Below are 115,343 nucleotides of genomic sequence, written 5' to 3' on the forward strand. Positions count from 1 at the left end.
CAAATTAAAAAAAATGATTCCTACTATTATTCATTTCCTTTAAAATTAACCTCACTCCCTCTTCAATTTTTGCCACTTCTACATTTGATACATTTAACTTCATAATCTTTTCCTGATGAACCCCTTTTAAATAATTTCTATCTATTGTATCTAATTGAATTTGTTGACTTCTTAAATTTTTAATTAGCTGGGGAACATTCACAGTTTTTGGCAAAATAAGATGTGCCATCATACATATGGAAGCCGGGCGAAGAAAAGTTCCATGCTCTAAATGGTTGGCTGCATACTTTTCAAGCGATTGATAAAGCATATTTGCACGTTCTAAGTAAGAAAGATTCACTTTATTTTTATGGCGTTCAAACATACCACTTTTTATGTAGATTTCTAAAGCTGCTTGAGATATCATCGAACTATCAATATCAGATATTCTTTTATATTGCTGGAAGCTCTCCATTAATAAGTCAGGTAAAACAGCTACCCCTACTCTTAAACCAGGAAAAATAATTTTTGAATAGCTTTTTAAATAAATAACTCTGTTATTTGTATCGTAGGAAAAAATCGGATCTATCTTCACATGTTGTTCGAAGTCCGCTAAATAGTCATCTTCTACAATGTAAACATCGTATTTCGTAGCAAGTTTGACGATTTCTTCTTTTTCTCTTTTGGAATAGGAGGTTCCCAATGGATTGTGAAATCTTGGCATGGTATAAAAAAATTTAATATCCTCTTCTCGAAAAATCCTCTCTAATTCGTCCAAGTTAATACCTCTTGCGGTTCGTTTTATCCCAACTGCTGGAACTCTATGGGCATTTAATTGTTCAATAAATAAGTGGTAGCTTGGCTGCTCGATTAAGATTTTTGTTTTGTTATTTGGAAATGCCAGCATACTCAATATGAAAAGTGCCTGCTGAACACCTGAGGTAATAAATATATTTTCCGTTTTGGTGAACACTTGATATATTTCAAGCTGTTTTTGCACCATTTTAATTAAGGAAGGCAACCCTTTCGGAGTTCCATACACAAACAAATCTTGCTGATACGTATCAATAGCTTTATTTAGACAATGTTGAAAATCTAAATAGGGAAATAGATTCCAATCTGGCGCTGAAGCAGCAAAATCTATCTCTTTTGTCAGAGTATTATTAGATTCAAACCTTTTTTTTACCACATAATATCCACTTTTAGGAACCGAGTACACCATATGTCTTTTTTCTAATTCCTTTAGTGCACTAATTACCGTACTTTTACTGCATTGGTGTCGTTCAGCTAGCGTACGAATAGAGGGAAGTTTTTCTCCTTCCTTTAACTGCCCTGATTGAATCAAAGATTCCAGATCATTTAACAGAGATAAATACTTAAACATAAATTTCTCCTTACCAACTGTACCGGTACAGATTGATTTTATTCATATTGTACACCATTTATACTTTACATAAAATACGGATATCCGGTCAGTTAAAAAAAGGAGGTCCCGAAAAATGTCTGTACAAAAAAAAGCATATGGTGCTGCTCTCTTATATGCTTTCATCATAGGTTTCTCGTTTATGTTCGTGAAAATAGCGTTAACAACAGCAAGTCCTATGGATACGTTAGCTCACAGATTTACCATTGCTTTATTAATCGCTACCATTCCAATTATATTCAGAAAGATCGAAGTAAAGATTACGTGGAAGGATATCCTGCCAATCCTTCCTTTGGCACTTCTCTATCCAACTTTATTTTTTACGTTTCAAGCGTTCGGTCTTGTATATACAACTTCTTCTGAAGCTGGAATTATACTAGCCGCTATTCCAATCTTTACTTTGATTCTTGCAACGTTTTTTCTAAAAGAATATTCCGGCAATATGCAAAAAGCTTCTATCTTTTTATCTGTAGTTGGTGTCATCTTTATTTTCATAATGAATGATTTGAATGTCGAGACCTACAGTTTAAAAGGATCTTTACTCATACTATTATCTGCATTAATGGCAGCTTTGTATAATGTTTTAGCTAGAAAGCTGACAAAAAAGTATTCATTATTTACTTTAACCTATGTCATGACATGCCTAGGATTCATTATGTTTAATGGGATTGCCATTACAAGTCATATAATGGAAAAATCCATAACTAGCTTTTTTTCACCATTCTTAAACATTTATTTCATTGCTTCAATCTTTTATTTAGGCGTTCTGTCATCTCTTTGTACCTCTTTTTTGTCTAATTATGCATTATCAAAAATAGAAGCTTCGAAAATAAGCGTGTTTAGCAACTTAGCAACATTGATCACCATCATTGCTGGTGTGGTTTTCTTACATGAAAAGATACAATACTATCACATCATTGGTGCAACAGTCATTCTTGTTGGCGTTATTGGTACTAATACGCCTGCCTATAAAAGGGCAAACTGACAACAGCCAGCGCGTTTCTTTAAAGAAACTTCCGCTGGCTGGATTAATATTTAATCCTTTTCATAAAGTATTTTGGAGATTCGATATAACCTGGTTTAAAACCTTCAAAACGAAAATATAAAAGAGTGATGCACATGCACATGTTCATCACTCTTCTAAGCTCCTAAATTCGTTAAAAATTCCTTTCAAGGATTGAATATTAAAATTATTCTTCCTCTTTTTGCTGAGAAGCGCTCGCTAGCTTGATAAATACATCGTTCATATTCTTCATCCGATGTTCTATTTTTTTTGCTGCGGCATCAAGCGTAAATCCTTCTTCTAGTAACTCCTGGATTAATAGGATTTTTTTTATATTTAAATAATTATATCTTCGAGTTGTTCCTTCGCCCTCTTTTTCAGACTCTAAAATTCCTTTTTCTTCCCAATATCGGATTTTTCTTGTCGGTACGCCTGTTATCTCAGACACTTCTCCTATGCCGACTACAAGCTTTTTTAACAAGTCAAAATCAAGCAATCCATCTAAATCTTGTTTATCACTCACATCTTTCCCTCCAATATCTATATCACTATTTTACAACAAATGTAGAATCGTTACAAATATTCCACGAAACTTATTGACTTGTTTTGTAATTTAGTTACAATATACGTAAGTAATATACATTAAGGAGGTGGCTTATTTGACGAAAAATCCTGATTATGAGCTGTTTAAAAAAGAATTTCCAGAACAGGCTAGAGTATTTGGTGAATTATTTCAAGCTGTGAGTTGTCATGCATTAGATGAAAAAACGAAGCAATTAGTATATCTCGGTATATTAACGGCAAATCGGTATGCCCCAGCTATACGAGTACATATTACGAAAGCATTAGAAGCAGGAGCAACAGCGGAAGAAATAAAAGAAGCCATGATGTTGGCAATCCCTGCAGGTGGCCTTTGTGATTTTCTTTCTATACTTCCAGAGATGCTGGATGAGCTAAACAAAAATTAGGGAGGTTTTACTTTTGGACGAATTGGCAAGTATTCAACATACAGTGAAGGAACAAAACTACTCATTTATTACAGCTATTTTATTTTGGTGTGGTCTTGTAGTTGTATCAAGTCTTTACCTAACCATTCCGCTACTTTCTATTTTTTCTAATAACTTTGATGTTACGGTTGCAGAAGCTGCTTGGACTAGCAGCGCTTTTTCCTTATTTTATGGCGTAAGTTCCTTATTTTACGGGCCTTTGTCTGATCGTTATGGGCGGAAACAAATTATTATATTAGGCTTAATTGTATTAACAGTTGTTTCTCCTATCTTAGGTTTTTTCGATAATTTATCTGCCTTAATTATCCTTCGAAGCATACAAGGAATTGCAGCGGCAACTTTTGCGCCAGTTGCTATATCTTACATTGTCGAAAGATTCCCTGTTAATAAAAGAGTAACGGCGATTGGATTTGTAAGTTCCAGTTTTTTAATGGCGGGGATTGTTGGGCAGGTTTTTAGCAGTTTAGTTACGCAGTTTTTAGGCTGGCAAAGTGTTTTTTATTGGATTGGGGCAATTTATTTAGCAACAGCAGTCCTTGTTGCTTTTTTCATCCCAAAAGGAGATATTCAAAACAAAAATGGAAATTTGCTCAGCTCTTTTAAACTGATAAGTTCGATCGAAGAGAAAAAAACATTAAGTCTTAGTTATCTCATTACGGTTACGCTGTTACTTGCTTTCGTTGGAATGTATACGGCATTAGGGAGTTATTTAATCGACAATTTTGGATTAAGCAGCCAACAAATTCTTTCCATTCGTTCTGTTGGTATTTTCGGTATGTTATTATCACCGTTTGTAGGGAGGTTCGTTGCCAAATTAGGGATTTATTATGTCCTTCGTGGAGGATTAGCACTTGCCGTTATTGGTCTGTCCTTGCTTGGTATTAGTTCAAATCTTCCTATACTGATCGTCATGAGCATTATCTTTGTCAGCGGTATATCTATTACAGTACCTACTCTTATATCATTAGTGGGGCAAATTAGCGGAAAAGCAGCAGGAATTGGTGTTTCTCTTTACACATTTATTTTATTTATCGGGGCTACGTTAGGACCAAATATTGCCATTACCCTTTTAAAAAGCGGCAGCTATATTTTAACATTTGAATTTCTGGCATTTCTGCTTAGTATTAGTTTGCTTGTTTCATTTATAATGAAAAGTCAACGAACTTAAATTTTTTTATCAGTGAAAAAGAGACTTGTAAGCTTCTCACACGTCTCCAATTAAATTCTTTAAGCATGTTGATCCATGATGGCATATAACTTTTGTTTCAAAACTGGTATTTCTTCGTCTGTAATCGTTACTCTCACAAACCGTTCATCCATATCAAAAGCTTCCGCAAATAACCCTCCTAAACCTCTTGCCTTTTTATCAATTTGAACAAGGATTTCCAGCCTATTTTCCTGAATGGATAAAAGCAATAGTTCTATTTCGTCCAGTCTGCCGTAAAAAGGACTTGTAACCGGCTTGTATTCTAGTTCCTGTAAAAAAGGTAATTGCTTTCTTTCATGAAAGGAAGCTGCTTTGCATCCTACTTCTCTTAATTGAAATCCTAACTCGGAAACTGTATTTAGTAGACTCGATAGCAAATGATTTGCTTTTACTTCCAAATAATCATTGTCAGTAGGATCGATGGCATTTTTTATATCTAATCCAGTTGAAATCCAAACCTTTGTTTTTCCCATTGTAAGAGGGGTATACGGTGATAATACAAATGAAAAAGGAATATTTTTCTGTTCATTTACGCCAATTGTCAGCTGTTTCGCTGCTAAAAAGGAGTCAACAACTGCTGTATCCGTATATTTTTTATCATCCGCTTCTCTTTCAAAGGTTGCATTAACTCGCAAATAAATCTTATCAATGTTTTGTTGTACGTTCCCTCCCTTGATGATAATTTCTCCGTTTACCATACTTCCAGGAGATAATACTTGTTGATGCAATACCGTATCTACTTTTGCTGCCCCAATTCCGACACTTGCTAATGCTTTTTGAAAAAATGACATTCCTATTCCTCCTCTAAATTTATTTGTTGTATAAAAGCTTTTTTTAATTGATGACTATTTTTAAAAGGTTCTTCGATTGTTAAAAGTTTTTTGATGATATGTTTCGCTTCATCTGATATTGGCAGTTCCTCTTGCCAGCTCGTTTCTTTTTTATTATTTTCCGGCTCATAAGTGGAATAAAATAAAAATAATAATATATGGCCAATGCCAGTAAAATCATATTGGAACATAGAATCATCGTTATTTTTACATATAGCAGCCAATCCAAAGTCAATGATGTTAGGACGATTATTTACCATTATTATGTTTGGAATATGTAAATCTCGGTGTGCTATTTCATTGCTGTGTAAATAATCAACCAATTCAAGCAGTTCCAGGCCAAAAAGAAAGGTTTGCTTTTCATTCCATTTATTTTGGTCATCAAATAAGTATTTTTCAAGTGTCTTTCCTTTTTTGAATTCCATTGTAAAATAAGGTATTTTCCCATCGATAAACCCGCTGTCGTAAAATGATGGAAAGCTTTTATGCTCTATTTTTTGCAAGATTTCCTGTTCTTGCTGAAATCTTTGTTGTTCTTTTTTTCGTAATCTTTTATGAAATCTGAGCGTTTTTAAGACAACATCCTCTTTTTTCAAAAAATCATAAACAATATACGTATAGCCATACCCTCCCCTTGCTAAGAAGAATTGTACTTTGTATCGATTATTTAAGATCGTGTTGACTTTAAATGGTTTTTCTATATACTTAAAAAGTTTACTAAGTTTCACTTAACTACTAAAGAAACTTGATGAAGAATGTTTTCTTCTTTTTCCCTTATAATAGTGATGGCCTCTATTCTGGTAATACTTATTTTTATGTGAGTTTCTCCATCGATCGCTGCTAGAAGAAGAATATCTGTAATGACTGCTTTTCCCAAAAATTTGTCTTAAAATTTTTTTTATCATCGTAATTCCCCTTTCTATTTCTTTTTACGTATGGCTTTAAAAAAAGTTTCATCAACATGAAAGATGACGAGAATAATTCTCGTCATCTTTCATGTTTTTATTTCAACTATATAAAAAGTCCTTACTATTCTTCACTTTCCTCATCAATAATACATTTTTCTAATAAATATTCAAAAGTAATGTCAGCTAATTCTTCCATTTCACCCTCGGTAGGAACGAATCCCCTTTTTAATAGCTCACGAAAGAAAAACTCTGCTATTTCCTCTGTATCTATTATTACGTCGATTTCTTTCAAGCTTATCGCCCCCTTTGTAAAGAATATATGTGACATATAAAAAAAAGATGATACTTTTGTACAAATTATCTGATAAATCAAAGTTTTTTTCAAGGAAAAAGAAAAGCGGAAGCGCCTTGTTCAGCCTCGAAGAAAAACTAGACACTCATCTAAGTTTAAAAAACTTATACTTTCTTCCCTTAAAATAGACATGTTTTGTACCTCTTATTCATATGGTTTTATATATACTTTTTAGGGGGATCTATTCGATGAACTATTTCCAGCATATAGTTGCCGTAATAAAAGAAGATGTAAATAAAGATAATAGTCAAATGCTAAGATTATTTCAGTTATGGCTAAATATCCTATTTGCTTTTATTGGCATCGTTAGTTTACCATTCTTTATTGCTTTGTTTTTTCCGTTTTAGAGGATGTTCAAAAAGGCACCAAACTAAAGCTGTGCATCTCTTCGTTGGCTTGCTTCTAATTTGTTACCATTTTGAACACATATTTTAATCATGTTTATATATATTTTTTTCATCCAAACTGCTGATAAGCTTTAACTTTCTTAACGTTAATTTCATCACCTGCTCATACTCTCGATCATGAAATAAATGAAATAAAATTCGATAATCATTATATATGTCTAATAGTCCATCAATTAATGCTTTTTTTTCTTTTGTTCGTTCAAGCAGCTCTTTTTCCGCTGCACGAAAAGAGCTGTTTGTTTTTTGCAGATCAACTGGGCGTTTCTTTTTATCCATAATATACAGTAGACCAAGTTTTTGAATAAAGGTATCGGCATTTTCTGCATCTGCAACTAAGGTTAGTTCCTCTTCCCCTGCTTCTAGCCATTCTCCGTCACTAACTCTTGATAATTCATAAATAATATCTTCCCAAGCGTCTGATTTATAACGCCATATTTCTGTACGAAATCCCATTATTTTAAATAAATTGCTTCCATATCCTTTTACTTTTACTAAGTCGCCAATAAAAAAGCTATATTCTATATCTATTTTCTCCGATTCCATTAATTCTCCATCATATTCTGATAACATTTGCAAACTGGACTCTAAATATAAACCCTCGCTTTTATTTACTTCATATACATGCATATCATCCAACCATTTAACATCCGTGATTTTTCCTACCGTTCCATATAAAATAATAACAACAGTGTCGCCTATTTTAAATTTTGGTTTTTTTCGATTTACCATCGCTTAATAGTCCTCTCTAAACTAGATTGTGAGTTTTAAACCGTACTTGCGGCCGATAAAACCCCCACACTCTTGCTTAAAGATGTTGAACAATTAAGGTGGGGGAAAATGTAAGGATATAACTCCTCTCAATAAGTTCCATCTGTTTTTCATCCTTTGTTTATTCACCCTAAAATTAGATTTCATTTTTATCATTATATGCAAGGAAACAACTTTCGCTAATCGTTCCATCGCTGCATATATACCATTTTTTAATTTCTCTCTTTTCGTATAGATTATTGTTATTTACCCCGCAGCCATGTTTATTATTTTATTCAAAAACAACAAACTTTTAGAAAACAGCCTTAATTTTTTTGAGCTTATCCATTAATTAATTGATTATCAAAATATTTGAAGGATCTCATTTATTAAAATTTATAATCGAAGGAAAGGAATTTGATTTGGAAAGTTTTCTTTATTATATGAGGGTATTTCATACAATATAACGACTACATTTGTAAGTGTAATAAATGAAAAAAAGCCTGCTTTTATTACAAGCAAGGCTTTTTTTCATTTTTCATGCAGAGTTAACCAGAAAATCCCATTAACTTAATCGAAGTATATATTTTTTTCTTCTTGAAACAAATAAGTTTCCCAAGCACGATCAAATATTTGCATACTCATTAAATAATGGCCATTTAATTCTAAGTAGCTGCTTATTTCCTCATAATCCGAACTATTCTTTGGAAAACCATGATCAACGTATGCATTATTTGCAAACTCACTTATATCATCTTTTGGTGAAGGATGACGAAACTTCATTAAAAAATGGTAAAAAGATTTAGACATAACCTTTCATCCTTTATCTAAAATAATATAAACCATACTATACCGAAGATAACAAAGTTCGTCCAGTAGAATAGTCAATAGTTAAATTGAACTCCCCCCACTTAGCAAGCTTGAAGTGGAGGATTCCTAAATCCAAAAAGCCAAAGGAACCTTATCCGCTCAACGAGATAAGTTAGCCATACAAGATGTTAGAAGAGTCTCTTTCGGGACAACCTGGCATACAGTTCTTTCCATGTAAGCAAATGCTTGTAGCTGGTACATCGACTTTCATTTGTATGGAATCGTTTGACACTCCTGTAATGCACCCAAAACCTAGACACGACATATATGCACGCATATATGCTTTTATATCTGCTCCGGTATCGTGAGTAAGTATTTGGTACAAGAGGTTCAAGTTATTTATTTAAGCGAAAACTTTCTTTAATTGTTTTGTTTCTATTTCAGTTAATCGTTGGTGTGTAAATTCAATACCATTAAATGGTTTATTTACATTAAATAATTGATAGAGCATTGTTGTTCGAACATTTAATTTCTTATTTAAGGCAGACCACTGCTTCCAATAAGGTTGTTGATGACGGACGATATGATGACGAAGTACCTGTGGTGCTTTTTCTTTATACCCTAAACCTTTTCGGCCAATGGTATAACTGGCTGCTTGATGAATAGAAATACCAAATTTACGCATATACTTGAGTTTTCCTGTAATGGATGTATAAGCTGGATTCACTTTTAAAACTGCCTCACCCATCTTTTCCGCACGACTTTCAATCGCTTTCGCCATTTTACGATAAGCGAATACACTTTTTAAACGGTTGGTGTTCTTATTTCCGTATACACTCCCCGTTTTAGATAGCGTGGTATCAATGTCTTCCATTACAATTGGTTTATAGCAATATCTACTAAGGCAATAGCTTCTGCTTCAATAGTTTTAATTGATTTACCAGTTGTTTTCCGATGTAATGAAAACTCCAATTTACCACTTTCTAAAAAGTTTCCATCCTTTGATATATTTGTCCACGCAAAGTGATTAACATTACAATCAACTCCAATGACACCATCAGAAGTAGAGAAGTTAACAAATGTCTCTTCTTCTACATCGATTAGGCACTTAATGATGTAATAATTACCGTGATCTTCGATGGACCACGAAATAGGTTTACCGTTCACTTGACTTCGTCCTTAACATTCCTTGAGGTGGGGGTCTTCTCGGTTAAAATAATAAAAGGAAACCTCGACCTTTTAAAATCTATTAATAAATTTATTCTCACTCTATTTTTTTCTTCTCATATTCTTTTTTTTACGATAGGATAAGAATATAAAAAAATTGTCTCCCTTGATTATGCATTTAAACTTACCAATGTAGTATAAAAAATAAAAACGGTGGAATGATGGATGTGTATATCGTTAAAAGATAGGCAATGATTTTTGGACAATTGAAAAACCCTCTACTTTGGAGAATAGCAAGGAACACAACATTTGAAAAACATTTATAGGAGTTAAATATGAAAGCAATAATTAAAAACTTTATCAACGGTATTATCACGATTGTCCCTATAATTTTAGTGATATATGTGATTTATCGAAGCTTTTTGTTTCTCGATAATTTATTAGGAAGTTTCCTAAGAAGTTATCTCAAAGATGAGTATATCCCGGGCATTGGTATTCTGCTAACACTCGTCTTAATTACCATTTTAGGATGGCTGTCTACTAAATTTATTATTTCTCATCTGATTGAATGGATCGATTTATTATTAGAAAAAATCCCGTTCATTAAAACGATTTATACGGTTATTAAAGATACGATTCATTCTTTTTTAGGAGAAAAGAAATCCTTTTCTAAAGTTGCGGTTGTCACTTTCCCCGGCACGGAAATGAAATCTATCGGCTTTGTTACAGCAGAAAATTTGGAAGACTTTTATGAGCCATTTAAAAATTATATTGCCGTATACGTACCGCAAACTTTTCAAGTAGCAGGATTTACTTATCTTATTCCGAAAGAAAATATTGAGTTTATTGATATAAAACCAGAAGATGCGATGAAGTTTGTTTTATCAGGCGGTTTAACTTCAAAGTAAGGATTTTTATGCAATTCAAAAAAGCTTATGTTTGGTATATGTTTTTGCACCAAACATAAGCTTTTTATAGATATGAATCCAGTAAAGCTTTATTTATTAAACGCTCTTTTCGTATAGATTGTTGTTATTTAACCCGCAGCCTGAATACACTTCGCTTTCCGCGGACGAGTGCCGAGCCTCCTCGTCGCTATGCTCCTGTGGGGTCTCATCTTTCTCGCTTTTCCCGCAGGAGTCTACGTGTATTCAGGCTGCTCAGTGCTTCAGCAATGTTTATTATTTTATTCAATAACAACAAACTTTTAGAAAACAGCCTTTTTAAATAATGACAAGTATTTTCCGTATCCCTTATCTTCCATTTCTTCTTTAGGAATAAATTTTAACGCTGCCGAATTAATGCAATAACGAAGTCCTTTTTCACCTGGACCATCTGTAAACACATGACCTAAGTGGGAATCTGCTTCTTTGCTTCTTACTTCTGTACGAATCATAAAATGGCTTGTATCTGTTTTTTCTATTACTTCTTCTTCCTCGATTGGTTTTGTAAAACTTGGCCAGCCACAGCCAGCATCGTATTTATCCAAAGAACAAAATAATGCTTTTCCAGACACAATATCTACATAAATCCCTTCTGAAAATTCATCCCAATACTCATTATGAAAAGGTGGTTCTGTCCCATTATTTTGCGTCACTTCATATTGGATAGATGTTAATTTTTCTTTTAAATTTTTATTGTTTGTCATTTACATCACTCCAGTTCTTCTTCGTAAAACTTGCTCGCCCTGAACCTACATGGTAGGCGTTATAATGAAGAGGATTTTTTTTATAATAATCTTGGTGATATTCTTCCGCACGATAAAATACATTCGCAGGTAAAATTTTTGTTGCAATCGGCTTGTCAAATCGCCCGCTCTCCGCCAATTGTTGTTTAGATGCTTCTGCCAGTTTCTTTTGTTCTTGATTATGGTAAAAAATTGCTGTTTGATATGATTGGCCTCTATCAAAAAATTGACCGCCGGAATCAGTAGGATCAATTTGCTGCCAATATACTTGCAATAGCTTTTCATAAGAGAAAATCGTTGAATCAAATGTAATTTGAACGGCTTCATAATGACCAGTTGTTTCCGAACAAACTTCTTTGTATGTTGGATTTTCTTTTCTACCACCTGTATAACCGGACACCACTTTTATAATACCAGGCTGTTGATCAAAAGGTTTTACCATACACCAAAAACAACCTCCAGCAAATGTTGCCACATCATATTCCTTCAATTTCTACACCTCCAGTAAAACGTGAATGAACACTTGAAAATAGCTTATACAAAAACGAAAAAAAATGCAAAAATTAGGTTTTAAACTAAGATAGGCACTTGCTTACTTTATACAGCATAAACTAATGCATCATGAGTATGCGAGGAGTGAATAAAATGACTCATAACGGTGAAATGAACCCATTATATGATGCGGGAATGTATGATTTGTTAGCCGATTATTATAAATACACAAATCCAGAATTGCATATTTTTTATTACCAAAAACATTTACAAAGTGTTAAAAAAGTATTGGAAACAACGCATTCTCCTATTCCTTATGTTCAAAGACAAAAAGAATATGGAAAAATAAGAATACTGCATGGATCTATAGAAACACCAAAAGTGGATATTTATATTAATGGAATGCGTATGTTTAAAGAAATGACATTTAAAAAGATGAGCAATGATTTAACGCTTCCAACTGGCAGGTACCAAATTGATATTTATGAAGCAGGCAAAATGGTGGACACTTATTGCAGTCAAAAAATTATTGTAGAAAGCAACATATATCATACTATGGCTTTTGTTGGTTCGAAAGAAAAATTAAAAATCTATTCATTTGAAGAGCATCCACATGTCCCCGTAACAGAAACAAAACTTCGATTTATTCATCTTGCACCAACTTTGTCGACCATTCATATTGCAGTGCAAAATGGAGATGTTATATTTCCAAAGGTAGAAGCAAAAACAGCATCTCCTTATTTAGGTTTGCACCCCATGACCGTCTATTTGGAAGCAAGAGCTTCAAGTACAAATGAATTGATCACTACTTTTTCACCCCTTGTTTTACAAGAAAACAAATCCTATTCTGCCATCATTTTAGAAAGCGATTCAGAAACAAGCAATGTCGAAACACTGCTTGTTTCCACTACATGATGATAAAAAAAGGCTGTTTTCTCAAAGTTAGTTGTTTTTACGTAAAAAAATGGGAGAAGAAGTACTCAGCAGACTCAATACACGTAGACTCCTGTGGGAATGCGAGAAAGACGAGACTTAAGCAGAGTGTATGCGACGAGGAGGCTCGACGCTCGCTAAACGGACGAAGTGTATGCAGGCTGCGGGTTTAACAGCCTAAAAAAATGACGCTATCCCTGAAGTATTTTCTTCTGGGACAGCGTCATTTAAATTAGAAACATACAAAACTATTCAGTTGGATGTATAATACTAAACTGTATTTGGTCGTTTGGAAGATTAAATTGTTTCATTTTTACCTTTAATCCACTTTCTGTTTTCATTTTTGTTAAATAAACATAAATTGTTTCTTTTTCTGGATTAATTTCCACCCACTCCGGCAATTTATATTGTTGTTGAATAAATTTCATCACATATGAAACCGGCAGTGGCAGTTGACCAATGCTGATTGATTTTTGCCGCAACACTAAATCTCCGTTTTCCAATGCTTCTGGTTCAAAAGTAAGGTTCATATTAATATCTTCATTAAAAACAGGTAGACTTCCATATAGCTCTACTTCGTCTGTTAAATTTATCTCATAATGGATTCGCCCATTCAATCCTTCTTTTTTAATGTAATGGTTAATAAGTTTAGTTAAATCGCTTTTATTTGTTGTTACATCTAAAGTAGCAGCCTTTGTTTGGTCCTCAGTTATGCCAGAATGATTTGTTTTATCACTTGGTAAAAAAATCAAAATGGATAATCCGATTACAATAATCAAGTTGATAGTTAATAATATTAAAAATGCGATTTTCCAACTATTTTTTTTCAATTTTATTCTCCTCTGCCTTCTTCCTCTGTAGTCCTTTTCGTTAAGATCACACTTATTGCTTGCTCTTTTAATTTCTTATATATTTTATCCGCAATAAGTTGATATCCTTTGTCGTTAGGATGAAAATAATCTTTAAAAAGCAGATTTTCTTTATCATTCGAAAAAATATCGTCGATGCGGACAAAATATGTTTGATCAAATAAGGTTAAAATATTTTCCCCGGTTGTATTCCATTCTGCAACTACTTGATTCAATTCATCTATATTAGAAAACCATTTTGTAAAAGGATTATATACACCAACTAATACAATTAGTGCATTAGGGTTGTAAGTTCTAATTGTTTTAAGTACTTCGTGTAGATTGCTCTCATAAAGTTTTTTTTGTTGTGAAAAATCGTCCAGCTGTAAATCAGACAAATGGTCACGTATTACTTTCATCATATCATTTCCACCGATTGTTAAAATGACCATATCTGCAGCTGCAATGGATTGATTTACTTCCTTTGTTTTTATTTTTTTTAATAACTGATCTGTTTTATTGCCTTTCACCCCATAATTTTCAATGGTTACTTCGCCTATTCCCCTATCCTGTTCTAATAATCTTGTTAAGTAAGGAATATATCCGCCTTTCCCTGTACTATCTCCGACCCCTTGTGTTAAAGAATCTCCAGCTGAAACAATTTTAACATCTTGAGGAAAAAAAGTTTCGGGAATATTTTCTTTATTCACAACCATCGTTTCTTTCACACCATTATATTGAAGCACCGCATCTTTCGAACAAGATGTTGCCAAAAGAAGAGACAGGCAAATAATAAGAAAGAGACTTGATTTCTTCATTATTAACCCCTACCTTTTTATCCGTAGTATTCAAAATCACCTTACAAAAAATTTGCAAATTTGTAAAGAACTTAAAGGAACATTGTTTTCTATTATAACATAGATTTAAGTGAAAGCATTTTGTTTACATTTATCATTTATCCATTTTTACACATCTATACATGATAGGTTTTACCAAATTAAACGATTCTTTTTTTGCTCATTTCCTAAATAAATACTAGAATGAACTTCTCCTCACAACTCCGTAAAGATAGGGAAATATGTAACACAGTCTCCTTTTTCCAATAATAAAAAAGCCAGACGCTTATATGTCTGACTCATTTCTAGAAGGAGTTTGTTTTATTAACTTTTCTCCTTTTTTTTCATAATAAAGATTTCGTAACACATATGTTTTATACAGTTCTAGCTTTTTATGTTCAATAGGATGTCTGTTTAGACCTAACGCCTTTAACTGGCTGATAAACCAACCTTTTGTCCCATAATAAGCCATATCCTTTCCCCCTTCTACTAATCTTTTATAGAATCCGAACTTAGAAATTTTTTCTTTAATTCACTATATGAAGGAAGAAAGAAAATATGACAAATAAGTGTATTTTATTCCATCGCGTACAAACAAAAAACCTTCACTCTTCCAAAAAAATAGAAGAACGAAGGTTTTTATTCACACTAGCAAATGGAATAAATTTGAATCTTTATTAATTTCCGTATAAGCAAATCCTTTTTTATCCATTCTTTCAATTAACCCTTTGTAATCCTCTGGATACTTTAATTCTAATCCAACTAACGCCGGACCACTACCTCTATTATTTTTTTTCGTATATTCAAATCTTGTAATATCATCGTCTGGACCCAATACCTCATCAAGGAACTCTCTTAGAGCACCAGCTCTTTGAGGGAATTTCACGAGAAAATAATATAATAATCCTTCATATAATAAGGATCTTTCTTTAATTTCCTGCATTCTGTCGATATCATTGTTTCCACCGCTGATGACAATCACTACATTTTTTCCTTTAATTTGCTCTTTATAAAAATCAAGTGCTGCGACAGGCAATGCACCTGCAGGCTCTGCTACTATGGCATGTTCATTATATAAAGAAAGAATAGATGTACAAACCTTTCCTTCTGGTACTAGTACAATATCATCTAAAAGTTCCTGACAGATTTCAAAATTCTTTGCGCCAACACATTTTACAGCAGCACCATCAACGAATTTATCAATTTCATCCAATGAAACAAGTTCTTTGCTAAGAATGGATTGTTTCATGGAAGGTGCACCTGCAGGCTCTACACCGATCATTTTTGTTAACGGCGAAACACTTTTAATATAAGTGCTTAAACCTGCCATTAATCCACCACCGCCAATGCTGGCGAATACGTAATCTATCTGCTCCTCGCAGTCATTCATAATTTCAATCGCAACAGTTCCTTGACCAGCAATAACATTTTCGTCATTAAAAGGATGGATAAACGCTCTCTCTTCCTTTTCTGCACAGGAAACAGCTTCTACATAAGAATCATCAAATGTATCTCCTACTAAAATAATTTCGACAAGATCTCTTCCAAACATTTTTACTTGGCTGACCTTTTGCTTTGGAGTAGTTGCAGGCATAAAAATTTTCCCATGAACACCTAAATAACGACAGGCATATGCAACTCCTTGTGCATGATTTCCTGCACTTGCACAGACAACCCCATTTTTTATTTGTTCCTTTTTCTGCATCTTCATCGAATAAAATGCACCTCTTAATTTAAAAGAGCGCACATGCTGCAAGTCTTCTCTTTTTAAATAGATATTACAATCATATTTTTCAGAGAGCCTTTCATTTTTTTGTAAAGGAGTATGGGCTACTATATCTTTAATTCCCTGGTATGCAATCATAATATCCTCCAACTGCACCCATTTTTTCATTACATTCTGTTCCATATCCTCAAACCTCATTTCTACCCATCTTAATTTGTACATTATAACATGTTCCCACATGTTTTCCATCCTTTAAGATTAATTTTTTAGATATTTTAAAATCTTGCTACACTTTTGGATGCGTAAAATTTTATGATTGGGTTATATTTGTTTTTAGTTATTTTTTACATTACAATAAAAATACGAGGAGTGATAAAGTGAATTTTTCTATAAAAGAGGAAATTGTGAATAGCATCACACACGGCATCGGTTTTTTATTAAGCATTCCAGCCCTTGTTATGTTAATTCTGTTTGCTGTGAAAACAGGCGATCCATGGAGAGTAGTCAGCTTTACCATTTTTGGATCCACAATGATTATTCTCTATTTATGCTCCACCCTTTTACATAGCATCACGCACAAAAAACTAAAAGATTTTTTCGAAATATTAGATCATTCTGCTATTTATTTATTAATAGCCGGAACCTATACGCCATTTGTGTTAGTTTCTATTAAAGGGGCTTTAGGCTGGACTTTATTTGGAATTGTTTGGGGACTAGCAGTTTGCGGCATTGTATTTAAATGCTATTTTGTGAAAAGATTTCTTATCATGTCAACCGTTCTTTATGTGATTATGGGATGGCTGATGGTAATCGGAATAGTGCCGTTATACCATTCAATTGGCACATCCGGATTTGTGCTACTATTTCTTGGCGGCATATTGTATACCGTTGGCAGTGTTTTTTACGTATTGCAAAAAATCCCTTATTTTCATGCTGTATGGCATGTATTTGTTTTATGTGGCAGCAGTCTTATGTATTTTTGTATTTTATTTTATGTATAAAAAAAGCGCAGGCGCCGGAGCTAGACAATTTTTAACTTTATAAATTTTATGCTTTCTTATCTTATAAAAAACAACGAAATTGCAGATGGCAATTTCGTTGTTTTTTTAGATGAGCAATTAATTACCTTTTCGTTCGTAAATAAAAAAGGTGTAATCTACATTATTTTTTTCATCTTTTATGCCTTTTTCCTCCGAAATGATTTTCCAATTACTCCAATCGAGGTCTGGAAAATAAGTATCTCCTTGGTACGCCTCATCAATTTTTGTTATATATAATCTATCTGCAATATTTAATGTTTCTTTAAATATTTCCGCACCGCCGATAATAAAAATTTCTTCCTCGTTTTTTGTTTCACTCCATGCTTTTAACTCTTCCATTGAATGTAAGATCGTGCAATCCTCACATTTAAACTGCTCATTTTTTGTTAAAATGACATTTTCCCTATTAGGCAAATTCCTGCCGATCGAATCCCTTGTTTTCCGCCCCATTACAATTGGATGACCTGTTGTTACTTTTTTAAAATATTTTAGATCCTCAGGAAGATGCCATGGAAGTTCATTTTTATATCCGATTACATTATTTTGATCCATTGCCACGATTAAGGAAATCATACACTTACCACTCCTTTAATATGAGGGTGCGCTTCGTAGTTAACAATTTGAAAATCTTCATAGCTAAAAGAGAATATATCTTTAACCTGCTTATTTATTTTTAATTGCGGCAGCGGTTTTGGATCTCTCGTAAGCTGCAATTTTATTTGGTCAAGATGATTGGTATAAATATGTACATCTCCGAAAGAATGAATAAATTCTCCAACTTCCAAATCGCATACTTGCGCAATCATATATGTTAACAAGCTATAAGAAGCTATATTAAAAGGCACACCTAAAAACACATCTGCAGAACGCTGATATAGCTGACAAGAAAGTTTGCCGTCTGCAACATAAAATTGAAACAAGCAATGGCATGGCGGCAATGCCATTTTTGGAAGATCTCCAACATTCCATGCACTTACAATTAAACGTCTTGAATCAGGGTTTGTTTTTAGCGTAGAAATCAAGTCAGATATTTGATCAATTACATCGCCGTCTCTAGAAGTCCATGAACGCCATTGATGTCCATAAACAGGGCCCAAATTACCGTTTTCATCCGCCCATTCATTCCAAATGCGCACATTATGATCTTGTAAGTATTTAATATTAGTATCTCCATTTAAAAACCATAATAATTCATAAATAATCGAACGTAAATGAAGCTTTTTTGTTGTAATAAGAGGAAAACCCTCAGCTAAATTAAAACGCATTTGATAGCCAAATGAACTGATTGTACCTGTTCCAGTACGATCCTCTTTTTTTACTCCTTTTTCCAAAATATGCTCACATAATTGCAAATATTGTTTCACAGTAATAACATCCTTTTTTGGTCAATATTTATTATAATATCATTTTAATGACTTAATAAACTCATACGTAAGTGGGGCAACGGTTTTTAAACGTTCTTTTTCCAAACCGCCTGTATAAAACATCGCAAATGTTTCAGCAAAATATTCCTCTGCATATAAGTGGAAATAAGGCCTATTTGGAAATAACACCCACTTTTCTTTATTCCATATATTTAAATAAGCTCTTTTTTTACTATAATGATTGAGTACTTTAGAGTCAATAGAGTGTGCTAGTTCATGATACTCTAAATTTACCGAACCATGTCCATTTCCCTTTTCGCTTGCACCGATTTTAACAAGAACAATCTGTCCTCCCCCAATGCCGGGCACGTTATCCCAAGTCTTTTTTGACTGGTAACCTCGTGGAATTACTCCAGCAAGGTTTTTTGCAGTTGGATTATCCGTTAGTTTTCCAGTATATAATTTCACTTTAATGCCTTTATCTATTATTTTTTTTATCAATGTAGCAGGCAGCTTGTTTAGTCTGTTTATAATCGCTGCTGCTTCTTGTTCATCAAAAGTTGATGCTGGCAAAAGAATCATGTTTTCCAAATTTTTTTGCGCGTCCGATGATAACTCTTTTTTTAATGGTGATAAAAACGGATAATTTTTTAATAATATCCCATCTAGCTGCAATTGGGAATTTCCCATTAGGATAGACACAAAGCTAATCATTAAAAACGGTAAAAAAATTTTTCGTTTCTTCATCCTGTCTCCCTCTTTCTCTATTTTTTCATCGTGTTGTCTGTTGTTTACGCTTCAAACAGAGAAGAGAAGCAAATATATGAATCTATTTATTTGATATTCTATCTATTATAACATAGATAGAATAGGAGAAAGAATAGCATGTAATGGTAGCTTCCAACAAAAAAGGCAATCCACCAAAGTGAAACAAAGCAATTTAGATAAAAATCGGTTGAAAACCCGCTTCTTATTTATTGTTTGTTTCACTAAGAGAATTACCTTTGTCTATTTATTTTTACTAGTTTTTAAACTTCTAATCCGTAATTACGGCATAATGCAGCAAGTCCTCCAGAAAAACCGCTGCCTATTGCATTAAATTTCCAGTCGCCATTATGTTTATATAATTCACAAATAACCACTGCTGTTTCGACAGAAAAATCTTCTCCTAAATCATATCGTAAAATTTCATTGTTTGTTTCTTCATTTACAACCCGAACGAATGCATTGCTAACTTGTCCAAAATTTTGGCTGCGCAGCGAAGCATCATGAATCGTAACTGCAATGCCAACTTTGTGAACATGTGCAGGAATTTTCGAAAAGTCGATGATAATTTGTTCGTCATCGCCATCTCCTACACCGGTGCGATTATCGCCAGTATGCTCCACTCCACCGCTCGGATGCTGCAAATTATTATAGAATACAAAATCGACATCATTTACTACTTTTCCATTCTCATTGGCTAAAAAAGCAGATGCATCCAAATCAAAATCAGCTCCACCATCATATCGGTTTGTATCCCAGCCTAATCCGATAATAGCTCTTTTTAAGCCAGGATTTGTTTTCGTCAAATCAATACGTTGTCCTTTTGATAAGTTGATACTCATACTCTTCCTCCTAATAGTTTGATAATGTCTCTATTACTTATTTATGAATACGACTTTACTACTTCTCCTAAACTTCCTGCACTTGTTCCCGTCCCAACTGCTGCAAATTTCCATTCTTGTCCGTAACGGTATAATTCGCCAACAATTAAACTCGTTGTTCCACTATAATCATCTGTTAAATTGTAATGAATTAAGCTGGATTGTGAATTTGGATTCACAATTCGAATAAAGGCATTTTGAATCATGCCGAAATGCTGCCTTCTTTTTACCGCATCGTAAATATTAACAACAAATACAAGCTTATGAATATTAGATGGAACACGGCTTAAATCTACATGTACTTGCTCATCGTCTCCATCTCCAGCACCTGTTAAATTATCACCAGAATGTTGAACACTGCCATCTTTACTTTTTAAATTTCCGAAATAAATAACATCACTATTATGTAGTACTTTATCATTTTCACCTAACATAATGACAGAGGCGTCACAATCTACATTGGCAGTTGAACCGCCACCAAATAAGGAACCTAATAGTCCTCCCCCTTTTTGTTGAACGGGATCCCATCCAAGACCTACCATTATTTTTGATAAACCAGGATTTCCTTTTGTTAAATCTACTCGTTGTCCTTTTTGCAAGTTAATCGCCATTATTTACCACTCCTATATTTTATTATCAGAATTTATATGTCTTAAGTTAGATAATTGTCTAGCTCCGACGCCTATCGCCTATCGTACTTCAGGTCTCCTCCCTACGATAAGTCAACCACCTGCGCTTTTCTTATTTATCCTTTTAATTTCATTTGCTTAAAATTATTTTGCAGTTGTTCTAGTTTTTTTGTCCCCTCTGCTCGAAGACGCTTATTTTCTTCTTCAATGGACTTCGTTTCCTGCATCCCCTTCATAATAATATTCCATGATTCTTCAATCGTTTCAATTTTAATGCTTGGAGCTCCTGCAAGTCTTGCAATATCTACACTTTGTTGGGAAATATTTTGGGCATTACGCACAAGCATTTCATTCGTGCGGCGATCTAATTCGCTCATACTGTCAGCCACTAGCTTTTGCCTTTTTGCAGCGACTGCTTGGATTAGTCCATTTTTAAAAATAGGAATCGTTGTCACAAATGCAGAATTGATTTTTCCAATCAATTTTGTATTCCCTCGCTGTAAAAGACGTATTTGCGGGGCTGTTTGCAGCGATACCATTTTTGCCATTTCCAGATCATATACGCGCTGGTCTAAAAGTTCAATCGCATTTCGTAAAGAGTCTAATTGCATTCCAGCAAGCTGATCGCCTGATGCTGCTTTTTGCTCAAGCTGGGGCAGCACATTTTGTTTCAGTTCGTCTGACTTTACTTGGCCTGCAACAGCATATTTTTCCAATGTTAAATAATATTGATAATTCTGCTCATACATTTCATCCAACATCGTAGTTGAGTCTACCATTTCTTTTTGATATTTGGAGATTTCCACATATACTTTATCAATCTCTTGGCCCATCGATTGATATTTTCCAAATAACTTTTCCATTATTTTTTCGCTTTTTTTAAATAATTTACCGAAAAAACCACCAGAAGACTGCTCAAAATCTTTTTTATCAAATTTATCCATGATGCGGCCAAGCTGTTTTAATAATTCTCCAGAGTCTTCCACTTTTGTGGTTTTCATATTATTTAAAATTTGATCTGAAAATCTGGATATTTGGACAGCAGGCTCTTTGCCAAACTCTAATATTTGAATTTGATCTCGTTCATCAATCGAGCTGGCTAATTGCAGCACTTCTGGTTCCTTTTTTAAGGCTAATTTAATTTCTGATACTCTATCTTCTGTTAATACATCTGTTTCTTGACTGCCTGCGAATGGCGAATTAGATGGTTGCATACTATTCATCGTAAATCTCCCCTTCTTTTATTTAAAATACCGTTATAAAATATTTTTTTAATGAAGGATTTTTCCTTAAACTCCATTTCAAAAACAACATCCTCTAATAAATGTTTATCAAAAAGGTCTTCTTTTACATAATTCTCTATATCCATATGGCCAGCTGGATTATAAAGTATGATATCAATGCCGAATGTATTAAGCAGCAGCAATACAGCTGCATCCTCCCTTGAAAAAACACCATTTTGTTCCGTCTTAAATAGGATCATACTCGGAACTTCTTGAGAATAGTCAAATTTCTGTAATAATTTTAAAATATCCGGCGGCAGTAATAGTCCTTGAGAAAATAAAAAGATAGCCGCTTCTTCTTCTGTTTCATTCAGAAGTGGTTGTAAAAATGGTTTATCACAAACAGTTCGGATCGCATGTGCAATTCCTTTTTGCAAACCGATTGGCAATCGTCCATAATTCCAATAATGGGCATTGATCATTAAGTCGCAATCCAATTTTCCATCTTTCCCTAAAGCATTTCGATAATGAAATCGAAAATCACTGACTACCGCACGAGTAAAAGGAAAATCTTTGATTAATAATGCATGTGGAGCAGACGAGATGGTGTGCAATCGATCCCAATATTCTTTACGGTTTTTGCTTACACCAAATACTTTAGCAAAAATAGTCGGAATTTTCACTTCCCCATTGCTTACCTCAAAGTTTGGACGAATCATCGCCATTTCTTTTTCTAATAAAAACAACTCATCATACGTTGTTTTTAAAGTTACCGACATCGGCAAATAGTTTCTCAGCTGCCATGGTTTATACAACCCAGAGCCTTCATGATTTAAAATGCTTTCTATTTCTCTTGAAGCTCTATATGCTACGGTTGCTGTTCGTCGTCTTTTTTCTGTCGGAAAGCTTTCTGCTTCTTTTGTTTGTGGATATTTATGTGTAAATGCTGTTTTCTCATGTAAGGATAACTGTTCCAACACATCTGTGCCATTCGGATGAACAAACACTAAATCACATCCTATTTCCTGCAAATACATTAAAAAGTAGGCTTGGCTTTTTTTCGCATGTCCGTACCACATAAATTTCGGCATTTGCCCGTTTATCATACTATTATTTAATGCAGGATCTAAATGATTGATGGACCATTTTATCATATCGACAAGTACTCTTCTTAGTTCACTATTTTGCATTCCGTTTGCTTCTACTTTAGCAAAATGCTGAAATACCGCATTCATTGCTTCTCGAATTTTGCGGTGAACAGATGGAATGCTTGACTTTAACAAGAGGTTTTCCCCATCTAAAAATGCAATAAACCGATTAATGGATAAGTTTTGATCTTGAAAAATATTCATCACTTTTTGAATAGCCTGAAAATATTTATTATCCATCACTCTGTTTAACGTTTCATCCGTTAATAAAATGAGACTATTCTCTTCTTGATAAATCCACTCAAATATTTGATTATAATATTCATCTTCATCAACAGGTATACCAAGCAGCTTTACCATTACTTGCCCAAATGTCAGGTTTCCATTGTCTTCTTTATAAGCAGGCCGATCTTTTATTGGTCTATTTAAAAGTTCATACCAGTTATCCAGTGACAAAGGAAGTATTTGATTATTAATTGTATGTACCTTTTCGTTCATTTTCTCCACTTCCCTTTATAAGCAAATAGGAGATTCTTTTTTACCATATATCTAAAAAAGAAATCTAATAAAGGTTGTTCAAAAAAATTTAGATTCTCGACCCTAGGCTCGATCCACTTTGATTATTCTTATTCTTGAACATTCACTTATTGCAGATGCAGATAATGTCTTATTATTTCACAAAATTACTACTTTTATCTTATCATAGCAAAAACATAATGCTAAATATTTTCCTATCTTTCATACGAATATGGTGATAAAAAAGTTTCATTTTTTATCAACCGCTTATGTTTCACATTGATCTGCCCTATTGCATATCATACAGTACTCTTGGCAAGTAGGTGTTGTTCTATGAGACTGTTATTTCGTAAATTTTCTTATCATGAGCTAGAATCAGAAATAAAGCTCGTTCAAACGATCTTAAGTTCGACTGTTTATCTTTTTATCGACCTGTTTATTATGAATTTAATTCTATGTTTTTTTGCTGGTGTTTTTTTTCATTCTTTTTTTATAGCATTTCTTCTGTTTATTACTGTCTATGCTTTTTTTGTATCCTTTTATTATCTATTAAACATTTGGTTTAAAAAACCTTCTGATTAACTAGCTGGTGAACCTTCTCGATAATTTCTTCACCAGCAAGCACTCCCTTACTCTTCGTTAAATAATAATGGTTGGCAAATTCTCTTTCGTAAGCAAGTTCTCCATGTGAAGGAATAAAAGGTCTCGTGCAACCTTCAAGCAAAGGAAAGTCTAATACAGAATCTCCTGCCCCTGCTACTGTTTTTATTCCTTCTCTGTTTTGAATAAATTTCATTGCTTCTCCTTTGCAAACAGGCAACGGCATAAAATAGAGCTTCCTTCCTTGCAATGAAACTTTCCAGCCGAAAGATTTGGCGAGATCTACAATAATTTCTTTCATTTCTCTACTGATCTCACTCTTTAATATATAATAAATAAAGAGATTATCTGCTATTTTTAACGTGCCGTTAATCGAGAACCTTTCTAGCTTCTGCAATAGCATTTCCTTTTTTAAGCATTCCATTTCCAATCTTTTTGCTACATGTTTTTTCCATTCTTCGATTTTTTTTCCTTTATAATAAATGACTGCTCCGTTACTGGAAACACTATACGATACTTTTATTTCCTTTTTAAAAATAAATACTCTTTCATATTGTTCAAAAGTTCGCGTGGTTACCGGTACAAAAAACAGTTGATTTGCTACCTCTTTTAAAAGTTGAAACGATCGTTCTGTCATAAAAGCGACGTTTTCCCCATTTTTTGTTTCCACTGCCACCAGCGTATGATTGATAAGGATATTCATTGATTCCAGCGCTCTTGTTGAATAAATGATCGTTCTGTCTAAATCAGATGCAAACATCATCCAGATTTCCCCACCTTTTTTATTAATCCACAGCAGGTATAGCTCATATGCTGATAAGGAATGATTTCAACGCCTTTTTCTTTTGCCAGCATCACAATATGCCTAACGTATGGACTATTAGGATCTTTTATTAATATTTTCCAAGGTACTCTTCTCAACAGCACCCTTGTTGTTTCCCCTACTCCTGGTTTCACGTAATGGATAGAATCAATTTGAAATTCTTCTTTTATCGTGAACACTTCCTCCATGCCTTTAAAAGTAATTTCTTGACCTTCGCTATTTTTAATCGTAGCTTCTGTAATTTCCTCTTGATTTAAGCCGTTAAATTCTGCTGTAATTTCTTCTAAATAATCGTTAGAAACATCAAACGGCAGCAGTTCTTGATAAAATTTTGCTCCATGAAAATCTTCTTTGCCAATATAAGCATCATTTAAGACGGTTCTGCTAATAAGTCCCGATACTGTTGAATTCAAACAAGCACTTGGGATTAGAAAATCCTCTCTAGTTCCAAATAAACTTGTACAATAGCCTGGGTCTGCAAGCACTGCCAATGTGTCATCCAACATAACTCCATATTTTTTATTAAAATGTTGGCAGGCCTTTGTTAGTTCATTCGAAATCGCCCCTTTGCCTGTCCATCCATCAATAAACTGAATACGGCAGTCTTTATGTTTTTGTAAAATATAAAGTAGTGCATTTTCGTCTATTCCTTTACCTCTAATAATAGAGATACTGTAGTGCGGCAAATTGACACCATATTGCATTTTTATGTATCTTTTTATTAATATTCCAATCGGAGTACCCGCTCTTGCTAATGATACAAGCACAGTTTGATTCCCTGTTTTTTGATAAATTTGTTCGGCAACAATTGCTGTACATTGTGCTACCTTTTGTTTATATTCATTTAATGCATTAGAAAACAACTGCAAATAATGTTCTGGGGGATTATATTCGATTGGCAAGGTTTCGCTGTAATGCTGGCCATTTTGAATCCGTTTCTCTCTGTCTACCGTTGAACCTTCCAATTGTAAATTGCTTAAATCTTTTAATAGGAATTGAACATCTTCTTTTTTATAAGAACCAAACTTTACGCTATTTTTCACTTCCACTTTTTCACCCTCCAAAGCAATAAACAATATTTATTTTTTTAATAGAAGTTTCTTTAAAAATGTTTATTAACTGCTGGATTTTATCTGAATCTACTTTTCTTTCAAAAAGGATAAAAACTTCTTCATATGGATGAGCTTCTAAATTATATAAATGATTGACGATGTGCTGATCTTCTGGATTCGGAAACGTAAAAGCAGTTTTTACGCCATAATGCGCTTCATCATTTGCATAGATGGGACTTCTAGTAGTCGACTGATAATAAATATTTTCGCCCATATAACTTGCTATTTTCATCGGAATATACATAAATTCACCTGTCCCGACAATTAGCGTTTTTTCTGCCTTTTTTTTGGAAGATAGATAGTATCCTGCCTTTTTTATCCACTGGTCATCTGTTTGGTTTGTTTCTATCCCAAACCGTCCTGTATCTAGTAAATAATGACAAGTATTTCGTTCACCCGAACAGGTGCACGATGTAAAAGGAATGATTCTATCAGCAGTAAATTCAGTAAGATCAACATATTCTATTTGAATCGCATGATCTTGCCACTCACTATGTGTTTTAGCAGAGGAATGAGTTAGGGAATAGCCATTGCCTTCATGAAGCTTAAAAGTACCTTTTAGCAAGCTGACAAAATGGACGTTAATGCCCAACTCTTCTTCAAGTTCTGCCATTGCTTTTTCCTGTTCAGCTGATCTCCAGTCAAGGATGGAAACGACCGTATATTTTTTGCGCGGATACTTTTTTTGAATCGCTCGGATAATATTTATTGCCGTATTGCCGGTTGTTAATTCATCATCCACTAAAATAACTTCTCTGTTATTATGTAACAATGACTCATCAACATAACAACGATGGGACGTGGCATGGGAATGCTCTTCCTCGAAAGAAATAACCGATGAAACTTCATTCACATTTTCCCTTGTTGTATGAAAAAAAGCGGCATCTTTAAATGCTTGATAAAAACTATGTCCAAGAGCAGTAGCTGTTTCTGCAAACCCAATAATGACAGGTGAAGATATCTCTTTATTTACAAAGGAAGTATCTTTAAAGTCGGATAAAAAATGGGGATAATAATTTAATAGCTCTGCACGTTTCAAAGACTTTTTTTCCGTCATAACTTCTACATATCGAGCCGCAAGCAAAAAACCTGTTAGCAATCCTGTTTTCGGATCTATTGGAATATGCTTTCCTAATAGTTTGCTGACAAATAAAAAAGACCGTTTCTTATTTATTCTCGCTGCCATACTAAAAAAATCTTCAATCGGCAGCTGAAATGGATTTTCCTCTATTTCTATTTCCATTTTCAATTCATCGATTATTGGCAGCAAAATTTTCTTGTTTAAGTAAGTCAATGTATGTAAATTCTTCATGAAACACCCCGTACACTTTTGATTTTAATAGTATTTTCTGCGCCCAATAATAATGGGGTTTAATTTCATTCATTTTATTGGAAAAACTGCTTTTCATGACACCAATTTCTCCATTATTACTGTCTACAATATTACAAGCATCATAATACTCTTCATAAGATACAACATTTAATGCTTGTACTGGTTTAATATGGGTAGGATGAATGATCGTTTTTCCAGTTAATCCATTAGTAATATCCATTAACACTTCACGAATTAAGCCATCCATATGCTTATCAATTAATTGTGTCCGCATTTTCATCCCTGCTTTACCGTATCGTTTGCGAAAAGGAGTTTCCCTTAACTGTGGAATCAGCATTCGTTCTTTTGCAGAAAAATATTCCCAAACAGGGCCAGAAACAACATAAGGGGTGTCCGCTCTAAGAAAAACGTTGACAATGTCACTAATACAATCCCGGATGATCGCGACGTCGTAAACGGTCGTATCAGTATTTCGGCGAATTCCGTATAATCCGCAAAAGTCTGTAGCTCCGATTCTAACATTTAAAATCAATTCTTTATATTGATCCAACACTTCTTTGATGGATAAAAGCTCTGCCAGCCTCGTTTCTTTTTCGATAATTTTTTTTGTTTCAAGAATAGGCATCGCATATAATACATTGCCACTATGATTGTGAAGCTTTAATTCTTTTAAAATAATCCTGCCAATGGCTGCATCAAATTTTGGGATAACAATACCTGTTAATAAGTCGAGACAACTTATTAATGATGTCTTCATTCTTAAAAACTGTTCAACCGAGCGAATTCGTATAAATAGTAAAGGAAGTTCATTTTTTATCACTTTGCCAGCATCTATCCCTTCCTTTATTTTTATTAGCTCTTCCACTAGTTTTTTTTCCGCTGATTCCACTTCGTGATCCCCAATAGAATCTTCTAAACAAATAACCATGGAAGTCAAAGAAGGATGTTTTTTGTTTAAAAGATCTTGATAAATAGTTGGTCTTGTAGCAGGCATATATAAAGTAGATGCCAATGCATAGGCTAGCAGTTCTTTATCCGAAGCAGTGGATAATTCTTCTGGTGCTTTATAAAATAGACGTTCTATTTGTTTTTCCGTTAAATCGGAGAATAATTTCATCCTGTTGGCCCCAATCTTTTATGTTTTTCATCACTTTTCATTTTCGTACAGGGAAACAGTTAAAAAAGAGGATTTATACTGGAGAGTTTTTCTTGTGGTATCAGCTTAATCTTTTTCGTTGCAAATTAGAGAAAGAAAGGGAACGGACCGATGTCTGAACCCTTTCTATAAAAATCATTATACTTCCTTTTGCTGCTCTTTCTTTTTATTCATAGCATGAACAACAAATGTTGCCGCAAATGCAATCAATAAAATGCCAAAGAAGACTATGTGGCTAATATGGATATGGAATACACCTAAAAACATTTTAACGGAAATGATAAGAATTAAAATATAGGCAGTTCCTTCTAATTCAGGTATACGGTCGATTAATTTTAAAAACACGCCTGCAACTCCACGCATCATTAATACCCCTAACATACCGCCTATTAGCAATACCCATACCTCATTACTTACCCCAAATGCTGCCAGCACACTATCTACAGAGAAGGCAATATCCATTAATTCTACCGAAATAACAGTACCCCAAAATGTTCCAAACAGACGAAGCAATAGTCCACCTTTATTGATGCCATGTTCTTCTTCCGCATCTTCTTCTGGACTGTTTTCTTTCCGTTTATCAATAAAGTACTTGATGGCAAGATACGCTAAATAAGCAGCCCCTAGTACTTTTACCCACCATAGCTTTATTAAAATTACACCGATTCCGATCGCAATAAAACGGAATATATAAGCTCCTAATAAGCCGTAAAATAATGCTTTTTTTCTTTTTTCCGGCGGTAAGTGTTTGACCATTACTGCAAGAACAAGCGCATTATCTGCAGATAATAAACCTTCTAAAATAACTAACGTGCCAATCAATCCCCAGCTTACTGGATCTGATAAAACTCTCCCCCACATTCCCCAGTCAAAAAACTGGGAATACGTATGGATAAAACTTTCAAAAATCCCCATTCTAATCTGTTCCTCCTGTTTGCTTGCAATTTACTGTTTATTAACCAACTTGTAAACCAAAATCTGTTGCAAGAGCAGCTAAACCGCCTTGATAGCCACTGCCGATTGCACTAAATTTCCATTCATTATTATGACGATATAATTCCCCAACCACAAGTGCTGTTTCAATGGAGAAATCTTCTCCTAAATCATAGCGAATTAGTTCTTCGTTATTTTGCTCGTTTAAGATACGAACATATGAATTGGAAACTTGCCCAAAGTTTTGGTTTCTAGCCTCTCCATCATGGATTGTAATAGTAAAAGTAATGCGTTTAATTTCATTAGGCACTGCTTGAAGGTCAACAATAATTTGCTCATCATCCCCATCACCAGCACCAGTGCGGTTATCACCTGAATGAACAACAGCACCATTCGCACCTGTCGCATTATTATAAAAAACAAAATCTTGTTCAGATGTTACTTTTCCATTGTCTCCTAATAAAAACACGGAAGAATCTAGATCGAAATCTTTACCTCCATCGTACTTATTTACATCCCAGCCAACTCCGACAACAACTTTTGTTAGTCCTGGATTACCTTTTGTTAAATCTACTTTTTGACCTTTTGATAAACTGATTGCCATGATTCATACCTCCAAAAATCTTTAGAATATCTTATCTACGTTCATTTTCAATAAAAGTTTCAGTATTTTTAAAAATAATGATATACTAACTCATCCATTTAGGTGGAGTATTTTTATCCCAATATATTTCCCCTAAATAATAATGGGAGTGAAAATCGTCATGATACGTATGATAATGAAAATTAAACCAATATCCCTCTTGTGGGGGGCGATCCCGTCTTACATGGAAACGAATGATGTCTTTCCCTTCTTTCCTAATATGAAATATTTTCTCTGAATTTCCAGCACTAGGAAATTCCGTAACGGCTAATGCACTTAAATCTTCTTCTGGATAAATACTCGTTACTTCTTTAATCGCTTTTTCCATATTAGGAAGAATGGCAACACGAAATTCATCTTCTATAGCCGGCTTAATTTTACTGCCGAATTTTGTATAGCTTTGTGTCTCCGCCTCTTGCATCATTTTCAATAAAAACCGATCTCTTTCACTTATCCTGTCTACATCAACGTTTTGTACATTTAAATCTTCTGTTGATACAGGAGCTTCTCTTTCATCTGTCGGCTTCTTGTCATTATTATTAGCGTTATAAATCGAAGAAGGCGTTGGAGAAACAAGTCCAAAAGTTAAAATCGAAACAAAGACAACAAGACTTTTTCGAATCCAGTTAGGCATAAAACACCTCGCTTTCAAACCATCTTGCTTCAGTTAACAATATCATGTAATGTTTTACATGCCTTGCAATATTTCTTTTATCATATAATTTGACCCTATCATTATATAATAAATTTTTATCACCTATCTACCATTTTGCTTTTAATGATAGAATTATGTATATGTATAACGGAAGCCTTTTTATGTAAAATTATTGCAATCTTTTTAAGAAGAGGCTGTTTCCGTATAGATTGTTGCTTATAAAATCGCAGCCTGCATACACTTCGCTTTCCGTGGGCGAGCGTCGAGCCTCCTCGTCGCATACGCTCCTGTGGGGTCTCGTCTTTCTCGCATTCCCACAGGAGTCTACGTGTATTCCGTCTGCTGAGTACTTCTTCTCCCATTTTTAACAAACTTTGAGGAAACAGCCTAAGAAGATGAATGATTAACTATGCTACCATTCATTAGTGAACATTAGCATTTTTCAAAATAATTCCATAATGAAATTTGGCTGATTTTCTTTTCAGTACAGAAAAACCAAATTGTTCAAATCGCTTACTTCGAAAATGATCCTTTAATACGACTCTATCTTTAGCAACTCTTATAGCCTCTTCCACTGTCTCTTTTGTCAAATCATCGTAAACCGCAAGCTTGCGCAGTGGATTAATCCCATCAGAAGATAAAATTTCCGTTTCAAACATCGGATCAAAATAAACGCAATCAACACTACCTTCTTTTCTTGACTTTAAGTCTGATAATGCTAAACGGTTATTCACCGTTATTCTTTGCATGGCATCGTTTATATTCTCTGAATCTGTTTTCCATGCATGCAGACCTTTCTTCACTAAAAATGAAAGGACCTTGCTTGCTTCGTTCCCTTCTGTTCTTCCTTCTTTTCCCGTAACATAACTTGCAACAATGCTGTCAGATCCTAAGCCAACGGTACAATCTAAAAAGGAGCTTCCTTTTCTAATATTAGTTGCTTCTGCAAAGGGATCATGTTCCTTTTTTTGTATTCTTTTGATACGAAATACAGCCGAATTAGGATGGAAGAAAAATGGTTGCTGCGAATCTTTTATAAATAATTCATAACGATTTTTTCCAATTACTAATACATCATCGTTGTATTCTTTTTTTAACTTATCTACAGATTTTTTCGTTCGCTCTATATATAGAAATTGCAGTTCTTCTGCAATTTCTTTTGCTAGTGATATCATATTGGCATCTGTTCTTCCTGCCGTTGTTACAATCATCTTATTACTCCTGGTTAGCTGCTCTTTTTTTATGGCTGTTTTCGTATAGATTGTTGCTTTTAAACGCGCAGCCCGAATACACTTCGCTTTCCGTGGGCGAGCGTCGAGCCACCTCGTCGCATACGCTCCTGTGGGGTCTCGTCTTTCTCGCATTCCCACAGGAGTCTACGCGTATTCGGTCTGCTGAGTACTTCTTCTCCCATTTTTTTACGTAAAAAACAACAAACTTTGAGAAAACAGCCTTTTTATACACGAAAAGAACACCTTTTACGAGAGATGTTCTTTCAGGCTGTCGACAAACGCTTGCTTTCTTCGTTGTTCGCCTTACTCGGATGCTCATTACCAGGTAAAAGAGGATGAACGACTAAGTACGTCACGTCCTGTGACAACGTCGTTCTGACCAACATCCTGTTGCCCGCCGCTCCTCCCAAGGCTTCACGCCTCGAAAGACAAACGTTTTCAATCAGCCTGAAGTTTCTGCAAAAATTGGTTTGTCTACACTCTGAAAGAACATCTATACGGAAGATGTTCTTTTCGACCATTAAAATGCATGATTATTTAATAACTTTTGTATCGTTTAGCAATATAACTCAAACGCGGATACTAAGTTTTCCATAATGGCTTCCATTGAATTTCCTTCAATATCGTAGCGATGAATAAAATGAACGACTTTATTGTCTTTTATTACTGCCATTGAAGGGGACGATGGCTCGATGTCACCAAAAAATTCACGCATTTTTGCCGTTGCTTCCTTATCCTGACCAGCAAATACCGTAACAAGATGATCAGGTTTTTTCTCGGAAACTAAAACCGCTTGTGTTGCAGCAGGTCTAGCAAGTCCTGCTGCACATCCACAAACAGAATTTACGACAACTAGTGTAGTACCGTTGCTTGTTTCGATAAAGCTTTCTACTTCCTCTTCCGTTGTTAACTCTTTAAAACCTGCTTGCACTAATTCTGCTCTCATTGGTTTCACCATTTGTTTCATATATTCTTCATATGCCATTGACATTATTTTTTCCTCCTTTAAATACTACTTTTGCATTCATCATACTATATAATAAAAACCTTTTGCAATTTTACGGGCTTATCTCGCTTTATCATTAGATACTTATTTTCTTGCTTCTGTCATCTGTTTCCAAACAGAACCTTTTGCTTCCTCTCCTAGTTCGATTCTCTCGATCGCTAGTTTAATTTGTAAACTGACTTCAAACTCTGGATCATTTTCATGGTCTTTTAATGCTGCTAATGCCCGTTCATCTCCTACTTCATAAAGATACATTGCTGCCCGCCATCTCACTAGCTTGCTTGAGTCGCTTAAAGCTTGCATCATTTCAGGCATTGCTTCAGGAAAACCTAAATCGGATAAACAATCTCCTGCTGTTCTTCTTACGGTAATCGTTTTATCCTTTAAAGCTTTATAAAGAGACGGCAATACGTTTTTATCTTCAATCATGCCTAAATAAACAGTTGCTAACCTGCGAATAGACGGCTTTTCATCGTCTAAAGCCTTTGTTAAAACAGGAATATCATCAACTGTAGGGTCTTCACTTTGTTCTAGCTTTTGATAGCGGATTTTCCAATCTGGATGATCTAGATCCTCTAATGTAAGTTTCGTCTTTTGACGAATTATTTTTGTTTCATCCGATGTTTCTGGATTTTTTGCCAGTTTTACTAAACTTTCTATTCTGTTGTCGGGATATGCTGCCAGCAGCTCTTCTACCATCACATTTCCGATTTCGTCAAACTCACCGTATCGAACACCAAATTCTTTCCACCTTCTGCTTGTTACGACATTATCATTAGGCATTCTTACCTCTGTTACAGCTTTCATGAATTGGTCCGGCAGCCCGTATCGTTTTTCTTCCTCGCCGTCTGACAGTTTAATCTGCATCGGAATTCCTTTATACATTTGGACAAATACTTTTATTTCACCAAAATGATCATTTGCTTTATTGTCAGCTAATAATTCTTCTGCCTCTTCTCCAAAAGCATGTCGAACTTGTGCAAGCAGATCCTTCCAATCAAATCGAGCATTTCTTTCAACTGCTAAAAAATCAGCAACATGATATACCCCTTTGATTCCTTCAATCGATAAAATCGTGCGAATTATTTCAGGTGCATCTTCTTTGTTTTCTTGTTTATAATTATTGCTTTTTCCCATCGGCAGTTCTTCATCCAAATTTATTTTCATCGTATTTGGACTAGGTGTTGGTTCAATAGAAATAATTCTCACTATAATCCCCCTCATATACTATATTTTTCATCTTATCATAGTATAAACATATTATAATCCTTGCTTTTCCGCAATTTCTGATAGATAACTCCATCTCTCAATTAAATATTCTAACTTTTCGTTTAGCTCTTCTGCCTCTTTTAGAAGATTATTTGCTTTTTCAAAATCACTGCCTGCTTGTTCCAATTCCCCATCAATTTCGGTAATTCTTGCTTCCACTTTTTCAATATCATCATCAATTGTGGCCCATTCACGTTGTTCATTATAACTAAGTTTTACTTTTTTTGATTTTGGAAGAGCAGGTGTTTCCATTTGTTTTTCTTTTTTTACTTTTTCCATTTCTGTTTGTTCATTTCTTTTTTCTGCTTCTAGAAACTCGGAATAATTACCATAATACGAATCAATCACGCCATTGCCTTTTACGATTAACAATTGCTCTGCCACTTTATCTAAGAAATAGCGGTCATGAGAAACCGTAATCACAACACCTTCGAAATCATCTAAATAATCTTCGAGCACCATTAATGTTTGCGTATCTAAATCGTTTGTTGGTTCGTCTAATAATAAAACATTTGGTTCACCCATCAAGATTTTCAGTAAGTACAGTCTTCTTCTTTCACCGCCAGAAAGTTTGCTGATAATCGTGCCATGGGTATGCATTGGAAAAAGAAATCGTTCCAGCATTTGTGCAGCAGATATTGTTTTGCCATCTGATGTTTGAATGACTTCCGCTGTTTCTTTTAAATATTCAATCATCCTTTTCGACAAATCCATCTCTTCATTTTCTTGTGTATAATAAGCAACTTTTACTGTTTGACCTATCCTATACTCACCGGAATCTAAAGGGATTTTTCCCGCTAAAATATTTAATAGCGTAGACTTTCCAGCACCATTTTTCCCAATAATTCCAATTCTGTCTCCAGGCTTCACTAATAAATGAAAATGATCGAGAATCTTTGTATCTGCATATTTTTTGTTTGCATCAACTAATTCAAACACTTGTTTTCCTAGGCGGCTTCCTTTTAATGAAATATCAAGCTTTTCTTTTGTTTGTACGGATGAAAGCTTTTCATCCAACTGGTCAAAACGTTGTATTCTTGCTTTCTGTTTTGTGGAGCGTGCTTTTGCCCCTCGTCTTATCCATTCTAGTTCTCTTCTGAATAAGTTTTTTTGTTTATCAAGTGTTGCCGCTTCATTTTCTTCTCTTATTGCTTTTGCTTGCAAAAATTCCGAATAATTCCCTTTATAGCTGTATAGGTTGCCTCCATCTAATTCAAACATGCGATTAGTGACAGCATCTAAAAAATACCGGTCATGTGTAACTAAAAGTAGTGCACCATGAAACCTGCCTAAATAATCTTCGAGCCATTTCACTGCTTCAAAGTCTAAATGGTTTGTTGGTTCGTCTAAAATCAGCAAGTCAGGATTTTGAATTAACACTTGAGCGAGCGCTATTCTCTTTTTTTGTCCGCCAGAAAGCTCTTCCACTTTTTTATCCACATTTTCGATGCCAAGCTTTGTTAAAATCGTTTTTGTATTTGTGTGAACGTCCCAGCCGTTTAACGCATCGATTTTTTTTTGCACGTCAAACAATTTTTCATGTAAAGAAGCATCCTCTGGATAGGTGTTTAACTGCAACAGCAATGCTTCATAATCTCTAATTAACGTTAAGACGGGTGCATCACTTTCATACACTTGGTCTAAAACCGTCATTTCTGGATTTACTTCTGGACTTTGAGCTGAATAGGCAATTCGATAATCTTTTGGCGCAATTATTTCGCCGTCATCTGGCAAATCAATGCCTGCTACAATTTTAAGCAATGAGGATTTCCCAGTACCGTTTATTCCTATTAACCCAACCCGTTCTTTTTCGCTGATTGCAAACGAGATATTTTGAAAAAGCTCTTTTTCTCCATATGTTTTTGTTAAATTTTCAATCGAAATACTCTTCATAATTCCCATTCCATTCTTTATAAAATTCTCGTAAAAATAATTCCATGAATTGATGTCTCTCATCGGCTATGTTTTTTGCTGTTGTTGTATGTAATAAAGATTTTAGCTTTAATAATTTTTCATAAAAGTGATGAACAGATGTTGATTTGCCGTTTCGGTATTCTGCTTCAGTAAGCTCTTGTCTAACGGAAACAGCAGGATCATACATTAGCTGGCCTTTTTTTCCTCCATAAGCAAATGTTCTTGCAATGCCAATGGCGCCAATTGCATCTAAACGGTCTGCATCTTGAACAATTTTTGCTTCAATAGTCGCTGGCGGAATGCCATGACCTCCATTATAAGAAACAGACTTTATTGCAGCAAGAATATGGTCTTTGTCTTCTTCTTTAATAGGAAGTGTATGTAAAAAAGCTAATAAGTTATTTTGTCCCTCTTCTTTTGTATTGTTTAACTTGATATCAGCAACATCATGAAGCAATGCTGCCATTTCAATAATAAACGGATTTCCGTTGTTCTCTTTTTTCCCAATATATAAAGATGCTTTTCTAACTCGGTCTATATGGTACCAATCGTGACCAGAAGCATCATTTCCCATTTTTTGTTTTACAAATTGTTCTGTTTCTGCAATTATCGTCATTTACATTAGAACTCCAATCTTTATATTAACGTCCATATTGTATCATGAAAGGGATAAAACAAACATAGAACGACAAATCTTGAGTTATATTAAAAAGACTAAACAGAATAAGGAATCTGTTTAGTCGATGATGATTCAATATTTTTTCTTTTCGCTTGTTACTCTGGTAAAAACTTTTTTATCTTTGGAAATATTTTTATTGCGGTTCGATAAAAAACATCTTCATGATATTCTGCTGGAATGTAGTTTTTTACAAATTCCTTGTATTCATGAAAAGGGGCAAGAGGCCAGTCTGTGCCAAATAATAATTTATGATAGGAATTAGAATACACTAGGGCATGTTTTAAATGATTAAAAAAGATACCTTCCTGTGCTTGATTGAGTTCTTTTTTTGTTCCGACAATTAAACCGGATAAATCTGCATACACATTGGCATTTTTATAAATGATTTCAGCAGCTGTTAATGTCCATGGGTCGCCAAAATGGGCCATCATAAAGTTGACATTTCGATGTTTCACTGCAACTTCATCAATCGTAAGAGGATGGGAGTATTTTAACAGTCCTCTTTCTGAATACGTATCACCAGTATGGAAAACCACAGGCAGTCTATACTTTTCTGCCAGTTGATAAACTGGTTCATATACCTCATCATATGCATAAAATGGATAATAGCCTAAATAAATTTTTATGCCTACTACATAATCTTTTTGAATTTCTTTTTCTAATTTTTCGACCGCATCTTTTCCCATATCATATGGATTAATGCCAGCACAATAAACAACCTGATCGGGTATGCTTGGATGTAAATCCAACCCCATTGGAGTTTTTGCCTCGTTATCCGGAAAACCGATATTTGCTGTTTCTGTTACACCCATTCCGATAGCTAAAACAATATTCGCTTCCTTCATTTCTGCAATTAAACCTTCATAACTGTAGTCTACTTTGGAAAGATTGGCTGCTGTATGCTGAAATGATTTGATGTTGGAAAAGTGAATATGTGCATCAATTATTTTCATAACTGCTCCTTTTCATTTCATTCTTTTCCTCTTTATCTTATCTCGTTCAAACATAAAGAAGCAACATCATTCCTTTGTTTTATTATTTAATTTTCGTATAAGTGTGTGTTCAAAAAGGTAAAAAATTAGAAACAAGCCAACGAAGAGATTCGCCGCTTATCATTTGGTGCCTTTTTGAATATCCTCTATAAGTCAAAAATAGAACTATCTCAACAAAACTAGACAAAGCTCGCTAAAGGAATTTTTTTGCTTTTACCGAAACTAATAATATAAAGAATTTAGTATTCTCAGAGTTTCGAAAAAGTAAGACCGCAAACTTTCAGGCTGAATGAAAACGTTTGTCTATCGAGGAACGACCCTTTTTGAGGAGCGGCGAGCAACAGGACGTTGGTCAGAACGACGTTGTCACAGGACGTGACGTACTTAGTCGTTCATCCTCTTTTACCTGGTAATGAGCACCGCAAAAAACGGGGAGTGACGAAGAGAGCGAACGTTTTTCAACAGCCTGAGAATTAGTATTCTGTCTCTCTTGTTTTTGGTGCTAATTTTTACAATTCAAATTAAGAAGGGTGCTGTTACCATGAATGAAATAATGAATACCGTTGAATCAAATGAGACAAAAGCCTTAAGTGTAAAAGAAGCAGCAGATTATATTAACGAAAGTCCTGGAGTTGTTAGAAACTGGTTAAGAGAATTAAAGTCTTTTATTCCAACGATTATCGGGAATCATGGCTACAGATATTTTGATGAAGAAGGTATAGATATGCTCATAAAAGTTCAAAAATTAAGAACAGAAGAAAACCTTTCCTTAAGTCAGATTGCAGAAAAGCTTTCTTCCTCTGAGCAGCCGTCTATACCACCTCAATCGGATACGACGGAAAAAATTCAACAAGATATACAAAACATCAAAGAAAAACTTGAACTGCAAGTCAATTTTAATCAAGTATTAGTACAGCAATTAAAAAAACAACAAGAGCATATTGATGAACAGCAGCAGTTTATTCAACATCAAAAAGAGCATATCTCCGCGCTATTGGATAACAGCAGCGAAAAAAGCATGAATTCTTCTATGACAAGTCAACCAGCTCACGACGAATCTAGTTCCAATAAACCAGCATTTTTGCGGTTATTTTCGTTTCGGTAAACTTCAAGTGCGCAGAGTGGCGTAAACAATTAAACCATTAATAAAAGAGGATCAGTAAATTGTCTGGCAATTAACCGATCCTCTTTTTTACTTTTCTGCTATATGATAAGAAAATTTGGCAAAAAAGTCGCTGCTATGTAATAGACAGCATCTCTTTATTTTTTATTATTTGCTGTAAAGTTGCTTCCATGTAGTCAACCATCATAACTAAATCATCTATTTGTTCTTCTGTAATGATGCGATTAAAAAGAATAGTAAGATGATTTTCCAGTTTATTATCCATTGAAAAAGGATTTAGTCTTATTTCTTGCTTAATTTTACGTTCATTGCCCCAAATTCTTTTCAGCATCTCTTCTAATGATAGAAAAACATTTTTTTCATTCCGATGACATACCACAAGATGGATCGCCATATAACAGCCAATCTCCTTCTCATTCATCACTTTCGGTAACAGTTCTGCCGCTAAATTAGCAAGGTTTGCTTGTAAGGAAAAAGTCATTCTAGCATTTTGTTGGTTACTTAACGAAAAAGTAATCGAAAACTCTCTAGAAAGTTTGCTGCTGTTAAGAAGATCATTACGATCCAATATCGTAATCCTTCCATCTAAATCTCTATCATAAAAAGCACCTTCCATCACAGTTTTCAAATTATCAAACGCTGTCGGATCAAACATAAAATATCCTTTCTAAGAAAAGTGGAAGCGCCTTGCTCAGCCCTGAAGAAAAATGTTCGTTTGCCTCAAAAAGTGCTTTTTACTTTTAGAGGCAAAGGATTATTTTTCACAAGGGCTAGGCGCTGGCCGATTAAAAGCGCCACGTCCTGTGGCAACATCGGCACTAGTACATCCTGTACGTCGAAACTAGACAATGAAAAGTGGAAGCGCCTTGCTCAGCCCTGAAACTGGACATCAATCTATTTTTCTTTCTTCATTAAAATAAACCGATCGCCTTACCTGCTTTATCCACATCCATATTTAATGCAGCGGGCTGTTTCGGTAAACCAGGCATTGTCATTACATCCCCTGTTAATGCGACAAGAAAACCTGCTCCTATTGATGGCTTTAATTCTCGAACCACAATTGAAAACTGTTCAGGTCTTCCTAACAGAGAAGGGTCATCCGATAAAGAATATTGTGTTTTTGCCATACAAATCGGCAAATTCCTCCATCCATATCGATCAAAATCTAAGATTTGCTTTTTCGCTTTTGAAGAAAATTCCACACTTTTCGCCCCATAGATACATGTAGCAATAGTAGTGATTTTTTCCTCAATAGATGCTTCCACCTCATATAAGTGGTGAAAGTCCTGTTTATTTTCATCCATTAATTGCAATACTTTTTCTGCAAGCTCTATTCCGCCTGCCCCTCCTTTTTCCCAAACTTCTGTTAAGGCTACCGGGATATTTTCTTGTTCACATAGTTGTTTTAATACATTAATTTCATTTTCCGTATCTGTATAAAATCGATTAATGGCAACAACAAATGGCAAACCGAATTGTTTAATGCTATCAATATGTTTTTGCAAATTTGCAAACCCTTTCTTTATAGCATCGATATTTTCAGCAGCCAACTCACTTTTAGAAACGCCTCCATGCATTTTTAATGCACGCAATGTAGCCACAATGACAACTATTTCTGGGTTTATCTCTTCATTTCTTGCTTTTATATTTAAAAACTTTTCTGCACCTAAATCTGCCCCAAATCCTGCTTCGGTTACAACATAGTCTGCTAATTTAGAAGCGGCTGTTGTTGCTATTACACTGTTGCATCCATGAGCAATGTTGGCAAATGGACCGCCGTGAATAATCGCTGGCGTATGCTCAAGCGTTTGCACAAGATTTGGTTTAATCGCATCTTTTAATAATAACGTTAAGGCACCCTCCACTTTTAAATTACCGACCGTAATGGGATTTTTATTTGTGTCATATGCAACAACCATTCGTGCAAGTCGCAGCTTTAAATCATCGATATCTGAAGCTAAACATAAAACAGCCATGATCTCTGATGCAACCGTAATATCGAAGCCATCTTCCCTTGGAATTCCTTGTAAAGGCCCTCCCAATCCGATAACTACTTTACGAAGTGCCCGGTCATTTAAATCAACTGCACGCTTCCATACAATTCTTCTTTGATCTATATTTAATGCATTTCCTTGATGGATATGATTATCAATTAGTGCTGCTAATGCATTATTTGCTGTTGTAATAGCATGCAAATCACCTGTAAAATGAAGGTTGATATCTTCCATTGGCAAAACTTGTGCATATCCTCCTCCGGCTGCTCCTCCTTTTATGCCCATTGTTGGCCCTAAAGAAGGTTCCCTCATTGCAATGATTACTTTTTTATTTAATTTTTGCAGGGCATCACCTAACCCTACTGTTACAGTGGATTTTCCTTCTCCGGCAGGTGTTGGATTAATAGCAGTTACTAGAATTATTTTTCCTGACTTATGCGTTTTTAATTGTGCTAATTTTTCAGATGTAATTTTTGCTTTATATTTACCATAAAGCTCTATATCTTCTTCTGTTAAATTTATTTTGTTTGCAATATGTACAATAGGCCTCATTTCTGCCTGTTGTGCGATTTCAATGTCTGATTTAATGGTTACTTTTTGCTGCATGTAAGGTCCTCCTGCTATTATGATGCTTCCATTGTACAAAATAACGATATAAAAAGAAATAATGTCAACAAAATGTTCCTTTTTTAGAAATATTTATTTCCCTTTTATAACACATGAAAAATATACTATCAGAGTGTAGACAAAATGATTTTTGCAGAAACTTCAGGCTGATCGAAAACGTTTGTATTTCGAGGCGTGAAGCCTTGGGAGGAGTGGAGTTACCGTGGTTGGGTAATGAGCATCCGAGCAAGGCGAACAACGAAGAAATCGAGCGTTTGTCGACAGCCTGAAATATACTATTTCCTATTTTTCCAAATTTCTAAAGATTAAACGTTGCGAGGATGGATAACTAATCTTATAATTAGCTATGTCACATTTTACTTTTTGTATTTTCTTAACCTTTTATAAGAAAATAGTAGACAAAATAAATTATACTTATTTCTTCTTTATTTACCATTTTTCATAAGAAACAACTACTGTATAAACAGTTATAACATTGCAAAAAAGGAGGCTTTTTTATGCCAATTAAGATCCCATATCTTCTGCCAGCACGCGAAATATTAGAAGAAGAAAATATTTTTATTATGGATGAAAACCGTGCGAATACACAAGATATTCGTCCTTTAAATATACTAATTCTTAATTTAATGCCAGAAAAACAAAAAACAGAAGTCCAAATTTTACGATTATTAGGAAATACCCCTTTACAACTAAATATCTCTTTTTTACGAACAGCTTCCTATGAATCAAAGAACACAAGTCCATATCATTTAGAACAGTTTTATACAAGCTTTGAACAAATAAAAAATAATAAATATGATGGAATGATTATTACAGGAGCGCCAATTGAATTATTAAAATTTGAAGATGTTCAGTATTGGAAAGAGCTAACAGATATTATGGAATGGTCAAAAAACAATGTAACATCGACTCTTCATTTATGTTGGGGAGCACAAGCAGCCTTGTATTATCATTTCGATATTCATAAATATGAATTGGATAAAAAATGCTATGGTGTCTTCTCTCATTATTTATTAGACCCATCAGACAAGTTATTAAGAGGATTTGATGACAATTATTTAGCACCACACTCCCGCCATACTGATGTACAAATGGAAGAAATAATGAACCATCCTGATTTAAAATTACTGTCTGCATCGGAAGAGGCTGGAGCATTCATCATAAGCGGAAATAATGGAAAACAAATTATGGTAACTGGTCATTTAGAATATGATTCTTGTACACTTGCAGATGAGTATACGCGTGATCAAGCAAAAGGACTCGATACTGATCTTCCAATTGATTATTTTCCAAATGATGATCCGAATGAAAAACCATTAAACAGCTGGCGTTCCCATGCATATTTACTATTTTCTAATTGGTTAAACTACTTTGTGTACCAACAAACGCCTTATGATTGGAAATGAAAGAACCTTTATGGAAAAGGTGACGGAGCTTCGCCAGCTTTATTGAAAAAATAAACAATCGTGTTTTGTAGTTTGTTTTTTATTCTACCTAAGTTTTGGAATGGCTCCGCTCGCGCCGCCTTTAAAACATTTTTAACCAGCACGCCTTCGTAGGTTGCTGGTTTTTCTTTTATTCTCTTTAACTTTTGTTTTCAGAATAATAAACTTCCTCAAATGGCTGCACGACAACAAACCCTTCTCCAGTAAACTTCATTTGAATAGATTCGCCGCTTCCTCTTCCAAAAAAAGTTTTTAAAGATATATCCGTCACAAATTCTGGCTGTAAATTGCCTGACCAGGCAACCGTTGCGTTTGGATCCGTAAAAACAGGACTGTCTGGAGTTACTTTTAATGTTAGCGGTTCATAATGGGAGGTGATAGCGATCATACCTTGACCTGATAAATGAATATTAAATAAACCACCTGACATCATACCGGCAATTCTTTTCATTAATTTAATGTCCCAGTTGATGCTTGGTTCAAAAGCTAATAAATCATTGCCGTTTACGTATAAAGATTCATTTTGCAATCGCAGGATCGATATTTTTTTCCCTTGATCGGCAACATATAATGTACCACGTCCATTTGCTTTCATTAAAGAAGCACCTTCACCTGTTAACGCTTTTTTAAACATTTTCCCAAGTCCATGTTCAAAAACACCTTCTCTTGTAAACTTTATATTGCCTCTGTAGGAAACCATGCTTCCTGCTTTTGCCCATATTTGGTCGGATAAGTTAATTTCAAGCATTCTTGGTGTTTCTAATTCAAATAATCCTTCGCCTTTATCTTTTTGTTCCGTTTGTGCAACAAAATCCTGTAATGAATATCTTCCCATTAAATATCTCTCCTTACTATTTTTGTATTTATTCCCGGCTGGTTATAGTCATTTTTTGTCCTTTATGTATGCAATTTTCTCCCAATAAATCATATGTTAAATAGAAACCATTTTTAACAAATGCTTACTGGAAACTTTATTTACATAAATTACGTTACATTTGTATAAAAGTTTCATTTTTTAGCATAGATTGAAAAAATAATCATTTATCGACAAAAACAACTATAAAATGGTTTTTGGCTGTTTTCTCAAAGTTTGTTGTTTTTTACGTAAAGTAATGGGAGAAGAAGTACTCAGCAGACTGAATACACGTAGACTCCTGTGGGAATGCGAGAAAGACGAGACCCCACAGGAGCGTATGCGATGGCACTGAAAAAGTGTTTTATTAGATAAATTATAAGTGAAACACTTAATTTTATTAGGGTAAAAATGGTATAGAGAGTTTGAAAACGACCATCATTTTGGTTAGGAGAGGCGTCCGCACGACTCCTGCGGGATTAGCGAGACAGGCGAGACCCTGCAGGAGCGTAGCGACGAAGCGGCTCGGCGCTCGCCCCGCGGAAAGCGTGTGGTAAGCCTCGGAAAACCGAACGAAAACTTCTTCGTTGCTTGGATTGTCACTACCTATATTTTAAAGCATTCACTTTTTCAGTGACCTCAGCGTATGCGACGAGGAGGCTCGACGCTCGCTAAACGGACGAAGTGTATTCAGGCTGCGCGTTTAAATGCAACAATCTATACGAAAACAGCCTAGTTTTTTGTTTAAATGATGAGCTTTTGTAAATACTATTGGCGTGATAAAAGAAAGGGAGGAAAAATAGATGGAGCAGCTTGTTGCGGTAGAAAGAAATCAAAATGGACAAATTATTAGTTTTAAAACTTCTGGTGGAAGAGTTATCTCGTATAGAAAAGCATTATTGGACGTGGAAAATGGCATAATTGATGGGGTAACAATTACGGAAAATCAGGAACAAAACGGACTGCAAGCATATTTTGAAAATTCATTTGATGATTACCCGTTAATTTATTCATTATGATGAATGCTAAGAGACTATACGCTCAAAAAAGAACCGTTGTTTTTATCCTTTTTTGAGAGTATAGTCTCTTAGTCTTTATTCTATTTCTTCATTTTTTTGCTGAATAATGGTTAATGCTTGAATTCTCGATTCGTCCTCTTCAAAATATTGAACCAAATCTCCTACACGGTCAATGGCATCCCAGCTTAAATGATGTTCTATTCCTTCGACATCGTGATAGATGTTTTCTTCTTTAACACCAATAATTCGTAATAGCTGCTCTAATAATTCATGGCGATATACTAATCTTTTGCCGATTTTTTTTCCTTTTGAAGTTAAAATTAATCCTCGATATTTTTCATAAACAAGATAGCCGTCTTTATCAAGCTTCTGAACCATTTTTGTTACAGACGATGGATGGACAGATAATGCTTCTGCAATATCAGAAACACGCGCATATCCTTTTTCTTCAATTAATTTATAAATTTGTTCAATATAGTCTTCCATACTAGGTGTTGGCATGTTGGAAAGTAGCCCTCCTATCACAATACACTTGCTTTGATTCTCAGGCTGTTGAGAAACGCTCGATTTCTTCGTTGTTCGCCTTGCTCGGATGCTCATTACCAGGTAAAAGAGGATGAACGACTAAGTACGTCACGTCCTGTGACGACGTCGTTCTGACCAACATCCTGTTGCCCGCCGCTCCTCCCAAGGCTTCACGCCTCGAAATACAAACGTTTTCAATCAGCCTAAAGTTTCTGCAATTATTACTTTTCCTACAATCAATGAAAACTTCCAACTAGGAAGTTTCTAGATGTTGATATACGTTCACATTATATATTTCATACAAATAAACCTTTTTCATTTAGAACATTCTTACTTTCACCTATGCTCAAACATTCACTTTTATTAGTGTTTCACTCTAATATCTTATAAAAATAAAAAAGGTTTAGGTCATATATTTAATAAAGTTCCTACCCCTTATGCATTTTACTATATAAAAATACATGAAACAAGCAATACTCAGCCAGATAATGAAAACGACAAATAATCTTATCATGTTTTCAGCTTTTTATCTATACTAATAACATTTTTTGATTCTCCAACGTTAATTCTCAAATACAAATTTAATCTTATTTTCTTGTAATTCTAATTTTGCATCAAAGGTTTTTTCTCCTTTTTTAAATCCTTTGATAAGGTTACTCTTTCCTTCTTTTAGTAACTTTTTTACATTAGCCTGAGAAATTGTTTTACCTAGAATTTTTTTCGAGATAGTAAAGTCACAGTTGGCAGCAGTGTAATTAGAACACCCATAAAATGATCCTTTATCCACTACATCTCCATCGCATTTTTTACATTTTCCAACTTTCGTTCCTGTTGACTTGCCTTTTCCTCGTCTTTTACCACTTTCTCTTTTGAATTCGCTTAGATCGAATTTTTCAAAAGACCATACTTCACTTTCTCTTTTTGCATCCTCTATAAATTTAATAGCTAATTTTTTCACTTGTTCCATAAACTCTTTAGGGGATGCTTTGCCTTCTCCAATTTCGTTTAAACGCTGCTCCCATTTGGCCGTCATTTCGGGAGAAGCTAAGATGCTTGAACCAATAGATTGAATCAGCACTCTTCCTTTATTAGTAGCAAATACTTGATTCTTTTTCACATCTATATACTTTCTATCTCTTAATACGCCAATAATTCCAGCTCGAGTTGCTTCTGTACCTAAACCTTGTGTTTTATTTAAAACCTTCACTAACTCTCCATCTTCTAAATGTTTTCCTGCTGTTTTCATTAACGTGATTAACTGGCCTTCAGTGTAGCGTTTTGGAGGTTGGGTTTTACCTTCTTTCACTTTTACGTCCTGTACATTCCCTTTTTCACCATTTTTGAGATTAGGCAATTCCTGTTCATCTTCATCAGCTTCTTGTTCTTTTTGACTACTGTAGATAACTTTGCGCCAACCTTCTTGAATTTGTGCTTTTCCTTTAGAAATAAATGTTGCTCTTCCTTCAACCAATGTATTAATCGTTGTATAATCTAAAATAGCTTTATCGTAATGAGCTGCAATTAATCTTTTTACAATAAGCGTATAAATATTTGCTTCTTCTCCAGACATCTTAGATGGATCAGTTACTTGTTCCGTGGGAATTATTGCATAGTGATCCGTTACTTTTTTTTCATTTACATATCTTTTATTTTCTATAATGGAAACAAAAGGCAATGGGAAATATTGTTTAAAGTCATCGAATCGACTGATTTTTTCCAATGTATCTGGAAACATTGCTGCTTCTTCTTTTGTTACATAACTAGAATCTGACCTAGGGTAAGAAATAATACCTTTAACATAGAGCTTTTGAGCAACTTCAAGCGTTTTTTGTGGTGAATATTTAAACATCTTATTTGCCGTAGCTTGCAAAGACGATAAATTAAAAAGAAATGGAGGATGAAACTCTTTTCTTTCTTTGTCAATTGAATCAATGACTGCTTCTTTCCCTTTACAAAATTGCATAATCTTCTGCGCCATTTTGTCGTCATTTAAACGAGTATCTCCCTCTTTATGCCACTTGCCCCTATATTGCTTGTTATCCATGTTAAACGTAGCAACAACCTCCCAAAAAGGCTCAGATTTAAAATTTTCAATTTCAATCTCTCTTTTTACAATTAAAGCAAGGGTTGGTGTCTGAACGCGCCCTGTTGAAAATACATCTGATACCCCTTTTTTTTGCAGCAACAGTGTATATGCTCGAGACGCATTCATTCCTACAAGCCAATCTGCACAAGCTCTGCTTAAAGCCTCAAAATATATATTTCTAGTCTCGTGTTCTTCAAGCAAATGTTCAAATCCATTAACTACAGCTTTTGGAGTAAGCGAAGAAATCCATAGACGTTTCATCGGCTTTTTATTTTTACATAGAGCAAGAATGACTCTTATAATAGCTTCTCCTTCTCTTTCTGCGTCTCCGGCAATGATAATTTCATTTATTTCCTTGCGATGAACTAAATCTTTGATTATGTTAAACTGTTTCCATTTTGATTTTGTCACTCTATGTTGAAATTTTGTAGGAACAATTGGCAAGCTATCAAGAGACCATTTTTTCCATTTCGGATCATAATCTTCCGGGGGAATCAATTCGCATAAATGACCAATCGCCCATGTTAAAAGGCCGCCCTCTGGGAAAATATGATTGGGCTCTATTTCTACATACCCATCCTTTTTTTTAAAAGAAAAAGGCGAAGCAAGCTTTAAGCCTTGATCTGGTTTTTCTGCAATAATTAATTTCATAAAACATCTCCTAATATATATAAACGTACAGTACTGTATAATTTTTAGACATTCTATATTGTAATACTAAAAGTCCTTTTGATAAAATATTTATTTTTCCACTAAGGCATAAAAGCTGTTTAAACATAGGAATGGGTTGGGTAGGTTAATTCTACATGTTTTAAGCTCTTGAAGGGAATAGTACAAGTATCAAAAATAAGGAGATAAAATTTTATGGGTTACAATTTGTTTAAGTCAAAAAATACGGACCACTTTTCACTAATGGATATTCTCATGATATTCATTTCAAACAAGGCTCGTTATGTGTTTATTTTTGTTTTAATTTTTATGTGGTTTCGAAGCGATTCGAATAAAAAAGTGGTGGTACATGCTATAAAATCTTCGGCAGTTGCTTTGTTGATTAACACTTTTATTAGATTGTTTTATTTCAAACCTCGTCCGTTTATGAAACGGCGTGTCGGTATCCTTATCCCCTCGAAGATGGATTCCTCCTTTCCTAGTAAACACACGTTACTCGTGTTTGCTGTATCGACTTCTATTATACTACGTGAACGTATGCTTGGGTCAATCATGTGGGGATTGTCTATGTTGACAGGGCTGTCACGTATTTGGGTGGGACATCATTATCCTTCTGATATTATTGGAAGTGCCTTTATTGGCAGCTTCACAAGCGTCGTAATGAACAAATGTTCACGATTATTTAATAATTTTGTAAGATGCTTATATAAAGATGGTTAGTATTACCTCTGACATATGGATTTTAAAGATAGGGACTAACTCATTGTTTGAGTTAGTCCCTATCTTCATTTTTGATCATTTTTATTGTTTATAACTTGAGGTGTTAGTTCTTTCGCAAATTCACTAGCAAAATTCATTTGACTTTGTATTGGTCTTTTCGTGTTATTTCGAAGATTGTTATAAACTTCTTGGATTTTGTGCATCCATCTTGTATTTCGGCTGCCGATTACTCCAAGTGTTGTTAAACCAAGCAATGACCATGCTATCATGCTCCAGTTATTATTTCTTCTATTTAAAAGCATATTAAAGAAGCGTCGACTTCTTCTTCCACCCATTAAGGAAAACAGAGTGTTTATAGTGTTCATATTCATTACCCCCTATTTCGTATTTTTTGAATACAATCATATTTTGTGTTAAATCTACAGAAAATAGTGTTGGTAATTATTTATACTTTTTTCTAAATTAAAGATAGAATCCAGTCTTTTATATCTAAAATACGTAAATTTTTCGGCTTTGTATCTGTTCCGGTTACAATCATCGAAACAAGTGAATCTTGTTCATGCAATCCTCCGTGGCTGGCACCCCCTACATGTGTAGGAGATCCTTCGCCTATAAACTCATGTCCTGGTTTGGCATTAACAACAAGATAGTCTCCTTCATGCGAAAAAAAGGTTGTATAAAGCCTTGCCAATGCGTCTGGATATGTTCCATAACTAATGTTTTTTTCATTTATGGAAAGATCTAAAAGTTTTCGTTCTCCTTCTACATGCCAAGATTGACCATAATGATCAATAAAATCTCCTTCAGTATGAAAAGTGAGCTGTCCATCTTGAATACCGGAAGCTACGATTATCGAATTTCCTTTTTTCCAAGCGATAACATCAATCCTTTCATCTTTTTGCAAAACTTTTGCAAGTTCTTCTAAAGGGACAGCCTTAGCATCCAGAGAATAAATAAAGGCCATCCTTTCATTTACACCAAACACCACCTGATCGGAAGAAGTGATACGCTTTTTTAATTTTGGTATTTGATAAGCACTCAACAATTTTCTTAGGTCAATTAATGCTGCCTTACGATCATCATCAATCCACGCTTGACCATTATCCCCTAAAATAATCCAGATATTATTTGTTAAGGCCTCTTCCCACGTACGATAAGTGTTGAGGATCTTTTGCAATTGCTTGTCTACTTTTTCAATTCCTTTACTATCCATTCTCCCATGTTTATGTATACGTTGATCTAAATTAGGAAAGTAAGCAATGGTAAGTGCCGGAAGCATTTCCATCTCAATAAGATACTTCAATTCGGTTGCTGTAAATTTGTCATTAAATCCATACTTCTGCCAAAAATAGGAGTACCTTTTTGATGGATTCAACTTTTCCATAGACCCGTATGAAAAAACATCTGGCGCGTACGCATCTATTTTCCTTCTCATTCCGGTTACCAATGACATAAGGAGAGGAAAGGTTATTTGTATAGATTGATTGCCTCTGTACATTAACGCATTAATGGAAGCTGTTGGAATATTTTGTTCCCTAAGGATTTCATGAATCGTCTTATAATTTTTACTTAAATGGTTATGATTCAAATGATAAAAAATATCTTCCATGGACTGTTTTAATCCTAATTTTATTAGTTCTTTCACATGTCCCCCATAATTAATAATTCGATTTTCCTTTTTGTTAAACCAAACTAAGCCTGGGACTTTATGTTGATCACTATAAACACCTGTTAATAATGTACTATCAACATTTACGGACATCGTTGGAAATGGACTTACGACATTTGGAATGTTATAACCATTTTCGATAAAAAATTGTAATGCAGGAGCTTTTCCATTTTTTATCGCTTCCTGCATTGTTGGATTCATTAATGTATCAACAATAAGCATGATAATATGCTGCTTTTCTTTTCGATCAACGTTCATTTAAAACTCTTCCTTTCACAAAAACAATTCTTTTTTCTATCCAAAGAAAAGCTTTTGCAGACATATAAAATAATGACATGAAAAAACAAGGACAAACAATACACTAACCTTATATTTCCCATAACAGTAGATATTATTACCAATTAAAATCATTGTGAACTAGAGCAAGAAGTTGATCTAGTTATTCGGGATGAAAGTTCCAATAACTGGCGATAATAGCATATATAGAATAAAATAAAGGATGATATCGTGATTTATATATATAATGATTATGGTGGAACACATACTACAGCCTTAGCAGCAGCTTATCATTTAAAAAAATTGCCTGCAGATCGAAGGCTAACGAAGGAAGAAATATTAAATGTTAACAACTTTAATAAATTAACGACTTCTGATATGGGAAAGATTATTTTTCATGGGATAGATGAGGATGGAAATTCTGTTTATACAATTGGTCGAAAAAACTCCAAACTAGTTGTTCCAGCTTTAAAGAACCTAAGTTTATTATGGCAAGATAAATATAATAGTGATGAAAAAGTAGTTTTTTCCAATACCTCTCCAACTGTTCCATTTGCTATGACAATAGGAGGATTATTTTCTAGAGGGTTAAAAATCGATTTCATCGGGGTTCCGCTATTAGTTATAGGAGCCAAACAATGCTGTGATAATATTCATCAACTCGTTGAACACACGAAACAAGTTGGAAAATCGAGTCATGACAAAGTAATTGTATTAGAAAATACACAATTTAAGTAACATTTATATAGACAGAGAAAATAAAAAAGAGTGAAATATAAACAGATGCTCCATTCTGCCAACAATAATGCAGATTTAAGCATAGCTGTTTATACCACTCTTTCTTATTAAGAATACGCAACTTTTAACGATTTTTTTATTTCCAAATATAGTTCAATTTCTTTAATTACATAATATATTTGCGCCTGCTCTTCAAAAACATCCCAATTGTGAGGAAGCGATTCTCTTTTTATTATTTCTTCTATTTTTTGAAGTTTGCTTAAAAAAAGCTGAGCCGTATTTCCTGGATGGATACAAAGACTTAATTCTTCTAAAAAATCGGCAACTACTTGCCTTTGTTCTGATAATATTTGAACAGACGTTACTCGATTAAATAACCGTTCCATTATATCTAACTGTTTTTCACGAATGGTAAAATATTTATAATAATAATTTTCCTTTCGTGTAAAATGATTTTGCACATCCCTAAATGCTAAACTTTTGGCGATTTGCACTTCTTTTGCCGTACTTTTTAATTTGCTTTGATAATTACTATCACATTCATTAGTTCGTAAAAAATCTACCATTTCCATCAACAACTCCCGGAAATGTTTTTCGATCTTCATTTGATATTCTTTCATTTGTTTATCTAAGCTAGGCATATAACTGTTTACAAGCAATGCAGCTCCTATACCTATTACAATTAATCCAAGTTCATTAAGAATAATATCCCAATTCATATTATTTCTTGAATATATATGGAGAATGATTACTGTACTTGTTACTACCCCTTCGTTTACTTTTAATAATACGGTGGTAGGAATAAACAAAAGCAACAATAAACCAATAACATATGGTTTATAGGCAATCCCTTCGAAAAAAATAAATGAAAAAGGAATAGACAACATACAAGCAACAAATCGAGCAAAAGCACTATTAAGCGATTTTTTCTTTGAATTCTGAACACATAATATCGTAATAATAGCAGATGATACAAAAAAATCCAATTTGCATAATTGAGCCAAACTAATGCCAACACTTACTGCTACTGCAGTTTTAGCAGTACGATAACCGATTTTATACTTTTTTAACCTTTTTAATGCTATATCCATAATCAATCACAACCTGTTACTAACAAGTCATCCTGTAAAGAAGCAAGCTTTGTCTGTATTGAAATTTTGTCACCAGGTTTAACTAAAAGCGAAACAACAGATCCACTAAATGGTACAGCGATATCTTTAATTTCGCCACCATTTGTCTTAACTGTTAATATTGTTTCCCACTCATAAAAATAAGCATTTTCTTGAATCAATATTTGATCTACCATTCCTTCAAAAGGGCTTAAAATTATCTGGTCTTCACTTGAAATTTCATAATATGGACTTTGACTGCTTTTTACAATCGTTTCAATCATTTTTTTAAAACTTCCTTTTTTATTTAGTTTTGGAGGATGTTCAAAAAGTCACTCATTTTGAACATACACATTTAGTTTTTACAAATTAAATAATAAATATCATGTTAATAAAAACACATTTCTATACACATTTCAATGCTTTCTTGCAATCTTTTTTATTTTTTTACCATACCAAATTAAGGGAATGAAATCCGACATAATATAACGTAGAAAGACGGATTTCCTTACATCTTCACGCTATATTTTTTCCATTTAAAAACTAGTCACTAAGGATAGGGTTTGATCTCATTTTTCTTTTAAACTAATTGAACTGACAGCCAACTATTTTATCATTTCCTCGTAAACGATAAAAAAACTGGTAAAAACCAGTTTAAAAGTTATATCTTATCACGTTGTTTTCTAACTGCATATACCAATTTTCCTTTTCAATAATAGTTGAGACCGTTAATATAGAGGAAGGAATTTTTTCAACGTAAAAGACAATTAACCCCATCTCTTTATTTAAAATAACACAAGAGTTTCCATGTGAAAATGTTGCTAAGTCTTTTCCCATTAAGAGAATGCTTTTTACTATTACATGTTTTCTTTCCTCTTCCAAAACGATATTTGGTAAAAATCTTAAGATCCAATTCTCCTTTTCCATAGAAAACCGATACATTTATCCACCCTCTTATTCCCTTTTAAATGCTTCCATTACGATTCCTGCATAATTACTACATTATTATGAAGAAACTGCATTTTTCATGATAAAAAAATAGTGGAAAAATCCAACTCACACTCCATTTAATGAGGAGGGTATGCACCCTTTTAAAATGAAGGCTCTGTTAAATTTCAGTGTTGATTAGAATGGTCAGGAAATTCACTCGCTTTCCGCGGACGACAGGCAAGCCTCCTCGTCGCTTTGCTCCTGTGTGGTCTCGCCTGTCTCGCTAATCCCGCAGGAGTCGTACTGACGCCTCTCCTAACCAACATGATTGTCGTTTTCAAACTTTATATACCATTTTTATCCAACTAAATATAAACTTTACCTATTATTTATATAATAAAACACTTCTTCAGTGGCCTCCGTACCTCACTGCGGGGTCTTTCCAGCCCGTTTTTCCGCAGAAGTCTCGCAAATTTCCTTCCAATATCAACAATATCGTTTAACAGAGCCAAAATGAAAAGAGAAATATTACCCTGCCAATAAATCCTTCATCATTTTTTATGATAATGTATGCGTTTCCTTTAGAAAATTTTTCAAGTATAAATATGTAAAAAATTGATGAAACTTTTCTGAAAAACGACCTTGAAACCTTGACTGTAAAGGGTTATTCGTGTATATTATAGACATCATTTAACAAAATTCTGAAAAATCTTTTTCTATTAGTGTGTATTCTAAAAAGAGGACAAAGAGAGCGGAGAAAATCGAAATGCGGGTGTCTCGAAACCCAGTGCGCAATAGTACTTTATAAGGACTCGATTGACGTTGCAACGAAGAGATTCGCAAGCTATTGTTTCTAGACTTTTTTGAATAACCTCTATTATTATTTTGTTCTATGAGAATATTTATTTTATAGGCACAAAGAGAGTGTCTTGAAAGGCTTAGGAGGAATTTTATTATGCAAAACGGTAAAGTAAAATGGTTTAATAACGAAAAAGGTTTTGGATTTATCGAAGTTGAAGGTGGAGACGATGTATTCGTACACTTCACTGCTATTCAAGGTGAAGGATTCAAATCATTAGAAGAGGGACAAGAAGTTTCTTTTGAAATCGTTGAAGGTAACCGTGGACCTCAAGCTGCTAACGTTGTAAAACTATAATCGAAAATATTATTTTATAAATAATATTATGCTAGAGCTGACTATTCAGGTCAGCTCTATTTATTTCCTTCTTCATCCCCTAATATTTTTTCTCCATATTTTTTTATTCTTTCCCCAACCGTACATTGTGAAATACAGAAACGATGTGCATATCTTTTACCTTTATCGATTTTATTATGTTGATACAAAAAACAGTCTTTACAATAATCATTCATTAATTCTTCCACTTCATGAATCCATTTTTTTCTTCCCAATTTTCCATCCCCGCTTTTTTGTTATTCCCTTTGATAATAGGTGATTATTTCTATGATGTAGTCGGATCCAAATTACATCTATCGTGAAATAATTTGCATTTTACTGTATATTTTTTTGCCTTGCAGTGCCTGTGTTGCTAATTTATCTGCTTCTTTATTATCATTCCTGCCAATAGGTGTGTAAATACTATACAATTTTAGCATAGTTATTTTTTCTTCTATCCTATCCAGCCAATTGCTTAAGTCTTTTTCATAACATGGCCATTCTCCAGCTAATTGTTTTAAAACAACTTGAGAATCGCCTCTAAATTCACATGTAACCCCATGTGCATTTAATTCTTCCAGTAAATTAAGTGAATGATAAAGCGCAGCATATTCTGCTTCATTATTTGATTTCATCTCATGAAATAATTCATTTGCTCGAATTCTGTATTTCTTTTTTCCTTGATAAAAAAATAATACAACGCCAATGCCTGCGATTTCTTCTTCTTTATCATAACCACCATCAAAATATATGACAAAATCATGTGGCTCATCTTCTATTATTTCAGACAATTTTTTTAACTCTTTTAAATTCCACTCCGTACCTTTTTCATCATAATAAAACAACTCTTTTCCTTTTTTGCTTTTTTCAATATCTTCCCCTACTGTAATTGCTATATTAACTGGCATCCAATCAGAAGTAAAATAAGCTTCCTCTTTTTTATTTAACACATATTTCCATTCTAATTTATACTTCATATTCATTCCACCTTTTTATTCTCTTTTATGTCTACGTTTTATTTACACTTATTCATTTCACGTTATAATAAGTGATGTCTGTCTTCTTTTATTTTAGGCTATGTGTTAAAAAGCTCGTTGTTGATTTGGGCACTATGTTGATTGGAGTGAAAGGCGTGAGACTCCTGCGGGAAAAGCGAGTCAGAGGGAGACCCCACAGGCGCATAAGCACCGAGGAGGCTCCCGGATCGCCCGCGGAAAGCGAACGCTATCACTGCAATCAACAGGCAAGTTTAACAGAGCTAATTTTTAAAATGGTACTCATATGGATTATTATATGTAGAACGGAGCCTTTGCAATAATCGATTCCATCCGTCTCCATGTCTGTACGTAATATTACAAAGAAGTCTATTTTCCAAAAATGGAGGTTAATATGATAGAAGTATACATTGATGGTGCCAGTGCAGGAAACCCAGGTCCGAGTGGCGCCGGCATTTTTATAAAAGGTCATGGTAGTGCTGAAAAATACTCTATTCCGCTTGGAAATATGAGTAACCATGAAGCAGAATACCATGCTTTTATTAAAGCTTTAGAATTATGCATTGAAAAAAAGTATCAAACTGTAAGTTTTCGAACAGATTCTCAATTAGTCAATCAAGCAGTAGAAAAGGAATTTGTAAAAAACAAACAGTTTGCTCCATTATTAGAACATGCTTTATTATTAACAAAAAAATTGGATTTATTTTTTTTAAAATGGATTCCCAGCAGTCAAAACAAAACAGCTGATGAGCTTGCACGTATGGCAATTAGACTAAATTCCTAAAACACCTGCTGTTTGTAAATTAAATTTACTTCAAAAAAAAATTCCTGCTATTTTGAACAAAATGCAAGTTCTTTATAGCGGGAATAACTTGTTGTGTTTAATAAAATGGATTGCTTGCTTTTTTGTCATAACATTATTATTTACAAACATCTCCAGTAATGATACATAGAAACTTCCATCAAATCGTTTCTGAATTTTTAACGTGCATTCTATTGCAGCCATACTTATTTCATCTGTTGCATTCGTTAAAGCTTTTCCGAAATAGATAAAACCAACATAGTCTTCCCCAATCGAAAAGCCTTTGCTTTGTAGAAATAGCAAATACTCTTCTAATGTTTTCAATAAACGCCAAATCCCCTCTTATTTCATCCTATTATAAGATTACTTTATTTTCCGACTATTTTCTATCCTTTTCTATTGAAAAGAGGACGGAGCTGCGTCATTTTATATGGAAAAAACTAACAGTGGTGCTTCGTATGTTGTTGTTTATCCTTATGAGTAAAGAGCAGCTCCGCTTACCTCAACTTTATTAAGTTAGAATCTACCCTTGGTAGTGAAGGCAAAGGATTAGACTTTATGTGAGTTTTCTGAACATAAATATCCCAAATATCCAATGAAGAAACCAAGAAGAGCACCACCTAACACTTCCTGTGGCTGATGTCCGAGCATTTCTTTTAATTTTTTTGGCTGTTTCTCTACAAAAGGTACTTTTTCATCCTTTTTTATTCTTTCAACTAACTCTCCTAAATCATTTACTTTCAGTGTTAATTCACCTGTTTGTCTTCTTATTCCTTGTGCATCATACATCACAATTAATCCGTATACAAGAGAAAGGGCAAAATCAATCGATGAAACACCTTTTTGCAAGGCAATATACGTTGTCAGCGACGAAACACCTGCTGAATGGGAACTCGGCATTTCACCTGTTTGAAAAAACAATCCTGGTTTCCACTTTCCAGTTTTAAAAAAATAAAGTGGGATTTTTAAACCTTGAGCTGCAGCAATACTCGTTAACGCAACATAAACACCTTTATTCATTTTCTCACCTCAAAGATTATTTTTCATAATCAACGGGTAAATTATGCGATAATGCGAATACTACTTATATAATTTTATTTCCATATCAGTGTTTATAAATGATAAAGGCGGTGTGAGCGGAGCCAAGCTTTTCTATATACAAAGTAGGCTATTTTTATCCAGCTTATTGAGAGAAGGCGTAGCCCCAGCCCCTTTTCCCCAAAAAAAGAAAGGATGTTAAGAATGAGTATAAAAAATCACACAAATAAAGGAACTGCTGCACGCAGTGTAAATCCGCAAGGCTTCGGTCAAGATGAAAGAACGGCAAAACCAAAAAGCAAATTAGAAAACGCAGCGAAAAAAAAGAATACGAAATAAGTTCGATTCTTCCCTATCCACTCCTTGCAGCCTAAAAATAATTTGTCCTTGTTGCAAGGAGTAAACTACAGAAAAATTATTGAATAGTAATTTCTTGATTTTTTTTGACATATCGATGAAAATGTTTAAATTCAAGTTCATTAAATTTTTTGATCGCAACGTCTGGATTGATTTCAAAGATACTCTCCTCTAATAAACAATCAACTGGAACATCACATTTTATCTCTGCTAGAAGCCTGCTTAAATGCAGCATATCTATATCTGCTTCAATTTTTAACTGTTGGCTTTTTGTGAGTTTAGCAATATTTGCAACGATCCCATCCACATTTGTATGTTCTTGCAGTAGTCTTAATGCCGTTTTTTCACCGATTCCTTTCACACCAGGATAATTATCACTTGGATCACCCATTAATGCCTTTAGATCAATCATTTGTACTGGTTGAATACCTTTTTCTGCAAAAAAAGTTTCCGGTGTATGCACTAGATAATTACCATAACCTTTTTTTAACAATGCAACCGAAATATGTTCGTCTAACAGCTGTAAAATATCTTGATCGCCTGTTAAAATAGTAACTTGCACCTTTCCTCTCATCTTTTTAGCAATTGTTCCAATACAATCATCTGCTTCAAATCCCACAACACCAATATTAGGTACATGAAAGCTTTCCACCACTTCTTTGACTAATTCAAATTGTGGAAGAAGTTCCACTGGTGCTTCAGATCGGTTGGCTTTGTAGGAAGGATACATTTCTGTTCGGAATGTCGTGCTTCCCATATCCCAACAAACTGCTACATGTGTTGGATTAAATTGTTCTATCGCTGTAAAGAAATGCTTTATAAATCCATAAATAGCATTTGTTGGTACCCCTTTACTATTAATCATAAATTGTCCCGTAACAGCTGTCGCAAAATAAGCACGAAATAATAATGCCATTCCATCTACGAGCAGAAGGGAATTGTCATTTCTTTGATTCAAATTATTCATCTCCTTTTTACCCAATTTTTAATGGGCAATAATTCCCCAGTAATGGAAGTTTCACTTTATCTAAAAGTACATTATAACAGATTTATGACCTTTTCAAATTGGTACGTTTTTTCAATTTTACACAAATAGCTCCTTTACCTTCTAATAAAATAGTTTTATTCACAAGCTTTTCTTTATTATTCTCTTCCTTTTACATTATTCCTGTTCTTAAATGATGATTTTTCCCAATAAAAAAAATCCAATTTTATCATCGGATTTTATCAAAACAATTATATGTTATATGTAAGTTGCGATTATTTTTGATGTGCTGCTTTGCTAACATTATTTAGAACATGTTTCATAACAAATAAATAACCAACTACCGTTAAACCGATGGAAATAGCTACCATTCGTAACACCTTCTTTCTGTCAATGAGAATAATATTCAACTTCAATTACATTTTATCATTAACGATAATCATTTTCAATACACCTTATAAATATTTCGAATTTTTTTTCTTTTTTACACTGAATGTTCATAGAAAATTCATAAAAAAAAGGATTATCCTAATAAGGACATCCTTAAACGTTTTGAAGGAGTTGCTGTGCAATAATAATTATAAAGTTTTTTCGCTAATCATTCATCGTTAATAATTTCCAATGTTGTTCTACAAATTTTTTATTTTACTACATCTGTAAAAATAATTCCAAGTAGGTATTTATCACTAAAAGAAATCAAGGCTAAATGAACTAATTTATTTTGATAATTTTTAATTTTACATATCCTAATATGTCGAAAACTGTGATAAAATGATGATACTTGATGAATTTGGAGGAATGATTGGTGACAGTAACAAAAAGTGCAACAGAAATATTAAACGGGACTATTGAATCTGTTAAAGAAGTCCTCCCTTTTGACATTTCCATCGATAAACCTACACTAATTTCTGCACCTTTTACGCAACAATCAATTGGGGTATTAATAGGATTAACCGGAGATTTTCGTGGGAGGATTATTATAGACGGCAATGAAGTAGTTTTTGGTAAAATTGGTGAATCAATGTTTGGAATGGCTCTTGAAGGTGTTATGCTAGAATCTTTTTCTGGTGAGCTTGGAAATATGATTGCCGGAAATTTAACTACTTTTGTTTCAAAAAATGGAATAGAAATGGATATTACACCACCAACCGTTCTAATTGGAGAAACAAAAATGTATGGTTTTAACAAAGCACTCCGTTTACCTATTTCCCTTCCATCTATTGGTGAATTAACGATTATCTTAATGTTGGAAAATTAAAAACATCAAAAATAATAAAAGGGGGGTTATCTAAAGACATCCTCCCTCCTTTTATAGATTAATCTTTTTGTTTTTTACTTTCCTGACTTTGCACTTCAATGTTAATTTTATTTTCTACCTTTTTTCCACAAACCGTACAGGTTGTAGGCTCTTTGTAAATAATTCGGCAATGTTCACAATAATAGTTCTCCATATTTTCACATCCACTTTTTAATCCATTTATATTAAGATATTTAGCATCTAAAAAATTTGTGCTATCATTTTATTAAAAAAAGTGAACATTTATTACTTCCTTACATTTGTCGATATCATTGCTTATATTACCTTTCTATTCCTTCATCCAACCTGACCAACTAAAAAGCTGTGACTATAAATTTTAGTAAATATTAAAAAGCCTCGTAAAAAATTTATTTTACGAGGCTGAAATTGCATTCCAAAAAGAATATCTACTAATTTATAGCTTATATACATCTCTGTATTTGTCAGATAAATAGTTAATTAAATAAGTTGGATTTAACCCTTCACCCGTTACGTCATTTAATATTTCAAGTGGTTTTTTTGTTTTACCATACTGATGAATTTTTTCATTTAGCCACTCTTTTATTAATTGCAACTCTCCTTTTTCTAATAATGCATCAAAATCAGGAATATCTTTTAATAAGGTTTGTTTAATTTGAGCTGCATACATATATCCTAATGCATAGGAAGGAAAATAACCAAAGCTTCCGCCGGCCCAATGAACATCCTGCAATACTCCTTCTCCATCATTTCCAGGAGACATACCTAAATACGATTGATACTTTTCATTCCATAATGCTGGTAAATCTTTCACCTCAATTTCATCATTAAATAATCCTTTTTCTAATTCATATCGAATAATGATATGTAATGGATACGTAAGTTCATCTGCTTCAATGCGAATAAGAGAAGGTTTTGATTCATTTATAGCACGATAAAAATCCTTGCCTGAGATTTGATCGAACTGACCGTTACTATATGATTTTAACTTTGTAAAATTTTGTTTCCAGAAAGAATAATTCCTTCCTACAAAATTTTCATAAAACAAAGACTGCGACTCATGGATACCCATGGATGTACCTGTACATAACGGGGTTCCCACCAGTTCTTTTGCAATATTTTGTTCATATAATGCGTGTCCTACTTCATGAATTGTTCCAAAAACCGCTACTCTAAAATCAGATTCTACATATTTTGTTGTGATACGAACATCTCCAGGATTAATCCCCGTAGCAAATGGATGTACTGTTTCATCTAATCTTCCTGCCTCAAAATCATAACCAATTTGCTTTAATATTTCTAAACTAAATGCACGCTGTTTCTCTTTTGGAAATTGCTCAAATAAAAAAGACGTTTCAGGCTGATCATCAGCTTCGGCAATCTGTTGGACTAACGGAACGATTTTACTTCTTAATTCTGCAAACACTTTATCCAAAATTTCTACTGTAATGCCTGGTTCATACATATCTAACAATGTATTATATTTGTTGCCTTCATATCCCCAATAACCAATAAATTTTTTCGTTATCGCCACTAGCTTTTCTAGATAAGGATGGAATAAAGAAAAATCCGCTTTCTCTTTCGCTTCTTCCCATACGCTTTCTGCTTTAGACTGAAGCATCACATATTCTTTATATTCTGTTGGAGGAATTTTTTTATTGCGATCGTAGTCTTTTTTTACTTCTTGAACGGTTTTAATGGTCACATCTGATAATTCAGTCTGTACTTTTTCATCCGTTAATTGTGATATGTATGTTTCTAGCTCTCCAGATGTAGACATATTAAATAGTTCAGATGATAAAACACCAATAACTTCTGTTCGCTGATCCACACCTTTTTTAGGAGCTCCAGTTCTTAAATCCCAATAAATTAATGCCAACGCTTCATTATAAGCACCCATTTTTTTCACATAGTCTAAAAATTCTTTTTCTAATTTTGTAATTGAATTGCTCAAAAAATCAAGCCTCCTTACGATTAATAAAACTATCTTACCATATTTTTCTATAGTAGTAATAACTTAAAGCTTAAGATGATTAGACAAAAAAACTGCATGTCCATGATGACGAATTGTCTATCATAAACATACAGTTTTTACGAATTCTCCCTACCTTTTTTAGAAAAATAGGCTTATAAAGAACCCGCTATACAGAATTCGGCTTTCTATTCGTTTATAGCATGGATATGCTTAACAGGCAATGCAGCTTCTACTGCATTCAAAACAGATTCCTTTTCCTTATTATCAACAAGAATATGAACGTTCCCTCTGTCTTCATGTGTTCGGATTAAACGCCCAATTCCTTGTCTTAACCGTAAAATCATATAAGGCATGTCCACTTCTAAAAACGGATCGATGCTGTTTTCCCTTTTTGATTTATAAACAGGATCATTTGGCGGAAATGGCAAGGAAAATAAAAAGACATTTTCTAATGATCTGCCTGGAACGTCTAAACCTTCCCATAAATTCACTGCACATAAAACGGATTCTTCTTCATTTTGAAATTTTGAAACAAGTCCGCTTATTTCGCCTTCGCCTTCGTAATAAACAGGAAAATGAAAATCTGCTGGCCTATTTTCTTTAAAGTTCTGTAAATCTTCTTTATTGTTAAATAAAACTAATGAGCGACCATTTGCTTTCTCAATTTGTTCATAACAATATTGTTGCTTTCGTACTGAATCTTCTTTAGAAAAAGATTCCACAAAAACATTCATACTTTCTTCGTATTCAAATGGTGAATCTACAGAAAACGATAAATAATTAGTTGCACCTAAACTATTTGCCATATATGCAAATGATTTATTTTCAGATAATGTTGCAGATGAGAAAATAATCGGCTTCTTCTGGCTAAATACATCATCTTTCATGATATCTTTTACAAGCCTTGGCATTATAACTAAAGTACGTTCCCCATTGTTTTCTTCAAACCATGTAATGCCATTCATTTCTTTCAAGAAAAGACTAAGCGAGTGAGAAATTTGTTCTAAATATTCTTCGACAACCTTCAATTCATACTCATTAATTACATACATTTCACTTTCAAACACAAGCTCTTCTTCTAAGTCGGAAATGAATTGTGCTAATTTTTTTCCTTCTGCCATTACTGTTGCTGTTTTTTGAATTTCTTGTTTATCCGAACCCTTCGTCTGAAAAGATGCTTTCGTCAGCTCTGCAAAAAACTGCTCATTTTGATAAATAGTATCTTCCATCATATTTAATGTTTTTTCTCTCACATCGTTTGCCATTAATTTCGTTAACAGCTTTTCAAGATTTTGTTCTGTTAAACGATAGGTTAACGCTTTTTGAGCAGCGTATTCTAATAAATGTCCTTCATCAAATACAATACAAGAACTTTCCGGCAGCAAAGGAAGTTGTCCTTCTCTTTTTCGCGATTCTTTTGTCCAAATATGCTCCATATAAAAATCATGCGAACAAATAATTAAATCTTTTGCATTACGGTAATAATCACGATGCAGCGTTTGCCCACAGCGATGCCTTTTTTCACATGTAAAACAGTCTTGAAGAGAATCCCAAGCCACCTCATTCCACTCTGCATCACGAAGTTCCGGGTAATCCTTTCGATCCCCATATCGTGTAAATGACTGAAGTGATCCCGAACCATGAACAAAATCAGGAAGGGAATCATAAATGCTATTAAACGTATCTTCCACTATAATTTGTTTATCTAATTTATTTAAACATAAGTATTGATTTCTAGATTTCGCTAACCGAACATCTACATTTAAATTTAATACTTTTTCCAGCTTGGCAATATCTCCTTCTTTTTTTACCAGCTGTTCAATAAGTGTTTCATCACTGCATGCAATAATAGCAGGTTTATTCATATAGCGCGCGTAGCAAATGGCATATAATAAATAAACAAATGTTTTCCCTGTCCCAACACCAGCTTCAGCAAAAATCGTATTTTTTTCTTTAAACGCATTTTCCAACTGGTATGCCATATACACTTGTTCATCTCTTAATTCAAATCCAGCTTCAGGGAGAATATCGTAAAAAACATCTCCAATCCATTCTCCTAATTTTTCATAAAAAGATTCTGTTTTAGCCACTTCAAACGGCAGGTTGTTTTGCATGGTACCCCTCCAAAAAGTAAAATATTCTCTCATTTAATGAAAATGAGAGAGTATTTTTGGTTTCTATCTAACTTTAAAATTTTTTGCTTTCTTATCTTTCAAGAAAAAGAAGGGTGTGCAAAAGAATTAAGCACCCTTCTCTAGTTTTTCCGTCTGATCAGCGCTTTTCTTAATAGCCACTGTCACGAGATAAAGTAAAAGACATTGCTTGTTGAACTGTTTGTTGTGCTTCTATTAATGCTTTTTGCCCTTTATTTACAGTGTTATCTGCTTGAATAATTTCCAAAGACTGATTTAATGCATGTATTATTTTATCATAATCTATAGTAGCATCCTTCATTCTATCCCTCCAGGTTGATATCTATAGATAAAATATATACAAAAAATCAAATAATATACTATCATGCTTTCGACTAGCCTGAAGATTTGCAGTTTTTTTGCTACACGTTGCACACTACTTATGCAATTTTTGCTAAATCGTTCGCTTTTGATAACTATTTTTTTCTTTTACCCCAATATTGATAATAATCTGTTTTAATAAAGCCGTTGAACAGTTTTCTTTTTTTGGTAGCTTTTTTGCCATAATGTGTTTCAAACTCTTCATCAGATGTCAGCATATAGATAGACCAGCTGTCTAATGGTTCAAATGCTTGTCCCATATCATGATACATTTTTTGAACGGATGGTTTATCTCCAAGTCTTTCCCCATATGGTGGATTGCCGATAATAACTCCATTTTCTTTCGTTGTAGTAAAATCTTTTACTTGCATTTGTTTAAAGGTAATCAAATCACCTAAACCTGCTTCAAAGGCGTTTTCCTCTGCAATTTTCACCATTTTATGGTCAATATCTGTCCCAATTATTTCAAGCGGCTGATCATAGTTTGCTTTATCTTCTGCCTCTGTACGAACTTCATCCCAAATTTTCGCTGACATCCAATCCCAGTCTTCTGAAATAAACGCTCTATTAAATCCTGGTGCAATATTTTGACCGATTAATGCCGCCTCAATCGGAATCGTACCGGATCCACAAAACGGATCAACTAACGGACGGTCAGGCGCCCAATGGGTTAATAATAGTAAAGAAGCTGCCAGTGTTTCTTTTATTGGTGCTTCACCTTGCCCGACACGATATCCCCTGCGATGTAATCCATGCCCAGAAGTATCAATGGTTAATGTTACAATATCCTTTAAGATCGATACTTCTAGTTTAAATAAGGCACCGTTTTCTTCTAACCATCCCGTTTTTTTGTAATAAGAGCTAATCCTATTTACAACCGCTTTTTTAACAATTGCTTGACAGTCAGAAACGCTAAAAAGCTTCGATTTTACTGATTTCCCTGAAACAGGAAACTGCGCATTAACCGGCAAATATTCTTCCCAGCGCAATGCTTTTGTTTTTTCGAATAGTTCATCAAAGGTAGTTGCTTTAAACTCTCCAACTTTAATTTTTATTCTGTCTGCAGTACGAAGCCACATATTGCTTCTTGCAATCGCAAGCTCATCACCTGAAAATAAAACCTTGCCATTGTCGACCGTACATTCATATCCTAAATTCCTTACTTCTTTTGCAACAATTGCTTCAATCCCCATTGCAGCTGTGGCAATTAAATCAAATTTTTTCATTTTTTCACCCTTATTTAAAAATTCATTTACGATAGTGTTTATTTTTTATTCCTAATCTATGTACTGTAAATAAAAAGGATGACCCTCAAAAATATGTCTGACATCCCTAACAATAGAAAACGTATACCTTTTTCTATTTGTATATGAAGTCAGACCCTTCTAGTGAGTCACCCTTATCCTTATTCCTTTATGTCATCAACATTAACGCTTTGTAAGCCATGTTCTGTTCCTTTGTACTCAGTCGACATTGTCTCGTATAAAGGCGGTAATCATCTATCTACAGAATCATCTTCTGTCCTTCTCTTAAGTTCAATTCCTCAGAGAAAGTTCCCCTACCATAATTTGGGTTTCTCGCTCGTGGGGTTTACCTCGTTCCACCCTTTTCATTTCTGAAAAGGCTCCGTCACTGTGGCACTTTCAAGGTATTCATACCATATCAAATGACTTAGGTATTTTCCCTGCCGTCAGCAAAGATCCACTTTGCTGCCCTAGCTTATTTTTTGGCTAGGCACGAACACTACAAGCATCTCAGCTTGTGCGAGCATGGACTTTCCTCTACAAAACCAATGTTTTGCAGCGATTACCCCAGCGTTTTTATTGACTACAGATGCTATTATATTATGTTCATCATGGAATAGCAATGGGAAATAAAAGAATTTTTCTTAGGCTATGTTTCATACCTCGAAATACATACGTTTTCGATCAGCCTTAGTTTGTGTAAATTCTACTTTTTTTGCATACTAGAGTTTTTCGTTTCATTCATATAACTTGCTGCCAAAAACATGCTTTTCTAAATTTGATAATCTCTTTAATATATCAAAATTCGTTGTTCCAGCAGCGCTTGGTGCTGGTTGCCGTCTAGAGGCTTCTTCTGCTTGTTTTTTTAAACGCAGATTTTCTTGTTGAAGCTCTTCAATCTCTTGATGCAATGTTTCATAATCTTTAATAATTAAATCTAAAAATTTATCAACATCTTCTGGTTTATAGCCTCTCATGCTTGTTTTAAATTCTTTTTCTAAAATATCTTTCGCCGTTAATTTCATTTTATCTGATAACATAATACGTTCACCTCAAGTATTACCATAATCTTATTTATTTTTTCAAAAAATGTTCACTTTGTCAATTTCTATTAGAACTGTTCATTAAATTGCATCTCTTCTACAATAGATTGTAAATCAGAAAAAGTAATCATGCGGATTTCATAATCCTTTTTTTCATTATATTGTTTAGCAAGATGATATAAATATTTTGAACTTCCTTCTTTTTCTTCATCATAAAATAATAATAATACATCACTTTTTTGAAGGAGAAAGATATTGTTTGCTTTTAATTGGCTTGGATTTTCATACGGTTTTTTTGAAACAGAATCAATATAATCCGCTTGCATTAATACCTCTTCATACCATTCTTTATTTGCTTCTTTCCAGCGTAGCTCCTGATCTAAAAATGGAGTAAATACTCCCACTTTTAAATTAGGATATTTTTCGGCTTGTAATTCATATGCCACTTCTGCTGCCCAAAGCTCTGTTCCAATCTGTCCACTAATTAATATCCATTCCAGTCCTTCTTCGACCATCATCTCGATATTTTTTCTAATCGCCTCTTTTATGTAAAAAACGGCTTCATCCTGCTTATTAAAAATGCCTATTTCATAAGGTTTATAACCCGAAATGACAGCAACTTTCATGCACTTGCATACTCCTTTATATAATAAAATGAAGGTAATCTATGTCAGAACAACCTCTATATTATACTGTATTTCCTGCTAATAGAGAAAATAACACTAAAAAGCAAAAATAATAATTACTCATCGCAACCGCATTTTTTACGGCATTCTATCCTTATATTATAAGCACTTCTTTACAAAAGAGAAACTAGTTTCATTATTTTTTTTACAATCGCTTTAGTTTAGTTATAGATACAAACAAAATTTTCCTAATAGTAAAACAAGGACCATAATCGGCCCTTGTTTGTTTTTTCCTTTATTTTCTTCTAAACGGGAAAGCTCCTGGCATTTGACCAGGTGCTCCCGGAATTTGACCTGGCGCTCCTGGGTATAGTTGACCTGCAGCAGTAAAAGGTATTCCCCCCGTAGGCGGTTGTTGAGGTGCTGGACCTGGCGCTGGGTATGGAGCAGGTGCAGGCCCCATATTAGCTTGTGTGTTCGTTACAACATTTTCAACAGATTGTGTTTGCGGGAAGTAATGTTGATGCTCATAATTCACATGATTTACAGTTGTTGTATGTGTTGGATGAATATGAGGTACAATATTGTTTGAAAATGTGTGATTTACACAACATTTTGTAGGGTGAACTACAGCAGGCAATACACAACTTGGTCTAGGTTTGCAATGCATAAAGAAAATCTCCTCTCATTAGTTTAATTATCTTACATTAACAACTTATGATGAAAGAGATAATCTTGTACTAATACAAACACCTAATTTACTTTAGTTTCTGTATGGAAAAGGGAAAGGAGCTTCTCCTTTTTTATATGGAAATTATACTAAGTCCAAAATATTACAATCTATAACATCGCATACAAGCTTTCTTTTAATGTTGTAAAAAGAATCGCAGTCAAACATACAACGACAAAAAATAATAACATAACCACTTTATACAAAAAAGCACACCTCATTGCAAATATTTTCACTACCTTACTATTTTAATAAGATAATAGAAAACAAACAACTAGGAATTTGCGGAAAATTTTTAAGACGAATCTTTTTTATTCGATATTTTTCTATTCAGCCGTTCGATTCGTTTTATAAACTGTCGCTGCTGATTGTCTTTTTGGTTTTCGTTTTGTTCTAACCATAGTTGATAAGCATTATTTGTCCATTCAAGTGCTTGAACAACGTTTTTTTCTTGATGCTCCGCTACTTTAGCTAATTCAATATAAGCATCTATTATGATTTTATCATTTGTTTTCTCTGTATTATTTTCAATTATATTTTTCCATAAAGAAACAGCTTCCGCTTGCTTTTTTTCTTTTTTTGCATGTTTGGCGAGGATTGATTGTGCCAAAAGTGTTTCCTCTTTATTCGTTTCTTTAATACGATTTAGACTTTCTTTAGCTGCATCGACCTCACCTAAGGCGGAATACCAGCGGCCAACCTCTAATGTTTCCTTTGGAGTTATGTGACGATCCTTTTGCAACAACTGGCAACTTAAATGAGTATATAGTGTTATTAACGATAAAATATCTAATTCATTATGCTTTAATATTGCCAGCATGCCTTCTGGATTTTTTCTTTCCACAAAATCAAAATAAATCATCGGTGCTAAAAAACCAGGGACATCATCTTGGCGTATTACATCTAACACTTCTTCTTCAACAATCGACAGCTTTATACGTTCCAACCGATGTTTCCACATTCTTCTTGCCCCATGATATAAGTCAAAATGGCCAAATTCAGGAAGCTTCGGAACATGTTCCTTTACAAACATATGCCTTGTTTTTACTTGCGGCCAATCGAAAGCTTTTCCGTTATACGTAACTAGTGTTGTATAATCGACATTTTCTAAAAAACTTTTAAATAAAGGTACTTCTCCACCCGGATATGAAAGTATATGCTGTTTTAACACAACATGTTCTTCCATAATTTGTGCATATCCTAAAATGAAAATAGTATTGCCTGCTCCTCCACCTAAACCTGTTGTTTCCGTATCAAAGAAAAATAGTTCGTTTGCTTTATGCCCGTTTGCAGATAAAGGATGAGTAAAATTGGATTGATTCCATTCCTTAACGGCGTCTATACATTGACGAAACGAATACTTGCCGTGTTTATATGCTAGTGGATATTTTACTTCTCGAATTAAACAATAGTCGTTATCCACCCAATATGGATGAACATTTTCCTTATTCCAGACCGTTAAATAAGGAATTTCCTTATATTCCTGTTTTTTTAATTGTTCAACTGGTTTTGCATCTGTTTTTAGATGTGGTTTTAATCGATTCAACTTATTTTTAATACTCATTTTATCCCCTATATTTCGGTGTTACTTGAACAAAGAAAGAATGTTCAGCACCTCTTTTTTATGATCATCATTTATACCTTCCAAACCAATACAAGATGGACAGCCATTTGGACAGGAACAATTTTTGATCATTTTTTTTGCTTCTTTTAACACCATTGGCATTTCTTCATATAATTTCTTACTTAAACCGATTCCGCCAGGATAACGATCATAAAAAAATATCGTCGCTTTTTCATTATGTGGTGCTTTCACTTGCGGAACTACCTGAATATCACTTGGATCAGCCATTACTAATAATGGGGCAATATGCTTTAAAGCATGGGCAGCACCAAGTAATCCTTGTTCGGTTCGATCATCATTAATTGGGAGATTATTGGGATCAAATGAAATCCACGCTGCATTTGTATGAAGCTCTTCTTCAGGTAAGCTTATTGGGCCTGAACCGATATTTTCATGTGTTTCAAACTTAATTTTTTTAAAAATCGTGCTCATTGCGGTAATGCTGACATCACCATACCCAACTTCCACTTCTTCCACTTTTTTCAGTTCATCCACTTCGAGTACTTTTAATGAAACAGCTAAATTTGCATCTGTATAATAATCGACACTAACCTCCCTGACAAACGCCTTTTTTTCTTCCCAATCTAGTTTCTCGACTTGATATTGAATGCCTTGGTGCAAATAGATTGCTTCTTCATGGAGCAATGTCATCGCAGAAAATCGGTCGCTTTCCCCGATTACTCTTGATTTGCTGACATCAGAAATATCGATAATCACGACATTTTCCTGTGAGGCGGACCGCAAACTGATATTATGCGCTGGAAAAGAATCATTCATCCAATACCACTTATCCCCATTTTGAAAGAGCACTCTTTCTTCTGTTAAATATTCGAGTATTTCTGTAATTTCGCACGTACCAAATGAGTCGCCTTTTTGAAAAGGCAGTTCGTATGCCGCACATTTCATATGATCAATTAAAATGATTAAGTTATCCGGATTAATCCTGGCAGTTTCTGGATTTCGATTAAAAAAGTATTCAGGATTTGCGATCATATATTGATCTAAGGGGCTCGAACTAGCCACCATGATTACTAAGGACTCATCATGTCTTCGTCCAGCCCTGCCTGCCTGCTGCCAAGAACTCGCTATCGTGCCTGGATACCCTGTCATGATGCAAGCTTGTAATTGTCCGATATCAACACCAAGTTCCAATGCATTGGTGCTTACTACTCCATAAATATCGCCTTGCCTTAATCCCTTTTCAATATCTCTTCTTTCTGTAGGCAAATATCCGCCTCTGTAGCCTCTGATTGCTTTTGGTCCCAATTGGTATTTCACCAATTCTTGCAAATAGGTCAATAAAATTTCGACTCTCACACGGCTTTTCGCAAAAATAATCGTTTGAATTTTATTTTTTAATAGCTCGCCCGCTAGTCTTCTTACTTCCAACGTAGCGCTTTTCCTTATATTAAGAGGAATGTTTACAATCGGCGGATTATAAAAAACAAAATGCTTTTTGCCGCTTGGAGCACCGTTGTTATTAATTAATGTCATTTTTTCTTCTGTTAAGTTTTCAGCAAGTTCCAGCGGGTTCGCAATGGTTGCGGAAGTACAAATAAAGATTGGATTGCTGCCGTAAAATGCACAAATTCTTTTCAGTCTGCGAAGAACATTTGCAACATGACTGCCAAATACACCGCGATAAATATGGAGCTCATCAATCACGACATATTTTAAGTTTTCAAACAAACTCACCCATTTTGTATGATGAGGCAAAATAGCCGAATGGAGCATGTCTGGGTTGGTAATGACAATATGCCCTGCCTTCCTTACTTTTTGCCTGATAGCAAAAGGGGTATCTCCATCATATGTATAACTGTTTATTTGTAATTCTGCACTTTCTATTAATTCATTCAATTCACTTTTTTGATCTTGAGCCAGCGCTTTTGTCGGAAAAAGATACAACGCTCGCGTTTGTTCATTTTCTGTTATCGATTGAATAACAGGCAAATTATAACAAAGTGTTTTTCCAGATGCAGTAGGTGTTACAGCAACCAAGCTGTTATTTTTTTTAACCTCCTCATATGCAGATTTTTGATGCGTATATAAACGAGTTATGCCTCTTTTTTGCAAAGCAAATTGGATTTTAGGTGATAAGCCTTCAGGTAGAGGAACAGTTTCAGCATCTTTTGCTTCGATTGTATGCCAGTAGGCAATCCTGTCTTTATATTCTTCCATATTATTTAAATCAGCAATAAATGCTTGGAGATTTTTTCGAACCTTCATGTATTTTCACCTCTTATATATTCCATTTTACCGAATAAACGTTCCTGTTTAAAGAGGTATTATCCTTTAATAGAATGAATTTTTTTGAATTGGCGACTATAGTGTTACTTTTAGGCACATCGACCATTTTTTCGCATAAAATAATCAAAAAAACGTTTCAAAAAGGAGTTGACAGCATTGTCTAAAAACTTCCCAATTGATCCAAACAAAAAGGATAAAACAGAACCATTTGGGGGGATTATTCAATCAATGAATACCTTCTTTCAAGAAAAACCAGTAAAAAATTTTCTGCAAAGCATGGATGATTTTTTCAACAACCCCTTTCCAAATATGGCATTCCCGCTTTCGATAAAAGAAACAGAAACTGCAAATATTATTACTGCTGAATTGCCGGGGGTTAATAAAGAACAAATTACTATTGATGTGTATGACCGCCACATCACGATAAGTGTAAACTACCATGATCAAATAACCGAAGAAAACAAACAACAAAATTTATTCCGATCCACCCAAACTTATAAAAGGAACAGCAGAACCGTTACATTACCTTATCTTATTAACGAACATAAAGTAAAAGCCTCGTACCAAAATGGATTGCTTTCTATCAGCATCCCGAAACAAAAAGGGAAAAAAATAAGTATTGATGAAAAGTAATAAAAAAAGATGTTCGTTTAAAAAAGAATATGATGCATATACTACTAGTGATATTCTAATGACTGTTCTACTGACAAACAGTTATTAGAGTATCACTAGCTTCTTTACAAACCCTACTTCCGAGGTGATTAGATGAGCTACAAAGAACAGTTAGATTCTCATTCTTCCCTTTTTCATCATAATTGGACAAGACCAAAACGGGCAAGTTCCCAAGTAAACGGGCATACCGAAATGTCTAAACCCAATTTTATTTTAAGAAGGAATGCAAGAGCATACCGATATATGTAAAACAAATTTTGTTTTATTAGGAATGCAGGAGCACACCGATGGTTAGGACAAGAAACTAGAAAAAGAGGGCATCCTCCTTAAACAAAACACTTCACATATGTGTGAAGCTATGCTTGGAGGATGCCCTCTTATCCTTTTACTAATGGTATTATACTTTAAATATTCCTCCTACCCCTTTTACAAGTCCAGTAACTTGGTTCATCGCACTCATCATCATTCCAGCAGTATCCATCATTTTATTAAAATCAAAAGAACCGTCCTGTGATTTAAATGAATTCATGATGTTTTGCATTCCACTTTGTTTTTTGGGAATAAATGATTGCTTTGGATATGGATTCATATAGCTTTGTTGGTAATTATTTTTTGGAGCATTTGATATATACGATTCATTTTGATATTGCAATGGATTCTGAAATACATCATGAGACGATTTAGGATAGTTATTTTGCGGATGAAAATATGGTTGTTCATAATTTCCATATGTTCCAGGCAACGTCATCTGCTGGCCGTAATATGGATGCATATTTTCCATAGATCCATTCCACATTGGAACATTCATATAAGGGGTATATTGTCTGCTGTTCAAGTATGGATAAGCTGCCGAACCATTATTTATATGTGATGGAGTCCTATTTAAATATGGCAAATAATTTGGTCGTCGTGCTATGTTCATTTAAACATATCCTCCTCCAAAAGTAATTCCTTCTCTATCCTATGAATAAAATGCCTAGCTGGTGCAAATAACAACACTGGGTTTAGCCAAGAAAAAAACCGCAAAAAAAAACTGCCAACAAAGGCTCTTCTAGGTAGCCTAAAGGTTTGCAGATTGGCTTTCTTTATTTTTTGAACATTTTATAGACAGCTAAGATGAATCCCGATGTCAACTAATAATAAAGCACATCTATTGTTCACCAGTTTTGCCACCTTTATTTAGTTCATTTAATAACGCTTGAAGTATATATTGTACAGATTTTGCTGCATCAAGAAATCTTTTTTTACTCGTTTCCGGATAAAATGCCTGAATGGAGATTATTTCAATATGATCGGATGCTGAAAGTATTTGGGCACCATTAAGATATACTGGCCTTTTGTCATTTACCCATTTTAATGCAAGTTCTTTCCATTCATCGTTCAGCTGCTTCACTTTATTTGCATAAGGGTGCACTACTTCATAAAAATCTTTTGCTTCTCCTGTTGTTTTCACTTGATGAAATGTTCTTATTAAATCTTCAGCTGCTTCCGCCAGCCTTACTGTATCTTCTTTTAACTGATGATCGTTATCCATTTATTGTTCACTGCTTCCTATAAATGCTTTGTTGTATCTATGTTAGTTATTTTAGAGAAATCATGAACCTAGTTCAAGTTTAAAAATTGCTTTTCTTTTTATTTTTTGGAATTTCTCTATCTTTCTAGCTTCCTCCATCCATTTTTGCTCAAATTCAGAAAAAGCTGACTCCAATGTATTTAGATGAATAAGATGTTCTTCTACTTCCATTTTTTTCTTTTCCTGTATTTCCATTATCATAATGTCTAACTCTTCCAATTCATCATTCATCGTTTTAAGTATTTTTAAAAGCTCTTCTTTATTATATACTTCCTTCATTTCAATCCCCTCCCATCTTTGATACTAAATATGTTCGAGGTGATTCGGTTTGCACCTGCACCATTGACAAAACTAGAAGTGATTCGTCAAAGAAAGAACGGATTCCCCAAAACAATAGCGGAATTCGACACGAATAGCTTATATATTATTGAAACAATCTTGTTTCTAATGGAATATATACGACCATAATGATTACGACCATGTATGGGAAAAATAAACCAAACGTTCCTACTTATTTCCTTCACTCGAATGGTAAAATTTGAAAAAAATAAAAAAATGAAACATAAGTGCCCATAAATTCGTCGAATGATGTAAAGGACTCTTGAACTTTGACTCGCAATAAAATACAATGAACATTCTTTTTTTACGGTATAATAGTGACAAAAAGTTTCCGTTCTTGATATTTATTGGGGATTGCTTGGATCTTTTTGGCTAATTTTCGTTAGCTTTTGAACCAAAATAATGAAAAATACCTGCCATATAAGTCACTTTTTCTAAGAAGCTCTATATGATAATATTGTTTGTTGTTAGAAAACACTTATATTGTTTTGCTGGCAGCAAAAAGAGGTGATAAAATGAAACTTCATTACCCAAATGGGAAAAAATATACTCCCATTGCTGAACAAACGAAAAACACATCGAAAAAAAAACATAACTACGGTAATAGAGGGATGACATTAGAAGAGGACATTAATGTCACCAATCAATTTTATTTAGAAATTGGGAAAGCGGTCATTCATAAAAAACCAACTCCCGTTCAAATCGTTCAAGTGAATTATCCGAAAAGAAGTGCAGCAGTTATTAAAGAAGCCTATTTTAAACAAGCTTCAACTACTGATTATAATGGTGTCTACCGTGGAAAATATATTGATTTTGAAGCAAAGGAAACGAAATCCTCCACTTCATTCCCATTAAATAACTTTCACGATCACCAAATTAATCATATAATGTTAGTCGAAAAACAAATGGGTATTTGTTTTGTCCTTATTCGTTTTTCATCCACCGACGAAATCTTCTACCTAGAAGCAGAAAAACTGATAAAATTTTGGCATAGAATGAACCAAGGAGGAAGAAAATCGATAACAAAAGAAGAATTGGCAACACATGGTCATCCCATATCACTTGGTTTTCAGCCGAGAATTGACTATATTAAAGTAATAGATTATCTTTATCATTTCGATTGATACAGCTTTTGATTGTTTTGCATACTAGAAAGGTAGGAAAGAACATGGCAGAAAAATATGAAACAAGAGAGGAGCGCCGAAAAAGGCTCCAATCTGTAAAAAAGAAATCAACATCAAAAAAGAATAAAAACGGCAAACAAATTTTTAAAAAGATTTTTTTAACGTTAATAACAATAGGAATTATTGGGATGATTGGGGGAGCTATTACATTTGGCATCATGGTAAAAGGCGCTCCTAAACTGGATGAAGCGACTTTAAAGGACTCCATTTCCTCTACATTTTATGATTCAGAAGGAAAACCAATTGCGAAAGTTGGAGCTGTTAATCGAGATTATGTCGATTATAAAGATATACCTGATTTAGTCAAAAATGCTTTTATTGCAACAGAAGATTCCCGCTTTTTTAAACATCATGGCATTGATCCAATTCGATTAGGTGGTGCCGTTGTCGCTAATGTTAAAGAAGGATTTGGAGCGGAGGGAGCAAGTACGATTACACAGCAAGTGGTGAAAAACTTCTTCTTTAATCAGCCGCAAAAAACGCTGTCTCGTAAAGCACAAGAAGCGTGGCTTGCTATTCAGTTAGAAAGAAAGTATTCAAAAGAAGAAATTTTTGAAATGTATGTGAATAAAATTTTTATGTCTGAAAATGTCAGTGGTGTTAAAACGGCAGCTGATATATACTTCGGAAAATCACTTGATGAATTAACATTGCCGGAAGCAGCACTTCTTGCGGGAATGCCGCAGGCGCCAAATGCCTACAACCCATTTAATAATCCAGAGCGTGCCGAAAAACGACGCAATATCGTTCTGTCATTAATGCATCAGCACGGTTATATTTCAGAAGCAGAAATGAAAGAAGCACAAAAAGTACCTGTTACTAATACTCTTTTAACGAAAAAAGAAAGAAAAAGCACAGAACTTCCTTATGATTCTTTTATTAAAGAAGCTATTGCGGAAATAGAAAAAAAATATCCTGATATTAATGTTTATACAGATGGCTTATCTATTCAAACAACAATCAATACGAAAGCACAAAAATATGTAGATAAAATTATGTATGAAAACAAAATTGTTCCTTTTCCAGATGAAAAATTTCAAGCTGGAATTACATTATTAGACACAAAAACAGGAGCAATTTTAGCAATAGGAGGTGACCGTGATCCTAAAGTTAAATTTGGCTTTAACTATGCAACAGAACAAAAACGCCAGCCAGGATCCACGATTAAACCAATCCTTGATTACGGTCCTGCTATCGAATATTTAAAATGGGGAACATATCATACGTTAGAAGATAAACCAACAACCTATTCTAACGGCACCCCTATTAAAAACTGGAATGGAAAATACCTAGGTTCTATGACGATGCGCAGCGCGTTGGCACAATCAAGAAATATACCAGCCTTAGAGGCATTTAAAGAAGTTGGGAAGGATAAAGCAAAGGATTTCGCTGTAAATCTCGGCATTCCTTTAGATGATATTCAAGAAGCATACTCTATTGGTGGACTTAAAAATGGGGTCACCAGTAAAGAACTTGCGGGAGCATACAGTGCTTTCGGCAACGAAGGCGTTTATAATGAGCCGCATGCTGTTACTTCCTTTACGTTAAAAGACGGATCAAAAATAAACATGGAACCAGAATCAAAAGTGGTTATGCAAGATTACACCGCTTTTCTAATCACTGATATGTTAAAAGATGTCGTAAACTCTTCCTACGGTACTGGGACCTATGCAAATGTCCCTGGATTGCCGGTTGCCGGTAAAACAGGAACAACAAACTATACAGATAAAGAGCTGTCTGAGTATCAAATTCCAACAAGTACGGCAGTTCCAGACGCATGGTTTGCAGGATATACAACAAACTTTACGATGGCAGTGTGGACCGGATATGAAACACGTAAAAATTATATTGACCCAGGAATGGATCAAAAAGTAGCCCAACAGATCTTTAAAAATGTGATGCAATATATTTCAAAAGATGTGAAAACAGCTGATTTCACTAAACCAGCTAGTGTTGACACAGTTTATATTGAAAAAGGTACATTTCCTGCACAGCTTGCAGGATCCTATACTCCAAAAGATCAAATTCTTACAGAGTATGCGGTAAAAGGAAATATTCCGAGCCAAGTTTCCGAGAGATATAATAAACCTAGTGCACCAACAAATCTTTCTGCACAATATAATAAAGACAATGATGAAATAGAACTTTCTTGGAATTATGGTGACAAAAAAGACGCTAAATTTGCAGTCACTGTTAGTGTTAATGGAGGCGCTGAAGAACAATTAACCGAAACACAAGATACAAGTTTAAAAATTCCCAAACCGGCACCTGGCAGCAACTATACATTTACTGTTAAAGCAATTAAAAAGGATCAATCCAGTGATCCAGCTACAGCAAGTGTAGCCGTTCCTCAGCAAGAAATAGAGGAACAGCCCGTTGATGATGAAGACGAAATCGGAGATGACAATACGAATCCCGAAGATAATCAGCCGACTGATAATCAGGACCAAAACAACAATAATGGCAATAATCCTGATAACAATGGCAACGGAAATGGCGATGGAAACGGGAATGAAAATGGCAATGGAAACAACCCTGATAATAACAACAACAATGGGAATGGGAACAATAATCCTAATGGCAGCCCAGAAAATAACACCAATAGCCCTACAAATAATGAAAACAACAATGGAGATCAGTCAACACCTACTAATAATATTGATGGGAATACTGGAGGATAACACAAAAAAAGCTGACGTCAGTCGAAAGATTCGACTTTGCGTCAGCTTTTTCTTTTGATTTTTTTTATCGCAAATTGTTTTTCTAGTTCCATAAATAATGCTTCTAATTGCTTAAAAGAATGGTAGCCATTTAACCTTGATAGAATAAATGTAAGTCTTTCTCCTACATTAATCGGCTTTATGCTTATCTCTTGGCTTATTAAACCACTTTCAAACGATACAGGAAGCTCGTTTGTCCAATATAAACTTTGCAAAAAGTATCCTATACCTTGTATCATCTTTATACGAGTTTCTTGTTTATGTTCATTTTTGATACTTATGCCTATCTCTTCTTTCAGCGTTTGCCATTGTTTTATTGTTTCGGTAACACATAATTCTATATTTTGTTTTTCCCAGGGCTTAAATGTTTTTATTTGCTGAAAAAAAGCAGCTTCATGAATAAAGGGGACATTTAGTTGAAAAGTTTCTAATATAGAAATGTTATGAAGCAGATATTCCGTTGGTACATCAAGGTTATCGTAACGTAGAAACGAAGGCAATGTTAATGTAAATGCTTTTCCCATTACGTCACACCTATTTTTCTCATTCTTTTTTTCCCTTCTCTGCAAACAGTCAACAATGGACATTCTGTACATTGTGGATTTTGCGCTTTGCAATGATAACGACCAAAAAATATTAATCGATGATGGGTTACCGACCATTCTTCCATCGGAATTTTTTTCATTAATGTTTTTTCTACTTCTAAAACCGAGTCTTTCCAACGACAAAATCCTAATCGTTTGCTTACCCTTTCAACATGTGTATCCACTGCTATGGCAGGTATATGGAATGCGACAGAAACAACAACATTTGCCGTTTTTCTTCCCACACCTGGCAAGTTTATTAATTCATCTCTGTCTGATGGAATTTCTCCATTATATTTCTCTATTACCATTTGGCATAATTTTTGAATATTTTTTGCTTTATTCCTAAAAAGTCCAATTGATCTTATATCTTGCTGCAATTCTTCTAATGATACATTTAAATAGTCTTCCGGTTTTTTATATTTTTGAAATAAGTTTTTTGTCACCTTATTTACAAGTGCATCGGTACATTGTGCAGATAATGCAACCGCAATAACTAATTCAAATGGATTGGAATGAATCAACTCACAATGTGCATCGGGAAACATATCTCCCATTGTGTCTAAACATAATCTAATTTCAGCTTTTTTTAACATATTCCTCCACCATATCTTTTGCCCTATTTTTTCTAATGTCTGTTTTCGTATAGATTAGATTGTTGCTTTTAAACTCGCAGCCTGAATACACTTCGCTTTCCGTGGGCGAGCGTCGAGCCTCCTCGTCGCATACGCTCCTGTGGGGTCTCGTCTTTCTCGCATTCCCACAGGAGTCTACGTGTATTCAGCCTGCTGAGTACTTCTTTTCCCATTTTCATGTGAAAAACAACAAAATTTGAGAAAACAGCCTTTCTAATTTTTTTGTATTCTTCTAAATAGCCATTTAATTTTTTGCTCCTTTTTACAGTAAAGTAAGGATTTGCTAAATTCCATTGTTGATTTTCAAAAGGTCAGAGAATCCACTCCTTTTCCGCGGACATTCTTTCAAGCCTTCGCTCGTACCTCACTGTGGGTCTTGTCAACCCGTTTCTTATAAACAACATTATTGTTTAACAGAGCCTACAGCAAAGAAGAGAATCCTGTGGATCCTCAAAAAATTAAACTGTAAAATAGTTTGTTTAAGGCTCTAGCCAATTAAAAAATGGCACTGATTTACTTGTTGTTGGCTGTTCTTGTAATTTCATAGCACTTTGATTTTGTCTAAATTTTTTCCCGTAGCTTTTCGCTTGCTGTATTGTTTTTATCCCGTTTTTCTTCCATTCAAATAGAATACGGTCTATATAGCGAAAATTTAACTTTCCTGAAATGACAGCCTCTCTTAATGCTGCCTTGACGATAACAGGTTCGTGTTGATCATCATCCAGCCACATACTTAACGATTCAATTTCGAAAGGAGATAAAGGTCTTCCAAACTCATTTTCGAAACATGCGTATAAATCACTTTCTTCCTTTTTTGTATGCTGCGCATCTTCTTTTTTCGTTATCAGCAAGTATACATCAATGAGCTTATTCCATAATGGCTCCAATGAATATTGTTCATAGCGAATGCCCTTTTCATTGTTCCCATCTATAATTTCTAGAAAACCTCTTTTAATAAGCTGACTTAACATTTCATGACATTCCATTGCATCTATCGTCATAAAAGCAGCAAGTTCCATCGGAGTAGGAAAATTATTCCCTTTTTCAAAAAAGGAAAAAATTTGCAGCAATAACACTAATTCCTTTTCATTCAGTTTAAGTATTTTATAATGTGCTAAAAGTGTTGTCGGGATATTGATGCTTCCTTCTTGCAACCATTTTAGCATAATTGTTTTATTCATACAGACACCTCTAATACAGTATATCATGTCATCCAAATGCTTGTAATATGTAATAGTAAGCAATTGTTGGCATCACCAATCTCCATATTTGTCGATATTAATGAGTGGAACAAATAAGAAAAGCGCAAGCGCCTTGAACAGCTCTGAAAAAAAATGTTCCCATGACTCAAAAAGTGCTTTTTACTTTTAGAGGCATGGGGTTATTTTTCACAAGAGCTAGGCGCTGGAGCTAGACAGAAAATAAACAAGGAAGAATTAACTAATATTCCTTGTTTATTAGAGGAATATAAAGTAAATTCTTCCTTTTCACTTTTACCCTTTTATGGGTATAAACGATTTAGTAATCTTGGGAAAGGAATGGTTTCACGAACATGCTCTACTCCACTAATCCAAGCAACTGTTCTTTCTAAACCAAGTCCAAATCCAGAATGTGGTACAGAACCGTATTTTCTTAATTCCAAATACCACTTATACGTTTCTGAATCAAGCTGATGTTCTTCTAATCGCTTGTTTAACAAGTCCATGTCATGGATACGTTCTGATCCGCCAATAATTTCACCATATCCTTCTGGTGCAATCAAATCGGCGCATAAAACGACATCTCCGTTATTTGGATCCGGCTGCATATAAAATGGCTTTAATGTTGTCGGATAATGCGTAATAAAGACGGGTTTATCATAACTCTCGGCAATAGCAGTTTCATGCGGAGCTCCAAAATCATCTCCCCATTTGATATCATTAAAACCTTGCTGATGTAAAAACTCTAGAGCATCATCGTAACTGATTCGCGGAAATGGTGCTTGAATTTTTTCTAGCTTCGAAAGATCTCTGCCCAGCGCTTTTAATTCCAATGCACAATTTTTTAATACAGATTGCACGACGTAACTAACATATTGTTCTTGTACGACTAAATTATCTTCAAACTCACAAAAAGCCATTTCCGGTTCAATCATCCAAAACTCAATTAAATGACGGCGTGTTTTTGATTTTTCAGCACGGAAAGTTGGTCCAAAGGAAAACACTTTTCCAAGAGCCATTGCCGCTGCTTCCATATAAAGCTGGCCACTTTGTGAAAGATAAGCATCTTCATCAAAATATTTTGTGGCAAACAGCTCTGTTGTACCTTCCGGCGCACTTCCAGTCAAGATTGGCGGATCTACCTTTACAAACCCATTTTCATTAAAAAACTCATACGTTGTACGAATAATTTCATTTCTAATTTTCATCACTGCATGTTGACGTTTAGAACGAAGCCATAGATGACGATTATCCATTAAAAATTCTGTACCGTGTTCTTTTGGAGTAATTGGGTAATCAACTGCACTTTGGATTACTTCGACAGCTTTTACAAGCAGCTCGTAACCAAATGGAGAGCGTTCATCTTTCTGAACAACACCAGTAACATAAACAGAAGATTCCTGTGTGACTGTCTTTGCTGCTTGAAAAACTTCTTCTGCTACTTCACTTTTTACGACAACCCCTTGTACAAAACCTGTACCATCACGAAGCTGTAAAAAGGCAATTTTTCCACTTGAACGCTTATTTGCAATCCAAGCACCTATTTTTACTTCTTTATCTACATTTTTAGGTAATTCAGCAATAGTTGATTTAATCACAATATACTCCCCCATAACAATTATGTAAAAAGAAAAGCGGAAGCGACTTGTTTAGCCCCGAAGAAAAATGTTCTCATGACACAAAAAGTGTTTTTACTTTTTGGCTACCCTGAAAATAAGCTCGGTTAAAAGAGGTTTTCCGAAGCTTATCGCTCGCTTTCCGCGGGGCGAGCGCCGAGCCTCCTCGTCACTTTGCTCCTGCGGGGTGTCTCGCCTGTCTCGCTAATCCCGCAGGAGTCGAGCGAACGCTTCTCCAAACCAACATCATTCTTAGCTCTAACTCCTTCTATCCTCACGCTGAATGAACACTACTTATTTTCATCCCCCATGGTGCGAATTTTTATTAGCATGGGGGTCTCTGTCAAACTTGCCTGTTGATTGCAGCGAGAGGCGTTCGCTTTCCGCGGGCGGTCCGGGAGTTTCCTCGGCGCTGTGCGCCTGTGGGTTCTCCATCTGACCCGTTTTTCCCACAGGAGTCTCACACCTTCCACTCCTATCAACATTGTGCCAAAATCAACAATGAACTTTAACATAGCCTGCTTTTTAAAGGAAAATGGTTATTTTTCACAAGGAATTGTCTACCTTTTAATACTTTTCTATCATAATATTATACTCCTCTTATCAAGCACAATCAACAAAAGAGGGCATGCCAACAATGATAACTTTTGGCATACCCTCTAGATAAATGTTTTTCTGTAAGGCTCTGTTAAATTCCATTGTTGATTTTCAAATGGTCAGGGAATCCACTCCCTTCCTATAAACAACATTATCGTTTAACAGAGTCTTCTGTAAAAAACTATTGTTCGTTAAAAAAGCTTAATTTATTATTTCGCAATCTTTTTTTCAACAAACTGATGAATGCGATCTACTGCTTTTTCTAAATTTTCTAAAGAAGTAGCATATGATAAACGAAGATAGTCGTCTGTACCAAAACCGGATCCAGGAATTACCGCAACTAATGCTTCCTCTAATAATGCAGCAGCAAATTCATCGACATTTTTATAGCCAGTTAATTCAGCAGCTTTTTTTGCATTTGGAAATAAATAGAATGCACCTTTAGGCTTTAGGCAAGAGAACCCAGGAATTTCTGTCAATTTCTGATGGATAATATTCAGTCTGTGCTGAAATGCTTGATTCATTTCTGTTAACGCATCTTGTGACCCTCTGTATGCTTCTATTGCACCATATTGTGCTGTTGTTGTAGGGTTTGATGTACTATGGCTTGCTAAGTTTGTCATAGCAGTAATAATGTCTTTATTTCCTGCTGCGTACCCAATTCTCCAACCTGTCATGGAATGAGATTTCGAAACACCATTTATTATGATAGTAGCTTCTTTTAATTGCGGAGATAAAGTAGCGATTGAAACATGCTTAGCTTCCCCATATACAAGTTTTTCGTAAATTTCATCGGATATAATCAAAATATTATGCTCTAAACAAACTTCTCCAATTGCTTTTAGTTCCTCTTCTGTATAAATCATACCCGTTGGATTGCTTGGTGAGTTAATAATAACTGCTTTTGTTTTTGCTGTGATTGCTTGTCTTAATTGTTCTGGTGTAATTTTAAACTCATTTTCTTCTAATCCATCCACATAAACTGGAACGCCGTCTGCAAGCTTTACTTGTTCAGGGTAGCTAACCCAAAATGGCGTAGGAATGATTACTTCGTCTCCTTCATCTAACAACACTTGAAACAATGTGTATAATCCATGTTTTGCACCATTTGTAACAATGATTTGTGAAGCTTCATAATCTAATCCTTGATCTTTTTGAAATTTACGGACAATTTCTTCTTTTAATTCTGGTAAACCTGCAGCTGCAGTATATTTAGTTTGTCCTTCATTCATGCTATTAATAGCTGCATCAATAATATTTTGCGGTGTATTAAAGTCCGGCTCGCCCGCCCCTAAACCGATTACATCATAGCCTTCTGCTTTTAATGATTTTGCTTTTGCTGTGATTGCTAAAGTAGTAGATGGTGTTAATGCATTAACTCGTTGTGCCAATTGAATATTCATGTACTTTCTCCTCCAACCAAAACCTTTGAATTATATATTTTCAATATTTAAAAGTAATTCTTCACCTGTTTCAAAATCTAAATAATAATAATTTATTAAATTATTATCTGAATGAGTATTAATTTCCCAAGATGGAATGCCTCGTATCATGCTTAAGCGAACAGTGTTTATTTTCGCTGGTGATCTTTTCGCTAATAATTTATTAATCGCTTGTTTTTTAGTTATCCCATCTTTTTGTTTTCTAACAGTAATTGTATGGTTTTTTTCTTCAATCCAAACAATCATGTTTTCATTTTTGCTATTTTTTCCTTCTACAATATAATAAGTGTTTTTATCTGTTCCGTGAAACAGAGTAAAATTATCTACTGTATGTATATCTGCTTCCTTTTTGGCAATCGTTTCAGCCTCAGAGCTTGCCGCTTTTACTGGTTCCACAGCGTTTAAATAAATATTTATTACGAATCCAATTATAATAAAGGAAACAATAGCCAGTATCCAAATCCATTTTTTCATCTAATTCATCACTTCTTTTTATTCATTCTATTGTCATAGGCTGTTTCTCAAAATTTGTTGTTTTGCACATAAAAAATCGAAAAGAAGTACTCAGCAGGCTGAATTCACGTAGACTCCTGTGGGAATGCGAGAAAGACGAGGAGGCTCGACGCTCGCTAAACAGACGAAGTGTATTCAGCCTGCGAATTTAAAAGCAATAATCTATACGAAAACAGCCTAAAAAAATACGTTTGTATTTCAACATCCATATAAAGTTGTTTTATATGATTAATTTTATATTTTAACCCATTTCATGTAAATAAATTGTTTATACTCATCAGTTATTATAACAGCATACCTGAACAGAAAGGAACAATTTTAGGTTGAAATTAGGCAAAACGATTAAATTTTTTTATTCATTTCCTCATCTTGTTTTGTACAGCAGCTTTTCACGATAACCATTCTTTAATAATGCCAATCATTTCATTTAGCGGCATTGTTTTTACAGGGACTGCAGGAATGGATTGCAAAAACGTTTTTCCGTAAGAAGTAGTAATAATTCTCCTGTCAAAAACGACAATAAACCCTTTATCTTGTTCTGTACGAATTAAGCGGCCGAATCCTTGCTTAAATCGTAATACCGCTTCAGGCAAACTGTTTTCTAAAAATGGATTTCCAGCATTTTGCTTAATTTGTTCATTTTTTGCTTCCGTAAGCGGATCATCAGGTGATGAGAATGGCAAACGAACCATAATTAAGCATGTTAAATCCTCGCCTGGTATATCGATTCCTTCCCAAAAGCTGTTTGTTCCAAGCAAAATTGCTTTATCATACCGTTGAAAATTTCTCGTTAATCGCATTCTGCTTCCCGTTGTAATGCCCTGCGCTAAAATGGCGTAGTCTTCTAAACAACCACTTTCTTTCATTAAATCGTACGTTTTACGCAGCATGTCATTAGCTGTAAAAAGGATTAACATTCTTCCATTTGTCGCTTCCGCTATCCGGATGATATGTTCTGTAATAGATACAATATAATCTTCTAACGGCACCTTATTAATTTCCGGCACCCCTTCTGGTATGAACAATCTTACTTGCTTTTCATATGGAAAAGGGGAAGGAATTTGTTTCTCTACATAATGACTATTTGTTAATCCCAATGAATCAACATAATAATGAAAAGAGTTATTTACTGACATGGTCGCAGAAGTAAATATAATGCTGCTTTTTTGTGTGAAAAAATCTCTTTGCAACCTGCCTGCAACAGAATATGGCTGTGCATATAAAACAGCGTTATTTGGATACGTTTTTAAATCTGCTTCCAACCAGGAAATATTATCTTCTTCTCGTAAAAAAATGTTGCGAAGGGAGTTCATATAATCGTCCCATTCTTTTTGAATAGCTGTAATTCTTTCTACAAGCATTACTTGCTTGGATGATATTACTTCATTTAAACTTTTTAATTCATTTATTGTTTCTGTAACTGCAGCATGACAATCTTTAAAAAGAAATACTAATCTTTCTGCAACACTTCGTAAATGATTCCATTCTTTTGATCCATCGCTTTTTAAGCGAAAGCTAGTTTTTATGACAGCATGTTTCCGTCCATTTTTTTTCGCATATCGTAAAAGGGAACGAAAGAATTCTTCTAGCTCTGCTTGTAAATCATGAAACAGTTGATTATATTTACCCTTATTTTTTTTGTCCTCGGAAGCTATTAATAATTGCAGCTGATAGAAATATTGCTTTTGTTCTAATGTTCCAATTGCGTTTATACTTAATTTGGCTGCTACATATGGAAGCTGATATCCAAACTGCTTCGTTGCCGTTTTTTCAAAATGATGTCCTTCATCGATAATGGCATATTCATATGTAGGAAGCAACTTCTGTTCAGTAGTTAAATCTTTTAAAAGAAGCGCATGATTTGTAATAATTAACTGCGCTTTTTGTGCAGCATTTCTTGTTTTACGATAAAAATCTTTTGGAGCCCATGCTTTTGACATAGATAATGAGAAATTCCCATCATTTTTTATTTTATCCCAATAAATGACGCCGCCGCTTGAAAGATTTAATTCATCTTTATCGCCTGTTGATGTCTCTGTTAACCAGATAAGAATTTGCATTTTAGTCAAAATAATATCATAGTTATCATCTTGTTCACAAAGGGAAACTTCGAATTTATCCAGGCTAATATAATGGTTTCTTCCTTTTAATATCGTATAAGAAATAGAAAATGGTAATATATGTTTTAATAGCGGCAAGTCTTTTCGGATTATTTGCTCTTGTAATTGGGTCGTATACGTGCTAATAACGATTTGTTTCTGATTATTTACTGCGAAATAGGCCGAAGGAATTAAGTACGCTAATGATTTTCCAATCCCCGTCCCAGCTTCAATTAAACTATGTTGATTTTGTTCAAATGCTTGATAGATCGTTTCCATCATATTTATTTGCCCTTGTCTTTTCCGATAAAAAGGAAGCGCTATACTCATTGCTTCATCCATTTGTTCTGCTGCAAATGGGGCTGAATTATTTGAGTGATTATGTTGGACCTTTTCATTATGTTGGACTTTTAATGCTAATCCACGATAGATTTCTATATGTTCTGGTATGTATTCGACCTTTTTTTGTTTTTCATCTATAATCCCTTCCAACAATAAATCAGCATCACTTTTTAAGGAACCACTAAGCCTTTTTAACTGTTTAATCGTTTGCAAAGGCAAGCTTTTTATTTTTTTTAATAAAAGTAGAAGTAATTCTGCTGTTACGTAGGCATCGCTATCCGCCTGATGAGGTCTTGTATGATCAATTCCCTCTTGAACTGCCAAATCGGTTAATTTATAACTATCTGCAGTCGGAAATAAAATTCGAGCTAATTCTACTGTATCTAAAACCGGTCCATAAAACGGTTCATATCCTGCATATTGCAATTCTTCTGATAAAAAGGATAAATCAAACAAAACATTATGTGCTACAAAATAGGCGTCTTTTAGCAAAAGAGAAATTTTGTCCGCTACTTCTTTAAATAATGGTGCTGATTCGACCATTTTATCATTTATCCCTGTTAATTCTTCTATAAACGGCGAAATTGGTTGTAAAGGATTAATAAATGATGAAAATTCTTCCACAATTTCCCCATTTTCAACTACAACAGCAGCAAATTGAATCATTCTATCCCCTTTTTTTGGAGAATTGCCGTTTGTTTCTAAATCAATTACAACAAATTTATTCTCCATTACATCCACCTCTTACTTTCAGTCATTCAAAAGGTAACATAAAATCGAAAAAAGGAAAAGATATTACTTTTATTTGACCTGTTAAATTCGATTGTGATTTAGGCTGTTTTTGTATAGAATGTTGCTTTTAGAATCGCAGCCTGAATACACTTCGTCCGTATGAACATCATAAAAAGCTTACAATTAAATTCTTTTACATTACTTCTTATTACTCAAACTTCGCACCTTCAAATTCGTTTGCAAATCTTGATAGGACTTGGTTTAGAACAATAAAAAGGAAGGCTTGTTTTTTATTGTTGAGGTTGCTTTCCACTACGGGTTGCTTCGCTTTCCGCGGGGTGGGAGCTGAGCCTCCTCGGCTTTGCCTTGCGGGGTCTCAGCCTTCCCACATTTCCCGCAGGAGTCTTCGCACCCTCCGTTACAAGCAACTTGTTTTAAAATAAGTTCTTGTTTTCGAATTTCATAAGGTATTATTGCTAAACAATAGTAGCGTTGATTTTTTTCATGTTATTATTCAACGTTGTTCTACCAAAATGTGCCGCTTGAGTCTATTTCTATAAAGTGGGTGTTTTTACCAGTTCAACGACAGCAACTAATTAATAAAACGGCTTGATTGAAGTGGAAGGTGCGAGACTCCTGTGGGATTAGCGGGTTAGATGAGACCCCGCAGGCGCAAGCGCCGAGGAGGCTCATCGCACGCCCCACGGAAAGCGAGCATCCTGAAACGGAAAGCAAGCCCCTATTTGTAAGGAATAATATTTGCAAAAAAACACCCTAAAAGACTATTCAATCACTCTTTTCTAATTAGCTCTAAACCAAGTTATGACAATACATGAAGAGGAATTTATAACTGCGAAGTTTGAGTTATTATTCCATCTTTACAGCAAAAATATAAGAGGTCTGCCCTTAAAGAACAGACCTTGCTCACTTTATTGCTACCTGCTTTTTACATAATTGTTTTTTCAGGCTCTTGGTGCAACAATGTTTTTATTTTATTATGTTCATCCATAATCGCTACTTTTGGTTGATGATCGTGAACATCTTCATTTGCTACTAATGCATAAGAAATGATAATAACAATATCTCCTTCTTGAACTAGCCTTGCAGCAGCTCCATTTAAGCAGACTGTGCCGCTTCCACGTTCTCCCGGAATGATATATGTTTCTAATCTTGCCCCATTATTATTGTTGACAATTTGAACTTTTTCATTTGCTGCCATTCCAACCGCATCCAATATTGCTTCATCGATTGTAATACTGCCGACATAATTTAAATTAGCTTCTGTGACGGTTGCTCGATGAATTTTTCCGTTCATCATAGTTCGAAACATGTTTACACCTCTTCCCCTAATTAAGATCAAAAATTATATTATCAATTAATCTGGCAGATTTAAATTGTACAGCGATTGCTACAATGATCTTACCATCAAGCTGCTCTATTTTTTGCAAGTCAGGATAAGTTAATATTTCCAAATAATCAACAATACCGCTTGATTCTATTTCTACTTTGTTTTTTAAAGTATTGATAAGCTGTTCTATTTGATGATTTCCTTTTATTAACTCTTCTCTTGCAAGGGCAAGTGTTTGATATAAAATGCCTGCCTCTTTTCTTTCTGCTGGAGAGAGGCGAACATTTCTTGAACTTTTTGCTAAACCATCTTCTTCCCGAACTGTCTGCACTGCTACAAGTTCCGTCGGAAAATGAAAGTCTTTAATTAATCCATCTACTACTGCAACTTGCTGTGCATCTTTTTGTCCAAAATACACATGGTGCGGCTGAACTAAATGAAAAAGCTTCGTTAATACGGTTGCAACCCCATCAAAATGGCCAGGTCGCGTGCGGCCGCATAATACATCTGTTCTAGTTTGCACCTTTACCGTTACCGAAGGGGAGGAAGGATACATTTCTTCCACTGTTGGATAAAAGAGATAATCTACTTGTTCTTCGTACGCAACAAGTTTATCGTGCTCAAAATCCCTTGGATAAGAATCTAAATCTTCTGAAGGTCCAAATTGCAACGGATTAACAAATATACTTAATATCACAATATCATTATTTGCTCTTGCTTCCTTTAACAAAGCACGATGCCCTTCATGAAGATAACCCATTGTTGGTACAAAACCAATGACTAGCTGCTCTTTTTTAAGCGTTGTTGTTAATCTTTGCAGCTCCTCTGTTGTTGTTACTATTTTTGTTTTTGTTAATATATTCATTGTTTTCCCCCATAAAGACGACTCAGTTCTTCTGCTTTCATCGTAAAACTATGTTTCATTTCAGGAAAATCACTTGTTTTCACTTCATTAATATATTGTTTTAATGCTTTTTCTATCGGTTCATTTATATTAGCATACTGTTTTACAAATTTAGCCACTCGTTCAACCCCATACGTTACAAGATCATGATAAACAAGGACTTGGCCATCTGTATCAACACCTGCCCCAATTCCGATCGTTGGAATTTGCAGCTTATTGCTGATCTCTTTTGCAAGCTGCATCGGAACACATTCTAACACAACAGCAAATGCGCCTGCTTGTTCGCATTTTACTGAATTTTCTATTAAGGCACTTGCTTCTTGATGGTTTTTTCCTTGGACTTTGTATCCGCCTAATACGCCAACTGTTTGAGGAGTTAATCCTAAATGTGCCATCACAGGTATTCCTGCATTTGTTAACAGTTTTATTTTTTCAATCACATCATCGGCTCCTTCAAGTTTAACAGCATTTGCACCTGTCTCTTGAATAAGCTTCGTTGCATTTAATAAAGTGTCTCTTTCAGAAAGATGATAACTCATAAAAGGCATATCGATGACGATAAAAGTATTTTTCGCACCACGTTTTACCGCTTTGCCGTGATGGATCATATCGTTCATTGTTACAGGAATCGTCGAATCGTATCCAAGAACAACCATTCCTAATGAATCGCCAACTAAGATCATATCTGCCGCAGCATTTTCCACTTGTTTTGCAGAGGGATAATCATAGGCTGTTACCATACTAATTTTTTCTTTCTGTTGTTTCATTTTTAAAAAGTGTGTTGTTGATTTCATTATTTCCTCCTTTATTTGGAAGAGGGTAGTACAAAAACACAACAAAAGAGGCTCTCCCAACTAATTCGGCCTTATCCAATCAGCAAAAATACAACAATAACCAAACAACTATTGTTATTATTTTCCTAATATAGATATGGTCTTATGCTGTTGGGACAGCCTCATTACTTTGATTTTTTCGTTTCCTCCCTCTGTCCTTGTCCTTTTAGGATCTAGGCAGATATGAAAAGCGTAGGCACCTTGCTTAGTCGCGAAGAAAAATGTTCTCTTGGCTCAAAAAGTGTTTTTTACTTTTAGAGACAAGAGGTTACTTTCACAGGGGCTAGGCGCCGGAGCTAGACACTCATCTAAGTTAAGAAATTTTTATGATTTCTTATTAAAACTAAAAGGTGCAGTTCCTTTAAGATACTGCCCAACAAAAGCATTATAACAAAACTATACAATTCTTACTAGACTAAGATATCTGCGGAATAAATTTGATGAGTAACTCCATCTTCATCCTCTAGCAGCAATACTCCTTCATCTGTAATTCCTAGAGCAACTCCGTATAAATTTCCTGTAAGAGTTCTTGCCGTAACCTTTTTTCCGATACTAATGGCATAGCTCTCCCATAATATTTTAATTGGATAAAAGCCGTTCTCTAAATAGACAGTATACAGCTTTTCTAATTGCAAAAGGATAGCTTGAATAATATTGGCACGATTCCATTTTTCTCCTTTTTCAATCAAGAGAGACGTTGCAAGCGATTGAATTTCTTCTGGATAATCCTCAAGCTCCTGATTTACATTAATGCCAATCCCGACAATAACCGATTGGATACGATCACTGTCCGCTTGAATCTCCGTTAAAATGCCTGTTACTTTTTTGTTGTTTATTAATAGATCATTTGGCCATTTAATTTGTGCTTGCAAACCGGTTACTTCTTCGATTCCTTGTACAACTGCAACAGCTGTTAACAATGTTAATTGCGGTGCTTGTAGAATTGGAATATTCGGTCTTAATAATAAACTCATCCAAATCCCTTTATATTTCGGCGAATGCCAGTTCCGATTCAGTCTTCCTTTACCGCCAAGCTGTTCTTCTGCTACAACAAGTGTTCCTTCTTCTGCACCTTCTAATGCCAGCTTATGTGCAATTTTTTGAGTTGACTCCACTGTTTCCTCATAATAGATATTTCTGCCGAAATTTTTTGTTATTAAGCCAAATCGAATTTCATCTGGAATAATTTTTTCTGGAACATCAATTATTCGATAACCTTTTTTACGGACTGCTTCCAATGTAAAACCGTCTTTTCTAAGTTCCTCTATATGTTTCCATATTGCCGTTCGGGAGCATCCTAATACATTTGCAAGTTCTTGGCCGGAAATATATTGATTCGGCTTACTTGTAAAAGCTTCCAGCAATTGTTTTCTTAAATCTGATGACATGTTTGTAGCCACTCCTTTATTGCCTGCTTATCGTTTCGAACTTTTTGTTCGACGACTGCTTGTTCGACAACATTCAAAACTTCTCTTATCCAAGGTCCAGAAGGTTTATTGCTCCAAGCCATGATGTCTCCTCCACCAATAACAAGATCTGCTTTTTTCTTTATTGGCAGTTTTTCATATCTTGCTTTTATATGTTGTATATCTACATCTTTTTTTTGTTGCCAAAAAGCTTGAGAAACTTTTTCTGTACTGCAGGCAATACATAAAGTAGCTTCATATAAATCGATGTCTGTCCAGGAATTGTTTTGTTTTTTGTAAACAAAAAACATGATTTTTTGGATTTGTTTTATTTGTTTCACCGGCAGCTTCCAAGCGCGTAAAAACTGTTCTATCAGTTTATTATCTTTTATTTTCAAACATAATAAACATATAGCCCACATTTCATTTCCATTTAAGAAAGCAGTATGCATAGACGACCATTGTACTAATGCATCCTCTTTTCCTTTTAATTGTGGCAAGTACTCATAAATCTTTGTCTCAACGACATGTTTTAAAGCTTCTATTCTTGCAGGACCATTCAGCAATTTTTCAAATTCAGCCGTTATTCTTTCGACTGCAATTTCTCTCAACAACTGACGATTTTCTGTAATAGATTTTTTTGTATTATCTTCAATAGAAAAACCTAATGTACTAACAAAACGAATCGCCCGCATCATACGAAGAGCATCTTCCTGAAAACGTTCGTTTGGATTGCCGACTGTGACAATTTGTTTGTTTTGCAGGGCATCTTCCCCTTGAAAATAATCAATAATGCTGCCATTTTTGTCCATTGCCATGGCATTCATCGTAAAATCTCTCCGTTTTAAATCATCGCGTAAATTCCTAATAAAAAATACTTCAGAAGGTCGACGATGATTTACATATGTAGACTCTGTTCGAAACGTTGTAATTTCGTAAGAACGATGATGAAGCAACACCATTACCGTTCCGTGCTGAATGCCGATATCAATCGTACGGTCAAAAATGTTTTTTATTTCGTCTGGTGTGGCAGCGGTAGCAATATCAATATCGTTTATTTCTTTGCCTAACAAAAAATCCCGTACAGACCCTCCAACAAAATACGCCTCATACCCAGCTTGTTCGATTTCTCTTATGATCGGTAATGCTTCTTGGAATACGTTATTCATCATTAATCACCAGTTTTCATTAACGTCTCATATATTTGTTCATACTGGCTAACAATTAATCCTGCACGGAAATGGTCTTGTACTCGTTGAATGGAATGATAGGAAAACTGTTGATGCAGTTCCTTATTACTTAATAAGGCAGCTGCCTTTTCGCCAATTTCTTCAGCATTTCCTAATTCACAAATATAGCCAGTTTCACCGTCCACAATTACTTCCGGAATACCACCAATATTTGTTCCAATGCAAGGTACGCCACAAGCCATTGCTTCTAATGCTACTAAACCAAAACTTTCTTTTTCAGATAGCAACAGCATTAAATCACTAATTGAATACAACTCTTCTAAATTTTCTTGTTTTCCTAAAAATAATACTCGGTCTTTTATTTGCAATTCATCTACCAGCTTCGTTACATTTCTCATTTCAGGGCCGTCTCCTACAAGCAAAAGCTTGGACTGTACCTTTTCAGAAAGATGATAAAATGCTTTGACAACATCCGGTACTCGCTTTACACTGCGGAAATTGGATACATGAATAACAACTTTCTCTGCTGTCTGTATGCCATATTCGTTTCGCAAATGAGTCGATTCTACTTTTTGATATACTCGCTCATCAATAAAATTGTACAATACTTCAATTTGCTTATTAGGATGAATTACATCATATGTTTGTTGTCTTAATGATTCTGAAACTGCTGTCACCACATCTGATTTTTCAATACCGAAACGGATGCTATCTGTTAAAGATGGCTCATATCCTAATACAGTAATATCTGTGCCATGTAAAGTAGTGACAATTTTCACATCTCTTCCGCTCATCTGTTTTGCTAAAATTGCACATACAGCATGTGGAATTGCATAGTGCACATGCAGCAAATCTAATTTTTCCCTTTTTATCACTTCAGCCATCTTGCTGCTTAAGGCAATATCATATGGGGGATATTGAAAAACAGAATATTGACTAACCTCTACTTGATGGTAATAAATATTGTGATACATTTTTTTCAATCGAAAAGGAAGGCTGGATGAAATAAAATGAATTTCATGCCCTTTTTCCGCGAGCATTTTCCCTAATTCTGTTGCTACAACACCTGATCCTCCAACTGTCGGATAACATGTAATTCCTATTTTTAATTTCTTCATTCTTTTCCACCTAATAAATCATGATGCAATAATAGCGGCTTTTTCTTCATAAACCCTTCAGCAAAAGATACTCCTGCTTCTTGCCCAAAGAGTTTTTCCCGTGCTTGAATGTTTTCGATATAACCGTTAACAAGCGGTGTATCCACACTTTCTGTTGATTTAATAAATTGGCTCTTATAACAATTTAATGCATCGATTTTTTGATTCATATATTCACTTGTATCAATCACAAAATCCGGCTTATGAAAACCGTTGATCATATAATAATAGACATTCTGCACTCGATGTGCCAATCCGTTTTCTGTCTGAATATTTATTATTCCTGCCGAAAATACTGCTTCATCTACTAATTTCGCACAATTACCATGATCTGGATGACGATCGAATAAAAATGGAGCAAAAACGATTTTAGGCTTATATAGACGGATAATCTCTACTATTTTTTTGATTGAAGCTTCTTGTAAAAACAAGCCTCTATCTGGAAGATCGAGTGTGACTCTTTCCGTAATGCCGAGAACGTTCCCTGCTTCGAGCGCTTCTTTTTTCCGTATATCGATCGTCCCATTTGAAGACAGTTCACTTTTTGTTAAATCGCAAACAACAATTTTTTTGCCTGCTTTTGCGTATTTAGCAATTGTTGCCCCCATCCCTATTTCCACGTCATCGCTATGTGCGCCAAATGCTAATATATCAATAGTCTCCCATTTACTTTTCTTTAAATTTTGCTGTTTTTCCATGTACAACATTTCTCCATTCTATATCACCGTGCTCAAGTCCTCGGATTAATACTTCCCCTGTCCCCATATTGGTTGCAAGTGGAACTGAATATACATCACATAATCGTATTAATGCGGTAACATCCGGTTCATGAGGCTGAGCCGTTAATGGATCTCGAAAGAAAAAAACCATATCCATGTTATTATTGGCAATTTTCGCCCCTATTTCCTGATCGCCGCCAAGGGGGCCGGAATGAAAGCGATGTACTTCTAATCCAGTTGCTTCTTTTATTTTTAAACCAGTTGTTCCTGTTGCAAATAAAGAGTGTTTTGAGAAAATTGATTCATATGCAGTCACAAATCGGACCATGTCATCCTTTTTTTTGTCGTGAGCAATTAAAGCAATATTCATTTTTCACACCCCTATTCCATAATATTTTCAAGTCCGTAAACAAGCACATTTACTTTTAATACTTCTTCTACCGCCAATTTTACACCTGACATAAAGGAAGTGCGATTATAAGAGTCATGTCTTAGTGTTAATGATTCTCCATCTGCGCCAAACATAACTTGTTGATGGGCAATTAATCCAGGCAAGCGAACAGAGTGTATGCGCATTCCATCAAAATCTGCACCTCTTGCTCCAGGAATCGTTTCTTTTTCTTCTGGGTGCCCTTGTTTTTTCGTTTCCCTAACTTCCGCAATCAGTTCCGCTGTTTTCACAGCTGTACCAGATGGAGCGTCCAATTTTTGATCATGATGCAACTCGATAATTTCTGTATCTTGATAATATTTTGCAGCAAGCTTGGAAAACTTCATCATAAGAACTGCTCCTACTGCAAAATTAGGTGCGATAATGCAGCCGCGGTTCATTTCTTCGCATAAATTTTCTAATTCCTGCAAATTTTCTTTCGTAAAGCCAGTTGTGCCAACTACTGGGCGGACACCGTAGCTAAGAGCTGTTCTTGCATGATGCATGCCAAATTCCGGTGTGGTTAAATCAATCAACACATCTGGTTTTTCTGTTTGCAAACAAGTGTCAATATCGGTATAGATCGGCACGTCATAGGAAGCAAACCCATCTAATTCACTTAATTTTTTTCCCTCATATTTATGATCCAACACACCGACTAATTGAAAATGTTCAGTACGCCCTGTTAAATAAACTGCTTCCTTTCCCATTCTTCCTCGTGCTCCTGCAATGACAATTTTGACTTTTTCCAATGTAAACGCTCCTTTATGTATGTTCTATGTAATTATGTTGTTGTTTTAATAACTCATTACTGCTTTTCTATGTCCAGCTACAGCACCTAGCCTTTATGAAAAATAACCCTTTGCCATGAACATTTTTCTTCAAGGCTGAACTAGGCGCTTCCCCTTTCTTATTGCTCTTTTCTTGTCCAACGATTTTTGTCTCTTGTGTTAAATTTGTGCATGACTCTATCATGTGCTTCCTCTAAGTCTATATGTAAAGAATTAGCAAGGCAAATTAATACAAATAGCATATCTCCAAGTTCATCGTTGATTTCTTTTTCTTCTTCTGTTGTTTTCTTCGGCTTTTCCCCATAATGATGATTTATTTCACGTGCCAGTTCACCTAATTCCTCTGTTAACCGCGCTAGCATCGCAAGGGGGCTAAAGTATCCTTCTTTAAACTGTCCGATATATTCATCGACTTCTTTTTGTAATTCTTTTAATGTTTTCTCTTGCTTCACCCATTCCACCTCATACCGTAAAGTATTCAACACATCCATTTACATGTTAGCTAATCTAATAGGTTTTTACAAACATTTTAGCATTTCTTTTAAGAAAAGTGGAAGCGCCTTGTTCAGCCCCGAAGAAAAATGTTCTCATGACTCAAAAAGTGTTTTTTACTTTTAGAGGCATGAGGTTATCTTTCACAGGGGCTAGGCGCTGGAGCTAGACACCTGTCATACTTAAGAAAACTTTTCTTATCTTTAGAAAAAACCAAAAGGAACAAGAATGCACGACTTCTTGTCCTTTGTTTTTTCATATAGAGTTTGTTCAACAGTTCTTATTAATGATGTTGATGGATTTCTTTCACTCGATTATCTGTTGGCAATAACAACGTTAATAGACCGCATAGCGGTAATGCACTGCATAACAGCATGATGGTTTGCAAGTCATACTTATCTCCAATCACCCCTAAGATAACGGCTCCAAGTGCGCCCATGCCAAACGCTAATCCAACAATTAACCCAGAAACAAGGCCAATCATACCTGGTATTAGTTCCTGTGCATACACAACCGTAACACTAAAACTCGACTGAAGAATAAATCCAATTATCATTAATAAAGGACCAACTAAACTAAGCGGCATATGAGGCACTAATAACGTAAACGGTGCAGCTCCAAGCATGGAAAACAACAAAATTGTTCTTTTTCCATATCGATCCGCTAATGGTCCGCCAAAAAAAGTGCCAATTACTCCTGCTAACAAAAATAAAAAAACATAAATCTGCGCTGAACGAATTGATAGTTGAAATTTATCAATCAAATAAAAATGAAAAAAATTACTGATGCCTGCACCATACCAAGATCTAGCAAAAACTAAAAAAATTAATAAACTAATGGCGATCACAATTTCTTTATTGATATAAAGCGGCTTTTTTGCTTGGTGGTTTTTTTTAGGTGCGATTATTTTCAACTCGCCTTTATACCAGTTGGAAACGGAAAAAAGCACAACTATTCCAATGGCAGCTAGCAAAGTAAACCAGATAGTGCCAAACTGGCCAGTATAAGTAAAGATAAATGCTGTAAATAACGGCGCCATAGATTGGCCTGCATTGCCGCCAACTTGATAAATGGATTGGGCAAGCCCCCTTTTTGCTCCCGCAGCCATATAGGCGACACGTGATCCTTCTGGATGAAAAATAGCAGAACCGAAGCCAATAAATAGTACAGATAAAAGCACAAAATAAAAATTAGTAGAAATTGCCAGTCCAAACATGCCTAATAAACTAAAAATCATAGCAACTGGCAATAAATAAGGAGCCGGGCGTTTATCTGCCAATACACCAAAAAATGGCTGCATAATAGACGATGTAATATTAAGAGTGAACGCAATCCATCCTACTTGTGTATAGTTAAGGTTCATCGACTTTTCAATAATTGGAAATAATGCAGGTACGACCGACTGCATACAATCATTCATAAAATGTCCTAAACTTATCGCAAATAATATATTATAAACCGTTATTTGCTGTTGCTTTTGTAATACTTCTGCTGTTTGCAACATACCCCTTCTTTCTTTTTGCAAAAATAGATAATAAATCAAATTACAAATGTTATTATACATCGGAAAAGAAGGAAAAAATAGGTATGGTAAAGATTTTATAAAAATCATTTTCTACAGCAAAAAAGGTACGCTGTTATTTGTAACAGCGCACCTTTTCTATAATTAACATCTATCCATTTTTTTCTATAAAAATTAATCTTGTCTTTGCATTCCTGTATAAATTAGAATCAAACGAATTAATTCTAATACAGCAACAGCAGCTGCTGCCACATACGTTAATGCAGCTGCATTTAATACTTTTTTTGTTTCTCTTTCTTCGTTATTGCGGATAATTCCTAATGAAACTACTTGATCCATCGCACGGTTGGATGCATTAAATTCCACTGGCAAGGTAATAAACTGGAACAACACAGCTGCAGCCATAAATACAATTCCTAACAGAACAAAATTGGATAACCCTGCAAACATTCCAATTAAAATAAGAATCCATGAAAAGTTGCTACCGATATTCGCAACTGGAACTAATGCATGACGGAAGCGCAAAAAAGAATAATTCTGCTGATCCTGAATGGCATGTCCTACTTCGTGTGCAGCAATCGCAGCTGCTGCAACAGAATGTCCATGAAAATTATTGGTCGAAAGACGAACCACTTTTGTTCTTGGATCATAATGATCAGATAATACGCCTCTTGTTTCTTCTACTGTTACATCATATAATCCATTAGCATCTAAAATTTTTCTTGCAACTTCTCTTCCTGTCATATACGAAGAAGAAGCTACTTTTGAATATTTTTTATAAGCACGTTTAACTCTAAGATTGGCGAAGAGAGGAACTAAAAGGATGATAATAAAATACACTAAAAACATACATTTCCCCCTATTTCATGATGTTATATATTTTTATTGTAAGCAGGGAAAATACTAAAGTCAAATTTTATGATTTGATTTTCTTTGTCTCTTCTTTTCTGCTTTATCCCCTGCATATTTTCTCCAGCCAACGTAAGATAATGTAAGAATAATAATACTTCCTGTTGAAATAATCATCCACCAAAGAGAAGGATCTGTTTCATCTTCATATACTTGATTAAATACATTTTGCAGCTCGGATTGCAAGGTGATCAATTCCTCTTGTTGATCACTATTGCTAAATACTTGCAGACGATACGTATCAATAAACTGTACAAGTGCATTTAACTTTTGAAACTGCTCTGTCGCTACATCAAGCTTTAAACTCGGGTAAATAATGTCGTATAAAGAAAGAAAGGAATTCATCTTTTCTTCAAAAACTTGTTTGTCCCCATTTTCAGCTGCTTCTTTCATCTCGTTGTATGTCGTCATAACAGGATCCTTCATTTGTGTCCATAAAGGCTGCTGTCCTGAAGAGATGGCATCTACAACAAGTCGAAACTTAGTTACTGCAGAAATGCGTTCCTCTACATTCATGGTTGTATTGGTGGTCGCTTCAACAGCTTCATCATGTGCAACTGTAACAATTCTTAATTCATCCATTGTGAAAGGATTTTGTTTAACTGTTATGTCGCTAAATTGATTAGAAAAATAATCTAGTATTTTTTTTGCATCTTCATATCGTTCGGATTTTACAAGCTGCAACGCTTCGTCCGATAATGTGTCTAGTTCATCTATAGGCGCATTTTGATCTGTATCTGCATATACAGAAATCGAAATAGGTAGCAAAAGCACTAAAACACTTACGAATACAACGAATTTAGCTTTCATCCCATGTCCCTCCTTGGTCTACTATTAAAAATGTATGACGAGGTGGACAAGGTTAGACTATTAATTTTTTTGTTCTTATGCTGGAACTCTCACTTTAATGTACTAAATTCCAATTCAATCGATCCTTTTTTTGTGTAACATAATATATAATCGCGATGCTTGCTATACTTAACCAAAAGGTAAAATAACCAATTTGCGCCATGTATTGATCTAATACTTTATAACTAGGCATCATAAAAAAAACATAATCAATGATATCATTATGCAACGTCCAAATCGCTGCTATAATGAGATGCTTTACTTTTATTCGGTAAAAAGGCGCATATAATAGACCTTGCAACGCCATCGCCCCATGTGAAAATATCAACATAAGCCCTGCTTTATCAACTATTCCAGTCTGATAAAAAACAAGTAGATTCATGACAACAGCCCATATTCCGTATTTAAATAACGTAATTGCTGCCAACGCTTCAAATAACGGCCAATTTTTTTTCAATAAAAAAGCAAAAAGAACGATAACAAAAAATAAACTTGCTGTTGGACTATCTGGCACAAAGGCTAAAAAAACAGTCGGTGTTTCTTGTAATTGAAATCTATACCAATAATATCCATAAGCTGTTCCTAACACATTAATCACAAGCATTAACATTAAGAAAGAACGATTGCTTAATATATAATACAACGATCTCATGTATGTATTTTCCTTTCCTTGTATTTGTTGATTTATTTTATCATACGATCATATTTAGCGGAAATTTATTCTATTTCAACTTGTTCTAAAAGAACAAAAGCGCAAGCGCCTTGAACAGCTCTGAAGAAAAATGTTCACATGACTCAAAAAGTGTTTTTTACTTTTAGAGGCATGGGGTTATTTTTCACAAGAGCTAGGCGCTGGAGCTGGATGCGGACACAACCGCCAAGTTATCCACAATCCCATTTCGTTTATAATTTCCTAAACGACAAAAAAAGTGACGGGAACGAATAAACAACCCCATCAAAAACCAATCAAGTTGTTTATTCGCTCTATTCGTCACTGTTAATTAGTACTTTGAAAATGCTTTAGTCTACTCGTTAATTCTTGAAACAACTTTTCATCTCCATTATCCAGCGCTTCATCAATTAAGTGAAGAAGTTTCTCTTTTTGAAATTTTTCAATGCTTGTTACAAGAAATTGTTCGGCAATCATTCTGTCTTTTTCACTAATTTGTAATTTTTTTGGCAAGTATGGATTTTCGACCAAAACGGCTGCATATTGATGCGCTTGATTAGAAGCAAAAAAATTCAACTGAATATAAATATCTTCATCTCTGTTTAAACGAATATCGTGAAAGGACTTTTCTGCATCGGTTGTCATCACATTTTCTTTATAAAAGCGGAATGGAACTTCATCCACACAATGGGTGGACATCACCAATCCTCGTGGACATCTTTCCGCATTTTCAACAAAATGAACTTTTTCCATTAATTGATCATGACTCATTAAATAATTTAAAATCCAAACACATTCCCGTCTCTTTAATTGATAATGATTTAAAAACCAACGAATGAAGTCTTTTTTCTCGTTGACAGATACAGGGGTTTTCATTTTTTTATTTCCCTCCTCTGTTTCCAACTAATTTTTTAAGTTTCTCCAAACTCCCTACCATAACAATTCCCATTCTCCATAAAACCGTTTCCTTTTACCAGCAAAACAACTAATACGATTCATCTGCTAACTGATCAAGTATTTCTAAATACTCTGCATTGCTAGGATCTGTTGCTAATAGCTTATTAAAAATTTCGGCAGCTTCCTTTCTTTTTCCTTCTTCTAAAAGAAAATATCCATAATCGTAAAGAAAATCTGGTAGTTCTTTAAAATAAGTATATGCTATTTCATATTTGTTTAATGCCTCTGAATATTTTTCCAATCCTTGTAAAGATTTTGCTGCATCCCATAGAAAGGTTGGTTCTTCAATATTTTGTTCATCCATTAATTCAATTAGTTCCATCACATCATCAAATCTGTCTTGTGTGAAAAATAGTTTATTTAATAACAGCACTGCTTCTATAAATTCCGGATCTATTGCCAAGGCTTCACGAAATTGCTTTTCTGCGTCTTCTTCCTTTCCTAATTTCAACGCCAATTTTCCACCATATAAATATAAATCCTTATTAAATTCATCTTGTTTTATTCCGTCTAAAACAACGTCATATGCTTCTTTTAGCATTTCTTCTCCTTCATACGCTTTCGCTAAATATAAATATAAGGAGTGAAAAGATGGATCCAATGCTTTGACTTCTTCAAGATGATGAATGGCACTTTGGTTGAATCCCGCTTGCAAAGATGTTAAGCCAAGATTAAACAGTGTATTTATTTCAACTTTCTCTTCCAACGCTTTTTTATAATACGTAACTGCTTCTTCAAATGCGCCGCCTGCACTTAAATTATCGGCAATTCTCCCATTTACATTTACGCCGCCAACTACTGTTTGAACTGGAAGAACGACTTTATAAGCACGAATTGCATCAAACAGCTTCCCTTGCTCTGCATATAATTCTCCTAATGCAAAATCAATGATTACCTCTTCTGGCAACATCTTTTTTGCTTGCAGCAGCTTTTGCTCACTTACTTCATACAAACCATCCATTTGGTACAGATCCGCCAACAATAGCAGAGCTTGGGGAAAGCTTGCATCCTCTGTATTTATCTTTTCTAAAATGGAAATAGCCTCTTCTTCATTGCCAAGTTCCATTTCCGTTTCCGCTAACAGAACCATTAGCTCTCCTTCTTCTGGATAAGCATTTAATAACAGATGAAATAATTGTTTTGCTTCTTCTAAAAATCCTAGTTGAAAAAGCTCTTCTCCTAATACAAATCGTTCTTCATTTGAACCACTTTTTACTATATCTTTATAATATTCTAACGCTTTTTCTTGTTGCCCTTCTTCTAATAATGCAATAATTTCATTTACTCTTTCCATGTATTTTCCTCTCTAAACTCCCCCTAATGCAAAAAAGGAAGGTACTTTTACTTCTATCTGTTCACCAAAACCAGGACGAAAATAAACCTTTTCTCCTGCCCGAATACAAACACCTTTATGAATCGTAAATTGTATTCTCTCATTATGATAAAGAAACAATTCATTTTGTTCAATATTTATGTTTGAACCATTTTTTTCATAAAGATTATACGTCACCTCTCCTCCTTGATACACATTTCCTTTAAGCGGGTAAATTCCCATCTTTACTAAAGACGGATATGAAATGACTTCTCCTTCTTTTACTTCTTCTGTAATAGAAGGAAGTTTTTCATCTCTCATAATGGTGGACCAAACGGCAAGTGCTTTTTTCCTTTCCTGCTCTTCTTCTATTAATACAACAGGTACAAGAGGACAATTATAAGGAAACATCGCTTCCTTTATCCACCCCCAAGGAATTTTGTTTAAATCATTTTTATCCGTTATTTCAACAAAAATAGCAGGAATCTTTTGCTTTTTACACTTGCGGATTAAAGAAACGGATAATCGTTTTAACGGAATTTGAATACTGATAATATAATCTAAGGAACTGTTTAGCAAAATATTTTTCGTTTGTTTTAATTGCTGCTCTAAATCTTTTTCTTTACTTATTGCACAGCAGGTTAAAAAAGTCGTAACGCCTCTTTTAATCAAATTATTTTCAATATAATTCCTCTGTTCTTTTGCGGATGTTAATGTTGTGACATGATTATCTAAAATAATTGGTGTTGGGGTCATAATATACGGCGCTCCGTCCATTCGAACACAACGATACTTTTGAAAGGCAGGCTTCATCATTTCAATTCGATTACCTTGCACTAAAAGGGATGTTTTCGTTACTTTCTGTTTTTTTAAAATATGAATGTTTTCGATTATATATGCCATTGCATCACCACCAATCTTTTTAAGACAAGCTATGCTTTTAATTGGCATTATATGACTGAAAATTCAAAAAAGCAGCAGCACCTTGAACATTCTATTGCCCGCCGCTCCTTACAAAGGGTCGTTCCTCGATAGACAAACGTTGTCATTCAGCCTGAAATTTTGCAGTCTTACTTTTTCGAAAATCTGAGGGACTGTCTAGACAGCCCCATTATCTTTCATTTCGACTCTTTCTTTGTCTACTATCCTTCCATACTATCTTTTTTTACTTTCTCTTATTAGATGACATGAAAATTTCACAGTCCTCTACACTTAAAGGCCTACTAACTAAGTATCCTTGAAGTTCATCGCATTCCATTTCTTCAAGAAAGGATTTTTGTATTTCATCCTCTACCCCCTCTGCAATAACCTTGCAGTTTAATGATTTGGACATCATTACAATCATTCTAACTATTGCTGCGTCTTTCTCACTCTTCTCTAACGAAGTAATAAATGAACGGTCTATCTTCAGTCGATCAACTGGAAATTTACTTAAATAATGTAGTGATGAATATCCTGTTCCAAAATCATCTAACGCTATTTTAAAGCCCATTTGTTTTAACAAGGTTATTTTAGCAAGGTTATTCTCAGTTTTCCCCATTGCTATACTTTCTGTTATTTCTAATTCTATATTATTGGGATTTGCACCAGTGTCTTTTATTATTTCTGATACCATATTAATAAAATTATCATGTTGAAACTGTAGAGAAGATATATTTACGGCAATCCTTAATTCTGAGAATCCCTTCTTACTCCAGGATACAGACTGCTTACTGGCCTCTAATAAAACTCTTTCTCCTATTAATAAAATCAAACCAGTTTCTTCGGCAATCGGAATAAAATCGGATGGCAGTACCATTACTTTTCCGTCTCTATTCCAACGCAGTAAAGCTTCGACACCTACAATTTCATTCGTATGCAAGGAGATTTGCGGCTGATAGTGTAATATAAATTCATTACGTTCTAGACCCTTTCTTAAGGAACTTTCTAACTCCATGATAGATTTCATACTCATTGACCCGTTATAAATCATATAATGATTTTTTCCATTTTCTTTAACCTTGTACATTGCTGTATCAGCTTTCATTAATAGTGTATCCAAATCTCTGCCATGGTCAGGAAAAATAGATATCCCTATACTTGGGGTGATATGAAGTTCAACTCCCTTAATATTGTATGTTTCTCTTAAGCTAGTTAATATATTTAATGCTATTCTTTCAATATCCTGCATATTTGCATTTTCAATTAATAGGGCAAACTCATCTCCACCAATGCGGCAAACCACTTCATGTTGGGTTAAACATTTTACTAGTCGTTCTCCAACTTCTTTTAACAGTAAATCGCCATAGGAATGTCCCAGACTATCATTAATATGTTTAAAACGATCCATATCAAGAAGCATAAAGGCTAATTTCTTATCATGAGCATTGGTATTGTTAATCGCCTGTGAGAGTCTTTTTTCCATATATCTGCGATTAGGTAAACCTGTAACTACATCATGATAAGCTAAGTACTCCATGTTATTTACGGTTACTACTAGTTTATCGGTTCTTTCTTTTACTTTAATTTCTAAATTTTCATTTAAATGGTGCAAATCAGCAACTAATTTCTCATTTTCTATTAAAGTAAATATTTGTCTCAAAATTAAAAATAATATACTTATAAACAACCCCAATAACACTGGATGAGATTTGTATAACATAGATATTACATACATAGAAAATAGCAATACAGCCAAATAGGGGATACTTTGTTTTAAAAGGAGATTCTCTTTTTGTTTACTACCATATGTTTTAAACTCTTTTGCTGACTTTCCATCATGATAAATCCCTGACAACCCAATCAATAATATCGAGAGAATCCAAAAAGGCTCGTTTATACTCCCTACCGAGTATATTTTCATAACTGTTAGATAGTTAAAAATAGTATCTGCGATTATCTGGATAAATAGTCCAGACACAAGTAAATAATTTGTCTTTTTGGACAAGATACTATAAGAAGTCATAATGATGCTTAAGACCCCTACAAGTTCAATAAGATCCAATATTGGATAAAGCAACTCGATAATATTAAAAGTTATTTTCGCATGTTGATTTAGCAATGGTTTTATTAAGAAAATCCAGCTAAGAGTCGTTGCTACAGACATAGCTATTAACATGTCGAGACAGAAACGGATCGTTAATAAATAACTCCTCATTTCATTCATTAGTACAAGGAGTCCTATAAAATAAAATCCATTTTGTGCTATCCAAAACGTCACCGCTAGTCTATTCAATCCCTTACCTAGATGAAGAATAAATTCATTATAGCTCCAAAGGATGGTTCCAATGAGATAACTAAGTATCCCTAAACCAAGAAATAACCAGAAACTTTTAGCGGATCCTTTATGCTTAATAAATGTGGAAACGAGCCATCCAATAGATGCACAGCAAGCAATGATTTGAAAGGTCACTCCGCCCCAATCTAATAATTCTTGTTTATTTCTAAATACTAAATTCCAAAGGAAGTTTGCAAGAATAAAAATAACGATAAAAGAATATGCAAACCTTTTTGTTCTAACTTTGAACATGTATTTCTCCATTCTTCTTTTATTTAAGCTACCCTGAAAAGAAGTTCCGCATCGTGAATACACTACGCTTTCCGCTGACGAACTGTCAAGCCTCCTCGCTCGTCCTTCCCTGCGTAGTCTTGGTAGCTCGTTTTTCCGCAGAAGTGTCTAGGCTTTTCTGTCTAATCAATATTTCATAAAAACAACATTACTATAAAACAGATCCTTTATTTAAAAATCAGATTCCTTTTCGTATCATATTAACTTAATAACCATGGGTATTTTTCCTTATTACGGTAAATATCTTTAGGATAAATAATCGCAGGAATCACATAATCCCCCTTATAATAGATTTTATTACTAACTGACTCCAAAGGAATTTTGTATACAGTTTTGAGTGCTTTGTAAAACACTCTTTCAAGGAGTACTACACAATAACTTATATCATAGTATTCCGAATAATTTACGAACACAGTTAAAAGTCTATCCAGGTTCTTTCCTCTAAATTGCTTTAATATGGCCACCTTATCAATTTCTACCACTGAGTTTGGCTTACTTTTAATAGATTCAATCTGATGAAAGGGAAATACTGTATTAATGTTATTAGCAGGATCTAGAATATAAGGCTTAAATTCAATGGTTCCTACTTTTTGATTATGAGAATTTTGAATGATATATCGATCGCTCTGACCATTTGAATTCTCTAATCCATAACCCTTTTCAAGCCAACATTCCATCCAAATTTGGTTAAAATCATTTAATAGTGCAAAGGAATCAACTTTTATGTACACTTTTCTTTCCTCCTATAAAACATAAACTTATAATTTTACTAGTAAAGTAAGCAAGGGCTATTATACCTATATTTAAGTTACTAGTCTATCTCTAATTATATAGAGAAGTAACCTCTTAAAAAATGGTTCTTCAGAAAACTCCGCCGAAAAAAGTTTGAATATTCCGTTAATTAAATTTTAAATATCTCGTAAATTTCCTTCCAAAATTAACATTATCGTTTAATAAAGCCTTTATAAAAAAGAAAAAAGGGATCCAGAAAGTCAGTGTAAACTGACGTTCTGGATCCCCCCCTTCTTCTTACATCAAACTATTTAAATGCTCAAAAAACGACGGATAAGAAACAGAAATTGCTTCTGCGTTTTCCAAAAAAAGTTCGCCTTCGCAAATAACTGATGCAATTGCCAGCATCATACCGATACGATGGTCGCCATGACTGTTAACTAAAGCGCCTTTTAAAGGAGTTCCGCCATGGATAATCATGCCGTCATCTGTTGCTTCAATATCAGCACCTAGCTTTTTCAATTCATTTACAACTGTATCAATGCGATTTGTTTCTTTGACTTTTAATTCGTGTGCATCTTTTATTACCGTTGTTCCGCTTGCTTGCGTTGCTAATAAAGCGATAATTGGAATTTCATCAATTAAACGTGGAATGATATCTCCCTCTATCGTAATTCCTGACAAGCTGCTTGTTTTTACAACAAGATCACCAACCGGTTCAAACACTTCCGATTCGTCGAACTTCACTGCAACGGTTGCACCCATCATGTTCAACACATCCATAATTCCAGTACGAGTTGGATTTAATCCTACATTTTTTAACACGATTTCACTGTTCGGCACAATACATCCTGCAACAAGGAAAAATGCGGCAGAAGAGATATCTCCAGGAACATGGATTTCTGTACCTGTTAATGTTTGGCCACCATTAATATGTATCTCTTTTCCTTCAACTGTTATATCGCCGCCAAAGCGTTTAATCATTCTTTCTGTATGATCTCTTGTTGCAACAGGTTCAATAACTGTTGTTGTACCTTCAGCTTGTAATCCGGCAAATAACACAGCAGATTTCACTTGAGCACTTGCTACAGGCAGCTGATAAGACATGCTGTTTAATTGGCCGCCTCGAATAGATAACGGGGTAAACTCTCCATTATTTCTTCCATCAATACGAGCTCCCATTGTACGTAATGGATTAACCACCCTAGTCATTGGTCTTTTTCCAATTGACGAATCTCCAATGAGTGTACAATGAAAATCTCTCCCTGAAAGAATACCTGATAATAGACGAATAGTTGTTCCCGAATTTCCAACATCCAATATATCTTTCGGTTCTACTAATCCATCTAACCCATTTCCTTCGATGATTACTTTTTCGTCTTTATGCTCAATTGTTACACCAAGCTTTTGAAAACAAGAGATTGTACTTAAACAATCCTCTCCCATTAAGAAATTGGTAACGGTTGTTCTGCCGTTTGCAATCGCCCCAAACATAACAGAACGGTGGGAAATTGATTTATCTCCCGGAATAAAAAGCTCTCCTTGTAAGCTGGTTGGAGTTGCATTTAATTTAATTGGTTCCATTCTTATCACCTTTTTATTTATTACTTTTCAATTGTCGTGCCGTAATTAGAATATGACGCAATGCATTGTTGTGCACGCAATCTATCTTCATCCGTTTGAAAACTAATGACTAATATTCCGTTTAGTTCTTCTCTCGTTTCAATAATACGAATATTCGTGATACTTATTTTTTCCTTTGCTAAATACCCTGTTATTTCTGAAATAACACCCGGATAATCAGGAACATCTACATATAAATCATAAAATGCCGGTATAGCTCCTTTTTGATTTTGCGGAAGTTCATCTCTTACGTTTTTAGCATGCTGAAAATATTCAAATAATTCACTGGAATTTTCTTCTTTTATTAAGGAAATCACTTTATCCATCTCATGCTGCCAATCATTTAAAAGCTGAAGCAACACTTCTTTGTTATGCAATAAAATGTCACGCCACATAGCAGGGCTGCTTGAGGCAATTCTTGTTATATCTCTAAAACCTCCTGCTGCCAGCCTTGTTACAAGATCATTCTTTTTGCTTGTATGGTCTGCCTGATGTACCAATGACGTGGCAACAATATGAGGCATATGACTAATAACCCCTGTTAATAAATCATGCTCATTTGATGTAACAATAAGAAATTTAGCTTTTGTACCTTCTAACCAACTTTTTAAACTATTTATTTCTTCTTCTTTTGTATCTTGCACAGGTGTTAATAAATAAAAAGCATTTTCAAAAAGTAATTCTTTTGCAGCAAGGACCCCGCTTTTATGGGAACCAGCCATCGGATGGCCCCCGATAAAAGTTACGCCTTTATCTAAAAGAATTTGTGCCTTCTGAACGATCTTTCCTTTTGTACTGCCAACATCCGTTACAATAACACCTTTTTTTAATGGCATTTCAGCAAGCATATTAATGATTATTTCTGTTTCCTTGACAGGTGTAGCGATTATGATTAAATCAGCATGAATTGCCCCTGCCATAATCGATTCTGCCTTTTCATCTATCACACCAAGCATTTTTCCGAGCTTGACATTATGTTCCGAAACATCGTAGCCAATCACATAACTTTGTGGATGCTTATCTTTTATACCTAAAGCTAACGATCCACCAATTAGTCCCAATCCTATTACGAAGACGCGGCCATTCACATTGCTCACCGCCTTCTTCTTTTATAAAATTACAAAACAACAGCTGCCTTCTCTTCTATAAACTGAGACATTACTTTTATTAATCCTTCATTTTGTTCTTTAGAGCCAACTGTAATTCGAACAGATGTCGGGAAATTCAACGGCACTCCTGATCGTACAATATAGCCATTTTTCATGAAGTATTGGAATACTTCATTTCCATCCACTTTAAAGTCGATTAAAATAAAGTTCGTTTGTGATGGAAAATAAGTTAAGCCATGCTCTTCACAAAATGCATAAAATTGTTCCATGCCTTCTCTATTTTTCTTTTTACAGCTTTCGACAAATTCCTGATCTTTTAATGCTGTTTCGGTTGCAATTTGACCTAATGTATTCACATTAAAAGGTTCTCTAATCGGCTCTAATGATTTGATAAATTCTTCATTAGCAATACCGTAGCCTACGCGAAAGCTCGCAAGTCCATATATTTTTGAAAAAGTTCTTAGAACGATTAAATTATCAAACTGTTTTACGAGTGTAAGCGCATCGTAATAATCTTCCGCCACTACATATTCGTAATACGCCTCATCTAATACAACTAATACTTCCGATGGTACAGATTTTAAGAAGGGTACAAGCTTTTCATCCGAAATATACGTACCTGTTGGGTTATTTGGACTGCATAACCATACAACACTTGTATTTTCATCGATTGCAGCAAGCATTCCGTCTAAATCGTGATGCCCTTCATTTGTTAATGGAATTTCTCTTACCTCTGCTCCATCAACAATTGCATTATGTTTATATTGGCCAAATGTATGGGATGCCATCACCGTATTTAAACCAGGCTTTAACAAAGCACGAGAAATCATTAAAATAATTTCATCTGAACCATTTCCGAGTACTAACTGTTCTGGAGCAACTTGTAAAAATTCAGCTAATGCAAAGCGTAAATTTGTAGCATAACCATCTGGATATAAAGCAAAAGAGCCATCTACATTTTGGAGTGCCTCCTTCACTTTAGATGAACTGCCAAACGGATTTTCATTGGAAGCCAGCTTGACAATTTCATCTAAATTAAACTGTTTTTTTACTTCATCAATTGTTTTTCCCGGTTGATAAGGAGTTAAGTTTAGTAATTGCTCTTTCCATTTCATACTATTCACCTCTGAATTATGTTTCCCTTTTTTACGCTCGTGTTTCATTCTCTTTCAGATCTGGTCGCAGTTGAACCGCCTTTTCCAAATAAATATGGTTGATTTCTTTTTGTGATACAGTTGTATTTACATGGAACATGATGCGAATGCATTTTTTCAATGACAAAGGAACATTGATTTCTTGCATACACATTACTGGTACATATGTCCAACCTTCTTGTAAACGAATGACTTTAGCAGGGAAAGCTGCAGTAATATCATCTGTGACCGAAACAAACACAGAGGCAACACTATCCGCTTGTATGTCGTTTAAACGAATCATTTCTTGTACAAGCCGTTCTGTTGCCTGAAGGATTTCATTTTCTTCATTTTGTTCTACGGTTATTGCCCCCCGCACTCCTCTAATCATTTACATTCTCTCCATCCTTAAATAATTGTAGCTCTTTTTTGATTTCTTCTTCACCAAATTTTACTATAACCGGTTTGCCAATGCTTTCTAACAATACAAAGTGAATATCACCATTGACAGACTTTTTATCTTGCTTCATGCGGTTGATTAGTTTATCTGTCTCTAAATGTTCTGGAATCTGCACATCATATTGCAGCTTTGTCAGCCAGTTTAACCATTGCTGAAAAGAAAAATCAAAGCCATATTTCTTCTGACTTAATTTCATGGCAAATACCATACCGATGACAATTGCTTCCCCATGTGTGATATTTCCATAGCCCATTTCTGCCTCAATAGCATGACCTAAAGTATGGCCAAAATTCAAATATGCTCGAATACCTGCCTCTTTTTCATCTTGGCTTACAATATTTGCTTTAATTTCAATGCCTTTTTGTAGTAAAGAAGCCCATGTCTTCTCTGGTACATTTGCAAGATCTGTTATATCTTCCAAAAGCATGAAGTAAAATTCAGGATCGCTTATTAATGCGTGTTTCATTACTTCACCAAACCCGGATCTGATTTCTTTTAAAGGCAATGTTTGTAAATAAGCTGTATTATATATAACAGCTTCTGGCTGATAAAAAGCACCTATCATATTTTTGCCTTGAGGATGGTTAATCGCGACTTTTCCACCCACAGCACTATCATGCGCTAAAATCGTTGTTGGGAGCTGAATAAATGGAATTCCACGCATATAAGAAGCTGCTACAAATCCTGCTAAATCACCCACTGCTCCACCACCAAGTGCTAAAACAAAGGATTTACGATCCAGATTTTGCTCCAACGCAAATGTTAAGCAATTATAATACACTTCAAATGTTTTCGCCTTTTCTCCAGCAGGCACGGTATACGTGACATAAGCAAAAGAATCTAATTCTTGCTGTAGAGAAGCTAAATGAAGCTTCTCTACTGTTTCATCCGTAATGATTAATATTTTTGTCGTGCAAGGATAATGTTGTTGCAATATAGACGGCAGCTTGGTATGAACATTTTCTCCAATCAAAACATCATACATTTTAGATTCCGTTTTAACGGCAACTGTTTTCATTAAAATTCCCTCGCATACGTACGATGGTCATTAATATTGTTCAATAATGCATCAAATCTATCCGCGTAAAATTGATCAATAATGGCACAAGCTAATTCCCAAGCAACGACATTTTCTGCCACAACTGCTGCTGCTGGTACTGCACAGCTATCCGATCTTTCAATGCTTGCAGCAAATGGCTCTTTTGTTTCAATATCAACACTTTTTAGCGGTTTATATAAAGTCGGGATTGGTTTCATTACGCCTCTGACTACAATTGGCATTCCAGTTGACATTCCGCCTTCTAAGCCGCCTAATCTGTTTGTGCTGCGTGTATATCCTTTTTCTTCATCCCAAACAATTTCATCATGAACTTCACTGCCAGGTTTTCTTGCAGCTTCAAAGCCGATGCCAAATTCGACCCCTTTAAATGCATTGATACTCATAATCGCTCCTGCAAGTTTTGCATCAAGCTTACGGTCATAATGAACATAGCTGCCGACACCAGTTGGCATTCCTTCAACAATAACTTCCACAATTCCACCAATGGAATCACCATTTGCTTTTGCATCATCAATTGCTTTCATCATTTCTTTTTCGGCAATTGGATCTATACAGCGAACAGGTGAGTTTTCAGAAACTTCGACAACTTGATCAATGGAATCATATTCAACACCTGCAGATTTTACACCACCAATTTCTATTACATGTGATGCTATTTTAATCCCAAGTAAGGAAAGTAGTTTTTTGCCGACTGCACCTGCAGCTACTCTAACCGTTGTTTCCCTTGCGGATGACCTTTCCAACACATTTCGCATATCGCGATGGCCATATTTAATCGCACCGTTTAAATCTGCATGTCCTGGTCTTGGACGGGAGATTTTCCGTTTAATTTCTGCATCTTCCTCATTGATTGGTTCTTGACCCATAATTTTTGTCCAATGCTTCCAGTCATTATTATCGACTATTAAAGATACTGGTGAACCTAACGTATATCCATGTCTGATTCCTCCGCCAATCTCCACAGTATCTTTTTCAATTTGCATTCTTCTGCCACGTCCATGGCCTTTTTGTCTTCTTGCTAATTCTGTATTAATATCTTCTGCTAATAATGGCATTCCTGCTGGAAGACCCTCAATAATTGTTATAAGTTTGGGACCGTGTGATTCCCCTGAAGTTAAATATCTCATTTTTCGAATCCTTTCTCCCTTCAACGCTTTAAAGGAAATATGTTTCAATATACCATACGATTGATGATAAGAATAGTATAAAAAGCAAAAATAATAAAAAAGATAGCTAACTTTTACGAGTTTTCTGTC

Annotated in this window: 115 protein-coding genes and 1 other RNA gene; 20 read left to right on the top strand and 96 right to left on the bottom strand. The window is 34.6% G+C overall.

The window, feature by feature from the left end:
• Positions 1-4: 4 nt before the first annotated feature.
• The gene (locus ACTXGU_RS02190; RefSeq protein WP_443479859.1) at positions 5-1,363 is read right to left on the bottom strand and encodes an aminotransferase-like domain-containing protein; all 1,359 of its coding nucleotides are present in this window, start codon (positions 1,361-1,363) and stop codon (positions 5-7) included.
• Positions 1,364-1,478: 115 nt separating this feature from the next.
• Between ACTXGU_RS02190 and ACTXGU_RS02195 the strand changes: the two genes are divergently transcribed.
• Positions 1,479-2,387: a DMT family transporter gene (locus ACTXGU_RS02195; RefSeq protein ID WP_443479860.1), complete on the top strand. Its 909-nt coding sequence runs from the start codon at positions 1,479-1,481 to the stop codon at positions 2,385-2,387.
• Positions 2,388-2,592: 205 nt separating this feature from the next.
• On the opposite strand, the gene ACTXGU_RS02200 is transcribed toward ACTXGU_RS02195, so the two are convergent.
• Positions 2,593-2,928 (bottom strand): MerR family transcriptional regulator, encoded by a 336-nt coding sequence (locus tag ACTXGU_RS02200; RefSeq protein ID WP_443479861.1) that lies wholly within the window; start codon positions 2,926-2,928, stop codon positions 2,593-2,595.
• A gap of 136 nt (positions 2,929-3,064) precedes the next feature.
• Between ACTXGU_RS02200 and ACTXGU_RS02205 the strand changes: the two genes are divergently transcribed.
• Together ACTXGU_RS02205 and ACTXGU_RS02210 are read left to right on the top strand one after the other, a co-directional pair.
• Complete coding sequence (locus ACTXGU_RS02205; protein ID WP_443479862.1) at positions 3,065-3,373, top strand: carboxymuconolactone decarboxylase family protein; 309 nt, start codon at positions 3,065-3,067, stop codon at positions 3,371-3,373.
• Between the two features lie 13 nt (positions 3,374-3,386).
• On the top strand, positions 3,387-4,580 hold the full coding sequence (locus ACTXGU_RS02210) for an MFS transporter (RefSeq protein WP_443479863.1): 1,194 nt from the start codon (positions 3,387-3,389) through the stop codon (positions 4,578-4,580).
• 59 nt (positions 4,581-4,639) lie between these two features.
• Here the strand turns inward: ACTXGU_RS02210 and ACTXGU_RS02215 are convergent, their stop codons facing one another.
• The 3 genes from ACTXGU_RS02215 to ACTXGU_RS02225 all read right to left on the bottom strand — a co-directional run bounded on the left by ACTXGU_RS02215 (position 4,640) and on the right by ACTXGU_RS02225 (position 6,649).
• Positions 4,640-5,410 (bottom strand): sporulation protein, encoded by a 771-nt coding sequence (locus tag ACTXGU_RS02215; RefSeq protein WP_443479864.1) that lies wholly within the window; start codon positions 5,408-5,410, stop codon positions 4,640-4,642.
• Between the two features lie 2 nt (positions 5,411-5,412).
• Positions 5,413-6,177, bottom strand: a complete 765-nt coding sequence (locus tag ACTXGU_RS02220; RefSeq protein WP_443479865.1) for a protein kinase domain-containing protein — start codon at positions 6,175-6,177, stop codon at positions 5,413-5,415.
• A gap of 301 nt (positions 6,178-6,478) precedes the next feature.
• Complete coding sequence (locus tag ACTXGU_RS02225; protein WP_443479866.1) at positions 6,479-6,649, bottom strand: YozD family protein; 171 nt, start codon at positions 6,647-6,649, stop codon at positions 6,479-6,481.
• A gap of 248 nt (positions 6,650-6,897) precedes the next feature.
• Between ACTXGU_RS02225 and ACTXGU_RS02230 the strand changes: the two genes are divergently transcribed.
• Complete coding sequence (locus ACTXGU_RS02230) at positions 6,898-7,056, top strand: hypothetical protein (RefSeq protein WP_443479867.1); 159 nt, start codon at positions 6,898-6,900, stop codon at positions 7,054-7,056.
• 84 nt (positions 7,057-7,140) lie between these two features.
• On the opposite strand, the gene ACTXGU_RS02235 is transcribed toward ACTXGU_RS02230, so the two are convergent.
• The 4 genes from ACTXGU_RS02235 to ACTXGU_RS02250 form a co-directional block, all read right to left on the bottom strand.
• Entirely contained in the window at positions 7,141-7,845 is a 705-nt protein-coding gene (locus tag ACTXGU_RS02235; RefSeq protein WP_443479868.1) for a hypothetical protein, read from the bottom strand.
• A 588-nt stretch (positions 7,846-8,433) separates the two neighbouring features.
• Positions 8,434-8,673, bottom strand: a complete 240-nt coding sequence (locus tag ACTXGU_RS02240) for a YozE family protein (RefSeq protein ID WP_443479869.1) — start codon at positions 8,671-8,673, stop codon at positions 8,434-8,436.
• A 403-nt stretch (positions 8,674-9,076) separates the two neighbouring features.
• Positions 9,077-9,547 carry a hypothetical protein gene (locus ACTXGU_RS02245; protein WP_443479870.1) on the bottom strand — a complete coding sequence of 157 codons (471 nt, stop codon included), beginning with the start codon at positions 9,545-9,547 and terminating at the stop codon, positions 9,077-9,079.
• On the bottom strand, positions 9,547-9,840 hold the full coding sequence (locus ACTXGU_RS02250) for a hypothetical protein (protein WP_443479871.1): 294 nt from the start codon (positions 9,838-9,840) through the stop codon (positions 9,547-9,549). Before ACTXGU_RS02250 ends, ACTXGU_RS02245 begins: the two co-directional genes overlap by 1 nt.
• Positions 9,841-10,175: 335 nt before the next feature.
• Between ACTXGU_RS02250 and ACTXGU_RS02255 the strand changes: the two genes are divergently transcribed.
• A complete protein-coding gene (locus tag ACTXGU_RS02255; RefSeq protein WP_443479872.1) occupies positions 10,176-10,748 on the top strand; it encodes a DUF502 domain-containing protein in 573 nt (190 codons plus the stop codon).
• Positions 10,749-11,047: 299 nt separating this feature from the next.
• Here the strand turns inward: ACTXGU_RS02255 and msrB are convergent, their stop codons facing one another.
• Positions 11,048-11,488, bottom strand: a complete 441-nt coding sequence (msrB, locus tag ACTXGU_RS02260) for a peptide-methionine (R)-S-oxide reductase MsrB (RefSeq protein WP_443479873.1) — start codon at positions 11,486-11,488, stop codon at positions 11,048-11,050.
• The gene (gene msrA, locus ACTXGU_RS02265; protein ID WP_443480161.1) at positions 11,475-11,969 is read right to left on the bottom strand and encodes a peptide-methionine (S)-S-oxide reductase MsrA; all 495 of its coding nucleotides are present in this window, start codon (positions 11,967-11,969) and stop codon (positions 11,475-11,477) included. The genes msrB and msrA overlap by 14 nt, the downstream gene beginning before the upstream one ends.
• Before the next feature lie 203 nt (positions 11,970-12,172).
• On the opposite strand from msrA, the gene ACTXGU_RS02270 reads away from it, so the two are divergent.
• A complete protein-coding gene (locus ACTXGU_RS02270; RefSeq protein ID WP_443479874.1) occupies positions 12,173-12,934 on the top strand; it encodes a DUF4397 domain-containing protein in 762 nt (253 codons plus the stop codon).
• A 266-nt stretch (positions 12,935-13,200) separates the two neighbouring features.
• On the opposite strand, the gene ACTXGU_RS02275 is transcribed toward ACTXGU_RS02270, so the two are convergent.
• The 4 genes from ACTXGU_RS02275 to ilvA form a co-directional block, all read right to left on the bottom strand.
• Positions 13,201-13,782: a YpmS family protein gene (locus tag ACTXGU_RS02275; protein WP_443479875.1), complete on the bottom strand. Its 582-nt coding sequence runs from the start codon at positions 13,780-13,782 to the stop codon at positions 13,201-13,203.
• A gap of 2 nt (positions 13,783-13,784) precedes the next feature.
• Positions 13,785-14,618 carry an SGNH/GDSL hydrolase family protein gene (locus tag ACTXGU_RS02280; protein WP_443479876.1) on the bottom strand — a complete coding sequence of 278 codons (834 nt, stop codon included), beginning with the start codon at positions 14,616-14,618 and terminating at the stop codon, positions 13,785-13,787.
• Between the two features lie 304 nt (positions 14,619-14,922).
• A complete protein-coding gene (locus ACTXGU_RS02285) occupies positions 14,923-15,108 on the bottom strand; it encodes a DUF2639 domain-containing protein (protein ID WP_443479877.1) in 186 nt (61 codons plus the stop codon).
• A 171-nt stretch (positions 15,109-15,279) separates the two neighbouring features.
• Positions 15,280-16,545, bottom strand: coding sequence for a threonine ammonia-lyase IlvA (gene ilvA / locus ACTXGU_RS02290; RefSeq protein ID WP_443480162.1), 1,266 nt, complete (start codon positions 16,543-16,545; stop codon positions 15,280-15,282).
• 194 nt (positions 16,546-16,739) lie between these two features.
• Here ilvA and trhA point away from each other — a divergent pair, with 194 nt between their 5' ends.
• On the top strand, positions 16,740-17,363 hold the full coding sequence (gene trhA / locus ACTXGU_RS02295; RefSeq protein ID WP_443479878.1) for a PAQR family membrane homeostasis protein TrhA: 624 nt from the start codon (positions 16,740-16,742) through the stop codon (positions 17,361-17,363).
• Positions 17,364-17,480: 117 nt separating this feature from the next.
• On the opposite strand, the gene ACTXGU_RS02300 is transcribed toward trhA, so the two are convergent.
• The 20 genes from ACTXGU_RS02300 to ACTXGU_RS02395 all read right to left on the bottom strand — a co-directional run bounded on the left by ACTXGU_RS02300 (position 17,481) and on the right by ACTXGU_RS02395 (position 38,236).
• Positions 17,481-17,975, bottom strand: coding sequence for a dihydrofolate reductase (locus ACTXGU_RS02300; RefSeq protein ID WP_443479879.1), 495 nt, complete (start codon positions 17,973-17,975; stop codon positions 17,481-17,483).
• On the bottom strand, positions 17,972-18,766 hold the full coding sequence (locus ACTXGU_RS02305) for a thymidylate synthase (protein ID WP_443479880.1): 795 nt from the start codon (positions 18,764-18,766) through the stop codon (positions 17,972-17,974). Before ACTXGU_RS02305 ends, ACTXGU_RS02300 begins: the two co-directional genes overlap by 4 nt.
• A 39-nt stretch (positions 18,767-18,805) precedes the next feature.
• On the bottom strand, positions 18,806-19,513 hold the full coding sequence (locus tag ACTXGU_RS02310; protein WP_443479881.1) for an anthrax toxin lethal factor-related metalloendopeptidase: 708 nt from the start codon (positions 19,511-19,513) through the stop codon (positions 18,806-18,808).
• Between the two features lie 281 nt (positions 19,514-19,794).
• On the bottom strand, positions 19,795-20,373 hold the full coding sequence (locus tag ACTXGU_RS02315; protein WP_443479882.1) for a TerD family protein: 579 nt from the start codon (positions 20,371-20,373) through the stop codon (positions 19,795-19,797).
• Between the two features lie 41 nt (positions 20,374-20,414).
• Positions 20,415-21,023 (bottom strand): TerD family protein, encoded by a 609-nt coding sequence (locus ACTXGU_RS02320; RefSeq protein WP_443479883.1) that lies wholly within the window; start codon positions 21,021-21,023, stop codon positions 20,415-20,417.
• Positions 21,024-21,157: 134 nt separating this feature from the next.
• Complete coding sequence (locus ACTXGU_RS02325) at positions 21,158-22,255, bottom strand: toxic anion resistance protein (RefSeq protein ID WP_443480163.1); 1,098 nt, start codon at positions 22,253-22,255, stop codon at positions 21,158-21,160.
• A gap of 5 nt (positions 22,256-22,260) precedes the next feature.
• Positions 22,261-23,910, bottom strand: a complete 1,650-nt coding sequence (locus ACTXGU_RS02330) for a YceG family protein (protein ID WP_443479884.1) — start codon at positions 23,908-23,910, stop codon at positions 22,261-22,263.
• A 580-nt stretch (positions 23,911-24,490) separates the two neighbouring features.
• Positions 24,491-25,291 (bottom strand): hypothetical protein, encoded by an 801-nt coding sequence (locus tag ACTXGU_RS02335; RefSeq protein WP_443479885.1) that lies wholly within the window; start codon positions 25,289-25,291, stop codon positions 24,491-24,493.
• Entirely contained in the window at positions 25,288-26,400 is a 1,113-nt protein-coding gene (locus ACTXGU_RS02340) for a cysteine protease StiP family protein (protein WP_443479886.1), read from the bottom strand. The genes ACTXGU_RS02335 and ACTXGU_RS02340 overlap by 4 nt, the downstream gene beginning before the upstream one ends.
• 4 nt (positions 26,401-26,404) lie before the next feature.
• Positions 26,405-27,775 (bottom strand): phosphoribosyltransferase family protein, encoded by a 1,371-nt coding sequence (locus ACTXGU_RS02345; RefSeq protein ID WP_443479887.1) that lies wholly within the window; start codon positions 27,773-27,775, stop codon positions 26,405-26,407.
• Complete coding sequence (locus ACTXGU_RS02350) at positions 27,714-28,913, bottom strand: HpcH/HpaI aldolase/citrate lyase family protein (protein ID WP_443479888.1); 1,200 nt, start codon at positions 28,911-28,913, stop codon at positions 27,714-27,716. Before ACTXGU_RS02350 ends, ACTXGU_RS02345 begins: the two co-directional genes overlap by 62 nt.
• A 177-nt stretch (positions 28,914-29,090) precedes the next feature.
• The gene (locus ACTXGU_RS02355) at positions 29,091-29,867 is read right to left on the bottom strand and encodes a TerC family protein (protein ID WP_443479889.1); all 777 of its coding nucleotides are present in this window, start codon (positions 29,865-29,867) and stop codon (positions 29,091-29,093) included.
• A gap of 40 nt (positions 29,868-29,907) precedes the next feature.
• Positions 29,908-30,489, bottom strand: coding sequence for a TerD family protein (locus ACTXGU_RS02360; protein ID WP_443479890.1), 582 nt, complete (start codon positions 30,487-30,489; stop codon positions 29,908-29,910).
• Between the two features lie 85 nt (positions 30,490-30,574).
• Positions 30,575-31,162 carry a YpjP family protein gene (locus tag ACTXGU_RS02365; RefSeq protein ID WP_443479891.1) on the bottom strand — a complete coding sequence of 196 codons (588 nt, stop codon included), beginning with the start codon at positions 31,160-31,162 and terminating at the stop codon, positions 30,575-30,577.
• Between the two features lie 443 nt (positions 31,163-31,605).
• Complete coding sequence (locus tag ACTXGU_RS02370) at positions 31,606-32,394, bottom strand: class I SAM-dependent methyltransferase (RefSeq protein WP_443479892.1); 789 nt, start codon at positions 32,392-32,394, stop codon at positions 31,606-31,608.
• A gap of 577 nt (positions 32,395-32,971) precedes the next feature.
• Positions 32,972-33,406, bottom strand: coding sequence for a BrxA/BrxB family bacilliredoxin (locus tag ACTXGU_RS02375; RefSeq protein ID WP_443479893.1), 435 nt, complete (start codon positions 33,404-33,406; stop codon positions 32,972-32,974).
• 99 nt (positions 33,407-33,505) lie between these two features.
• Positions 33,506-34,630 (bottom strand): conserved virulence factor C family protein, encoded by a 1,125-nt coding sequence (locus tag ACTXGU_RS02380; protein ID WP_443479894.1) that lies wholly within the window; start codon positions 34,628-34,630, stop codon positions 33,506-33,508.
• 51 nt (positions 34,631-34,681) lie between these two features.
• On the bottom strand, positions 34,682-36,583 hold the full coding sequence (locus ACTXGU_RS02385; protein ID WP_443479895.1) for an ABC-F family ATP-binding cassette domain-containing protein: 1,902 nt from the start codon (positions 36,581-36,583) through the stop codon (positions 34,682-34,684).
• Positions 36,564-37,220: an HD domain-containing protein gene (locus ACTXGU_RS02390; RefSeq protein WP_443479896.1), complete on the bottom strand. Its 657-nt coding sequence runs from the start codon at positions 37,218-37,220 to the stop codon at positions 36,564-36,566. The genes ACTXGU_RS02385 and ACTXGU_RS02390 overlap by 20 nt, the downstream gene beginning before the upstream one ends.
• Positions 37,221-37,378: 158 nt before the next feature.
• Positions 37,379-38,236 carry an amidohydrolase family protein gene (locus ACTXGU_RS02395; RefSeq protein WP_443479897.1) on the bottom strand — a complete coding sequence of 286 codons (858 nt, stop codon included), beginning with the start codon at positions 38,234-38,236 and terminating at the stop codon, positions 37,379-37,381.
• 580 nt (positions 38,237-38,816) lie between these two features.
• Between ACTXGU_RS02395 and ACTXGU_RS02400 the strand changes: the two genes are divergently transcribed.
• Positions 38,817-39,380 carry a MerR family transcriptional regulator gene (locus ACTXGU_RS02400; protein WP_443479898.1) on the top strand — a complete coding sequence of 188 codons (564 nt, stop codon included), beginning with the start codon at positions 38,817-38,819 and terminating at the stop codon, positions 39,378-39,380.
• Positions 39,381-39,513: 133 nt separating this feature from the next.
• Here ACTXGU_RS02400 and ACTXGU_RS02405 read toward each other — a convergent pair whose 3' ends face one another.
• Together ACTXGU_RS02405 and ACTXGU_RS02410 are read right to left on the bottom strand one after the other, a co-directional pair.
• On the bottom strand, positions 39,514-40,053 hold the full coding sequence (locus ACTXGU_RS02405) for a hypothetical protein (protein WP_443479899.1): 540 nt from the start codon (positions 40,051-40,053) through the stop codon (positions 39,514-39,516).
• A gap of 256 nt (positions 40,054-40,309) precedes the next feature.
• Positions 40,310-41,998: a formate--tetrahydrofolate ligase gene (locus ACTXGU_RS02410; RefSeq protein ID WP_443479900.1), complete on the bottom strand. Its 1,689-nt coding sequence runs from the start codon at positions 41,996-41,998 to the stop codon at positions 40,310-40,312.
• A 518-nt stretch (positions 41,999-42,516) separates the two neighbouring features.
• Between ACTXGU_RS02410 and metA the strand changes: the two genes are divergently transcribed.
• Positions 42,517-43,425, top strand: coding sequence for a homoserine O-acetyltransferase MetA (gene metA, locus ACTXGU_RS02415; RefSeq protein ID WP_443479901.1), 909 nt, complete (start codon positions 42,517-42,519; stop codon positions 43,423-43,425).
• 178 nt (positions 43,426-43,603) lie between these two features.
• On the opposite strand, the gene ACTXGU_RS02420 is transcribed toward metA, so the two are convergent.
• Complete coding sequence (locus ACTXGU_RS02420; protein ID WP_443479902.1) at positions 43,604-44,299, bottom strand: AIM24 family protein; 696 nt, start codon at positions 44,297-44,299, stop codon at positions 43,604-43,606.
• 821 nt (positions 44,300-45,120) lie between these two features.
• On the opposite strand from ACTXGU_RS02420, the gene ACTXGU_RS02425 reads away from it, so the two are divergent.
• A complete protein-coding gene (locus ACTXGU_RS02425; RefSeq protein ID WP_443479903.1) occupies positions 45,121-45,336 on the top strand; it encodes a DUF3892 domain-containing protein in 216 nt (71 codons plus the stop codon).
• A gap of 75 nt (positions 45,337-45,411) precedes the next feature.
• On the opposite strand, the gene mntR is transcribed toward ACTXGU_RS02425, so the two are convergent.
• Positions 45,412-45,837, bottom strand: coding sequence for a transcriptional regulator MntR (gene mntR, locus ACTXGU_RS02430; protein ID WP_443479904.1), 426 nt, complete (start codon positions 45,835-45,837; stop codon positions 45,412-45,414).
• Positions 45,838-46,423: 586 nt separating this feature from the next.
• Positions 46,424-48,598, bottom strand: coding sequence for a DNA topoisomerase III (locus tag ACTXGU_RS02435; RefSeq protein WP_443479905.1), 2,175 nt, complete (start codon positions 48,596-48,598; stop codon positions 46,424-46,426).
• Positions 48,599-48,811: 213 nt separating this feature from the next.
• Here ACTXGU_RS02435 and ACTXGU_RS02440 point away from each other — a divergent pair, with 213 nt between their 5' ends.
• Positions 48,812-49,336: an undecaprenyl-diphosphatase gene (locus ACTXGU_RS02440; RefSeq protein ID WP_443479906.1), complete on the top strand. Its 525-nt coding sequence runs from the start codon at positions 48,812-48,814 to the stop codon at positions 49,334-49,336.
• Between the two features lie 65 nt (positions 49,337-49,401).
• Here the strand turns inward: ACTXGU_RS02440 and ACTXGU_RS02445 are convergent, their stop codons facing one another.
• Together ACTXGU_RS02445 and ACTXGU_RS02450 are read right to left on the bottom strand one after the other, a co-directional pair.
• Positions 49,402-49,701 carry a hypothetical protein gene (locus ACTXGU_RS02445; protein WP_443479907.1) on the bottom strand — a complete coding sequence of 100 codons (300 nt, stop codon included), beginning with the start codon at positions 49,699-49,701 and terminating at the stop codon, positions 49,402-49,404.
• Between the two features lie 92 nt (positions 49,702-49,793).
• Positions 49,794-51,263, bottom strand: coding sequence for an alkaline phosphatase family protein (locus ACTXGU_RS02450; RefSeq protein WP_443479908.1), 1,470 nt, complete (start codon positions 51,261-51,263; stop codon positions 49,794-49,796).
• A 249-nt stretch (positions 51,264-51,512) separates the two neighbouring features.
• Here ACTXGU_RS02450 and ACTXGU_RS02455 point away from each other — a divergent pair, with 249 nt between their 5' ends.
• On the top strand, positions 51,513-52,019 hold the full coding sequence (locus ACTXGU_RS02455; RefSeq protein ID WP_443479909.1) for a DUF3189 family protein: 507 nt from the start codon (positions 51,513-51,515) through the stop codon (positions 52,017-52,019).
• A gap of 107 nt (positions 52,020-52,126) precedes the next feature.
• Here the strand turns inward: ACTXGU_RS02455 and ACTXGU_RS02460 are convergent, their stop codons facing one another.
• The 3 genes from ACTXGU_RS02460 to ACTXGU_RS02470 all read right to left on the bottom strand — a co-directional run bounded on the left by ACTXGU_RS02460 (position 52,127) and on the right by ACTXGU_RS02470 (position 54,070).
• Positions 52,127-53,110: an aromatic acid exporter family protein gene (locus ACTXGU_RS02460; RefSeq protein ID WP_443479910.1), complete on the bottom strand. Its 984-nt coding sequence runs from the start codon at positions 53,108-53,110 to the stop codon at positions 52,127-52,129.
• Positions 53,111-53,112: 2 nt separating this feature from the next.
• The gene (locus ACTXGU_RS02465; RefSeq protein WP_443479911.1) at positions 53,113-53,412 is read right to left on the bottom strand and encodes a hypothetical protein; all 300 of its coding nucleotides are present in this window, start codon (positions 53,410-53,412) and stop codon (positions 53,113-53,115) included.
• 370 nt (positions 53,413-53,782) lie between these two features.
• Positions 53,783-54,070, bottom strand: coding sequence for a hypothetical protein (locus ACTXGU_RS02470; protein WP_443479912.1), 288 nt, complete (start codon positions 54,068-54,070; stop codon positions 53,783-53,785).
• A gap of 943 nt (positions 54,071-55,013) precedes the next feature.
• Between ACTXGU_RS02470 and cspD the strand changes: the two genes are divergently transcribed.
• Entirely contained in the window at positions 55,014-55,214 is a 201-nt protein-coding gene (cspD, locus tag ACTXGU_RS02475) for a cold-shock protein CspD (RefSeq protein WP_009332654.1), read from the top strand.
• Between the two features lie 56 nt (positions 55,215-55,270).
• Here the strand turns inward: cspD and ACTXGU_RS02480 are convergent, their stop codons facing one another.
• Positions 55,271-55,468, bottom strand: a complete 198-nt coding sequence (locus ACTXGU_RS02480; protein ID WP_443479913.1) for a zinc-finger domain-containing protein — start codon at positions 55,466-55,468, stop codon at positions 55,271-55,273.
• Positions 55,469-55,546: 78 nt separating this feature from the next.
• Positions 55,547-56,209: a reverse transcriptase-like protein gene (locus tag ACTXGU_RS02485; RefSeq protein WP_443479914.1), complete on the bottom strand. Its 663-nt coding sequence runs from the start codon at positions 56,207-56,209 to the stop codon at positions 55,547-55,549.
• 412 nt (positions 56,210-56,621) lie between these two features.
• On the opposite strand from ACTXGU_RS02485, the gene ACTXGU_RS02490 reads away from it, so the two are divergent.
• The gene (locus ACTXGU_RS02490) at positions 56,622-57,011 is read left to right on the top strand and encodes a reverse transcriptase-like protein (protein ID WP_443479915.1); all 390 of its coding nucleotides are present in this window, start codon (positions 56,622-56,624) and stop codon (positions 57,009-57,011) included.
• Between the two features lie 72 nt (positions 57,012-57,083).
• Here ACTXGU_RS02490 and ACTXGU_RS02495 read toward each other — a convergent pair whose 3' ends face one another.
• Both ACTXGU_RS02495 and ACTXGU_RS02500 read right to left on the bottom strand, forming a co-directional pair.
• Entirely contained in the window at positions 57,084-57,353 is a 270-nt protein-coding gene (locus ACTXGU_RS02495) for a DUF6123 family protein (protein ID WP_443479916.1), read from the bottom strand.
• 225 nt (positions 57,354-57,578) lie between these two features.
• Positions 57,579-58,049: a divergent PAP2 family protein gene (locus ACTXGU_RS02500; RefSeq protein ID WP_443479917.1), complete on the bottom strand. Its 471-nt coding sequence runs from the start codon at positions 58,047-58,049 to the stop codon at positions 57,579-57,581.
• Positions 58,050-58,271: 222 nt separating this feature from the next.
• On the opposite strand from ACTXGU_RS02500, the gene sspL reads away from it, so the two are divergent.
• On the top strand, positions 58,272-58,406 hold the full coding sequence (gene sspL / locus ACTXGU_RS02505; RefSeq protein WP_443479918.1) for a small, acid-soluble spore protein L: 135 nt from the start codon (positions 58,272-58,274) through the stop codon (positions 58,404-58,406).
• A 76-nt stretch (positions 58,407-58,482) separates the two neighbouring features.
• Here sspL and ACTXGU_RS02510 read toward each other — a convergent pair whose 3' ends face one another.
• Complete coding sequence (locus ACTXGU_RS02510; RefSeq protein ID WP_443480164.1) at positions 58,483-59,340, bottom strand: 5'-3' exonuclease; 858 nt, start codon at positions 59,338-59,340, stop codon at positions 58,483-58,485.
• A gap of 874 nt (positions 59,341-60,214) precedes the next feature.
• Here ACTXGU_RS02510 and ACTXGU_RS02515 point away from each other — a divergent pair.
• Positions 60,215-60,667, top strand: coding sequence for a chemotaxis protein CheX (locus ACTXGU_RS02515; protein ID WP_443479919.1), 453 nt, complete (start codon positions 60,215-60,217; stop codon positions 60,665-60,667).
• Positions 60,668-60,725: 58 nt separating this feature from the next.
• Here ACTXGU_RS02515 and ACTXGU_RS02520 read toward each other — a convergent pair whose 3' ends face one another.
• The 11 genes from ACTXGU_RS02520 to ACTXGU_RS02570 form a co-directional block, all read right to left on the bottom strand.
• A complete protein-coding gene (locus ACTXGU_RS02520) occupies positions 60,726-60,860 on the bottom strand; it encodes a hypothetical protein (protein ID WP_443479920.1) in 135 nt (44 codons plus the stop codon).
• Between the two features lie 261 nt (positions 60,861-61,121).
• Positions 61,122-62,639, bottom strand: a complete 1,518-nt coding sequence (locus ACTXGU_RS02525) for a carboxypeptidase M32 (RefSeq protein WP_443479921.1) — start codon at positions 62,637-62,639, stop codon at positions 61,122-61,124.
• A gap of 206 nt (positions 62,640-62,845) precedes the next feature.
• The gene (locus tag ACTXGU_RS02530; RefSeq protein WP_443479922.1) at positions 62,846-64,774 is read right to left on the bottom strand and encodes an ATP-dependent DNA helicase; all 1,929 of its coding nucleotides are present in this window, start codon (positions 64,772-64,774) and stop codon (positions 62,846-62,848) included.
• A 169-nt stretch (positions 64,775-64,943) separates the two neighbouring features.
• A complete protein-coding gene (locus ACTXGU_RS02535) occupies positions 64,944-65,114 on the bottom strand; it encodes a hypothetical protein (RefSeq protein ID WP_443479923.1) in 171 nt (56 codons plus the stop codon).
• Positions 65,115-65,268: 154 nt separating this feature from the next.
• Positions 65,269-66,399, bottom strand: a complete 1,131-nt coding sequence (locus tag ACTXGU_RS02540; RefSeq protein WP_443479924.1) for a THUMP domain-containing class I SAM-dependent RNA methyltransferase — start codon at positions 66,397-66,399, stop codon at positions 65,269-65,271.
• Between the two features lie 207 nt (positions 66,400-66,606).
• An RNA gene (gene rnpB, locus ACTXGU_RS02545) (RNase P RNA component class B) lies at positions 66,607-66,991 on the bottom strand.
• Positions 66,992-67,154: 163 nt separating this feature from the next.
• A complete protein-coding gene (gpsB, locus tag ACTXGU_RS02550) occupies positions 67,155-67,457 on the bottom strand; it encodes a cell division regulator GpsB (RefSeq protein WP_443479925.1) in 303 nt (100 codons plus the stop codon).
• A 71-nt stretch (positions 67,458-67,528) separates the two neighbouring features.
• The gene (locus tag ACTXGU_RS02555) at positions 67,529-68,086 is read right to left on the bottom strand and encodes a DUF1273 domain-containing protein (protein ID WP_443479926.1); all 558 of its coding nucleotides are present in this window, start codon (positions 68,084-68,086) and stop codon (positions 67,529-67,531) included.
• 295 nt (positions 68,087-68,381) lie between these two features.
• Positions 68,382-68,756 (bottom strand): CotD family spore coat protein, encoded by a 375-nt coding sequence (locus ACTXGU_RS02560; RefSeq protein WP_443479927.1) that lies wholly within the window; start codon positions 68,754-68,756, stop codon positions 68,382-68,384.
• A gap of 355 nt (positions 68,757-69,111) precedes the next feature.
• A complete protein-coding gene (locus ACTXGU_RS02565) occupies positions 69,112-70,380 on the bottom strand; it encodes a ribonuclease H-like domain-containing protein (RefSeq protein WP_443479928.1) in 1,269 nt (422 codons plus the stop codon).
• Positions 70,381-70,401: 21 nt separating this feature from the next.
• Complete coding sequence (locus ACTXGU_RS02570; protein WP_443479929.1) at positions 70,402-72,666, bottom strand: DEAD/DEAH box helicase; 2,265 nt, start codon at positions 72,664-72,666, stop codon at positions 70,402-70,404.
• A gap of 177 nt (positions 72,667-72,843) precedes the next feature.
• Between ACTXGU_RS02570 and ACTXGU_RS02575 the strand changes: the two genes are divergently transcribed.
• Both ACTXGU_RS02575 and ACTXGU_RS02580 read left to right on the top strand, forming a co-directional pair.
• Positions 72,844-73,320 (top strand): Hsp20/alpha crystallin family protein, encoded by a 477-nt coding sequence (locus tag ACTXGU_RS02575; protein ID WP_443479930.1) that lies wholly within the window; start codon positions 72,844-72,846, stop codon positions 73,318-73,320.
• A 132-nt stretch (positions 73,321-73,452) separates the two neighbouring features.
• Positions 73,453-73,608: a YpzG family protein gene (locus ACTXGU_RS02580; RefSeq protein ID WP_443479931.1), complete on the top strand. Its 156-nt coding sequence runs from the start codon at positions 73,453-73,455 to the stop codon at positions 73,606-73,608.
• Positions 73,609-73,756: 148 nt separating this feature from the next.
• Here the strand turns inward: ACTXGU_RS02580 and ACTXGU_RS02585 are convergent, their stop codons facing one another.
• The 3 genes from ACTXGU_RS02585 to ACTXGU_RS02595 all read right to left on the bottom strand — a co-directional run bounded on the left by ACTXGU_RS02585 (position 73,757) and on the right by ACTXGU_RS02595 (position 75,211).
• Positions 73,757-74,281: a YppG family protein gene (locus tag ACTXGU_RS02585; protein ID WP_443479932.1), complete on the bottom strand. Its 525-nt coding sequence runs from the start codon at positions 74,279-74,281 to the stop codon at positions 73,757-73,759.
• A gap of 228 nt (positions 74,282-74,509) precedes the next feature.
• Positions 74,510-74,893, bottom strand: coding sequence for a YppE family protein (locus ACTXGU_RS02590; protein WP_443479933.1), 384 nt, complete (start codon positions 74,891-74,893; stop codon positions 74,510-74,512).
• 60 nt (positions 74,894-74,953) lie between these two features.
• Positions 74,954-75,211 carry a hypothetical protein gene (locus tag ACTXGU_RS02595; protein WP_443479934.1) on the bottom strand — a complete coding sequence of 86 codons (258 nt, stop codon included), beginning with the start codon at positions 75,209-75,211 and terminating at the stop codon, positions 74,954-74,956.
• Between the two features lie 575 nt (positions 75,212-75,786).
• Here ACTXGU_RS02595 and recU point away from each other — a divergent pair.
• Complete coding sequence (gene recU, locus ACTXGU_RS02600) at positions 75,787-76,395, top strand: Holliday junction resolvase RecU (RefSeq protein ID WP_443479935.1); 609 nt, start codon at positions 75,787-75,789, stop codon at positions 76,393-76,395.
• Positions 76,396-76,439: 44 nt separating this feature from the next.
• Positions 76,440-79,136 (top strand): PBP1A family penicillin-binding protein, encoded by a 2,697-nt coding sequence (locus ACTXGU_RS02605; protein ID WP_443479936.1) that lies wholly within the window; start codon positions 76,440-76,442, stop codon positions 79,134-79,136.
• Positions 79,137-79,177: 41 nt separating this feature from the next.
• On the opposite strand, the gene ACTXGU_RS02610 is transcribed toward ACTXGU_RS02605, so the two are convergent.
• The 32 genes from ACTXGU_RS02610 to aroC all read right to left on the bottom strand — a co-directional run bounded on the left by ACTXGU_RS02610 (position 79,178) and on the right by aroC (position 115,214).
• Positions 79,178-79,699, bottom strand: coding sequence for a YpoC family protein (locus ACTXGU_RS02610; RefSeq protein ID WP_443479937.1), 522 nt, complete (start codon positions 79,697-79,699; stop codon positions 79,178-79,180).
• Complete coding sequence (gene nth / locus ACTXGU_RS02615; protein WP_443479938.1) at positions 79,699-80,355, bottom strand: endonuclease III; 657 nt, start codon at positions 80,353-80,355, stop codon at positions 79,699-79,701. The genes ACTXGU_RS02610 and nth overlap by 1 nt, the downstream gene beginning before the upstream one ends.
• Positions 80,356-80,873: 518 nt before the next feature.
• Complete coding sequence (locus ACTXGU_RS02620) at positions 80,874-81,575, bottom strand: DnaD domain-containing protein (RefSeq protein WP_443479939.1); 702 nt, start codon at positions 81,573-81,575, stop codon at positions 80,874-80,876.
• Between the two features lie 320 nt (positions 81,576-81,895).
• Entirely contained in the window at positions 81,896-83,206 is a 1,311-nt protein-coding gene (asnS, locus tag ACTXGU_RS02625) for an asparagine--tRNA ligase (RefSeq protein ID WP_443479940.1), read from the bottom strand.
• Between the two features lie 809 nt (positions 83,207-84,015).
• The gene (locus ACTXGU_RS02630; RefSeq protein ID WP_443480165.1) at positions 84,016-85,203 is read right to left on the bottom strand and encodes a pyridoxal phosphate-dependent aminotransferase; all 1,188 of its coding nucleotides are present in this window, start codon (positions 85,201-85,203) and stop codon (positions 84,016-84,018) included.
• Positions 85,204-85,239: 36 nt separating this feature from the next.
• Positions 85,240-85,722, bottom strand: a complete 483-nt coding sequence (locus ACTXGU_RS02635) for a cell wall elongation regulator TseB-like domain-containing protein (RefSeq protein WP_443479941.1) — start codon at positions 85,720-85,722, stop codon at positions 85,240-85,242.
• A gap of 428 nt (positions 85,723-86,150) precedes the next feature.
• A complete protein-coding gene (gene dinG, locus ACTXGU_RS02640) occupies positions 86,151-88,934 on the bottom strand; it encodes an ATP-dependent DNA helicase DinG (protein ID WP_443479942.1) in 2,784 nt (927 codons plus the stop codon).
• Positions 88,935-89,880: 946 nt separating this feature from the next.
• On the bottom strand, positions 89,881-90,264 hold the full coding sequence (panD, locus tag ACTXGU_RS02645; RefSeq protein ID WP_443479943.1) for an aspartate 1-decarboxylase: 384 nt from the start codon (positions 90,262-90,264) through the stop codon (positions 89,881-89,883).
• Between the two features lie 16 nt (positions 90,265-90,280).
• Positions 90,281-91,147 carry a pantoate--beta-alanine ligase gene (panC, locus tag ACTXGU_RS02650; protein ID WP_443479944.1) on the bottom strand — a complete coding sequence of 289 codons (867 nt, stop codon included), beginning with the start codon at positions 91,145-91,147 and terminating at the stop codon, positions 90,281-90,283.
• Positions 91,144-91,980 (bottom strand): 3-methyl-2-oxobutanoate hydroxymethyltransferase, encoded by an 837-nt coding sequence (gene panB, locus ACTXGU_RS02655; RefSeq protein WP_443479945.1) that lies wholly within the window; start codon positions 91,978-91,980, stop codon positions 91,144-91,146. The genes panC and panB overlap by 4 nt, the downstream gene beginning before the upstream one ends.
• Positions 91,981-92,429: 449 nt before the next feature.
• A complete protein-coding gene (locus ACTXGU_RS02660; protein WP_443479946.1) occupies positions 92,430-93,407 on the bottom strand; it encodes a biotin--[acetyl-CoA-carboxylase] ligase in 978 nt (325 codons plus the stop codon).
• Positions 93,392-94,594 (bottom strand): CCA tRNA nucleotidyltransferase, encoded by a 1,203-nt coding sequence (locus ACTXGU_RS02665; RefSeq protein ID WP_443479947.1) that lies wholly within the window; start codon positions 94,592-94,594, stop codon positions 93,392-93,394. Before ACTXGU_RS02665 ends, ACTXGU_RS02660 begins: the two co-directional genes overlap by 16 nt.
• A 2-nt stretch (positions 94,595-94,596) precedes the next feature.
• Entirely contained in the window at positions 94,597-95,733 is a 1,137-nt protein-coding gene (bshA, locus tag ACTXGU_RS02670) for an N-acetyl-alpha-D-glucosaminyl L-malate synthase BshA (protein WP_443479948.1), read from the bottom strand.
• On the bottom strand, positions 95,730-96,470 hold the full coding sequence (gene bshB1 / locus ACTXGU_RS02675; protein WP_443479949.1) for a bacillithiol biosynthesis deacetylase BshB1: 741 nt from the start codon (positions 96,468-96,470) through the stop codon (positions 95,730-95,732). The genes bshA and bshB1 overlap by 4 nt, the downstream gene beginning before the upstream one ends.
• Complete coding sequence (gene mgsA, locus ACTXGU_RS02680; protein ID WP_443479950.1) at positions 96,439-96,861, bottom strand: methylglyoxal synthase; 423 nt, start codon at positions 96,859-96,861, stop codon at positions 96,439-96,441. Before mgsA ends, bshB1 begins: the two co-directional genes overlap by 32 nt.
• Before the next feature lie 11 nt (positions 96,862-96,872).
• On the bottom strand, positions 96,873-97,673 hold the full coding sequence (gene dapB / locus ACTXGU_RS02685) for a 4-hydroxy-tetrahydrodipicolinate reductase (RefSeq protein ID WP_443479951.1): 801 nt from the start codon (positions 97,671-97,673) through the stop codon (positions 96,873-96,875).
• A 158-nt stretch (positions 97,674-97,831) separates the two neighbouring features.
• The gene (locus ACTXGU_RS02690; RefSeq protein WP_443479952.1) at positions 97,832-98,164 is read right to left on the bottom strand and encodes a nucleotide pyrophosphohydrolase; all 333 of its coding nucleotides are present in this window, start codon (positions 98,162-98,164) and stop codon (positions 97,832-97,834) included.
• A 323-nt stretch (positions 98,165-98,487) separates the two neighbouring features.
• Positions 98,488-99,708, bottom strand: a complete 1,221-nt coding sequence (locus tag ACTXGU_RS02695) for an MFS transporter (RefSeq protein ID WP_443479953.1) — start codon at positions 99,706-99,708, stop codon at positions 98,488-98,490.
• Between the two features lie 192 nt (positions 99,709-99,900).
• Positions 99,901-100,575: a zinc metallopeptidase gene (locus ACTXGU_RS02700; protein ID WP_443479954.1), complete on the bottom strand. Its 675-nt coding sequence runs from the start codon at positions 100,573-100,575 to the stop codon at positions 99,901-99,903.
• Positions 100,576-100,635: 60 nt separating this feature from the next.
• On the bottom strand, positions 100,636-101,445 hold the full coding sequence (gene ypjB / locus ACTXGU_RS02705; RefSeq protein ID WP_443479955.1) for a sporulation protein YpjB: 810 nt from the start codon (positions 101,443-101,445) through the stop codon (positions 100,636-100,638).
• Between the two features lie 94 nt (positions 101,446-101,539).
• Positions 101,540-102,136, bottom strand: coding sequence for a DUF1405 domain-containing protein (locus ACTXGU_RS02710; RefSeq protein WP_443479956.1), 597 nt, complete (start codon positions 102,134-102,136; stop codon positions 101,540-101,542).
• A 345-nt stretch (positions 102,137-102,481) separates the two neighbouring features.
• On the bottom strand, positions 102,482-103,030 hold the full coding sequence (locus tag ACTXGU_RS02715; protein WP_443479957.1) for a ReoY family proteolytic degradation factor: 549 nt from the start codon (positions 103,028-103,030) through the stop codon (positions 102,482-102,484).
• A 109-nt stretch (positions 103,031-103,139) separates the two neighbouring features.
• Positions 103,140-104,405 carry a tetratricopeptide repeat protein gene (locus tag ACTXGU_RS02720; protein WP_443479958.1) on the bottom strand — a complete coding sequence of 422 codons (1,266 nt, stop codon included), beginning with the start codon at positions 104,403-104,405 and terminating at the stop codon, positions 103,140-103,142.
• Between the two features lie 12 nt (positions 104,406-104,417).
• Positions 104,418-105,326, bottom strand: coding sequence for a hypothetical protein (locus ACTXGU_RS02725; protein WP_443479959.1), 909 nt, complete (start codon positions 105,324-105,326; stop codon positions 104,418-104,420).
• Positions 105,327-105,588: 262 nt separating this feature from the next.
• Positions 105,589-107,931, bottom strand: a complete 2,343-nt coding sequence (locus ACTXGU_RS02730) for a putative bifunctional diguanylate cyclase/phosphodiesterase (RefSeq protein WP_443479960.1) — start codon at positions 107,929-107,931, stop codon at positions 105,589-105,591.
• A 239-nt stretch (positions 107,932-108,170) separates the two neighbouring features.
• Complete coding sequence (locus ACTXGU_RS02735; protein ID WP_443479961.1) at positions 108,171-108,701, bottom strand: hypothetical protein; 531 nt, start codon at positions 108,699-108,701, stop codon at positions 108,171-108,173.
• Between the two features lie 298 nt (positions 108,702-108,999).
• A complete protein-coding gene (gene aroA / locus ACTXGU_RS02740; protein WP_443479962.1) occupies positions 109,000-110,286 on the bottom strand; it encodes a 3-phosphoshikimate 1-carboxyvinyltransferase in 1,287 nt (428 codons plus the stop codon).
• 20 nt (positions 110,287-110,306) lie between these two features.
• Entirely contained in the window at positions 110,307-111,413 is a 1,107-nt protein-coding gene (locus ACTXGU_RS02745; RefSeq protein WP_443479963.1) for a prephenate dehydrogenase, read from the bottom strand.
• A gap of 29 nt (positions 111,414-111,442) precedes the next feature.
• Positions 111,443-112,549 carry a histidinol-phosphate transaminase gene (gene hisC / locus ACTXGU_RS02750; protein WP_443479964.1) on the bottom strand — a complete coding sequence of 369 codons (1,107 nt, stop codon included), beginning with the start codon at positions 112,547-112,549 and terminating at the stop codon, positions 111,443-111,445.
• Positions 112,550-112,580: 31 nt separating this feature from the next.
• Complete coding sequence (gene aroH, locus ACTXGU_RS02755; RefSeq protein ID WP_443479965.1) at positions 112,581-112,958, bottom strand: chorismate mutase; 378 nt, start codon at positions 112,956-112,958, stop codon at positions 112,581-112,583.
• The gene (gene aroB / locus ACTXGU_RS02760) at positions 112,951-114,045 is read right to left on the bottom strand and encodes a 3-dehydroquinate synthase (RefSeq protein ID WP_443479966.1); all 1,095 of its coding nucleotides are present in this window, start codon (positions 114,043-114,045) and stop codon (positions 112,951-112,953) included. Before aroB ends, aroH begins: the two co-directional genes overlap by 8 nt.
• Positions 114,045-115,214, bottom strand: coding sequence for a chorismate synthase (gene aroC / locus ACTXGU_RS02765; protein ID WP_443479967.1), 1,170 nt, complete (start codon positions 115,212-115,214; stop codon positions 114,045-114,047). The genes aroB and aroC overlap by 1 nt, the downstream gene beginning before the upstream one ends.
• Positions 115,215-115,343: the final 129 nt, after the last annotated feature.

Source organism: Niallia sp. 01092, assembly GCF_052318935.1.
Taxonomy (GTDB): domain Bacteria; phylum Bacillota; class Bacilli; order Bacillales; family Cytobacillaceae; genus Niallia.

What these genes read in the sequence shown, in the direction of transcription:
- ACTXGU_RS02590 (WP_443479933.1), bottom strand. Translation starts at nt 74,893, where the DNA reads ATGGATAACGATCATCAGTTAAAAGAAGATACAGTAAGGCTGGCGGAA.
- ACTXGU_RS02445 (WP_443479907.1), bottom strand. Translation starts at nt 49,701, where the DNA reads ATGAACACTATAAACACTCTGTTTTCCTTAATGGGTGGAAGAAGAAGT.
- ACTXGU_RS02510 (WP_443480164.1), bottom strand. Translation starts at nt 59,340, where the DNA reads ATGGCATTATTATTTCGTGCTTATTTTGCGACAGCTGTTACGGGACAA.
- ACTXGU_RS02710 (WP_443479956.1), bottom strand. Translation starts at nt 102,136, where the DNA reads ATGAGATCGTTGTATTATATATTAAGCAATCGTTCTTTCTTAATGTTA.
- nth (WP_443479938.1), bottom strand. Translation starts at nt 80,355, where the DNA reads ATGTTAAAAAAAGCTGAAATTAGATTATGTTTAGACACAATGGGAGAT.
- ACTXGU_RS02370 (WP_443479892.1), bottom strand. Translation starts at nt 32,394, where the DNA reads ATGATTGTAACAACGGCAGGAAGAACAGATGCCAATATGATATCACTA.
- ACTXGU_RS02235 (WP_443479868.1), bottom strand. Translation starts at nt 7,845, where the DNA reads ATGGTAAATCGAAAAAAACCAAAATTTAAAATAGGCGACACTGTTGTT.
- ACTXGU_RS02605 (WP_443479936.1), top strand. Translation starts at nt 76,440, where the DNA reads ATGGCAGAAAAATATGAAACAAGAGAGGAGCGCCGAAAAAGGCTCCAA.
- ACTXGU_RS02435 (WP_443479905.1), bottom strand. Translation starts at nt 48,598, where the DNA reads ATGAAATTAATTATTGCAGAAAAACCAGATCAAGGCTTAAAGCTTGCT.
- aroC (WP_443479967.1), bottom strand. Translation starts at nt 115,214, where the DNA reads ATGAGATATTTAACTTCAGGGGAATCACACGGTCCCAAACTTATAACA.
- ACTXGU_RS02660 (WP_443479946.1), bottom strand. Translation starts at nt 93,407, where the DNA reads ATGTCATCAGATTTAAGAAAACAATTGCTGGAAGCTTTTACAAGTAAG.
- cspD (WP_009332654.1), top strand. Translation starts at nt 55,014, where the DNA reads ATGCAAAACGGTAAAGTAAAATGGTTTAATAACGAAAAAGGTTTTGGA.
- ACTXGU_RS02365 (WP_443479891.1), bottom strand. Translation starts at nt 31,162, where the DNA reads ATGCCTAACTGGATTCGAAAAAGTCTTGTTGTCTTTGTTTCGATTTTA.
- ACTXGU_RS02485 (WP_443479914.1), bottom strand. Translation starts at nt 56,209, where the DNA reads ATGAAGTATAAATTAGAATGGAAATATGTGTTAAATAAAAAAGAGGAA.
- ACTXGU_RS02420 (WP_443479902.1), bottom strand. Translation starts at nt 44,299, where the DNA reads ATGGGAAGATATTCATTACAGGATTTTGTTGCACAAACGGAACAAAAA.
- ACTXGU_RS02500 (WP_443479917.1), bottom strand. Translation starts at nt 58,049, where the DNA reads ATGAATAAAGGTGTTTATGTTGCGTTAACGAGTATTGCTGCAGCTCAA.
- ACTXGU_RS02595 (WP_443479934.1), bottom strand. Translation starts at nt 75,211, where the DNA reads ATGAAGGAAGTATATAATAAAGAAGAGCTTTTAAAAATACTTAAAACG.
- ACTXGU_RS02490 (WP_443479915.1), top strand. Translation starts at nt 56,622, where the DNA reads ATGATAGAAGTATACATTGATGGTGCCAGTGCAGGAAACCCAGGTCCG.
- ACTXGU_RS02440 (WP_443479906.1), top strand. Translation starts at nt 48,812, where the DNA reads ATGGGTTACAATTTGTTTAAGTCAAAAAATACGGACCACTTTTCACTA.
- ACTXGU_RS02450 (WP_443479908.1), bottom strand. Translation starts at nt 51,263, where the DNA reads ATGAACGTTGATCGAAAAGAAAAGCAGCATATTATCATGCTTATTGTT.
- ACTXGU_RS02255 (WP_443479872.1), top strand. Translation starts at nt 10,176, where the DNA reads ATGAAAGCAATAATTAAAAACTTTATCAACGGTATTATCACGATTGTC.
- asnS (WP_443479940.1), bottom strand. Translation starts at nt 83,206, where the DNA reads ATGGGGGAGTATATTGTGATTAAATCAACTATTGCTGAATTACCTAAA.
- aroH (WP_443479965.1), bottom strand. Translation starts at nt 112,958, where the DNA reads ATGATTAGAGGAGTGCGGGGGGCAATAACCGTAGAACAAAATGAAGAA.
- ACTXGU_RS02310 (WP_443479881.1), bottom strand. Translation starts at nt 19,513, where the DNA reads ATGAAGAAACGAAAAATTTTTTTACCGTTTTTAATGATTAGCTTTGTG.
- ACTXGU_RS02195 (WP_443479860.1), top strand. Translation starts at nt 1,479, where the DNA reads ATGTCTGTACAAAAAAAAGCATATGGTGCTGCTCTCTTATATGCTTTC.
- ACTXGU_RS02405 (WP_443479899.1), bottom strand. Translation starts at nt 40,053, where the DNA reads ATGTTTGATCCGACAGCGTTTGATAATTTGAAAACTGTGATGGAAGGT.
- ACTXGU_RS02730 (WP_443479960.1), bottom strand. Translation starts at nt 107,931, where the DNA reads ATGTTCAAAGTTAGAACAAAAAGGTTTGCATATTCTTTTATCGTTATT.
- ACTXGU_RS02540 (WP_443479924.1), bottom strand. Translation starts at nt 66,399, where the DNA reads ATGAAAAAATTTGATTTAATTGCCACAGCTGCAATGGGGATTGAAGCA.
- ACTXGU_RS02360 (WP_443479890.1), bottom strand. Translation starts at nt 30,489, where the DNA reads ATGGCAATCAGTTTATCAAAAGGTCAAAAAGTAGATTTAACAAAAGGT.
- mgsA (WP_443479950.1), bottom strand. Translation starts at nt 96,861, where the DNA reads ATGAATATTGCTTTAATTGCTCACGACAAAAAAAAGGATGACATGGTC.
- aroA (WP_443479962.1), bottom strand. Translation starts at nt 110,286, where the DNA reads ATGGAACCAATTAAATTAAATGCAACTCCAACCAGCTTACAAGGAGAG.
- ACTXGU_RS02695 (WP_443479953.1), bottom strand. Translation starts at nt 99,708, where the DNA reads ATGTTGCAAACAGCAGAAGTATTACAAAAGCAACAGCAAATAACGGTT.
- aroB (WP_443479966.1), bottom strand. Translation starts at nt 114,045, where the DNA reads ATGAAAACAGTTGCCGTTAAAACGGAATCTAAAATGTATGATGTTTTG.
- dinG (WP_443479942.1), bottom strand. Translation starts at nt 88,934, where the DNA reads ATGGAGAATAAATTTGTTGTAATTGATTTAGAAACAAACGGCAATTCT.
- ACTXGU_RS02715 (WP_443479957.1), bottom strand. Translation starts at nt 103,030, where the DNA reads ATGAAAACCCCTGTATCTGTCAACGAGAAAAAAGACTTCATTCGTTGG.
- ACTXGU_RS02240 (WP_443479869.1), bottom strand. Translation starts at nt 8,673, where the DNA reads ATGTCTAAATCTTTTTACCATTTTTTAATGAAGTTTCGTCATCCTTCA.
- ACTXGU_RS02725 (WP_443479959.1), bottom strand. Translation starts at nt 105,326, where the DNA reads ATGGCATATATAATCGAAAACATTCATATTTTAAAAAAACAGAAAGTA.
- ACTXGU_RS02270 (WP_443479874.1), top strand. Translation starts at nt 12,173, where the DNA reads ATGACTCATAACGGTGAAATGAACCCATTATATGATGCGGGAATGTAT.
- panB (WP_443479945.1), bottom strand. Translation starts at nt 91,980, where the DNA reads ATGAAATCAACAACACACTTTTTAAAAATGAAACAACAGAAAGAAAAA.
- ACTXGU_RS02700 (WP_443479954.1), bottom strand. Translation starts at nt 100,575, where the DNA reads ATGTTTTTAGTGTATTTTATTATCATCCTTTTAGTTCCTCTCTTCGCC.
- ACTXGU_RS02350 (WP_443479888.1), bottom strand. Translation starts at nt 28,913, where the DNA reads ATGAAATTATTCTCCGATTTAACGGAAAAACAAATAGAACGTCTATTT.
- ACTXGU_RS02555 (WP_443479926.1), bottom strand. Translation starts at nt 68,086, where the DNA reads ATGAAAGTTGCTGTCATTTCGGGTTATAAACCTTATGAAATAGGCATT.
- ACTXGU_RS02620 (WP_443479939.1), bottom strand. Translation starts at nt 81,575, where the DNA reads ATGAATAAAACAATTATGCTAAAATGGTTGCAAGAAGGAAGCATCAAT.
- ypjB (WP_443479955.1), bottom strand. Translation starts at nt 101,445, where the DNA reads ATGAAAGCTAAATTCGTTGTATTCGTAAGTGTTTTAGTGCTTTTGCTA.
- mntR (WP_443479904.1), bottom strand. Translation starts at nt 45,837, where the DNA reads ATGCCAACACCTAGTATGGAAGACTATATTGAACAAATTTATAAATTA.
- gpsB (WP_443479925.1), bottom strand. Translation starts at nt 67,457, where the DNA reads ATGTTATCAGATAAAATGAAATTAACGGCGAAAGATATTTTAGAAAAA.
- ACTXGU_RS02580 (WP_443479931.1), top strand. Translation starts at nt 73,453, where the DNA reads ATGAGCTACAAAGAACAGTTAGATTCTCATTCTTCCCTTTTTCATCAT.
- bshA (WP_443479948.1), bottom strand. Translation starts at nt 95,733, where the DNA reads ATGAAGAAATTAAAAATAGGAATTACATGTTATCCGACAGTTGGAGGA.
- hisC (WP_443479964.1), bottom strand. Translation starts at nt 112,549, where the DNA reads ATGAAATGGAAAGAGCAATTACTAAACTTAACTCCTTATCAACCGGGA.
- ACTXGU_RS02400 (WP_443479898.1), top strand. Translation starts at nt 38,817, where the DNA reads ATGAATGAAATAATGAATACCGTTGAATCAAATGAGACAAAAGCCTTA.
- bshB1 (WP_443479949.1), bottom strand. Translation starts at nt 96,470, where the DNA reads ATGGAAAAACAGCAAAATTTAAAGAAAAGTAAATGGGAGACTATTGAT.
- ACTXGU_RS02335 (WP_443479885.1), bottom strand. Translation starts at nt 25,291, where the DNA reads ATGATGTTTGCATCTGATTTAGACAGAACGATCATTTATTCAACAAGA.
- ACTXGU_RS02325 (WP_443480163.1), bottom strand. Translation starts at nt 22,255, where the DNA reads ATGCAACCATCTAATTCGCCATTCGCAGGCAGTCAAGAAACAGATGTA.
- ACTXGU_RS02280 (WP_443479876.1), bottom strand. Translation starts at nt 14,618, where the DNA reads ATGAAGAAATCAAGTCTCTTTCTTATTATTTGCCTGTCTCTTCTTTTG.
- recU (WP_443479935.1), top strand. Translation starts at nt 75,787, where the DNA reads ATGAAACTTCATTACCCAAATGGGAAAAAATATACTCCCATTGCTGAA.
- ACTXGU_RS02570 (WP_443479929.1), bottom strand. Translation starts at nt 72,666, where the DNA reads ATGAAGGTTCGAAAAAATCTCCAAGCATTTATTGCTGATTTAAATAAT.
- ACTXGU_RS02560 (WP_443479927.1), bottom strand. Translation starts at nt 68,756, where the DNA reads ATGCATTGCAAACCTAGACCAAGTTGTGTATTGCCTGCTGTAGTTCAC.
- ACTXGU_RS02565 (WP_443479928.1), bottom strand. Translation starts at nt 70,380, where the DNA reads ATGAGTATTAAAAATAAGTTGAATCGATTAAAACCACATCTAAAAACA.
- ACTXGU_RS02375 (WP_443479893.1), bottom strand. Translation starts at nt 33,406, where the DNA reads ATGTCAATGGCATATGAAGAATATATGAAACAAATGGTGAAACCAATG.
- ACTXGU_RS02530 (WP_443479922.1), bottom strand. Translation starts at nt 64,774, where the DNA reads ATGCAAAACAACCTGCCGTTTGAAGTGGCTAAAACAGAATCTTTTTAT.
- ACTXGU_RS02635 (WP_443479941.1), bottom strand. Translation starts at nt 85,722, where the DNA reads ATGAAAAAATGGATTTGGATACTGGCTATTGTTTCCTTTATTATAATT.
- ACTXGU_RS02520 (WP_443479920.1), bottom strand. Translation starts at nt 60,860, where the DNA reads ATGGAGAACTATTATTGTGAACATTGCCGAATTATTTACAAAGAGCCT.
- ACTXGU_RS02330 (WP_443479884.1), bottom strand. Translation starts at nt 23,910, where the DNA reads ATGAACGAAAAGGTACATACAATTAATAATCAAATACTTCCTTTGTCA.
- ACTXGU_RS02230 (WP_443479867.1), top strand. Translation starts at nt 6,898, where the DNA reads ATGAACTATTTCCAGCATATAGTTGCCGTAATAAAAGAAGATGTAAAT.
- ACTXGU_RS02300 (WP_443479879.1), bottom strand. Translation starts at nt 17,975, where the DNA reads ATGATTTCCTTAATCGTGGCAATGGATCAAAATAATGTAATCGGATAT.
- ACTXGU_RS02285 (WP_443479877.1), bottom strand. Translation starts at nt 15,108, where the DNA reads ATGGCTTATTATGGGACAAAAGGTTGGTTTATCAGCCAGTTAAAGGCG.
- ACTXGU_RS02345 (WP_443479887.1), bottom strand. Translation starts at nt 27,775, where the DNA reads ATGAAGAATTTACATACATTGACTTACTTAAACAAGAAAATTTTGCTG.
- ACTXGU_RS02460 (WP_443479910.1), bottom strand. Translation starts at nt 53,110, where the DNA reads ATGGATATAGCATTAAAAAGGTTAAAAAAGTATAAAATCGGTTATCGT.
- ACTXGU_RS02320 (WP_443479883.1), bottom strand. Translation starts at nt 21,023, where the DNA reads ATGGCGATTAACTTGCAAAAAGGACAACGAGTAGATTTAACAAAAGGA.
- msrB (WP_443479873.1), bottom strand. Translation starts at nt 11,488, where the DNA reads ATGACAAACAATAAAAATTTAAAAGAAAAATTAACATCTATCCAATAT.
- ACTXGU_RS02410 (WP_443479900.1), bottom strand. Translation starts at nt 41,998, where the DNA reads ATGCAGCAAAAAGTAACCATTAAATCAGACATTGAAATCGCACAACAG.
- ACTXGU_RS02470 (WP_443479912.1), bottom strand. Translation starts at nt 54,070, where the DNA reads ATGTATCGGTTTTCTATGGAAAAGGAGAATTGGATCTTAAGATTTTTA.
- ACTXGU_RS02465 (WP_443479911.1), bottom strand. Translation starts at nt 53,412, where the DNA reads ATGATTGAAACGATTGTAAAAAGCAGTCAAAGTCCATATTATGAAATT.
- ACTXGU_RS02395 (WP_443479897.1), bottom strand. Translation starts at nt 38,236, where the DNA reads ATGAAAATAATTGATGCACATATTCACTTTTCCAACATCAAATCATTT.
- ACTXGU_RS02385 (WP_443479895.1), bottom strand. Translation starts at nt 36,583, where the DNA reads ATGAAGAGTATTTCGATTGAAAATTTAACAAAAACATATGGAGAAAAA.
- ilvA (WP_443480162.1), bottom strand. Translation starts at nt 16,545, where the DNA reads ATGGAACAGAATGTAATGAAAAAATGGGTGCAGTTGGAGGATATTATG.
- panC (WP_443479944.1), bottom strand. Translation starts at nt 91,147, where the DNA reads ATGAATATATTAACAAAAACAAAAATAGTAACAACAACAGAGGAGCTG.
- msrA (WP_443480161.1), bottom strand. Translation starts at nt 11,969, where the DNA reads ATGGTAAAACCTTTTGATCAACAGCCTGGTATTATAAAAGTGGTGTCC.
- ACTXGU_RS02355 (WP_443479889.1), bottom strand. Translation starts at nt 29,867, where the DNA reads ATGGGGATTTTTGAAAGTTTTATCCATACGTATTCCCAGTTTTTTGAC.
- ACTXGU_RS02390 (WP_443479896.1), bottom strand. Translation starts at nt 37,220, where the DNA reads ATGACGATAATTGCAGAAACAGAACAATTTGTAAAACAAAAAATGGGA.
- panD (WP_443479943.1), bottom strand. Translation starts at nt 90,264, where the DNA reads ATGTTTCGAACTATGATGAACGGAAAAATTCATCGAGCAACCGTCACA.
- ACTXGU_RS02535 (WP_443479923.1), bottom strand. Translation starts at nt 65,114, where the DNA reads ATGAAGGATGCTACTATAGATTATGATAAAATAATACATGCATTAAAT.
- metA (WP_443479901.1), top strand. Translation starts at nt 42,517, where the DNA reads ATGCCAATTAAGATCCCATATCTTCTGCCAGCACGCGAAATATTAGAA.
- ACTXGU_RS02215 (WP_443479864.1), bottom strand. Translation starts at nt 5,410, where the DNA reads ATGTCATTTTTTCAAAAAGCATTAGCAAGTGTCGGAATTGGGGCAGCA.
- ACTXGU_RS02315 (WP_443479882.1), bottom strand. Translation starts at nt 20,373, where the DNA reads ATGAGTATCAACTTATCAAAAGGACAACGTATTGATTTGACGAAAACA.
- sspL (WP_443479918.1), top strand. Translation starts at nt 58,272, where the DNA reads ATGAGTATAAAAAATCACACAAATAAAGGAACTGCTGCACGCAGTGTA.
- ACTXGU_RS02425 (WP_443479903.1), top strand. Translation starts at nt 45,121, where the DNA reads ATGGAGCAGCTTGTTGCGGTAGAAAGAAATCAAAATGGACAAATTATT.
- ACTXGU_RS02190 (WP_443479859.1), bottom strand. Translation starts at nt 1,363, where the DNA reads ATGTTTAAGTATTTATCTCTGTTAAATGATCTGGAATCTTTGATTCAA.
- ACTXGU_RS02720 (WP_443479958.1), bottom strand. Translation starts at nt 104,405, where the DNA reads ATGGAAAGAGTAAATGAAATTATTGCATTATTAGAAGAAGGGCAACAA.
- ACTXGU_RS02585 (WP_443479932.1), bottom strand. Translation starts at nt 74,281, where the DNA reads ATGAACATAGCACGACGACCAAATTATTTGCCATATTTAAATAGGACT.
- ACTXGU_RS02665 (WP_443479947.1), bottom strand. Translation starts at nt 94,594, where the DNA reads ATGAATAACGTATTCCAAGAAGCATTACCGATCATAAGAGAAATCGAA.
- ACTXGU_RS02245 (WP_443479870.1), bottom strand. Translation starts at nt 9,547, where the DNA reads ATGGAAGACATTGATACCACGCTATCTAAAACGGGGAGTGTATACGGA.
- ACTXGU_RS02610 (WP_443479937.1), bottom strand. Translation starts at nt 79,699, where the DNA reads ATGGGAAAAGCATTTACATTAACATTGCCTTCGTTTCTACGTTACGAT.